This window comes from Thermobifida alba, from assembly GCF_023208015.1.
Classification (GTDB): Bacteria; Actinomycetota; Actinomycetes; order Streptosporangiales; family Streptosporangiaceae; genus Thermobifida; species Thermobifida alba.
In genome coordinates this window covers 2,793,770-2,909,112 of sequence record NZ_CP051627.1, presented here as the reverse complement: position 1 = coordinate 2,909,112, position 115,343 = coordinate 2,793,770, and the positions used below count along the sequence as shown (strand labels likewise).

Below are 115,343 nucleotides of genomic sequence, written 5' to 3'. Positions count from 1 at the left end.
CGTCCACGATGCGAACGCGGCTGCCCCCGCCCCGGGCGGGGAGGCCGCGTTCACGCGATGGCAGCGGACGGGCGCCGCGCTGCGTGCCGGATACCTGGTGACCCAGCGGCTGGCGCGCGCCCTCGTCACCGCCGTGCACTCGCGGTGGCGGCGCTCCCTGCAGCTGCGCGTGGTCACCACCACCCTTCTGGTCTCGGTACTGGTCACCGCGGTCCTGGGCTTCTTCATGGTGCAGCAGGTCCGTTCCGACCTGCTCAAGGCCAAGGAGCAGGCCGCGTTCGGCGACCACTACATCGGTCTGACCGCGGCCCTGGGCATCCTGCAGGACAGCGGCCAGCAGGACCCCGAGCGCCACCTCGACGAGATCGTCGAGGAGCTCAGCGCGCGCAGCGGCTCCACCGGACTGTACGACGTCGTGATCCTGCCGTCGGTGGGCGGGATGACCGGCCGCGCCAGCGGCGGTGTCGCCGAGGCGAGCGTGCCCGCGCAACTGCGCGAGGAGGTGCAGGGCAGCGAGGGCGACACCCAGCACGGCCGCTACACCGAGATCATCCGCGGTCCCGACCGCGAGCCCGGGCTGGCCGTGGGCGCCCAGCTGTCCAGCGCCTACGAGCTGTACTACCTGTTCCCCCTCGACCACGAACAGCAGATGCTCGACCTGGTGCAGCGCACCCTGGTCCTGGTCGCCTCGGTCATGGTCCTGCTGCTGGCCGCCATCGCCTACGTGGTCACCCGGCAGGTGGTCACCCCGGTGCGGCAGGCCGCCAGTTCGGCCGAGAAGCTGTCCTCCGGAGACCTGTCGGAGCGGATGCGGGTCCGCGGCGAGGACGACCTGGCCCGCCTGGCGGTGTCCTTCAACGACATGGCGGGCAGCCTCCAGGAGAAGATCCAGGAGCTGGAGGAGCTGTCCAAGGTCCAGCGCCAGTTCGTCTCCGACGTCTCCCACGAGCTGCGCACCCCGCTGACGACCATCCGCATGGCGGGGGACCTGCTGTTCGAGGAGCGGGACGGCTTCGACCCGACGGTGCGGCGCTCGGTGGAGCTGCTGCAGAGCCAGCTGGAGCGCTTCGAGGAGCTGCTCACCGACCTGCTGGAGATCAGCAGGCACGACGCCGGCGCCGCCACGCTGGCGGTGGAGCGCTCCGACATCCGCGACGCGGTCCTCAAGGCCGTCAGCGAGGCCGAGCAGATCGCAGAGAAGCGCGGGATCAAGGTGGTGCTGCGGCTGCCCGCGGAGCCGTGCACCGCCCAGTTCGACGCCCGCCGCATCAACCGCATCCTGCGCAACCTCATCGTCAACGCCATCGAGCACAGCGAGGGCAAGGACGTCGTCGTGACCGCGGCCGCGGACCGGGACGCGGTGGCGGTGGCGGTCCGCGACTACGGGGTCGGACTCAAGGAGGGCGAGGAGCACCTGTGCTTCGACCGCTTCTGGCGCGCCGACCCGGCCCGCGCCCGGACCACGGGCGGAACCGGGCTGGGGCTGGCCATCGCCAAGGAGGACGCGCAACTGCACGGAGGCTGGCTCCAGGCGTGGGGGAGACCGGGCAAGGGGTCGCAGTTCCGGCTGTCGCTGCCGAGGGTGTCCGGCACCGAGTTGCGCGGCTCCCCGCTGCCGCTGGTGCCGCCGGAGGTGGCGCTGGGGGGAGCACTGTCGGTGTTCAGCGGCCAGCAGGTGGATCTGGAGAGCGTGCGCGGCACGGGCGCGGGGGAGGAAGCGTGATCGGACGGCCGAGCCGGATCCTCGCCGCGGCCGGGACGGCCTGTCTCGCGGCGATGCTGTCGGGATGCGCCACCGTGCCCACCGGGGGCCCCACCTTCGAGGGCCGGGGCGGCGAGGTTCCGGGCCAGGTGGACACCTTCACCCGGCTGCTGCCCGCCGGACCGCAGCCGGGCTGGGGGGAGAACGCGCTGGTGCGCGGTTTCCTCAAGGACATGGGCAGTTTCGAGGAGAACCACGAGGCGGCCCGGCTGTACATGACCGAGGAGCGCAGCGAGGACTGGCGGCCCAGCGACCGGGTGCTCGTCTACGAGGAGATGGACGCCGTCCGCTTCGACGTGGAGACGGTCGAGGAGGAGCGGACCGCCCGGGTGCGGGTCCGCACCCGGCTGTACGCCACCATCCGCCCGGACGGCCAGTACGTGGCGGCCGACCAGGGCGAGACGATCGACGTGGTCTTCGACCTGGCCAAGGTCGAGGGCGAGTGGCGGATCGCGAACCTGCCGGACGACATCCTGCTGAGCCGCCAGGACGTCGACCGGGTGTACCGCCCGCTCAACCTGTACTACTTCAACCAGGACATGAGCAGGCTCGTGCCGGACCCGGTCTTCCTGCCGGTGCGCTCCGCGGTGGACATCACCGAACAGCTCGCCCGGCGCCTGGTCGCGATGCTGGTGGAGGGCCCCACCGACTGGCTGGCGCCCGCGGTGCGCACGTCCTTCCCCGAGGGGACCACCGCCACCGTGGACCACTCCTCGGGCAGCCTCGTCGTGGACCTGGACACCCCGGCCCCGGACGACGACCCCAGGTGGCGCTTCAAGATGGGCGCCCAGCTCGTGTGGACCCTCAAGCAGCTTCCCGAGATCCAGCAGTTCACCCTGCGCATCGGCGGCGAGGAGGTAGAGCTGCCCGGGGTCGAGGACGGCGTGCTCCAGGCCAGCAACCAGGAGTGGAACGCGGTCAACCCGGCCGGGATGCCCGGGTCGCCGCGCGCCTACTTCATGCGGGACGGCCAACTGTGGTCGCTCGACGTCGACCAGCAGGAGAAGCTGGTCCCGGGCGCACCGGGACAGGGGCACGTCCTGCTGGAGGAGCACGCGGTCTCCCTCGACGAGAAGCGGGTGGCGGGCATCGCGCCGGACGACGGCTCGGTCCGGGTGGCCCCCATCACCGAGGGGGGCGGCTACACCACCGTGCTCGACGGCGGCGACTACACCTCGCTGTCCTGGGACGGCTACGGCAACCTGTGGGTCCTGGAGGACCTGTCCGACGAGGTGGCCCGCGCCCAGCAGGAGGAGGACCTCGCCGACGACACCGAGCCCGGCGGCACCGCCTCGGAGGGCTCCGGGCGGTCCGACGCGGCCCCGGCCGGGGGGAGCCGGCTGACCCGGCTGTGGCTGCTGGCCGACGGCGCCGACCCGGTCGAGGTGCACGCGCCGGAGCTGGCCGGGACCCCGGTCGCCCAGCTGCGGGTCTCCCGGGACGGCACCCGGGTGGCGGTCCTGACCGGGACCGCCGAGGCCGGCCGGGTCCTGGTGGGCCGGGTGGTGTACGGCGAGTCGTCGGTGTCCCTGCAGGCCTTCCTTCCCCTGGCCGGGGACCTGACCACCGTCACCGCCCTGTCCTGGCGCGGCGCCGACCAGTTGGCGGTGCTGGGGCAGCGGGACCGCGGCGCGGTCCAGGCCTACCTGGTCTCGCTCAACGGCAGCGGGGAGTCCACCAGCGCGGGCGCGGTGACGGGCGCCGACATGAAGACCATCACCGCGGCCCCGGGCATGCCCCTGCTGGCGGGCACGGAGGAGGACACCATCTCCTCCTCCAGCGACCGCCTCATGTGGCAGCGTGCGGTCGACGGCACCAAGCCGGTCTACCCGGGGTGACCCCGGGCCGGCCCGGGGTTGTCCACAACCGGGGAATCCGGGGTGCGGCGCCCCGCTGCGCGGCCGCACCGTGGAGACATGACGATCCTCTCGGTCCTCACGGAATGGACGGCGGCACTGGGCGACCTGGTGCTGGAGCAGCGCTGCGCCGGATGCGGGAGCGCCGGCGGGCCGGTCTGCGCGGTGTGCGCGGACGTGATCGACCAGGGGCCGTGGCGCTGCCGCTCCCGGCGCGGCTGCCCGCCGGTCTGGGCCGCCGGCCCGTACGCCGGCCGCGGCCGCGCGGTCCTGCTGGCGTTCAAGAACGGCGGCCGCAGGGCGTTGGCGGGGCGGCTGGCCGACGGGTTGGCCGCCGCGGTGCGGGCGGCCGCGCCCACGGCGGAGCGGATCAGCCTCGTCCCCGTGCCGGGGCGGGGCGCGGCCACCCGGGAGCGCGGCTACGACCCGGTGCGGACGCTGGGCGCGGCCGCGGCGGCCCGGCTGCGCGCGCAGGGGGTGGCGGCCCGCATGGTGTGCCCGCTGCGCTACGCCCGCACCACCCGCGACCAGGTGGGCCTCGACGCGGCGGCGCGGTGGGCGAACCTGGCCGGGGCCATGCGGGTGCGGTCCCGCGGTGGGGTGCCTCCCGCGGGAGGCGCGACCGTCGTCGTCGACGACGTGCTCACCACCGGCGCCACGCTGGCGGAGGCGGTCCGGGCGCTGGGCGCGGCGGGGGTCCGGGTGGCCGGTGCGGCGGTGGTGGCGGAGCGCGGTCCGCGGGAGCGGGGTGAGGACGGCCACACCGGGCGGGAGGCGGCGCTCGGGTCCTTCCCACCGGGGCGCCGGAGCGGGGGAGTTCTCCGCGAACCTCCGGCAAGTCGTTGGAAGACAGTACCTGACAACTGGCCGATCTCGGGCTAGCGTTCCAGGTATGGCACCCGTCCGGGTCCGTGGTTGCGTCGAACGCGGCGTCCTCCTCACGAGGGCTCCGGGTCGGCAAGCCGATGCCAGCCGCAGGCGAAACGGCCCACGTAAGGCGACTTTTCGTCGACTGATCACGGTGCGGCTTAGAGGTAAGTCCTGCCTCTTGGGAGGGTCCGATGCCCTCCGGACAAGGGAGAAGGGCAGTAGTGGCGCACAAGCGCCGCGAGCCCCTCAGCAGGCGGATGTGGGGACGAAGACCAGGTCGGCCGGACGGGTGGCACTTTCTGTCCACACGGGGCGCGCCCTGCGGGGCGCCCCCCTTGTGGGCCTCGCGACCGCCGGAGCTGCCCCGCACGGCCGCTCCGGCGCACGCTCCGCCCTCCGCTCCCCGAACACGGTCCGCGTACCGCGCCGACCGGTCGCCCCACCTTTCCTCCTGTTGAACACGGGACCAACGGCCAGTGATGACCACGCGGTTCACGGGGTATACGCCCAACTGAGGAGACCCGTGGCCACTGTGGCCAGAGAGGAGGAAGAGACGGACAACCCGGCGCTTACAGCGAACGGGGCGCACACCACACAGCTGGCCGCCGCACACGGACGGCCAAGCGAGAAGGGGGTCTTGTGGACATCATCGTCAAGGGTCGACGCACCGGAGTCAGCGACAGGTTCCGGCGCCACGTCGAGCACAAGCTGGCCAAGCTCCACAAGTGGGACCACAAGGACATGATGAACGTCGATGTGGAGGTGTCCAAGGAGCGCAACCCGAAGCTCGCCGACCACCGCGAGCGAGTCGAGTTGACCATCCGCTCCGCCGGCCCGGTGATCCGGGGCGAGGCCGCTGCGGACGACCGCTACACCGCTCTGGACCTCGCCCTTGACCGACTTGAGGCCCGACTGCGCAAGGCCGCCGACCGCCGCAAGGTGCACAAGGGGAGCCGCGGGCTGGTCTCCGTCGCCGCTGCCACCGCGCAGCTGCCCACCGACAACTCCCCGCTCGGTTCCGTCGTCCAGCCGCAGACCGCCGAACAGCGCCGCCGGGAGTCGGCGGAGCCCGAGGAGGAGTTCGACGGCAGCGCCGTGGACAGCGAGTTCGCCGACGAGTTCGTCGAACTCGACACCAAGGGCGACGCCTCCCTGGTGGTCCGCGAGAAGTTCCACCACGCCGAGCCCATGACCATCGACCAGGCGCTGATGGAGATGGAGCTGGTGGGGCACGACTTCTACCTCTTCCGCGACAAGGAACAGGGGTCGCCCAGCGTGGTCTACCGGCGCAAGGGGTTCAACTATGGCGTGCTGCGCCTCATGGAATAAAGTTTCCTACATCTGAATAGCGTCCGGTGTGCCGCGTCCGGTTCCGCGGCCGGGCGCGGCGCACCGTGGGGTACGGCGCTCCGGCGGGATCCCGATGACCCCCGGGTCGCCGGGGCCGGGCACGGCCACGTCTTTCCGTGGGCGGACGGCACGGCGTTCGCCCACGGAGCGCCCGCACCCGTGTGACGCCGCCGCGCGGGAGGAAGGAACACAGGCAGTGAGCGGGAGTCCCCCCACCCGACTGGAATCCATCAAGGTGCTCGTCGTCGACGACCACGCGTTCTTCCGGAGAGGGCTGGTCTCCGTCCTGGCCGAGGAGCCCGACATCGACGTGGTGGGGGAGGCCGGGGACGGTGAGGAGGCGGTCGCCCGGGCCGCCGCGCTCCGCCCCGACGTCGTGCTCCTGGACGTGCGCATGCCCAAGGCGGGAGGCATCGACGCCTGCGCGGGGATCAGGAACGCCGTTCCCGAGGCCAAGATCGTGATGCTCACGATGAGTGACGAGGAGGAGGACCTCTTCGAGGCGCTCAAGGCCGGTGCGACCGGCTACCTGCTCAAGGAGATCTCGGTGGTCGAGCTCCCCGAGGCGGTGCGCGCGGTCTCCAACGGCCAGTCCTTCATCAACCCCTCCATGGCCACCAAGCTCATCGGCGAGTTCACGGCACTGGCCCGCAGGGAGGACGAGCGGGGGCGCACCCAGCCCACGGCGACACCCCGGCTGACCGGTCGGGAGACCGAGGTGCTGCGCCTGGTCGCACGGGGGTTGAACAACCGCGACATCGCGGACCGGCTCTACATCTCGGACAACACCGTCAAGAACCACGTCCGCAACATCCTGGAGAAACTCCAGTTGCACTCGCGGACCGAGGCCGCCGTCTACGCGATCCGGGAGAAGTTCCTGGACGCCGACGACACCGACACGGGAGGCGGCAGCTCCCGCGGCAGGTGACCACGCTCCGTAATACCCTCCTCGCGGTACGCAGATGTGCCTGGGGAGGGAATAGGCTCTCCTACGATGGAAGCTACGGGGAATGGATGCGTCCCGTCTCCGGATGCGGGCCACGATCGCGAGGAGCGCATTAGAAGTGCCAGGCATACTCGACAGGGTCCTGCGCGCAGGCGAGGGCAAAGTCCTGCGCAGGCTGAAGAAGCTCAAGGACCAGATCAACTCCATCGAGGATGATTTCGTCGATCTCAGCGACGCTGAACTGCGTGAGCTCACCGACGAGTACAAGCAGCGGCTCAAGGACGGTGAGGAGCTGGACGACCTGCTCCCCGAGGCCTTCGCCACCGTTCGCGAGGCGGCGAAGCGGACCCTGGGGCAGCGGCACTTCGATGTGCAGCTCATGGGCGGCGCCGCGCTGCATTTCGGCAACATCGCCGAAATGAAGACCGGTGAGGGAAAGACGCTCACGGCGACACTCCCCGTCTACCTCAACGCGCTCACCGGCAAGGGCGTCCACGTGGTCACCGTCAACGACTACCTGGCGCGTCGCGACGCCGAGACCATGGGCCGCATCTACCAGTTCCTCGGCCTGGAGGTCGGCGTCATCTCCCCGGAGATGTCCCAGGCCGACCGCCGCAAGGCCTACGAGGCCGACATCACCTACGGCACCAACAACGAGTTCGGCTTCGACTACCTGCGCGACAACATGGCGCGGTCGATCGACAACTGCGTGCAGCGGGGCCACCACTTCGCGATCGTCGACGAGGTCGACTCCATCCTGATCGACGAGGCGCGCACCCCGCTGATCATCAGCGGTCCCGCGGAGCAGAACTCCCGCTGGTACACCGAGTTCGCCAAGATCGCCCCGCGGCTGCGCCGGGACGTCGACTACGAAGTCGACGAGAAGAAGCGCACCGTGGGCATCACCGAGTCCGGTGTGGCCAAGGTCGAGGACTGGCTGGGCATCGAGAACCTCTACGAGGCCGTCAACACCCCGCTGATCAGCTTCCTCAACAACGCCATCAAGGCCAAGGAGCTCTACCGCCGGGACAAGGAGTACATCGTCAAGGACGGCGAGGTGCTCATCGTCGACGAGTTCACCGGCCGTGTCCTGCGGGGGCGCCGCTACAACGAGGGCATGCACCAGGCCATCGAGGCCAAGGAGAAGGTGAAGATCAAGGACGAGAACCAGACTCTCGCCAAGATCACCCTGCAGAACTACTTCCGCCTCTACGAGAAGCTGGCCGGCATGACCGGTACCGCGGCCACCGAGGCGGCGGAGTTCCACCAGACCTACAAGCTCGGTGTGGTGCCCATCCCCACCAACAAGCCGATGATCCGCGAGGACCTGCGCGACGTCGTCTACAAGACCGAAGAGGCCAAGTTCGAGGCGGTCGTCGAGGACATCGCCGAGTGCCACGAGAAGGGCCAGCCGGTACTGGTGGGCACCACCAGCGTGGAGAAGTCCGAGCTGCTGAGCAAGATGCTCAAGCGGCGCGGCATCCCGCACGAGGTCCTCAACGCCAAGAACCACGCGCGTGAGGCGGCCATCGTGGCCCGCGCCGGAAAACTCGGCGCCGTCACGGTGGCCACCAACATGGCCGGCCGCGGTACCGACATCATGCTCGGCGGCAACCCGGACTTCATCGCCGCCGAGGAGCTGAGCGAGCGCGGCCTGTCCCCGCTGGAGACCCCGGAGGAGTACGAGAAGGCCTGGCCGGAGGCGCTGGAGAAGGCCAAGAAGGAGGTCGAGGCCGAGCACGAGCAGGTCGTCGAGGCCGGCGGACTGTACGTGCTGGGCACCGAGCGCCACGAGTCCCGGCGGATCGACAACCAGCTGCGCGGCCGTTCCGGCCGTCAGGGCGACCCCGGCAAGTCCCGCTTCTACCTGTCGCTCCGCGACGACCTGATGCGGCTGTTCAACAGCGAGCGGGTCCAGATGATCATGGACCGCCTGAACCTGCCCGACGACCAGCCGATCGAGTCGGGCATGGTCACCAAGGCCATCCAGAGCGCGCAGAGCCAGGTCGAGCAGCAGAACTTCGAGATCCGCAAGAACGTCCTCAAGTACGACGAGGTCCTCAACCGGCAGCGCAAGGTGGTCTACGCCGAGCGCCGCAAGGTGCTGGAGGGCGCCGACCTGCGCGAGCAGGTCGAGGGCATGATCGACGACGTGCTCGACTCCTACGTCCGCTCCGCCACGGTGGAGGGCGACCCGGAGGACTGGGACCTCGACCGCCTGTGGACCGCCTTCAGCCAGGTCTTCCCGGTGAGCTTCACCGCCGACCAGCTGATCGAGGAGAACGGCGGCGACATCAGTGCGCTGACCCCGGACATCATCAGCCAGCGGGTCCGCGAGGACGCCCACGAGATCTACGAGCGCCGCGAGGCCGAGATCGGCGAGCAGACCATGCGCGAGGTGGAGCGCCAGGTCATCCTCCAGGTCATGGACCGCAAGTGGCGCGAGCACCTCTACGAGATGGACTACCTCCAGGAGGGCATCGGCCTGCGCGCCATGGCGCAGCGCAACCCGCTGATCGAGTACCAGCGGGAGGGCTACGACATGTTCCAGGAGATGCTTGAGGGCATCAAGGAGGAGTCGGTCCGCTTCCTGTTCAACGTCGAGGTCCGGGTGAACCAGCCGCAGGCGGGCGGGATCACCGCCGCGTCGGCGGCCGCCACCGCCTCCGCGATCCCCGTAGTCACCCCCGACTCCGAGAAGCCGGAGGAGGGCGCGGCCGAGGACTCCGCCGCCGAGGAGGCCCCGGCGGCCGGAGGGGCCCCCGGGGCCGAGCAGGAGAAGGCCGAGAAGGCCGAGGCCGACGGGGAGAAGAAGGAACCGGAGGTCGTGGTCCCCGGGCTGGGCGGGACGGAGAAGCCCGCGCGGCTGCAGTACACCGGTCCCAGTGAGGGCGGCGGTGTGGAGAAGCACACCGAGAACAGCGAGCCGGAGTACGCCGGCACGCCGCGCAACGCGCCCTGCCCGTGCGGTTCCGGCAAGAAGTACAAGAAGTGCCACGGCGCTCCCAAGACGCGCGTGTGACACCACCGGTGAACGGGCGGCGGCCCCGGGAGACCCCCGGGGCCGCCGCCCGTTCCGTGCGTTGTCCGCGACAGGGCGGACACGTGCGGTCCCGGGGACGGGGACAAGGGGACGGAATGTTTCTGTCACGGAGCGGCCACGCGTTTTTCCGCCGACCGTCTAGGTTTCCGCACCGCTCCGGCCTAAGCTCTGCTGTGACCCACGGCACCTCGCGAGTCCGGGTGGCTACCGCCGTCCGACAACGCCCTGGCCGGTGAAGGAGGTAGGAGCGTGCTTGCGGTACTCGCCCCCGTGACGGGGGTGGCTGTGGGGCTCGCCAGGGTCCCCGAACCGACGTTCGCGCAGGGGCTGGTCGGTCCGGGAACCGCCATCGACCCCCGGCGGGAGCTCCAGGAGGCGGTCGCCCCGATCACCGGTCGGATCGTCAGCTTCCACCCGCACGCCTTCGTCGTGCGCAGCGCCCACGGCAAGGGCGTCCTGGTCCATCTGGGGATCAACACGGTCCGGCTCCCGTTGATCCGGGGATTTGAACTTCTGGCCGCCCAGGGCCAGGATGTCACGGCCGGACAACCGTTGATCCGGTGGAACCCCGCCGAGGTCGTGGCGAGCGGAGTTTCCCCGATCGTGCCGATCGTGGCCCTGGACGCCGACGGCGACGTCATCTCGCGTCCGGTCAGCGGCGAAGTCAGACGAGGAGCACTGCTGTTTCGATGGGCGTGAGACAAGCCGGGACCGGGGGGACGCCGCGGGCGGCCCTGTTCGACCTCGACGGGACCCTGATCAACAGCGAGCCGCGCAGCGTCGCCGTGTGGGCCAAGGTGCTGCGGGCCCGCGGCGTCGACCCGGACGAGGCGCTGCTGCGCAGGTTCATGGGGCGGCGCGGCCGGGACGTGATCACCGAACTCTCCCACCTGTTCCCGGGGGAGTCCCTGGACGACATCTTCGCCGACCTGTGGCGGTACGGTCAGGACCCCGACCTGCCGCGGGTGGAGCAGCTGCCCCAGTCGGTCGCCTTCCTGCACCACCTGCACTCCCGGGGCGTGCCGTTCGCCCTGGTCACCTCCGCGGGACGGCACTGGGCCGAGAGCACCCTGGAATCGCTGGGCGTCCGCGCGATGTTCCGCGGCCTGGTCACCGCGGACGACGTCACCGTGGGCAAGCCGCACCCCGAGGGATACCTCAACGGGGCCCGCATCCTCGGCCACGACCCCGAGCACATCGTGGTCTTCGAGGACACCCCGGCGGGGATCGAGGCGGGCCGCAGCGCCGGCATGCGGGTCGTCGGCATCACCACCACCCACCCGCCGCAGGCCCTGACCCGGGCCGACCTGGTGGTGGACCACCTGACCCAGGTGGCCTGGCCGCAGCTGGTCCTGCGCGACCCGGACGCCCCCCGGTCCACGCTGGCCGGGCAGGCGTGAGCCGCGCCGAGCGCCGGGTCACGGTGGTCTCCCCGGTGGGGCTGCACGCCCGGCCCGCCGCCCGGTTCGTCACGGCGGCCTCCGCGTTCGACGGCCGGGTGCGCATCGCCCGCCCCGGCGGCGCGAGCGTGCCGGCCACGAGCATGCTGGCGGTGCTGACGCTGGGGGTGCGCAGCGGAGAGGAGATCGTCATTACCGTCGAGGGCGAGGGGGCCGAGGAGTTGCTGGACCGGCTCGCCGAGATCGCCGCCACCCCGTGACGGCCACCCGGTCCGGGAGGCCGGGAAATCCGGTGTACGGCCCCCGGAACCGGGGGCGTCGCCCTAGTCTGAGAGCGTGTCCGTGTTTCGACGTCTGCCTGTGCTGGCCGGTGCCACTGTCCTGCTCCTCACGACCGCCTGCGGCGGAGGAGACGAGCCCCGCCCCGGGGAGCGACCCGCGCAGCCCCCGGACTCCACCGACCCGGAGGCCGCGGCGGCGGAGCTGCTGGCGGAGATGAGCCTGGAGGAGAAGGTCGGCCAGCTGTTCGTGCCCGTCCTCGTCGGCACCACCGCCGAGGAGAACGCCGACGTGGTCGAGCGGTACCACCCGGGCGGGTTCATCTACTTCCCCGAGAACCTGGAGACCCCGGAGCAGGTCGCCGCCATGTCCAACGGCCTCCAGGAGCTCGCCGCCGACAGCGGCGCCGGGGTGCCGCTGTTCCTCGGCGTGGACGAGGAGCAGGGCCTGGTCTCCCGGCTGCCGTTCGGCGCGCGCTTCCCCGACGCGATGGCGCTCGGCGCCACCCGCGACCCCGGCATGGCCGCCGAGCTGGCGTCGGCCACCGCCGAACAGCTGGCGGCGGTCGGCATCAACCTCGACTACGCGCCGGTGGCCGATGTCAACGTCAACGCCGACAACCCGGTCATCGGCATCCGCTCCTTCGGTTCCGACCCGGAGCTGGTCGGCGAGATGGCGGCGGCCGAGGTGACGGCGTTCCAGGAGGGCGGGGTGGTGGCGGTCGCCAAGCACTTCCCCGGCCACGGCGACACCGACGTGGACAGCCACACCGGTCTGCCCGTCATCGACAAGAGCCGCGAGGACTGGGAACGGGTCGACCTGCCGCCGTTCCAGCGGCTGGTCGAGGCCGGGGTCGACATGATCATGACCGCGCACGTGCTCATGCCGCAGCTGGACGGCTCCCAGGAGCCCGCGACCCTCTCCCCCGACCTGATCACCGGGGTGCTGCGCGAGGAGCTCGGCTACGACGGCGTGGTCACCACCGACGCGCTCAACATGGAGGGGGTGCGCCAGACCCACGACGACGGCGAGGTCGCGGTGCGCGCGGTGCTGGCCGGGGCCGACCAGTTGCTGATGCCGCCCGACCTGGACCTCGCCCACTCCGCGGTGCTGGCAGCGGTGCGGGAGGGGCGGATCAGCGAGGCGCGGCTGGACGAGTCGGTGCTGCGCGTGCTGCGGCTGAAGCTGCGCCGCGGCCTGTTCGACGCCGCGCCCGCCGACGCGGACGCCGCGGCCGGGGTGGCCGGGAACGCCGCGCACCACGACGCCGCCCAGCGGGTCGCGGACGCGTCGGTGACCCTGCTGCGCAACGACGGCGGCCTGCTGCCGCTGGCGGAGGGCGCGTCGGTGCGGGTGCTGGGGGTCGGGGCCGAGGAGATCGGCGCGGCACTGGCGGACCTCGGGCTGGCCGTCACCGACTCCGCGGACGGCGCCGACGCGGTCGTGGTCGGCACCGACGGGGCACGCGGTGACGCCGAGCAGCGGGACCTGGTGGCGCGGGCGCGGGCCTCGGGCGCCCCGGTCGTCGTGGTGGCCCAGGGCACCCCCTACGACCTCGCCGCGCTGCCCGGCATCGACGCCTACCTGGCCGTCTACTCCTCGATGGAGGTGTCCCGCACTGCTGCGGCCCGGGTGATCGCCGGGGCGGTGTCCCCGTCGGGGCGGCTGCCGGTGGACCTTCCCGGCACCGACCTGGCCTTCGGCGGCGGTCTGGGCTACTGACCGTTCCGGCCGTCCGGGCGGGCCTCCGGAAGCGGCGGGGGCCCCGCGGACGGCCGCGGGGCCCCGGAGCGGGACGGGTCAGGAGTACCGCTTGATCTCGCGGCGGGCCAGCGAGCGCAGGTGCACCTCGTCGGGGCCGTCGAAGATCCGCATGGCACGCGCTCCGGCGTACATCTCCGCCAGCGGCACCACGTCGCTCACGCCGGCGCCGCCGTGGACCTGGATGGCCCGGTCGATGACGGCCACCGCGGCGCGGGGCGCGGCCACCTTGATCGCGGCGATCTCGTTGCGCGCGGCCTTGGCCCCGTACTTGTCGATCATCCAGGCGGTCTTGAGCACCAGCAGGCGGGCCTGTTCGATCTCCAGCCGCGACTCGGCGATCTGCTGCTGGACGACGCCCTGTTCGGACAGGGGCTTGCCGAAGGCGACCCGGCTGGTGGCGCGGCGCACCATCAGCTCCAGGGCGCGCTCGGCCTTGCCCAGGGCCCGCATGCAGTGGTGGACGCGGCCGGGGCCGAGGCGGGCCTGGGCGATCATGAAGCCGTCGCCCTCGCCCGCGATGAGGTTCTCCGCCGGCACCCGGACGTCGTGGAACTCGATCTCGCAGTGGCCCTCCTGGTCCTGGTAGCCGAAGACCGGCAGGGAGCGCAGCACCTTCACGCCGGGGGTGTCGCGCGGGACCAGGATCATGGACTGCTGGCGGTGGGGGGCGGCCTCTGGGTCGGTCTTGCCCATCACGATGAAGATCTCGCAGCGCGGGTCCGCCGCGCCGCTGATCCACCACTTGCGCCCGTTGATCACGTACTCGTCGCCGTCGCGGACGATCGAGGTGCAGATGTTGGTGGCGTCGGAGGAGGCGACGTCGGGTTCGGTCATCGCGAAGGCCGAGCGGATCCTGCCGTCCAGCAGCGGCTCCAGCCACCGCTTCCGCTGCTCGGGGGTGCCGAACATGTGCAGCACCTCCATGTTCCCGGTGTCCGGGGCGGAGCAGTTGAGCGCCTGCGGGGCGAGGCTGGAGCGGCCGGTGAGCTCGGCGAGCGGGGCGTAGTCGAGAACGCTGAGTCCGCCCACGTCCGGCAGGAACAGGTTCCACAGTCCGCGGCGGCGCGCCTCGGCCTTGAGGTCCTCCATCACCGGGGGGAGCTCGTGGTTGTCGGGGCCCGCCGCGCGGCGCCAGGCGTGGTAGACGGGCTCCGCCGGGTAGACGTGCTCGTCCATGAACTCTTGGAGGTTGGCCAGATAGTCCTTGGCCTTGGGGCTGAGTTCGAAGTCCATGACACGAGTATGGCACCTAACCGACCGGTCGGTACCTTGGGGTGCACGTCCCGTCGGGCCCGAGGATTCGGCGGAGCCGGGACGGGGAACTAACATCGCCCGGTAGTTCGGGAGGATGGAGGCGAAATGTCCCGAAGCCACAGGGGAATCATCACCGACTGGGGCGGGGTGCTGACCACACCGCTGCCCGAGACCATCTCCGCCTGGCTGGAGCAGGAACGCATCGACCGCGTCGCCTACCGCGACGTCATGCGCACCTGGGTCCACGCCGCCTACAACGGCGGAGCGCACAACCCGGTCCACGCACTGGAACGGGGCGAGGTGGAGACCTCCGAGTTCGAGCGGATGCTCGCCGACCGGCTGCGGCTCGTCGACGGCGGTCCGGTCCCCGCCGAAGGGCTCATCACGCGCATGTTCGCGGGCTTCGAACCGGTCGAGGAGATGTACGCGGCCCTGCGCGCCGCACGCGACCAGGGCGTGCGCACCTGCCTGCTCTCCAACTCCTGGGGCAACGTCTACCCGCGCGACCTGTTCGCCGAGACCTTCGACGGCGTGGTCATCTCGGGCGAGGTGGGCATGCGCAAACCCGAACCGGAGATCTTCCGGCACGCGCTGGAACTGGTGGGGCTGGAGCCGCAGGACTGCGTCTTCATCGACGACGTGGAGAGCAACGTCGCCGCCGCCGTCGACCTCGGCATGATCGGCATCGTGCACCGGGACCCCGCCGAGACGCGGATGAGACTGGAGGAGACCTGCGGGATCAGTCTCACCCCCCAGCTGTGAGCCGGATCATGGGCCGGATCGCGGGAGGCACGGGGCCCGGGCGGGGCGCAGACCCCCGCGGTTCTGGGGACAATGGCTCATGCGCATCTATCTGCCCGCCACGTTCACCGTCCTCGCCGCGGCCCTGGCCGACGGGGGGTTCCGCGACGCTCCGTACACCGCCTACGCCGTGACCCCCGAGCTGCGCGCCGCTCTCGGCACCGACGACGAGGAGGAGCTGGAGTACGCCGCGATGGGCGCGGCCGCGGAGGAGTCGGCGCGGCTGCTGGCCGCCTCCCCGGACACGCCCGCCCGCCGGGTGGTGGTCGCGGCCGAGGTGCCCGACCGGGTCGTCCGCCCCGCGGCCGCCCCCGATGCGCCCGCGCGGGTCCGGGTGGAGGCGGAGGTCCCGCTGAAACGGGTCGCCTCCGCCCACGTCGACGACGCGGCCGCGGCCCCCGACGTCGCCGCGGGGCGCACCGAGGACCACGAACTGCTCTGGTACGCCACCCAGGAGCTGCGCCACCTCCTGGAGTGAGCCGGGCCCCGCCCCCCGGGGCCCGGCCCTCACAGCCGAGCCAGCCGCTCCCGGACGGCGGCCAGGTCGCGCTCGGCGTCCTCGGCGGCCCGGGCCACCCGGTCGTGCAGGGAGCGCCACTCGCGCACCCCCGCCTTCACCCGGCGGTGCAGGGAGGCGAGGTCGGCGTCCACCGCGTTCCGCTGCTCGGCCTGTTCGGCCCGCACGTCCACGTACCTCCAGCCGCCGACGACGCCGGCGACCACGGCCACGGGCAGGAACAGCGGGAACCACCCGGTCACCAGGGCGAGCAGGACCGCTCCCGCGGCCACTCCCAGGGACCACCACACCACCGTCATCGGCGGGTCGCTCAGGAAGACCCGTTCGAGCCGCTGTTCCGCCGCGGTGAGGCTGTCCTGGTCCGCGCCCCGGGAGGTGAGGACGACCCGGGCACCGCGGTAGGAGACGGAGGTCTCGTCGACCAAGGGGCGTCGCGTCTTCCCGGCCAGGTCCTCGGCGGCCGCGAGCACCTGGGGAGCGCACACTCCCAGGGCGAACCGGCCCCGGGCGGGGGCCTCCTCGGCGACGACGTCCGCGGCGAGCAGTTCCCGCAGGTCGCCCACTGTCTCGTCCCACAGCGGCGGCTCGGTGTCCAGGGACTGCTCCCCGCTGCTCTCCACCACCCGGCGCAGCTGTTCGGCCCGGCGGACCAGGGGGGCCTCCTCGGCGCAGCCCTCCGCCACGAGCAGGTCCAGAGCCGCGGTGACGGAGGGGTCGACCTCGGGCGCGGCCTCCGCGCCGGGGGACCGCTCCAGGGCGGCGCGGAGCGCGGAGAGCCGGTGGGCCGCGTCCAGCCGGGAGGGGACCTCTCCGAGGTTCACCAGGTCCGACCGCGCCTGGTCGGGGGAGGGCGGGAGCAGCGACATGACCGGGGCGGACCGCTCCGCCTCGGGGTAGCGGTCCAGCGCGGCCGCCAGGTGGCGGCGGACCAGGTCGTGCGCCCTGGCCCCCAGCAGCCCTGCGGCGGCCGCCAGCCACAGGGCGCGTTCGTGCCGCCGGATCTCGGTGGAGGGAGCCTGCAGCAGGCCGGGCAGGAACCGTTCGGCGAAGGGGGCGGCCCGGTCGGGGGCGGGACGGTTCCCGGCGGTCGCCGTCGCCAGCACCGCGAACACGCCCGCGCGCACCGGGTCGAGGCGGGCCGCGATCCCGAAGTGGCGCAGCGCCGAGTCGACCGCGCCGTCGAGGGCGGCGGACAGGCCCCGGGCCGCCGGGGTCAGCCAGTAGTCGGCGGGCGCGTCGTCCAGGCGGGGACGGGCGGCGGCGCCGTCGGCCAGGAGACGGTGGACCTGGTGGCGCACCAGGGCGTAGGGGGCGAACGGAACCAGCAGCGTGCGCAGGTCGCTCAGTTCCACGAAGGCGTCGAAGCTCGCGGTGAGCCGGTCCAGCCGCTGCTCCAGGGTGCCCCTGACGTGGCGCAGTTCGGAGTGGAGCCGCCGGGTCCGGGTGTGCTGGGACCAGACGGCGAAGTCCAGGGAGTCTTCCAGAGCCCGGATTCTGTGGTTCTGGCGGACGTCCCAGAAGTCCTGGAACAGGTCGAGAAACCGGTCCGCGTCGCTCACCGTTTTGGCGCTCCCGTCGTTTCGTCGGGTGATTCCTCCGCTACTCCTGACCGCGCGTAGCGCCCGGAGGTTCCCGCGGCGACCGATCCGGTGGGAGTCGGACGGGTACGGCAGAATGGGACCGGTATGGAGCGTCAGTGCCGTTTCCCTGTGTGAAGGAGCCCCCCATCAGCCGCCTGGTGTTGTGGAACATCGACCTCACCCTCCTCGACGTCGCCCAGGTGACGCGCGCGGCCTACGCCGAGGCGTTCGAGAAGGTGACCGGAGCGCCGCTGGTGTACCTGGCGTCGGCGGCGGGACGGACCGACTCGGAGCTGTTCTTCGACTTCCTGGCCCGCAACGACGTCGACGACGCGGACGAGGCGCTGCTGCCGCGTTTCACCGAGGAGCTGGGCGCGGCCTTCGCGCGGCGCAGCGACGAGCTTTCCGTCAAGGGACGGGTGATGCCCGGGGCGCCCGAGGCGCTGGACGCACTCATGCGGCTGCCCGACACCGTGCAGACGGTCGTCACCGGCACGATCATGGCCAACGCCAAGACCAAGCTCGCCGCGTTCGGGCTGGACAGCCGGCTCGACCTGAGCATCGGCGGCTACGGCTCGGAGAACTACCCCAAGGCCAGCCTCATCCAGTTCACCCGGATGCGGGCGGAACAGGCCTACGGACGCGCCTTCCCCGAGTCCCGGACCGTCTACATCACCGAGTCCGCGCGCGACGTCGAGGCCGCCCGCATCGGCCGGGTCGAGCCGATCGCGGTGGTCAGCGGCTCCTCCACCGAGTCCCAGCTGCGTGCGGCCGGCGCCGAGCTCATCCTCGCCGACCTCACCGACCCGGCCGCGGTGGTGGCCGCGGTCCGGGCCGCCACGGGCGGGGAGTGAGCCGGTCGAGCCGGAGGCGGAAGGGCGCAACCCCGCCCCGCCGGAGCGGCCGCGGGGGTACTCTCGAAGAGCCGGGACACCCGCTCGCCGCCCGCGGGCGGGGTGGTGGGAGCGGGCTTCGTCCGGTGCAGTAGTGTCCGAGGACGAAACCCACTCTCAACAGGCGAAACGCAGTGATGGCCGAGCCGCTCGCGCTCGCTCTTCGGGACCCGAATAGCCTGTGACACGGCGTGGGCCGGACAACGGCGTCCTGTCCAAGCAGCGTCTCTGTCCATGTGCGCGGGTTTCCCCCGAACGGTCTCGGTCGGTGGGGCGGTTGTGACTTTTCTCCAGTCTCCGTCGCACGAATTCGCACGAGGGTACGCGGCACCGCGAGCACCGCGGCCCGTGACCCCTACGGCTCACGAAGGAGTTGAGATCGCAGATGTCAGGGCAACCCGACGTCGTCAAGGCCCAGCTGCTTGACGACGCCGTCCGCCAGTGGGCCCGGTCCGAACGGCTTCCGGTGGACGCCGACCGCTTCGGCCGGTTCCTGCAGCTGTACTACCGGCACGTCGACCCCGAGGAACTCAAGGAGCGGCTCCCCGAGCAGCTCGTACGCCACGCCCTCGCCCACTGGGAACTGGGTGAGCAGCGCATCCAGGGTCGGGCCAAGGTGCGGGTCCGCAGTCCCGAGGACCCCGGCGACACCGGCCACAGCATCGTGGAGATCGTCACCGACGACGCTCCGTTCCTGGTCAGCTCGGTGACCATGCGTCTGGCCGAACGCGGCATCAGCGTACGGCTGATCATCCACCCCCAGCTGCGGGTGGAGCGCGACACCCTGGGCAACCTCGTCGAGGTCGATCCTGACGGATACACCCTCCGTCCGCTCGACGAGTCCTGGATCCACCTGGAGATCGACCGCCAGGACAGCGAGGTCGCCCGCAAGGAGCTCACCGAGGACCTCAACAACGTCCTGGCCGACGTGCGCGTGGTCGACGAGGACCGCGCCCGGATGCGGCACACCGCGCTCCGCCTGGCCGACCAGGTGACCGAGTCCGCCGCCACCCTCGTCTCCGGGGGCGTCGCCGAGGCGGAGATCGCCGAGAGCGCGGAGTTCCTGCGCTGGCTGGCCGATCAGCACTTCATCTTCATGGGCTACCGGGAGTACCGGCTGGACACCGACGAGACCGGCGCCGAGGGCCTGCGCGCCGTCCTCGGCACCGGCCTGGGGCTGCTGCGGATGGACTCCGACTCCTCCCAGACGGTCCGCCCGCTGCCGCCCGAGGGGCGCAGCAGGGCCCGCGAACCGCACGTGCTGGTGCTCACCAAGGCCAACTCCCGGGCCACCGTCCACCAGCCCAAGCACCTGGACTACATCGGCGTCAAGAAGTTCGACGAGCACGGCCGGGTCGTCGGCGAGCACCGCTTCCTCGGCCTGTACACCCACGCGGCCGAGACCAGCGCCATCAGCCAGGTCCCGATCCTGGCCCGCAAACAGGACGAGGTCCTGCGCCGCTCCGGGTTCGCCCCCGACAGCTACGACGGCCGTGAGGCCGTCGAACTCCTCGCGGCCTTCCCCCGCGAGGAACTGCTGCAGATGTCGGTGGAGGAGATCCAGGAGGTCGTGCTGGGCGTCCTGCGGCTGCGGGAGCGCCGCGGCACCCGGCTCTTCTTGCGCCGCGACGCCTACGGCCGGTACGTGTCCTGCCTGGTCTACATGCCGCGCGACCGCTACACCACCAAGGTGCGCCTGGCCGTGCAGGAGGTGCTGGCCCGGGCGTTCCGGGGCGCCACCATGGACCACAGCGTCATGGTGGGCTCCTCCTCCCTGGCCCGCCTGCACATCGTGGTGCGCGCGGGCCGCGACGCCGAGCTCGCCGGAGTCGACCGGGCCGAACTCGAAGCCGAGGTCGCCCGGGTCACCCGTTCCTGGAACGACGACTTCGCGGCGGAGCTGACCGCGCGCTTCGGCGCCGACCGCGCCCGCGAACTGCTCGACGCCCACCTCGACACGATCAGCGAGAGCTACAAGGTCGACGTGCCCGCCGCGGCCGCGGTCGACGACATCGACCGCATCGACCGGCTCGGCCCCGACGACGTCATGGTCCGGCTCTACCGCCCCGAGGGGGTGCTGCCGGGAGAGTGGCGCTGCAAGGTGTACCGGACCGGCAGCCCCATCACGCTGTCCCAGGTGCTCCCGCTGCTGGAGGACATGGGCCTGGAGATCGTCGACGAGTGGCCCTACTCCTTCGAGCGGCCGGGCGGGGACGGCGAGCGGCGCGAGTGGGCGTGGGTCTACGACTTCGGCCTCGTCGACCCGCCGCTGGACGCCGAGGCCGTGAACCAGGTGAAGGACCTGTTCGAGGAGGCCTTCGTCGCGCTGTGGCAGGGGCGGGTCGAATCCGACCGCCTCAACGCCCTGGTGATGCACGGCGGACTCGACTGGCGCCAGATCACCGTGCTGCGCGCCTACGCCAAGTACCTGCGCCAGACCGCCAGCACCTTCACGCCCGCCTACATCGCCGACGTGCTGAACTCCCACACGAACCTGGCCCGGCTGCTGGTCCGGCTGTTCGAGGCGCGGTTCGACCCGCGGCTGGACGAGGCCCGCGCCGAGCGGTGCGAGAGGGCCACCGAGGAGATCCTCGGGGAACTCGACCGGGTCGACAACCTCGACGCCGACCGCATCCTGCGGTTCTTCCTCGCCGCGATCCAGGCCACCCTGCGCACCAACTACTTCCAGGACGGCGGCGCCAAGCCCTACCTGGTCTACAAGCTGGACCCGGGACGCATCCCCGACATGCCCCAGCCGCTGCCCAAGCTGGAGATGTTCGTCTACTCGCCGCGGGTGGAGGGCGTGCACCTGCGCTTCGGCACCGTGGCGCGCGGCGGCCTGCGCTGGTCGGACCGGCTGGAGGACTACCGCACCGAGATCCTGGGACTGGTCAAGGCGCAGACGGTCAAGAACTCCGTCATCGTGCCCAGCGGGGCCAAAGGCGGCTTCGTCTGCAAGCAGCTGCCCAAGGGCGACCGCGACACCGTCATGGCCGAGGTGGTGTCCTGCTACAAGCAGTTCATCGGCGGGCTGCTGGACGTCACCGACAACCTGGTCGACGGGCGTATCAGCCACCCCGAGGACGTGGTCCGCCACGACGGGGACGACTCCTACCTGGTGGTCGCGGCCGACAAGGGCACGGCGACCTTCTCCGACATCGCCAACTCCGTCGCCGCCGAGCGCGACTTCTGGCTCGGCGACGCCTTCGCCTCCGGCGGCTCGGTCGGCTACGACCACAAGGCCATGGGCATCACCGCCCGCGGCGCCTGGGAGTCGGTCAAGTACCACTTCCGCGAGATGGGCGTGGACGTCCAGAGCGAGGACTTCACCGCCGTGGGCATCGGCGACATGTCCGGGGACGTGTTCGGCAACGGCATGCTCCGCTCCGAGCACATCCGCCTGGTCGCCGCCTTCGACCACCGGCACATCTTCCTCGACCCCGACCCGGACCCGGCGGTGGGCTACGCCGAACGCCGCCGCCTGTTCGAACTGCCGCGCAGCTCCTGGGCGGACTACGACCCCTCGCTGATCTCCGAGGGCGGCGGGGTGTACTCGCGCACCGCCAAGTCCGTGCCGATCACCCCGCAGGTGCGCGAGGCCCTCGGGATCGCCGACGAGGTCACCTCGCTCACCCCGCACGAGCTGATCAAGTGCGTCCTGACCGCCCCGGTGGACCTGCTGTGGAACGGCGGCATCGGCACCTACGTCAAGGCCTCCACCGAGACGCACGCCTCGGTCGGGGACAAGGCCAACGACCCGGTGCGCGTCGACGCCGCCCAACTGCGCTGCAAGGTGGTCGGCGAGGGCGGCAACCTGGGGATGACCCAGCAGGCCCGCATCGAGTACGCGCTCGCGGGCGGCCGGGTCAACGCCGACTTCATCGACAACTCCGCCGGGGTGGACACCTCCGACCACGAGGTGAACATCAAGATCATGCTGGACCGCGAGGTGCGGGCCGGGCGGTTGGACAAGGCCGAGCGCGACGAGCTGTTCATCGGCATGACCGACGAGGTCGCCCGCCTGGTGCTGCGCACCAACTACCAGCAGAACACGGTGCTGGCCGCGGCCCGCAAGCAGAGCCCCGCCATGCTGCACGTCCACACCCGCTACATGCGCAAGCTGGAACGGGACGGACACCTCGAACGCAAGCTGGAGTTCCTGCCCGACGACAAGGCCGTCGCCGCGCGGCGCTCCGCGGGACGGGGCCTGACCGCTCCGGAGTTCGCCACCCTGATCTCCTACACCAAGATCGTGCTGGCCGAGCAGATCCTCGCCTCCGACCTGCCCGATGACCCCTACCTGCACTCCGTGCTCGTGGAGTACTTCCCCACGCCGCTGCGCGAGCGCTTCGGTGACGCCATCGCCCAGCACCCGCTGCGCCGGGAGATCGTCACCACCATGGTGGTCAACGACATGGTCAACCGGTGCGGATCGACCTTCGCCTTCCGGCTCAACGAGGAGACCGGGGCGGAGGCGCCCGCGATCGCCCGCGCCTACCTGCTGGCCACGGAGGTCTTCGGGCTCCGGGACTTCTGGGCGGAGGTGGAGGCCCTCGACTACCAGGTCGACGTCGACACCCAGCTGACGATGCTGCTGGAGGCCCGCAAGCTCGTTGAGCGCTCGGCCCGCTGGCTGATGCGCTACCCCTCCTTCGGCGCCGACCTCAACGCCGAGATCGCCCGGTTCCGGGAGGGGGTCCGGGAGATCGTCCCGCAACTGCCCGAGATGCTGCAAGGACGCGACCTGCAGTCCTTCAACGAGCGGCGGGACGCCCTCACCGACCGGGGAGTGCCCCGGAAGCTGGCCGAGAGGGTCGCGGACATGGTGCCCGCCTACTCGACCTTCGACCTGGTGCGGGTCTCGGAGGAGACGGGGCGGTCGCTGCGCGAGGTCGGCGAGGTCTACTTCGACCTCGCGGACCAGCTGCAGCTCAGCCGGCTGCGGGAGCGCGTCGTCGCGCTGCCGCGTGACGACCGCTGGAGCACGATGGCGCGCGGCGCCGTGCGCGACGACCTGTACGCCGCGCAGGCCGACCTGTGCGCGACCATCCTGCGGTCGGGGCACGCCGGGGAGCGGCCGGACGAGCTGCGCGCCCACTGGACCGAGCAGAACCGCGCCGCGGTCCGGCAGGCCACCGAACTGCTCTCCGAGATCTGGGAGACCGAGCGGTTCGACCTGCCCACCCTCTCGGTGGCGGTGCGCTCCATCCGGTCGCTGGTGACGTCCAGCGGCTGAGTGGGAACCGCTTCGGGGACCGTTTCGGGGACCGCGGCCGCCACGGCCGCGGTCCCTCCTCGTCGGGGCGCCCCGCGGCTCCGGGGAGTTGGCGTCGGCCGCGCGGAGTTGGTGTCATGGCGGTGTGGAAGCCAACGGGGAGCGCCCGAGCGTCGACGCACTGCTGGAGGCCGTCGACGCCGTCTGGGACGACGTCGACCGGCTGCGGGCGATCGTCCGCGCGGCACTGGACGCCGGGTTCGGCCCGGAGGTCCTTGCTGCGGCCGAGCGGGTGCGCGACCTCGACCCGGACCCCGACCGCGGCATCGTGCTGTACACGTCGGCCCTGCGCGCCTGCGGCCGGCACGACCGGGCCGAGCGGGAGCTCATCCGGCACATCGAGGCCCGCGGCGGGCACCCCGACACCTGGTTCGCACTCGTCGGGCTGGCCGAACGCCGGGGCAGCGCCGAGGACGTCGCCACCGCCCTGGACAACACGCTGCGCCTCGACCCCGACCACGCGGACGCGCTGGTGTGGGGGTGGCGCCGCCACGCGCGCGCCCAGGGGCCGCAGCGGGCCGACGCGTGGCTCGCGGAACGGGCCCCCGACAGCTGGCGCGCCACGGTGATGCTGGGCGAACGCGCCCTGCACCGGGGCGAGGTGGAGTCGGCCGTGGAACTGTTCGCCGCCGCCTGCCGGCGCGGCGGACGGCACGGCGAGCCGCTGCGCCGGGCCGCCCGGGCGCTGGCCGTCAAGGGCCGCGACGCGGAGTGCGCCGCACTGGTGGCGGCCCACTGGAGCGCGTCGCACGGCCCGCTTCCGCTCATGGAGGCCGTCGAGGCCCAGCTGCGCCTGGGCCGCGTCGCCGACGCGGCCCTCGCCGTGGCCCGGCTGCGCGGGCTGGGGGACGTCGAACGGGACCACCCCGAGGTGGCCGACCTGTACCGGCGGGTGGAGCGGGCCCGCGCCCGGCACGGGCTCTGAACCCGGTGCGCGGCCGCGTGGGCGAGGCGGCGGCCACGGCCGTCTAGACTGGGCAGCGTGGCAGAACTAGACCCCGCAGAGCAGATCAAGGAACTCGCGTCCACGCTGGAGAACATCGAGGCCGTGCTGGACCTCGACGCCAAGCGCACGGAAATCGAGCAGCTGCGGGAGCAGTCAGCCGATCCCGAGCTGTGGAACGACCAGGACAACGCGCAGAAGGTCACCCGTCGGCTGTCCTTCCTGGAGTCCGAGATCACCAAGGTCGAGAGCATCCACAGTCGGCTGGACGACATCGGTGTGCTCTTCGAACTCGCGGCGGCCGAGGACGACGCCGAGACCCTCGCCGAGGCGCGGGGCGAACTGGAGTCGCTCCGGTCCGACATCGGCGAACTGGAGGTACGCACCCTGCTGTCGGGCCCCTACGACGAGCGGGAGGCCCTGGTCACCATCAACGCCCAGGCGGGCGGGGTGGACGCGGCGGACTGGACGCAGATGCTGCAGCGCATGTACCTGCGCTGGGCCGAGCGGCGCGGCTACCCGACGGAGGTCTACGAGACCTCCTACGCGGAGGAGGCCGGCATCAAGTCCACGACCTTCGTGGTCAAGGCCCCCTACGCCTACGGCATGCTGCGCGGCGAGCACGGCACCCACCGGCTGGTGCGCATCTCCCCCTTCGACAACCAGAGCCGGCGCCAGACCTCCTTCGCCGGGGTCGACGTGGTCCCGGTCGTGGAGCAGAGCGACCACATCGACATCGACGAGAGCGACCTGCGCATCGACGTGTACCGCTCCTCGGGCCCGGGCGGCCAGGGCGTCAACACCACCGACTCGGCGGTGCGCATCACCCACCTGCCCACCGGCATCGTGGTCTCCTGCCAGAACGAGCGCTCCCAGCTGCAGAACCGCGCCACCGCGATGTCGGTCCTCCAGGCCAAGCTGCTGGAGCGCAAGCGCCAGGAGGAGGAGGCCGAGCTCGCCGCGCTGCGCGGCGAGTCCGCGGGGGCCTGGGGCACCCAGATGCGCAACTACGTCCTGCACCCGTACCAGAGCGTCAAGGACGTGCGCACCGGGGTGGAGACCGGGAACACCGGAGCGGTGCTCGACGGGGAGATCGACGAGTTCATCGACGCCGAGATCAGGTGGCTGCGCAGCCAGGAGAGGAACCAGCAGGCGGCGGGGTGACCGGTCGGCGGCGAAAGCGCACCGGGGCTCGCCCGAGAGGTCGTGTATATGTGAACGTTATCACCGCTTGACGATTCCTCTATGCTCTTGGTAGCTGACTAGTGTTGCCCCCGAGCCCCTGTGCGGGGCCGGGGACGGGAGACACCGTCGGAGTCGGGGAGCGAACGGCGGCGCCGCACGTTCCGTGGTTCGAAGTGGACCCGGACATTCCGGGTCGCTTTCCCCCTACACTGTCGATTGGCCCTGTGGCCGCGGTACTGATCCGAGCGGCCCCACCACTTGTGGGCCCCAACCTTCGAGACCCTTGTGATGCGCCCGTGATCCAGTTTGAAAACGTCACCAAGGTCTACCCGACCCAGAAGCGCCCCGCGTTGAACGGCGTTTCCATCGACGTCGACAAGGGGGAGTTCGTCTTCCTCGTCGGCCCCTCGGGATCGGGTAAGTCAACGTTCCTCCGTCTCATCCTCAAAGAGGAGAAGCCGACCAGGGGTCGAGTCCACGTCGCGGGCAAGGACCTCGCGCGACTGTCCAACTGGAAGGTGCCGCACCTGCGCCGCCGTATCGGCTGCGTGTTCCAGGACTTCCGGCTGCTGCCGAACAAGAACGTCTTCGAGAACGTGGCGTTCGCGCTGGAGGTCATCGGAAAGCCCCGCCGGTTCATCCGCAAGGTCGTCCCCGAGGTCGTCGAACTCGTTGGTCTCGAAGGCAAGGCCGACCGCATGCCCGACGAACTCTCCGGTGGCGAGCAGCAGCGCGTGGCGATCGCGCGGGCCTTCGTCAACCGACCGCAGATCCTCCTGGCCGACGAGCCCACGGGAAACATCGACCCCGCGACCTCGATCGGCATCATGAAGGTGCTCGACCGAATCAACCGGACCGGAACCACCGTCGTCATGGCGACCCACGACGCCGCCATCGTCGACTCGATGCGCAAGCGCGTGATCGAGCTCGAAGACGGCGAGGTCATCCGGGACCAGTCGCGTGGCGTCTACGGCCAGGCGTACTAGGTCCCGCTTTTCGTGAATCCCGGGCTCACGGAGCCTGTAGCGGAACACCGCCCAGCGGCTCTGTTCGTATTGCCCACCGAGCGGCACGGAGCCCCACAAGGATGGACCTTTGACACATCATGCGCGCACAGTTCGTACTCTCTGAGATCTGGATCGGCCTGCGGCGGAACCTGACGATGACCATCGCGGTCATCACCACGGTCGCCATCTCGCTGGCCCTGTTCGGTGCCGGCATGCTGATCAACCAGCAGGTCAGCGCGATGCGAGGGTACTGGGACGAGCGGATCTCGATCACGATCTACCTGTGCACCGAGAGCTCGCCCAGCACCCACTGCGTCGAGAACGGGCCCGCGACCGACGAGGACCGCAACTCGATCCAGGCGGACCTGGAAGCCATGCCCGAGGTTGCCAACGTCGAGTACGTCGACCAGGCCCAGGCGTGGCAGGACTTCCAGGGGCGCTTCGCCAACCAGCAGGCCCTCGTCGAGGCCACCAAGGAAGGCGACATCCCCGACAACTTCCGGGTCCAGCTGGTCGACCCCTCGCAGTACGAGAAGGTCCAGGAGAGTTTCCGGAACCGGGCCGGCGTCGACATGGTCTCCAACGACAAGGACGTGCTCGACCGGTTCTTCGAACTGTTCGACGTCCTCAAGTGGTCGGCACTGACCGTCGCCGTCGTCCAGTTGGCCGCCGCCGCGCTGCTGATCGGCAACACGATCCGGCTGTCGGCCTACAGCCGCCGCCGCGAGACCGGCATCATGCGGCTGGTGGGAGCCTCCAACTTCTACATCCAGCTGCCCTTCCTCCTCGAAGGCGCGATCTGCGGCCTCATCGGGGGTATCATCGCCTCGGGCTTCATCGTCGCGACCAGGTTCGTCCTGCTGGACAAGATCCAGGACTGGTTCTACTCCGGCGTCCAGCTCAGCACGGGGGCGCTGCTCTCCGTCATCGGAATGTCCATCATCCTGGGTGTGCTGCTCTGCGCGATCGCCTCCTTCCTGACGCTGCGGCGCTACCTGCGCGTCTGAGGCTCTGAGGCGACCGGCCTGACAAGGAGCTGGCACACATGGCACGCGAAAAAGGACAGAAGACCATCGCGCAGAACCGGCGCGCGCGGCACGACTACCACATCGAGGACACCTACGAGGCCGGTCTGGTACTCACCGGCACCGAGGTGAAGTCGCTGCGCGCCGGGCGCGCCTCACTGGTGGACGGCTTCGCCCAGATCAGGGACGGCGAGGCCTGGCTGCACAACGTCCACATCCCCGAGTACACCCTGGGGACCTGGACGAACCACGCCGCACGCCGTCCCCGTAAGCTGCTCCTGCACCGGGAGCAGATCATGAAGCTGGACGCCAAGACCCGCGAGGCGGGTCGCACGCTGGTCCCGTTGTCGCTCTACTTCCGGGACGGACGGGCCAAGGTCGAGATCGCCCTGGCCCGAGGCAAGCGTGAGTACGACAAACGCCACGACATCGCCGAACGCGAGGCCAAGCGCGACATCGAGAGAGCGCTGCGTCGGCGGCGTTGAAAGGACAGACAGGTTGCCCCCCCGAAACAGCCTCCGTCGATTCCTCGCCGCGACCACGGGGGTCCTCGTGGTCGCGGCCACCGCAGCCTGTGCGGCGGAACCGAGCCCCGAGGTCGCCGTCCGCAACTTCCTGCTGAACTGGCAGGAGGGCGACTACGAGGCCGCCGCCCGGCACACCGACGGTGACGGCGCCGCGGTCGCCGAGGCCCTCCGGCAGGCGCACGACCAGCTCGACCTGGCGGCCCTGCGGTTGAGCCTGCGCCCCATCGAGATGGCCGGCGACACGGCGACGGCCGAGTTCGGGGCCGAGGTCGACCTCGGTATCGGCGACCCGGTGTGGCGCTACACGGGCACGATCCCCCTGCACCGCACGTCCGGGGGGTGGGCCATCGCCTGGTCGCCCGCGGTCATCCACCCGGAGCTGGAGGAGGGGGAGCGGCTCGCCGTCACCTACGACGTGCCCGACCGCGGCCAGATCTACGACCGCAACGGCACGGCGCTGGTCGAGGAGACCGAGGTCACCGCCTTCGGGGTGCGCCCCGCCGAGATGGCGGACATGACCGAGGGGATCAACAGCCTCGCCGAACTGCTCGGCGAGGACCCCGAGCCGCTGCTCAACCGGGTCCGCTCGGCGCCGCCCGAGGAGTTCCAGCCGCTGGTCCTCAAACGCACCCAGGACGTCTCCGACGCGCTCCTGGGCGATGTGGCCCGGATTCCCGGGGTGGAGACCGAGGAGCGGAAGATGCCGCTCAACCCGGAACGGGCCGCGGGGGTCGTCGGCGAGGTCGCCGGAACCGCCGAACACAAGGTCTCCAACCGCGTCTCGGGCCCCTACCAGGCGGGGGACACGGTGGGGCTGAACGGCCTGCAGAGCAGTTTCCAGCAGCGCCTCGCGGGCACCGCCACCACCCGGATCGTCACGCTCGACGCCGCGGGCGAGGAGACCGGGGTCCTGGAGACCTGGACCGGGGTGGAGAGCGGCTCGCTGACCACCACCCTCGACAGCGCCGTGCAGGAGGCCGCCGAGGCGGCCCTGGCCACGATCGAGGGCACCGCCTACCTGGTGGCGGTGGACGCGGGCTCCGGGGAGATCCTCGCCGTGGCCGGGCAGCCCGCCGGGACCGCCAACGACGGCGCGTTCACCAAGCAGTACCGGCCCGGGGAGGCCTTCACGATCGTCTCCGCCGCGGCGATGCTGGGCGGGGGCGAGGTCACGACGGACACCACCGCGGTGTGCGAGCGGGAGACGAAGGTCGGTGACCGGACCTTCACCACGCCCAACGGCAGCGGCCTGCTGGGCACCCCGGACCTGCGGACGAACTTCGCCTACAGCTGTACCACGGCGTTCGCGGAGCTCGCGGAGTCGCTGGACGCCGCCGACCTGGCCGAGAGCGCGCAGCGGTTCGGCATCGGACAGCCCTGGCAGCTGCCGGTCCCGGCGTTCCCCGGCGAGTTCGCCGCCGAGGGGGGTGCGGGGGCCGTGGCCGCCGCGGCCGTGGGCGCCGACGGGGTCACGGTCAGCCCGCTGGGCATGGCCCTGGTGGCGGGAGCCGTCGCGGACGGCCACTGGCACGCGCCCCGGCTGGTCGACGGAACGGAGACGGAGGTCGACAGCATCGCGGTGGATCCCGAGGTGCTGGAGTCGCTGCGGGAGCTGATGCTCGCCTCGGTCCAGCAGGGCAGCGCCGCCACGCTCAACATCGACTACGTCAACCCGGTGCACGGCCAGACCGGTACGGTCCGCCAGGAGATCGACGGGGCGGAGCAGGCCGTCCAGTGGTTCGTCGGCTACCGGGGGCGGGTGGCCTTCGCGGTGGTCGTGGAGACCGAGCCCTCCTACACCTACCAGTTCGCGGTGAACTCGGCCCTGGCGTTCCTCCAGTCGCTGCCCGACGGCTACGTCTCCGCCGCCGGGGCGGAGACCGAGGAGGGGGACGCCTGAGCCCCGCCCGGATTTTTCCGGGAGGAAGCAACCCCCGGCCCCCGCCGAGGCGTCTTCGTAGGTGACTGGTCCGTGATGGGGGGTCGCGGATTGCAGTCCGGGACAGGACCTCGTCTCGGGGGAGGCCCTGTCGTTCGAGGCCGGCCCGACCCTGCCGGCCGCCCTCGCGGGCAGCGTTGATGGATCCCGTCCGCGCCCGCGAGGGTTTCTTCTCGCCCGGGACGGCCCGGGCGCCGGGAATCATGTTGGCTCCCGCTGTGTTGAACCAGTAACCTGGGACATGGCGGGAACAGTACGCTGGTCCCGGGTGCGGGCCTTCGGGCCCGTTGACAACTGCACAGGGGGTGATCGGTTTCGACTTCGGTGGTTGTTGTAGGGGAAGCGGGCCGAGGACGGCGGACGCAGCCTCGTAAAAAAGCGACCGCGAAACAACAAGTGCCAATTCCAAGCGCACTGAGTTCGCTCTCGCTGCCTAAGCGATAGCGACTCTGTCGGCCCGGGAGTGTCTCCGCCCCGGTGTCCGGCATCGTTGAGGAGACTCACCGGTCAGATCAGGCCACAGGGTCTGATCGGGACATTCATGTGGCTGGGCCTGTCGGCGACTCGTCTGCGTGAGCGCCGGGGCCGAGTAGAACGCTGAGCAGACTGCGCCCGGAGAAGCCCTGCTGCAGCACTGAAGGACGCGGGTTCGATTCCCGCCACCTCCACTCCAGAACGGCCCTGTCGCCGCGGATTCCGTCCGCGGCGACAGGGCCGTTTCCGTTGTCGCGCCCACACCCCCGACGGGCTCGCCTCCTGCACGGCGGAGCCGGACCCCGCGCCTTCGGGGCCCGCAGCGCGCCGCGGGCCCCGAAGGCGCGGGGCGAGACGCCGCGGTGACCTAGACTGGCGGAATGATTGTCGCGTTCTCTGTGACCCCGATGGGCGTCGGCGAGTCGGTGGCGCCCGCAGTGGCCCGTGCCGTCAGGGTGGTCCGGGACAGCGGACTGCCGTACCGCACCGACGCGATGTTCACCAGCGTCGAGGGCGAGTGGGACGAGGTGATGGATGTGGTCAGGCGTGCCGTCGAAGCCGCCGGAGAGGGCGCCCCCAGGGTCAGCCTGGTCCTCAAGGCCGACATCCGCGAAGGCGTCACCGATGGTCTGACCAGCAAGGTCGAAGCGGTCGAGGCCCTGTTGCGCGAGCAGTGACCCGGGGCGCTCAGGACAGCTCCACGCCGAGCAGGCGGGCGGTCCGCTCGACGCTCTGGTCGAGGTCGTCGCAGTCGCCCAGGTACATGCCGAACGACGTCACGAAGACGTAGCCGTGCTCACGCCGCTCACAGGTGATGTCCTCCACGGCGAACTCGGACTGGGGATTGCTCACCCGCAGGAACGGCAGGCCGTCGTCGATGACCCGCGCCCAGATCCCGTGCGGGGCGACCGCCTCGGCGAGGCGGGCGAGCCGCCGCCGCTGGAGCGACTGGGTGAGGATCGCCGCCGGAGTGACGGCGCGGGTGTGGTACGTGGGGTGGACCATGACGGTGTCCTCACAGGCCGGGGAAACTCCGATTGATCTCCACGTATTGTGAACGCCACGCCACCTTTGGTCACGTACCGTGATCGTGACACGCCGTGTGGACGGCGGCTCCGACCGTCCGGCGCGCCGGACGAGTCCGTTCCGGACCGGGGCTCAGCGCAGTCCGACGGCCCTGCGCACCGCGGCGCCCAGGTGGACCGGGGCCACCGTCAGCAGGACCTCCTTCCTGGTTCCCCGCACCTTGGCGTAGACCGGGCGGGCCCGCCGCCACCAGCGCCGCCCCGCCGCGGGCAGTGTTCCCTGCAGCGCCAGCAGGGGGGCCGCGGCGCCCTCGGCGTCCGGCCGGAGGGCCAGCGACCACGTGCCGAAGGGCAGGACCTCCTCGTCGCCCAGGCGCAGCGCGCAGGTGAACGAGCCGTCCTCGGCGGTCTCGACGGGAAGGTCCACGGTCCGGCCGTCCCCGTCGGTCGCCCGGAGCCGGAGCGGGCCGACGACGTCGACCGAACCGCTGAGCAGGAGCGTGGCCCTCTCCTGCGGCGCCCACCGCGCGGCGGTGACCTCGGCGGCGGGCGGCGGGTGCTTGACGCCGCCCACGTCGAGGGTGAGGTTGCCGTGCGGGTTGGTGTAGTAGGTGGTGACGAGGCCGTCGAGGGGGCGGACGACCCGGTGCTGCCGGCCCGCGGGGACCTCCGGGGAACGCTGCGATCCGATGCGGGCCTCCTTGGCCACGCCCCGCACCACCACGTTCAGGAAGACGTCCCACAGGCCCCGGGGAAGCGGTGCGCCGGCGGCGGCGCGGGCCGGGTCGACCACCGCCGTGAACCCCGCGGGGGCATCCTCCCCGCCGGTGCGCGGCGCGTCCGGCTCCGCCGCGGTCCGGGTGACCGGCAGGCGGTGCTCGGCTCCGCTCTCCCGTTCCCGCAGCACCAGTTCACTGCCGTCGTCCAGGCCGCCGAGCCGGTCGACGGCGGCGTGTCCGCGCAGCCGGAGCCGGGAACCGCTCCAGGAGACCTCGCTCAGGTGGTGGCGGACGGCCAGTTCGCCGGTGATGTCGAAGACCTCGTCGGGGGCGGACACGTCGGGGTCCCGGAAGTACGGGTAGGCGCCGTACACCCGTCCCTTCTCGACGACCGTCGGGGTCGCGCGGTCCTCCAGGGTGTGCCGCATGACCTCCAGGGTCTCGTCGAGGCGTCCGGAGCGGATGAGCCACAGCCGCAACCGGTCCGCGGCGGGCATGCCGCGCTGGACCTCCTCGGTGCACCAGGCGCGCACGAAGCCGCGGAACTCCTCGAACACCGCGGCCCGCTGCTCGGGGTCGGTCTCCGCGAGCAGGTGGGTGAGGAACTCGCGCTGGTCGCTCTGGAAGTGGCGGCGCAGCAGCCGGTCCCGCTTCGGTCCCGCCTCGACCTCTCGGGTGAGCAGGTCGAACACGGCCCGCAGGAAGGGGAGCCGCCGCAGCGCTCCGTCGGGGCGGGAGGTGTTGTTGCCGCCGTCGTCCCGCCGGACGGCGTAGTAGCAGTCGTAGTCGGCCACCACCGAGACCACCGAGGCGTTGAGGTAGGCGGTGGCGGTGAACGGCTGGTCCTGCCCCACGGTGAGGCGGGGGTCGAAACGGAGTCCGAGGTCTTCGAGGAGCGTCCGGCGGAAGAGTTTCGTCGGCCCCAGCGCCCAGTAGACGTTGGAGTCGAACACGGTGGTCCTCGGCTGGTTGCGGCGGAACATGGAGACGGGCACGGTCCGTCCGCCGACCCCGACCATCTTGCCGAGGACCACGTCGGAGCCGTTGGCGTCGGCCGTGGCGACCATGCGCTCCAGCGCCTCGGTGCCGAGCCAGTCGTCGGCGTCCAGGAAGAACACGTAGCGGCCGGTGGCCAGGTCCAGGCCGACGTTGCGCGGCTGGGCGGGGCCGCCCGAGTTCTCCTGGTGGATCACCCGCATGGTCGGGCACCGTGCGGCGAAGCGGTCGAGCTCCTCGCCGGTGCCGTCGGTGGACCCGTCGTCGACCGCGATGATCTCCAGCCGTTCGACGCCGATCGACTGCTCAAGGACGGACTCGACGCACTTGACCAGGTAGGGCATCGCGTTGTAGGCGGCGATGACGACACTGACGTCGGGTGGGGAGGTCACGTGGGCTCCGGTGGTTCGGTGGGGAAACGGATCGCCGTAATGACTGGGTAATCTACCGAAATTTACGGAAATCGCAGGGTCTCCTGCCGTCCCGGGGCGCGCCCCGGGACGGCAGGAGACACGGATCAGCGCAGGACGCGCCGCAGCGCGGACCGCAGCAGTGCCACCGGTCTGACCCGGACCGCGAGCCGGGCGCCGGCCCGGCCCGTGACGGGGCGGAACGTGAACGCCCGCAGCCCCCTGATCGTGCGGGAGTGCGGAATCTGCGGGTCGGGCCGCAGCGCGGTCCCGTACCGCGTGCCGTCGGCGTGGACGAGGACCAGGGAGAGGTCCCAGACCAGTTCGGCGGTTCGGGGACCGGGGACGCCGAGGGACAGTTCGGCGGTGATCCGGACGGTCCCGTCGGCCTCCTCGACGCGGGCGGGGGCCTCCAGCGGCGCCGCGCCCTCGGCGGTGGCACGCAGCACCGCGGCGCGGGGGAGGTCCTCGCCGACCGTCGGCACCGCCGTGATCCGCAGGGTGTCCCCCGTCCGCCACGCGGCCGACTCCACCCGCACCGCCGAGGCGGGAGCGTGCCGGACCGCGCCGACCTCCAGGCTCAGGTTGCCGTGCGGCCGGGTGAAGTAGGCGACCGCCAGCCGCCGCCCGGCGCCGTGGGGGACGAGCCGCAGCAGGGGGTCCGTGCGGACCGAGGGGGAGCGGTCGGCGCCGACGCGCACCCGGGTGTCGAGACCGGACGCCGTGAAGACCGCGAAGACGTCGAAGACGCCGTCACACGGCCCGGCGTCGGGGGCCGGACCGGACAGCGGGACCGCCGCGGTGAAGGAGGCGGCGTCGAGCGAGGACACCGGGAAGCGGAGCTCCCGCCCGCTCTCCCGCTCCACCAGCACCACCGCCATCCTCAGCCCCTCGGACAGCAGCGCCCCGTTCGGATGCTCCCCCGTGATCTGCAGCGAACCGTCGAGCAGGGCCACGTCCGTCAACCGCACCCTGCCGTGCGGGGAGCGCAGGAAGGCCCGCTGCTCCACCGGGCCGGTGCGCAGCACCAGCCCGAGGGAGCCCTTCCTGGTGCCGTGGACCGCGCGCAGTCGGACCAGGCCGGGGCGGGAGACGTCCTCCCGGGCCATCCGGGCGCGCAGCACCGTCTGCCCGTCCTCCTCGCCGAGCACCGCCGGCAGGAGGGACGTGTCGCCGTCCTGCCGGCGCGCCTCAAGGTGCAGCGGGACCTCGCCGGTGAGGGCCAGCGCCAGGGGGACGACGAGTTCCGCGTGGCCGGGGCGGTCGAGGATCCGGCAGTCCGCGGGGCGGCGGAGGGCCCGGTGCAGGAAGGACAGGCCGCCGTTGACCGACACGGTGAGGGCGCCGTCGGGGGACCAGAAGGCGTCGGCGAAGGTCGCGGCGGCGTAGCAGGCGGGGCGGCGCTGCTCCTCCGCCTCGGCGGTGTGCTCCCGGACGGCGGTTTCGGCCTCGACGCCGAAATAGCGCACCCGGACGACGACGTCCCACTGCCCTTTGGTGAGCCGGCCGCCGTCGGCGGCCGCCAGGTCCACCACGGCGGTCACCTCGAACCGGGGGGTGCCGCTGCCGCCGGTGCGGTCGGGTTCGCCGACCGTGCGCACCTCGGTGTGGAACGCCGCCCGGCGGTGGGGCCGCCGGCGGTTGCGCAGTTCCACCTCGATCCGGTTGTGCGGACGCAGCCAGCGCATGTCCGGTCCGGCCGGGGCGCCGTCGGGGCCCAGCCAGTGCCACGCCTCCCCTGCGCGTCCCAGGACGGGGGCGGCTCCCCCGGAGGCCAGGCCGACGCCGAGGCGCAGTCGCAGCCGCGACCCCTCCCAGGCGAAGGACTCCAGGCGGGCGGTGGCCTCCACCGGTCCCGCGGCCGCGGCGGCGCGGGCGTCGGTGCCCGTGTCGCGGACCTCGATCGTCAGGGCCTCCTCGGCGTCGAAGACCGGGCGGACGTGGACGTCGCCGTGGTCGGTGCCCTCGACCTCCACCGCGGGGTAGGAGACGGTCCGGTCGTGCCCCAGGACGCCGTCCAGGTGGCGGCCGATCCTGACGCCGGGGGAGTCCGCGTGGGGTACCAGTTCCAGGTCCCAGGTCTCCTCGGGAGCGCTCCGTTCGCCCAGCAGGAGGTCGGCCACCGGGATCGAGGCGGTGAACGCGCCGTCGGGGCCGACCGGGCACGGCAGGAGGCGCTCCGCCGGGGCCGGACCGCGCCGGACCAGGCGCAGCCGGGCGTCGGGCAGGCCGGAGTCGCCCAGGAGCGTGCCGGTGAGGGTGAGGGAGGAGCCGTCGCCTGCCACCGCCTCCACCTCGGCGTGCGGTTTTGCGCGGCGGACCACGACGCCGAGCCGGTTCGCGGGGTCGCGGGTGGGCACGGCCAGGGACAGGCGTTTCACGGAGGCCGGGTCCAGCGGGTAGGCGCGCAGGTCGATGAGGGAGGCGGGGACGGGGGAGACGGAGTCCCCGTCGACGCGGTGCACGCTCCAGGCTCCGGGGGACAGCCGCGGGTCCTCCGGGTCGACGGTGACGGTGCCGTCCTCCTCGACGGCCAGGGCCGTCTCGGCGGAGCCGGCGCGCAGCAGCACCCGGTGGGGCGGCCGGGCGAACCGCAGCGTGGTGGAGCCCGTGGCGGAGGCCGCGGCGGTGCACTCCACGACGGTTGCGGAGGCGGGGGGCGGCGGGGACGCGGGCGGCAGCGGTCGGCCGGCCAGTTCGTGGAAGAGCTCCTCGTGGCGGCGGGCGATCGTCTCGGGGTCGAACCGTGCGGAGCCGTGCAGCGCGTTGCGCGCCATCCTGGTCCGCGCGGCGTCGTCGCCCATCATCCGGTCGAGTCCCTCGGCCACCGCGGCGACGTCGCCGTTGGCGACCAGGAGTCCGTCCACCCCGTCCCGGATGATCTCCGGCGGGCCCAGGGGGCAGGCCGTGCTCAGCACCGGCAGTCCCGCGCGCATGGCTTCGACGATGGTCATGCCGAACGACTCCCTGGCGGAGGTGACGGCCGCGAAGGAGCCGAGCGCCCAGGCCTCCTCGATGCGGGGGTGGGGGCCCATGAGCAGGACGGCGTCGCCCAGTCCGAGGCGGGCGACCTGCCGCCGCAGGGCCGGGAGTTCGGCGCCGTCGCCGTAGATGCGCAGGGTCCAGTCGGGGTGTTGCGGGGCCACCCGGGCGAAGGCGTCGATGAGCAGGTCGAACCGTTTGATCGCCTCGATGCGTCCGGCGGCCACGACCGTTTTCGGGTCGGTCCCGGCAGCGCGGCGGATCGCCGGGGCGGGAACGCTGTTGGGAATGGCGAGGACGCGGACCCCGGGCAGGTCCATGCGTTCCCGGTACTGCCGCGCGTCGGCCTCCGTCACGGTCACGAGGGCGTCCAGTCCCCGGTAGACGTCGCTCATGACCGCCATGAGCCGCTCGGGGTGCATGTCGTGGGTCAGGTGCTCCTGTCCGACCTTGACGATGCGGTCGGGGGCCAGCCGCACCAGCGAGACGATCAGTCCGGGACGGGTGCCGACCACCACGTCGGCGTCGGTACCGGCCAGGTAGTCGCGCAGCCGGTCGTCGGTGAGCAGGCTGTACTGCCGCTGGCGGGTCTCCTCCCGGGGGAAGACCTCCGGGGGCAGTCCCGCGCGCTCCTCTCCTTCGTGCAGCCGCCGTCCCTGGACGCCCACTCCCTCGCCGGGAGGGAGTCGGGTGTCGACGAGGCTGGTCACCGTGACTCCCGGAGGAATGGGGAGGACCGGGTGGTCGCGGTGGCGGAACACCGACACGATCTCGACGTCGTGTCGGTGCCGCAGGGCCGACGCCTGGTTGATGACCGTTCGATTGGTCCCGCCGATTCCGTAGATGTTGTGGATCAGGTAGGCGATCTTCATCGTGCTCCCGGAGCAGAGGAAGGAGATCTCTTCGAGAACCGGGTCGCGGGCGCTGGCCGGGCGGGGTCTGCGGCCGGGCGGCGACACCGGTGTCACGCCACACGGTACGTGCGGTTTTTAGGAAATTCTGACAATTCTCATTTCTGGTGGTGAATATTGTCTTTTGGGGATGATTGGGATGAAAGGGGATTGTAGCAAGAAGAAGGTCTCGCGGCTTTTCGCGGTGTGCGGCGGATTGCGGCGGGACGAGGGTGTTCGGACGGGCGGAGAAATGGTGTGTCCGCTTCGGGGGTATTCGCGGACTTCCTGGCAGTCGGTCGTGGGGAGGGCCGGTGGACTCTGATTCGTTGCGCTGTGTCGGGAGGGTCTCGCGGTGGGTGACCAGGGGGTTCGGGGTTTGCCGGACCGTGGGGCGGGGTGTCGAAAATGAAATGTGGAGAAAGTGACGATTGTCCGATATGGGTGCTAGGGTGCGACGAGGGCGGTGAAGCTGAGGCAGGCCGGGGAGGACTGGATGCCCAGCTCAGCACGGTGAGGCGCGGCCTCCCGCTCCCCCGTTCCCTCGGTTGCCGGACGCCGCCCCGCTACCCCGCATCAACCCGGTCATTCGTCCCACAGGGGATTTCTTGATGAAAAGAATCCTGATCCGCTCGGGAAAGAGCCCGTTCGACGTCGTGTCCCCCGAGAAGGTGATCCAGCACAACATCATCGGGACCAACGCTGGAAACCTGATCTTCAGTGACGCGGTGCACAAGATGCTCTACACCGAGGGCGCGGAGATCACCTCCAACCGGTTCGTCGTGGACCCCTCCGCCGCCGACCGCATCAACGAGGAGTACGATGTCTTCGTGGTGCCGCTGGCGAACGCGTTCCGTCCCTCGTTCGAAAGGCACCTGCGCACCCTGACCGAGCTCATCGAACGGCTCACCATCCCGGTGGTCGTCTTCGGGGTCGGCGCGCAGAGCGGCCTCGACTACAACCCCGAGCGGCTCGCGCCACTGGAGCGGACCGTGAAGAGGTTCGCGGCCGCGGTCCTGGACCGCTCCCCCTCGATCGGGGTCCGCGGCGAGTTCACCGAGAGCTACCTCAACAGCCTCGGTTTCACCGACGTCGACGTCATCGGCTGCCCGTCGATGTTCCTCAACGGCACGGACCTGTGGGTCGAGAAGAAGGCCGAGCGGCTCGACCGGGACTCCAAGATCGCGATCAACGCCTCCCGCAGCGCCCTGGGAGCGGGCGACATCGGTGGAATCGTCCAGACCAACTGCGAGCGCTACCCCAACCTGCTCTACATCGCACAGGAACTGAAGGACCTGGAACTCCTCTACTGGGGTGACGCCTCGGAGTGGGACGGCCGGTACAGTCCCATGCCGGTGCACCGTACCCACCCCCTGTTCCAGCAGAACCGGGTCCGCCTCTACTACGACCCGGTGACCTGGATCAACACCCTGAGCGACTACGAATTCGCGTTCGGCACGCGCATCCACGGAAACATCGCGGCCCTGCTCGCGGGGACGCCGAGCGTCGTGCTGTGCCACGACTCGCGCACCCTCGAACTGTGCCGCTACTTCGACATCCCGCACCGGCGGATCAGCGAGCTGGACGCCGACGTGGACCCGGCCGACCTGTACGCGGAGGCCGACTACGACGCCCTGGTCAAGGGGCACCGGGAACGGTTCGACCGCATCGTCGCCTTCATGGACAAGCACGGGCTGGACCACGTCTTCCGGCCCGACCGGGACAACGGGGCCGCCTTCGAGGCCAGGATGCGCGAGATCGAGTTCCCGCCGGGCGTCCAGGCCTGGGGGGACGACGACAGCGAACTCGTGCAACGCCTGGGCAGGCTCCGGGAGGACACCAGGGAGCTCAGGAAGCAGCAGGCCGTGTCGGAGCGGCGCATCGCCGAACTGACCAAGCAGCTCCAGGCGCTGGAGAAGCGCGTGGACAAGGAGGTCAAGCGGCTGCGGACGCTGGAGCGGGACCTGCGCAACTCGCCGTACCGCCGGGTGCGGCGGGTGGTGGGGCGCTCCGTCCGCCGCATCGTCGGCAGCCGACGCTCGTAGGCGTGGGCGCGTGACGCAAAGGGGGCGGCGGTCCGGTTCCCGGACCGCCGCCCCCTCGTCGCCGAAGCCGGACGGGATCACATCGCCACGGAGGAGTCCGCACGCCGGGCCACGGCCGCGCGGGCCCGCTCGTAGAGGTCGTCGACCGCCCGCGCGAACCGGGTCTGGGAGTCCGGCTCGTCCGGGCCGAGCAGGTAGGTCTTCAACGTGCGCCGCTCCTCGGCGAAAGCGTCGGACAGGGGGGCCTCCATCGCCTCCAGGGCCTGCTCCAGACCGGTGCCGTCGGGACGCAGCAGGTAGGCCGCCCCGGCGGTGGGGTTTTCGATCCGGAACTGTTCATCGGGGATTCCCACGCAGTTGGTGATCGCGTAGGGCTTGCCGCTGAAGATGAAGTCGGCGACGACGCTGGAGATGTCGCTGATCAACAGGTCGCTCTGGTTGAAGCAGGAGTACAGGCTGGGGCGCGGCCCCTGGATGACCAGGTGCCGGGCCTCGCCCTGGTCGGCCCAGTAGATCTGGTGCCACTCCTCGGTGATCCGCCCGAGCTCCTCGATCAGGGCCGGGTCCAGGCGGCCGTTGTCCCGGGAGCGCTGGGCCTCGTCCACCCGCTCGTCGAAGGTCTCCACCTGGGCGAGCCGCTTCTCCAGTTGGGCGAGTCGGCGCCGGGCCTGTTCGGAACCGGAGCCGTGGCCCGCGCGCTGGTTGGCTTCGTTGATCAGGGCGGTGATGCGGTGGTGCGCGGTACGGGCCCGCGGGTCGCGGATGCCGGTGAAGGGGTGCGGCTTGTACAGCACCCTGATGCCCGGCACCTCCAGCAGTTTGGCGATCAGGGTGGGGCCGGCCGCCATCAGCGAGGTGTTGCCCGGGTCGTCGGTCCACCCCTCCCAGGTGGGCGCGTACAGCACGGTCCGGATCCGGTTGCCGGTGGGACCGGTGTGGATGGGCCCCAGTTGGGGGCGGCCCACCTCCACGATCTCGTCGTCGCGCACCCCGACCTGGGCGATGCGGTAGCGGTCGCGTCCGGCCTGCCCGGCGGTCCAGACCTCGTCGTAGACCTTGCTGTAGGGGTTGATGCTGGCCACCTTGTCGCTGTCGCCGTGTCCGATGAACACGTGCTTGAGCTTGGGGTTGCGCAGCATGTGGATGTTCTTGCCGGTGTTGGCCGGGTACAGGCAGACTCCGGCCGGCTCGAAGTCCAGCGCCATGAGGTCGTTGGCCTTGGGCACGCACAGCACCGGGATGGCGGTCACCCCCAGGTTCGCCGCCACGGCGCGTTCCCGCAGCACGATGAGGGAGCGGCGGGGGAGCTTGGCCACGGAGTCCAGCCACATGTTGATCTGGTAGGCCGAGTCGGCCGACCCCGAGAAGTACACGATCACCTCGGGCCGGTACTCGTTCAGCCACGCCTGCACGAACTTCAGCACCCTGGCCGGGCCGGGGATGCGGCGCGAGCTGAGCAGGAACGGCGCCAGCACGGCGGCCGAGACCAGCAGGGCCGCGGCCGACAGCAGCGCGCCGGCGGCGGCGTAGCCGGGGTGGTCGGTCACCGCGAAGCCGATGCCTCCGGCGACCAGGGGGGCGTCCAGCAGCAGGACCCGGTTCATCCCGTTGCGGGCCAGCCAGTTCGGCGGACCGTCGGGGATCCGCAGCGGCCCCAGGTCGATGTTGCGGGTGACCACGGGCAGCTGCCGGATGCGGCGCAGCTTGCGCAGCATCAGGTCGTAGCCGATCTGGAGGGTGAACAGCGCCGCGGCGCCGCCGACCATCCACCAGAAGCCCGTGGTGGAGGGAGAGGCCAGCAGGCCGATGAAGCCCACCACGAGCAGTTGCCGCAGCAGCGCCCGCGTCGTGCCGCCCAGCCGGAACTGGGTCAGGTACCGGCCGAGGTCGTGGCTGGTGGCCTGGACGAACGCGTCGGCGCCGTAGACGAGGACCGCGCCCAGGGCGAACAGCCACACCGACAGGGTGAAGGTCCCCGCGAACAGCGCGAGGTAGCCGACGCCCAGCAGGGCGAGCAGCACCAGGGTGCCCGTGCCCAGCCGTTGGATCAGTTGTGTCAGGTTCACTCGGCGCCCTTCCCGGTGAGTTCGGCCTCCGGGCGGGGGAACGCGACCGGGTCCTCGCGGCGGACGTCGATCACGTGACCGGTCAGGTCCGACAGCAGCACGTCGAGCGAGGTACGGGCCACCTTCTCGGCGCTGAGCAGGGTGTGCGCGGGCTCCTCCCCGAACGCCTTGGTCCGCATCGGGGTCTGGGTGCGCTCGGGGTTGATGCAGTTGATCCGGACCCCGTCGGCCGCCCACTCGTCGGCGAGCGCCTGGGTCAGGTTGACCGTCGCGGCCTTGGCCGAGGAGTAGAGGCTGTAGTCGGCCCGGCCCCGGGTGTAGGAGCTGGAGGTGTACAGCAGCAGCTGGCCGCGGGTGCGGGACAGGTAGGGGAAGGACGCCTTGGCGATGTGGACGGGCGCGAGGTAGTTCACCCGCAGCGCCTCCTCGATGGTCGCCTCGTCGGTCTGGTCGAGGCGGCCGATGCGCAGCACCCCGGCGGTGTTGACCACGTAGTCGATCCGTCCGGTGGCGGAGTGCGCCTGGGCCAGTGCGGCGGCCACGTCGGCGGGGTTCTCCACGTGCGTGCGGGTGGCGCTGCGGCTGTAGCGGAAGACGCGCGCGCCGTACTGCTCGGCCAGGTCGGCGACGCCCGCGCCGATGCCGTAGCTGCCGCCGAAGACGACCAGGGTGCTGCCCGCGAGCCGCTTGTGGTAGTCCTCCTCGGTGAACTCGGGCGTGGCGCTGGAGGCCAGCTGGAAGAGCTTGTCGGCGATGAAGATGTCGACGGGCTGGGTGACCTTCATGTTGTGCTCGTCGCCGGCGACCACGAAGATCGGGGTGCCGGGCAGGTAGCGCAGCACCACGGTGCAGTCGTCGGTGGCCTCGAACTCGGGGTCCTCCCAGGCCTTGGCGTAGGCCTCCCGGATGGTGCCGAGGCGGAAGCCCTGGGGGGTCTGGCCGCGCCGCAGCCGGGACCGGCGGGGGACCTCCGTGATGATGTCGTCGTCGACCTCGATGATGGTGTCCGAGGAGGGGATGGCGACGTCCACCGCCGCGTACTCGTCGAGGGCCGTGACGCAGTCGGCGATGATGCGCTGCGACAGCAGGGGGCGCACCGCGTCGTGGAAGAGCACCTTGGTGGCCGGGTCGTGGTCGGCCAGCACGTCGAGCGCGAGCTGGGTGGTGGCGTTGCGCGACGTGCCGCCGGGCAGGACGCGGGAGACTTTGGTGAATCCGGCCTTGCGGACGATCGCCTCGGCGTCCTTGACGAAGCCCGGATTCATCATGAGGACGATCTCGTCGACGTCGGGGGCCTCCTCGAAGATGGCGAGGGTGTGCTCCAGGATCGGCTTGCCGGCGATTTTGAGCAGCTGTTTGGGGGTGCTCAAACCGATGCGCTGGCCGCTGCCGCCTGCGAGGACCACGGCGACGGTCCGGGGATGGAAACCGGACTGAGCTTTCTTAGGCAAATCTCTCTCCCGATAGGTGAAGACACCGGATTCTCCCAGGAGTCATGGCTCGGTACCGGGCCGTGAAGGTCACAGGACCCGCGGTGGGACGCGGTGGCAGGACGGCCTCGGGACGCCGAGGCCGGGGGTGTGACTCGCACCGGGCTCCTGGAACGCTCCGGGACTCCGTAGTGGCTCGTGCACCCACACCGAGACGGTGTTGTCCAGAGCGCTTTCCGAGGTCGTATCCAACTTTAAGCTGACAGAGCGGGTCAGTCTGCCCGAAGGAACGAATCCGGCCCGGAAACAGTCCCGTCGACCGAGTTTCCCACGACCGGGCGCCCTCTGCGGTAGACGGATTCGACCTCCAGGTCCTCGTCGAAAACGACGAGGTCGGCGTAGCGGCCCGGAGTGAGGACGCCCACGTCGGCGAGGCGGAGTGCGGCGGCGGGCACCGCGCTGGCCGCGTGGAGCGCCTCGGGGACGGGGACCCCCAGATCGCGCACCGCCCGGCGGACCGCCTCGGGCAGGGTGACCGTGCTGCCCGCGATCGCCCCGGTGGACGCCAGGCGGGCGGTGCCGTCGGTGACCCGGACCCGCAGGCCCCCCAGGGTGTAGTCGCCGTCGCCGAGCCCGGCCGCCGCCATGGCGTCGGTCACCAGGGCCGTGCGGGAGGCCCCGGCGGCCCTCCAGGCCATGCGGGCGACCGCGGGGTGGACGTGCACGCCGTCGTTGACCAGTTCCACCGTCACCCGGTCGTCGTTGAGCGCCGCGACGACCGGTCCGGGGTCGCGGTGGTGGACCGGGCGCATCTGGTTGAACAGGTGGGTGGCCACGGTGGCCCCGGCGTCGAACGCGGCGCGGACCGTCTCGTGGTCGGCGTCGGTGTGCCCGACCGCCGCGACCACCCCCTCGGCCACGGCCGCGCGGACCAGGTCGAGGGCTCCGGGCAGTTCGGGGGCGAGCGTGATCATCCGGACGTGGCCCCGGCCGGCCGCGAGGAGGCGCCGGAACTCGACCGGGTCGGGGGGACGCAGCAGCGCCGGGTCGTGCGCCCCGCAGCGGCCGGGGGCCAGGTAGGGGCCCTCCAGGTGGATCCCGGCCAGTTCCCCCGCGTCGCACAGCTCGGCCAGGGCCGCCACCTGGCGCAGCATGGCCGCGGGGGAGGCGGTGACCAGTCCGCCCACCAGGGTCGTCACCCCGTGCCGGCGGTGGAAGGCGACGGCGGTCAGCGCCCGTTCGGGGGCGCCCTCGTCGAAGGAGGCGCCCGCGCCGCCGTGCACGTGGACGTCGACGCAGCCGGGCGCCAGCAGGCGGCCGCCCAGGTCGACGGAGTCCGCCGGGCGGTCCGGCGCGGCCCCCCGGCCGGTCGCGGCGATCCGCTCGCCCTCGATGCGCAGCCAGCCGTCGACGATTCCGTCCGCGGTGACCAGGCGCGCGTTGGCCAAGGTACTCATCGGAGCGGACCCCCTGTGTCCTTCCTCACTCGATAACCCTGACAAAACTGTCGATCACACATTGACGTTATCCTCGTCCCCGCCTCATCATGGTGTACATGTCTGCCGGTGAGCTGCTCGTCCAGCGTCTGCATGTCGATCTGCGGCAGCAGGCGAGCGCACTCTGTCGTAGTTAGCGCCTGTCGCGGGACCGCCGTCCCCGCTGTCGTCGCGGTTTCCCCGCACGAGTTCGAGCCCCCGGCCCACGTCGATCCCCGGTGATCGGGAACGTGCGCCTCCGCCGTGCCCGGGAAACCCTCCTGTCGTCCTTCCTGTCCGACGATTTCCCCGCGCTACGTCCCACGCGGCCGGTGGCCGCATTCACCTGGAGATCACCACCATGACTCGCTTCGCCGTGCTCGTCGCAGCCCCCCAGACCCGTTCCGCCCTCCGCGCCGCTGCCGTCCACACCGCCGACTCCATCGCCGCGCACGCCGGCGTCACCGCCCGTATCGACGTCGTCGACCTTGCCGGACTGGGGCCGGCGCTGCTCGCCGAGGAGGCCACGGAGGACGTGGCCGCCGCGCTCGCCGCGCTCGCCGACAGCGACGTGCTGGTCGTGGCCACCCCGCAGGTGCACGGCAGTTACAGCGGACTGCTCAAGGTCTTCCTGGACCGGCTGCCGGAACTGGGCCTCTCCCACGTCATCGCGCTGCCGCTGGCGGTCGTGGACGACCTGCGCAACGGCCGCAACATCGAGGGCGACCTGCGGGTGCTGCTGTCCGACCTGGGGGCGTGGGTGGCCGAGCCGGGGCTGGTGCTGGCCGCCGCGGAGCTCGCCGAGCCGCTGAGCGTCATCGACGCCTGGGCCGAGGTCGCCGCCCCCTCGCTGCGTCAGGCGCTCGCCGTGGCCGTCTGATCGGGATGCTGATCGGGGTCCGGTCGGCCGGGGCCGACGGCGCGCCGCCGACCGGTCTCCTCCTCCGCCTGCCCGGCGGCCCGGTGCACCAGCGCCACCACGGCCAGGGTCAGCGCGAAGCCGCCGGCGCGCAGCGCCAGCGGCAGCGGTTCGGCCGGCAGGGTCTCGGCGAAGACCGCGGTCCCGGCCGCCACCATGAAGACGTTGCCCACCACGTTCGCGGCCGGTGCGGTGACCGAGGCGCGTGAGCGCTGCATCGAGGTCTGGAAGAGCGCGATGCCCACCGCCCAGCCCAGCGCGTACAGGTAGGGGAACGGGGAGAGCAGGACCGGCACGACCGCGTCGAGGAGTCCGTGGTCGGCCAGCAGTCCGCCGACGCCCTTGCCCTGGAGGCCGGCGACCCCCTGTGCCAGGCCCGCGGCGCCGCCCATGACGGCCGCGGGCGCGTTGCCGCCGCCGGCCAGGGCCATGCCGCCCGCGCACACGGCGAGGGTGACGGCGCTGACCGTGAGCAGCAGCGGCAGGTTCGCGGTGGTGCCGGCCGCGGCGTCCTGCGGCCCCAGGGACAGGCCGAGCAGGAGCAGGGCCACCGGCATCACGCCGAGGGCCGCGAGCTCGCCCCGGCTGATCCGCTGGCGCTGCGCGAGGGCCAGGACCAGCAGGGTCAGGGAGATTCCGCCGGCGAAGGCCGGCTGCACCACGGAGACCGGTGCCAGTCCCAGCGAGACGATCAGCCCCACGCTGCCCAGGGCCGCCAGCGCGCACCCGCACAGCCAGCGGACGTTGCCGAACAGGACGCGCACCAGGTGCAGCGGGCGGCGGAGGCTGAGGGCCGCCGACCGGTGCAGCGCCCGCTGTTCCACGGTCAGCCCGATGCCGTAGACCACGGCGGAGGCCAGGGCGGCGAGCAGACCGGTCACGGGAGCGCCTTTCCGGAGGAGGACGGTACGCCCCAGTAGGTTACCCAAGGGTAACCTGCTGGGGCCAGACCCCGCAGGCCCCGGGCCGGGGCCTGCGGGCCCCTCCCCGGTGTCCCGGTACCGGGGGAGACGTCCCCGGACGGGGGCGTCCGCTCCGCTTGACCGCCGGTGAGCGGCAGGTCCTAGGCTGTCCGGTGTGGAGCAGAAAGGCACCCCGCCCGACCAGGAGGGGGACACCGGCGCCGCCGGAAAGCGGTGGCTCTGGGGACGTCCTCCCCTGTCCGGACTGCTCGCGATCGCGGTGGCGGCGATGGCTCTCACCACGCTGGTGCTCCAGGCCACCGTCGGAGGCTTCCGGGTGGACGGCCCCGCACCCCCCGAGCCCCCGCCGCCGACGGGCGGCTGGACCCCGCCCGAGGGCACGGTCCGGATCATGGCCTCCGGCGACTCCCGGGTCCAGGGCAGCACGGGGGACCACACCTGGCGCTACCGGCTGTGGGCCCACCTCACCGGCGACGGGGGAGCCGACGTGGACTTCGTGGGGCCGCGCGACGACCTGTTCGACCCCGTCGCCGACCGCTACGGCGACCACCGCTACGCCGTCGCCGACTTCGACACCGACCACGCCGGGGCCTGGGGGTCCACCGCCCGGGAGGTCGCCGAGCGGATCGGCCGGGAGGTCGTCGACGCCGACCCGCACTACCTGCTGCTGCTCGTCGGGGTCAACGACGTCGTGCGCGGCGCGGACAGCGCCGAGGTGCTGGAGCGGACCCGCGACATCGTGGCCGCCGCACGGCTGGCCAGGGGCGACATCCGGGTGGTGCTCGGGGAGATCCCCCCGGTGTGGGGCACCGAGGACGACCAGACGGTCAACGCCGCCATCGGCGAGTACAACGCCGCCCTGCCCGCCCTGGCGGACCAGCTCGCCCGAGCGGACTCCCCGGTGGTGGTGGCCCGCACGGCCGCCGACTACGCGCCCGCCGACGACAACTGGGACGAGGTCCACCCCAACGCGCGCGGCGAGGTCAAGATCGCCGCGGCGTTCGCCGACGCCCTCGCCGACCCGCTCGGCCTGGGCCGCCCCTACCCCCGTCCGCTGCCCGACGTCGAGGTCGGCCCCACCGCGGCCCCCGGCGGCCTGCGCGTCGAGCGGACCGCCGACGGGGCCCGGGTGAGCTGGGACGGGGTCCCCGGAGCCACCCGGTACGAGGTGTTCGGGCGTCGCGTGGACCCCGACCCCGAGGAGCGGGCCAGCCGCGGCGACGTCGCCGCGACGGCCGACGGGGGCACGGCCCACGAGGTGGCCGGCCTGTTCGCGGGCGCCGTCTACGAGTTCGAGGTCCGCGCGTTCAAGGGACAGGACCCGGGGCCGCTCTCCGCTCCGGTCCGGGTGGAGCTGGCCGACGACCCGCCGCCCGCCCCGGAGGCGGTCCGCGCCGGGGACGGGGCCCTGAGCTGGGAGGCCGCGCCCGGCGCCACCCACTACGCGGTGTGGCGCCGCCCCCTGGAGTGCCCCACCCTCGACCCCGGCGACTGCGCGCCCGCCGACGCCGGCCCGGTGGGCGCCGACACGGGGTGGCAGACCGTCGCCGTGGTGCGCGACGCCACCCGCCTGGAGATCGGACCGGAGCAGGCCAACCACGAGTTCGCGGTCCGTTCCCACCGCGACTACCTGGAGGGCGGCTTCTCGGAACGGGTCGTCTACCGTGCCGCGGACTGATTCCGCCCCGCCGTGCCCGGAGCGGGCAAGGCGGAGGCGCGGCCGCGACGTCCTGGACCGGCTGGTCCCGGCGGGGGTCGGCCTGGCAGCCGGACTGCTGGCGCTGGGCCCCGCCCTGGGGCCGGGCTACGTGCTCCGCTACGACATGGTGTTCGTGCCCGACGCCCCGCTGACGGACGCGGCCCTGGGCGGCGGGGAGGGGTTCCCACGGGCGGTGCCCAGCGACGCCGTGGTGGCGCTGCTGGGCATGGCGCTGCCCGGCGACCTGGTGCAGAAGCTGCTGCTGCTCACGGTGTTCACGCTCGGTGCGGCCGGGGCGGCGCGGCTGGTGCCGCGGGAGTGGCCGCTGCCCCGCGCCGCGGCGGCCCTCGGCTACGTGTGGAACCCGTTCCTCGCCGAGCGGCTGCTGCTGGGCCAGTGGGCGCTGCTGCTGGGCTATGCCGGGCTGCCGTGGGTGCTGGACGCGGCGGCGCGGTACCGCCGGACGCGTGACGTGCCCCGTCTGCTGGCGTCGCTGCTGCCCGCCGCGGTCGGCGGCTTCTCCTCGGCGGTGCTGTCGGGGCTGGTCGCCCTGCCCGCCGCGGTGGTGCGGCGGGGGCGCCGGGCGGCGGCCGCCGCCGCGGCGGCGGGCTGCCTGGCGGTGGCGGCGCTGCCGTGGCTGCTGCCCGCACTGGCCAGTGGGGCGACGACCGATCCCGCCGCGGTGGACCTGTTCGCGGCGCGCGCCGACACCCCGCTGGGGACCGTGGCCTCGCTGCTCAGCCTGGGCGGGATCTGGAACGCCCAGGCGGTGCCGCCCGGTTTCGCCGAGCCGGTGGGCGCGGCGGGGCGGCTGCTGCTGTCGCTGGCCGCGCTCGCCGGCTGGGGGTGGCTGCTGGCCCGCCGTCCGCGGCCGGCCCACGCGGCCGGGTTGACCGTGGCGGCGGCGCTGGGCCTCGCGGTGGCGCTGGCCGGGACGGTGGAGCCGGGGCGCGCGGTGCTGCGCGCGCTGATCGGCCTGTGGCCGGGGTTCGGTCCGCTGCGCGACGGCCACCTCTACCTGGCGCCGCTCGCGCTGCTCCAGGCCGTGGGGCTGGCGGGCGCCGTGCGGTGGCTGGGGCGGCCGGCGGCCCGGCGGGGCTCCGCCGCGCCCTCCCGGGCGGCGGGGGCGCTCAGCGGGGCGTGCGCGCTGCTGGCGCCGCTGGTGCTGCTGCCGGGACTGGCGTGGGGCGCGTGGGGGACGCTGCGGCCGGTCGAGTACCCGCGGGAGTGGACGCGGGTGCAGCAACTGGTCAACACCGACCCGGAGGAGGGGGCGCTGCTGTCGCTGCCGTGGAGCGCCTACCGGGGGTTTCCGCTGGGCGGCGGGGAGGTGACGGTGGTGCTGGACCCGGCGACCAAGATGTTCGACCGCCCGGTGGTGTGGAACGACGCGCTGCGGGTGCGCGACGGGGACCGGGTGCGCGTCGTCGCCGGGGAGGACCCGCTCGCCCGGCGCGTCGCCCCGCTGATGGGAGCGGACGCGATGCCGCACGGGACGGCGGACCTGGCGCAGCGGCTGGCGCAGGCAGGGGTGCGCTACGTGCTCGTCGACCGGGCCAACCTCCCCGAGGGGGTCGGGGCCGATCTCGCCGGCCCCGGTCTGGAGGCGGTCCACGACGGTCCGCTGCTTCTTCTCCTGAAAGTTACCGAAGAGTACGTAGCCGCAGCGTAACCGGGAATTCGAGCGTCCGAAACGGCCGGATCAGCGGCAACGGCGGGATTCTGGCTCTGGTCAAGCGCCGAATTGAATTCTACTCTGGCCCCATGCCCGCACGCCCCCAACGGCGTCAGGCGTCGAGGAAGGAGAAACCCCAGTGATCAGAATCCTGGTCGCGTGTGCCGTTGGCGCGGCCCTCGCAGTGGCCGCGACCTTCACGGTGACCACTGTCGCGGCAACCTCCGCCACCTCCGTCGAACCGGTCGAGGAAACGCTCTACAACTACGGCGACAGATAGGGCGTGCCCGGCGGACGCCCCCGAGAGCAGCCGGCCGGGACGGCGCACGCCGTCCCGGAGGCCGTGCCCGGAGCGGTCCGCCGACCACGTTGTGACCCCAGCCCTCCCGTCGTGGGGCGGTGGCCCCGCCTCAACCCCCCGGACCGTCGACCCGGTCAGCACGTCTCCTCGACGACCCCGAAGCCCGCCACCGTCCGCACCCGAGGCGGCGCTCTCCGTCGTCGGCCGTCCGGTCTCCCCTGACGAGCGCTCGCGGAAAGCAGAAGAACACGTGGTCTCCCAACGCACCCCCCTCACCGAACTCCACCCCGACCCCGCCCCGCGGTCCCCGCGCCCCGCCCCCGCGGCCGCGGAACCCGCCCCCCTCGCGTCCGACCCCGTCCGCTCCGAGGCCCCGGAGCCCGAACAGACATCCGCTGATCGGATGTCCACGGCGGCCCCGTCGCAGGCCGACGCCGACCCCCGCCTGGACGGAGTCCGCGTCGCCATGATCAACTGGCGCGACCCCTGGCAGAGCGTCGCTGGAGGCGCGGAGACCTACGCCTGGCAGATCAGCCGCCACCTGGTCGCCCGCGGCGCCGACGTGGTGTTCGTGACCAGCCGGGAACGCGGCCAGGCCCGCGCCGAGACCCGCGACGGCATCGCCGTCCGGCGCATGGGCGGTCCGTTCACCGTCTACCCTCTGGTCATGCTGTGGCTCCTGCTGCGGCGACGCCGCTTCCACGCCGCCTTCGACTGCATGAACGGCATCCCGTTCTTCTCCCGGCTCGTGCTGCCCCGCCGCACCCGCGTCATCAGCGTCGTGCACCACGTGCACGACCTGCAGTTCGACGCCTACTTCAGCCGCCCCCTGGCCTGGCTCGGCCGGTTCGTCGAGAGCCGGGTCGCCAGCCGCGTCTACGCCTCCTGCCCCACCGTGACCGTCTCGGAGTCCTCCCGCCGCGCCATGCGGGAGAAACTGCGCTGGCGCGCCCCCATCGCGATCGTGCACAACGGCGGCCCCGCGCAGCCGCCGCTGCCGCCCGCCCCGGCCGGCACCGGCCTGGGCTCGCCCGCGATCGTCTGCCTCGGCCGCCTCGTGGTGCAAAAACGCGTCACCCGCGTCGTGGACGCGGCGGCCGAACTGCGCGCCGAACGGCCGGACCTGCGCGTCCACATCGTCGGACGCGGCCCCGAGAGCGTCCCGCTGCGCGAGCGGATCGACCACCACGGCCTGCACGGCGCGGTCCACCTGCACGGCTTCCTGCCCGAGGAGGAGAAGAACGCGGTCCTGGCGGGCGCGACACTGCACGTCACCGCCTCGCAGTTCGAGGGCTGGGGACTCACCGTCATCGAGGCCGCCGCGCTCGGCGTGCCCACCGTCGCCTACGACGTGGACGGGCTGCGCGACTCGGTGCGCCACGGCGAGACCGGATGGCTGGTCCGCGACGGCGAGACCCTCACCGAGGTGATCGCGCGCGCCCTCGACGAACTCGACGACCCCGTGCGCGCCGCCGAGATCCGCCGCGCCTGCCGCGCGTGGGCCGCCACCTTCACCTGGGAGCGCAGCGGCCGGGACATGGCCCGACTGCTCGCCGACGAACTGGTCCGCGGCACCGAGAGGCGGGGAAGCCGCCGTTGACCCCGTCCGCCCCCGTCCGCGACGAGACGCTTGTCCGCAGGCTCACCCTCCTCGCGGTCTGCCTGCTGCTGAGCGCCCTCGCCTGCAGCCTCGACCCCACCCGGATCGTCGGCGACACCAAACTCGACCTCACCGTCAACCCGCTGGGCTTCCTGTACCGGGCGCTGTACCTGTGGGACCCGTCCTACTTCGGCCAGCTGCAGAACCAGGCGTACGGCTACCTGTTCCCCAACGGCCCCTTCCACGCCCTGCTGATCGGCGCGGGCATGCCCGAGTGGGTGGTGCAGCGGCTGTGGATGGCGGCGCTGCTGTGCGCGGCGTTCACCGGAACCGTCGCCGTGGCCCGCGCCCTGCGCGTCGGCTCGCTGCCCACCCAGGTCGTCGCGGGCGTCGCGTTCGCGCTGTCGCCGCGCGCCCTGACCCTGCTGTCGTACAACTCCGCCGAACTCCAGCCGACCATGCTGCTGCCCTGGGTGCTGCTGCCCCTGGTGCACGGCACCCGGCCCGGCGCCGACCCCCGGCGCGCGGCGCTGCTGTCGGCCGCGGCGTTCCTGCTGTGCGGCGGCACCAACGCCGCCTCCGAACTGGCGGTCCTGGTCGTCCCCCTGCTGTACCTGCTGACCCGCGCCTCCGGGCGCCGCAAGTGGACCCTGCTGGGCTGGTGGCTGGCCGCGATCGGGCTCGTCTCGTTCTGGTGGCTGGCCCCGCTGCTGCTCATGGGCCGCTACGTGTTCTCGTTCATGCCCTTCACCGAGGACGCGGCCACCACCACCAGCGTCACCTCCCTGCTCAACACGGTGCGCGGCGCCTCCAACTGGATGGGCTACGTCCCCGGCAGTTCGGCGCTGCCCGCCGGCAGCGAGGTGGCGACCACGCCCTGGCTGGTGCTGGCCACCGCCCTGGTCGCGGCCCTGGGCCTGGCGGGCGCGGTGCACCGGCGCAACCCCGAACGGCTGTTCCTCGGGGCCAGCGCCCTGGCCGGGACCGCGCTCGTGGCCGCCGGGTACACCGGGGCGCTCGGCGGCCTGCTCGGCCCGGCAGTGCAGGACCTGCTGGACGGCGCGCTCAGCCCGTTCCGCAACGTCCACAAGTTCGACGTGCTGGTCCGGCTGCCGGTCGCGGTCGGCCTGGCCCACCTGCCCGAGGCCGCCGCCCGCCTCCGGAGCATCCCCGGACGCGGACCGCTGCGCCGCCTGCCCGACCCCCGGAGCCTGACGGCCGCGGCGTGCGCGCTGACCGTCCTGTCCACCCTGACCCCGCTGGCCACCGTCGGCGGCGCCACCCGCGGCTCCTTCACCGAGATCCCCGACTACTGGTACGAGGCGACCGCGTGGCTGGACGCCCGCAGCGGCGGCCGCACCACGATGGCGGTCCCCGGCTCGGCGCGCGGCGAGTACCTGTGGGGCCGCCCCATGGACGAACCCATGCAGCCGCTGATGCGCACGCCGTGGACCAACCAGCAGATCATCCCGTGGGGCTCGGCGGGGGTGTCCCGCCTCACCCACGCCGTCGACCAGCGGCTCTCCTCCGGACTCGGCTCGGCGGGCCTGGCCGACGCCCTGGCCCGCATGGGCGTGCGCTACCTGCTGGTCCGCAACGACCTCCAGCGCGAGGGCAACAACGGCGGCTGGCCCGCCCGCGTCCACCAGGCGCTGGCCGACTCGCCGGGCATCGACCGCGTGCGCTCCTTCGGCCCCGTCATGGGCAGCCTGGACCCGCTGCCCGCCGCCCGCTGGTACGACCAGCCCTACCGGGCCCTGGACGTCTACGCGGTCACCGGCACCACGCCGCTGGCCGCCACCGTCCCCGCCGACGGCGCGCTGCGCGTGACCGGCGGCCCCGAGGCGCTGCTGGCCCTGGCCGAACAGGGCCTGCTCACCGACGACCGGCCGGTGATCATCGGCGACGACCCGGGAGCCGACGGGGTCGCCGCCGCCGACACCGTCGCCACCGACACCGTGCGCCGCGTCGAGGTCGTCTACCCCGACGTGCGGCGCAACACCTCGGCCACCCTCGGCGCCGCCGAGGAGTTCGACCGCGACGTGCCCGCCCCCGACGTCGTCGACCCCGCCTGGGAGCCCTACACCTCGGTCGCCCACTACGAGGGGATCGCCGCCGTCACCGCCTCCTCCGCCGAGTCCAGCGCGCTGGCCCTCCCCGCGCGGCGCGACCCCGGACGCACCCCGTACGCGGCACTGGACGGCTCCCCCGTGACCTCGTGGCGCTCCAGCAGCGCCGACGGCGCCGTCGGCGAGTGGCTGGAGGTGGCCTTCACCGAACCCCGCGACGTCACCGGGACCACCGTCACCTTCGAACGGCTGCCCGACACGCCGCCGCCCTCGAAGGTCACCGTCACCACCGACCACGGCAGCGTCCAGACCGAACTCGACGACTTCGGCAGCGCCCAGGAACTGGCCGTCCCCGAGGGGGAGACCAGCAGGCTGCGCGTCCGCGTCGACGAACTCGCCTGGGAGCCCGGACACCGCTTCGGCACCCGCGTCGGCATCGCCTCGCTCGACATCCCCGGCCTGCGGACCGGGCGCGCCCTCGTCGTGCCCGGCACCGCCGACGCCCGCACCCTGCTGTTCACCGGCTCGGCCGGGGCGGCCCCCGGCTGCATGCTGGGCTCGCGGGTGTGGACCTGCCACCCCGACCTCGCCGCGCAGGGCGAGGACGCCCACGGCCTCGACCGGATCGTCACGCTCCCCGCGGACGCCGCCGGCGAGTACGTCATCACCGGGCAGGTCACGGCCGCCGACCCCGAACGGGTGGAGCGGGCCGCCAACCGCGAGGGCGGCTACCCGAAGGTCACCTCCTCCTCGACCGCCGTCGACCACCCCGCGGCGATGGGCCGCGGCGCGTTCGACGGCGACGACTCCACCGTCTGGTACCCCGACCCCGCCCAGGACCGGCCGTCCCTCCAGGTCGACTTCGGCAAACGCGTCGAACTCGCCGAGATCGCGGTGGAGTTCCCGCGCGGCGACACCGTCACCCGGCCGATCCGGGTGGTGCTCGACACGGGCGAGACCGTCCGCGAGGGCCTGCTGGACGGCAACGGCCGGTTCGCCTTCGCCACGCTGCGCACCGAACAGCTGCGCATCGTCTTCGACCCGCCCCGGGACCAGCCGCTGGAGATCGCGGAGATCGTCCTGCCCGGCGTCGAACCGCTCGGCCCCGTCCCCGACACCGACGCCGCCACCGCCTGCGGCCAGGGGCCGAACCTGACCGTCAACGGCGTGCGGGTGGAGACCCGCATCAGCGGCGGCACCCTCCGCGACCAGGCGGAGGGACGGCCGCTGGAGTTCACCAGCTGCACCGGCGTGCCGCTGGTGGAGGGCACCAACCGGATCACGGTGCGGCAGACCGACCGGTACCGGCTGGGCGCGGTCGTCGTGCGCGACGCCGACTTGGCGGAGGAGGCGGCCGAACGCGAACCGGTGCGCGCCGAAGCCGTCGAGGTCCAGGGGTGGGGCCGCAGCGAACGCCGCGTCACCGTGGACACCGACGCCGCCTCCTACCTCGTCGTCACCGAGAACTTCAACGAGGGATGGACGGCGCGGCTCGCGGACTCCGACACCGAACTCGACCCGGTGCGGCTGGACGGCTGGAAGCAGGCGTGGCTGCTGCCCGCGGGCACGTCGGGCACCGTGGTCCTCTCCTACACGCCCGACACCGCCTACCACGCGGCGCTGCTGGTCGGCGCGGCCCTGGTGGCGGTGGTCCTCGTCCTGCTGGCGGTCCTGCCCCGCACCGCCTCGGCGGTGCGCGCCGCGGCCGCGGCCGCCGCCGGACCGGGACGCATCGCCCCGCTCGCGCTGGGCGCGGCCACCGTGCTCCTGGGCGTGTGGAGCGCCGGGTGGGTCGGCTGCGCGGCGGCCCTGGTCGGCCTGTTCACCGCCTCCGCGCTGGAGCGGCGCGGCCGGCGGGTGTCGCTGAGCCTGGTGGTCGCCGCCTCGCTGGCCGCCGCGGGCCTGTCCGCGGCCGTCGGCGGCGCGCTCGCCGCCCACCTGCCGTCCCACGGCGCCACCGCGCTGCTCGCGGAGCCGCTGCGCGGCTGGATCCCGCAACTGCTGTGCCTGCCCGCGCTGGTGGGCGCGGCGCTCGCCCTGGGCGACCCCTCACGCCGCCCCCGCCTCGACGGAACGGCGGCGACCGGGGATGATCGTCGGCGGGACGGCGCGGCCCGTCCGCGGGACGAGGCCGCGGAGGCGGCGCCGTGACCCTCGTGGACGACGGGGTGGAGACACGGATGACGCAGGAGCACACCGCGGCGGAGCGGCCCGGGCGCCGTCCCGCTCCGCCGCGTGGCGCGGGACTGCTGACGGCGGCGCTCGGCGCGTTCTGCGCCACGGTCGCCCTGCTGCTGCCGCTGGTCGCCGCCCCGCGGCTCGCTGTTCTGCCCGCCGAGCTGCGGCAGACGTGGACGCTCACCGACCCCGGGGGCACCTACCTGGACACCACGCACTGGCGGACCCGTGAGGACGTCGAGGTGGTGCGGAGCACCGACCTGGTGGGTGCCCCGGTGCCGGGCGAACCCGACCTGCTGGCGCTGGCCGTCACCACCGACACCGGCAGCCCGCTGGGGCCGATCGGCCACCTGGAGCACCGGATGGTGGTGGACCGCGCCACCGGGTGGACCGTCGACTGCTGCGGCGCCGACACGACGGGCCGCAGCGGACGGGTGGGCCTGTGGCCGCCGGGCGCGGAGGAGGCGGAGTTCCCCTTCCGCGACCCCGACACGGGGTCGGCGCCCCGGATGCGCCTGGACGGCGCCGACGAGGTCGGCGGACTCGCCGTGCACCGCTACACGCAGCAGGTCCCGCCCACCCGGGTGCCGGGCTCCGTACGCGACGTGCCCGCCTCCGTGCTGGACCTGGACGGCGGCGGCACGGTACGGGCCGAACGCTGGGTGGAGGTGACCCGCACCTACTGGGTGGAGCCGACCAGCGGCCAGGTCGTCGACCTCGCAGAGCAGCGGCGGGAGACCCTGCGCACCGTGGACGGCGACCACGAGCGGCTGCTGCTCGACGCCGACCTGGAACTGGAGCCCGGGCAGGCCGCCGGGGCCGTGCACCGCGCGGGCGAGCGCGCCCGCCTGCTGGCGGCGGTACGCGGCTGGCTGCCCCTGCTGCTGGGCGTACTCGGCGCGGCCCTGGTCGCGACCGGGACGGTGCTGGCGCGGCGGGCCGCCCGGACGGACTGACCCGCCCGCCCCCAGCGGCCGGGAACGTGCTCAGGAGCGGCGGCGCAGCACGATCAGCAGGTTCCAGGTGACGAACTCGCGCAGCAGCGGCACCCGCACCACGGGGTGCGCCCACCACGGCAGGTAGCGGGGCAGGACCGCCACCACCGAGGCGTCGGGGGTGCGCCGCGCCCAGCGGATCATCTCCGCTGCCGACACCGCGAACATGGTGGAGCCGAAGTCGTTCTTGGGGCGCCGCCCGTGCTTCCGGGTGAAGCGGCGGGCCGCGTAGCGTCCGCCGAGGTAGTGCCACGGCGACGTCTCGTGCCCGCCCCACGGCGACAGCCACAGCGTGTACGACAGGTAGACGACGCCTCCCGGCCGGGTCACCCGCACCATCTCGTCGGCCATCCGCACCGGGTCGGGCACGTGCTCCAGCACGTTGGAGGAGAAGCACACGTCCACCGAACCGGTGCGCAGCGGCAGGTCCAGGGCGCTGCCGAGGATCGCGTCGCCGGGCAGTCGGCCGCCGCGCAGCCGCATCTCGCCCGCGTCGGCGTCCACGCACAGGCAGCGCGCCCCCGCCTCGCGCAGCGCGTCGGCGAAGTAGCCGGGGCCGCCGCCCACGTCGGCGACGACCGCGCCGTCCAGCTCCGCGTACTGCCGCAGCTGCGCCACCGTGTCGCGGGCGAGCGTGCCGTAGAACAGGTCCGGGTCGGTCTGCTCCTTGCGGAACGCGGAGAACAGCCGTACCGAGCGGCCCAGGGTGGCGCGGAACGGGACGGCGCCGGCGGAGGCGGGACGGGTCACGCGGCGGCTCCCGAGGCGTCGCGGCGCACGTAGTAGCGCATGTGCACCCAGTGGGTGCCGTGGTCGTCGCCCCGGTACTCCTCGGCGGAGACCACGTGGGCGCCGTGCGCGGCGAGCAGTTCCCGCATCCGGTCGGGCGCCAGGGTGTGCATGCGCATGGGCGCGGGGTAGCCGAGCAGGAAACGCTGCACGAACCGGATCAGCCCGTGCGGCGCGTAGCGGAACACCAGCCCCTTGAGGGTGCGGCGCTCGGTGGCGGGCATGCCGATGACCATCGCCCCGCCGGGCCGCAGCACCCGCGCGAACTCGGCGAGGTAGCCGCGGGCCAGCGGCGGCGGCAGGTGCTGCAGCACCAGGTCGGTGTAGACCAGGTCGAAGGAGGCGTCGGGCAGCACCGCCAGGTCGGGCGCGTCGTTGAGGACGTACTCGATCCGTCCGCCGCTGCGGTCCAGGCGGCGCGCCTCCGCCAGCATGGGAGCGGAGATGTCCACCCCCGTCACCCGGTCGAAGTGGGCGGCCAGCGCGTTGGACAGCCGCCCCGCGCCGCAGCCGAAGTCCAGCGCCCGCTCCCGGCCGTGCGCCACCCCCAGTTCGGCGAGCCGCCCCAGCGCGGCGTCGATCTCGGCGCGGCCGGAGGCGAGGAACTCCTCGTCGTCCCAGCCGCCGTGGCGTTTGTCGGGGTCGACGCAGACCGCCCACAGGGGGGCGGCGGCGCCCAGGGTCGTCCAGTCCTTCCGGATCTCGTCGAGACTCACGGGCAGCTCCTGACAGCCACGGCGAAGCGGCGGGAGAGGGGGATTCGCCTTGTCCCGCGTTTCCGGGTGCGGCCGTGGACCCGCGGGTGTGAGCGAAGCAATATTGGACAACGTGTCTCATTCTGTCACTTCCGCCGCAGACGGCGTCAACCCCGACGACCGTCCCCCCGCACGCCCCGGGGCCGCACCCCCGGCCGCCGCGCCGCACCCGAGCCGCGACCCGATCGTGCTCGTCGGCGCCGCCCTGATCGCCGCGACCCTGGGCCTGCGCGCCTGGGTGCTGCGGCACGCCTACTTCGTCGAGGACGACTTCCTGTTCGTGGCCGACGCGGCCGCCTCCCCGCTGACCGTCGAGTACCTGACCGAACTGCACAAGGGCCACCTGATGCCCGGCGCGAAACTGCTGGTCTACGTGCTGACCGCGGTGTCGCCCTACAACTGGGCGCTGGCCTCGGGCACCATGCTGGCCCTCCAGGGCGCGGCGGCCGCGGCGACGTTCCGGCTGCTGTGGGAGGTGTTCGGACGGCGCTGGGCGATCCTGGCACCGCTGGCCGCGGCCGTCTGCGCGCCGCTGACGGTGCCGGTGCTGGCCTGGTGGTCGGCGGCGCTCAACGGGGTGCCGTTCCAGTTGGCGACGGCGCTGGCGCTGCTGTGGACCGTCCGCCACCTGCGGGGCGGGCGGGAACGGGACGCCTGGCTGGCCGCGGGCGCGGTCGCGGCGGGCATGGCGTTCTCCGTCAAGGCGATGCTGCTGCCGCTGCTGCTGTTCGCGGTGGCCGCCGCGTTCTGCACGCCCGGCCCGCTGGCGTGGGCGCCGTCCGCCGCGCTGCGCGCCCGGCCCCGCTTCTGGGCGAGCATGGGCGCGCTGCTCCTCGGCCACCTGGTGGTCTACCTGAGCCGTCCCGCCGACGCCGAGGGCGCGGGAGTGCCGGATGCGGGGGCGGCGCTGGGGCAGGCGCGGCGGCTGCTGGCCGAGACGTTCCCGGTGGGGGCGGTCGGCGGCCCGGTCCGCTGGGACCCGGTCACGCCCGCGGGCGGGCTGCTGGAACCGCATCCGGCGGCGCTGGTCGCGGCGTGGACGGTGCTGGGCGCGCTGGTCGCGGTGAGCCTGGCGTACCGGCCCCGGTGGGCGTGGCGCGCGTGGGCGCTGCTGGCCGGCTACCTGGTGTGCGTGGACGTCCTGCCCACGCTGGTGGCGCGCGGCCGCTACCAGGAGCTCGTCGGCCACGATCCCCGCTACGTCGCCGACGCGGCCCTGGTGTTCGCGCTCTGCCTGGCACTGGCGTTCCTGCCGACCCGCTGGGAGGCGGAGGGGGAACGCGGGCCCCGGTGGCTGCCGCGCCTGCCGCCGCGGGTGGTCCGGGGCGCGGCGGCAGGCGCCACGGCCCTGTTCGTGGCGGCGGCCTCCTACTCCACCCACACGTATGCCGGGACGCTGTCGGGTGACCGGGTCCGCTGGTATCTGGACACGGTGCGCACCTCCCTGGCGTCGATCCCCGACCGGGCGGGGGTCTTCGCGCGCCCGGTGCCCGAGGACGTCGTGCTGCCGTGGAACGGGGCGCGCCGGTACAGCTCGTACCTGCTCAGCCCGCTGGCGGGCGAGGACGCCGACCGGGTCGCCGACCCGCGGCCGGCGGCGGTGCCGATGGTGCTCAACGACGCCGGGTTCCTGGTGGTCGCCGAGCCCGCGCCGGACAGCGCCTTCTACGGGCCGCCGGAGGGGGAGGAGTGCGTGGAGACGCTCGGCGGCCAGGTGCTGTGGCCGGTCCACTCCCTCGGCGGTCCCGGCCTGGTCGCGGGCCTCGCCTACACCTCGGGCGGGGACGCACCGGTCACGCTGACCGTCGGCGACGACGAGCGGACCACCGAGCTGCCCGCCGCCCCCAACGGCGCGGCCTGGTACGTGCCGCTGGACGGCCGGGGCGAGCACCTGCTGGTGGAGGTGCCCGACGACGTCTGCCTGACCTGGGTGACCTTCGGTGAGCTGGTGCCCTCGGTGGAGGGCAACCCCTGGGAGCAGGAGGAGACGGAGCAGGAGTCCGGGTGAGCACCGGGCCCTGACCGGCGTCGACCATGTCCCCAGTGCCATGAACGCCGCTGACTTTGGCCCCAGCGCCACAATCGGCCGCGCCGATGGCCCTGGGGACATGGTCACTGGCGGCGGTGCGGCCTGTCGTCGGTCAGCGGGACAGGCGGCGCCACACCGGCCGGGGCAGCAGCCGCAGGGCCAGGGCCAGCGTGCCCAGGGGGCGGGGGACCCACACGGTGCGCGCGCCCCGGCGCAGGGCTGCGGCGACCGCGTCGGCCACCCGCCGCGGCGTGGTCGCCAGCGGGGCCTCGGCCACGTGCGCGGACATGCGGGTGCGCACGTACCCGGGGCGGACCACCAGCACCCGGGCGCCGCTGTCCGCCAGCGCGTCGTCCAGCGCCCGGGCGAAGCCGTCCAGCCCCGCCTTGGCCGCGCCGTAGACGAGGTTGGCCCGCCGCACCCGCACGCCCGCCACCGACGACAGCACCACCAGCGTGCCGCGGCCCTGCTCGCGCAGCCGGGCCGCGACCGCCAGGCCCGCCGACACGTGCCCGGTGAGGTTCACCGTCACGCTGTGGGCCGCCGCCACCGGGTCGGCGGCCAGCGCCGCCTGGTCGCCGAGCACCCCGAACGCGGCGACCACCACGTCCAGGTCGCCGACCAGGCGCACCGCCTCCGCCACCGTCGCGGCGTGCCCGGCTGGCTCGGCCGCGTCGAAGTCCACGAGGCGCACCTCCTCCGCGCCCCGCGCGTGCAGCCGTGCCGCGGCCTCCCGCAGCGCCTCCCGTCCGCCGGGGCGTGCCGCCAGCACCACGCGGCGGGCGCCGTCGCGGACCAGCCGCTCCACGATCGCCAGTCCGATCTCGCTGCGTCCGCCCAGCAGCAGCACCGAGTGCACCGTGCCGCGCATCCCGCTCCCCCTCCGCTTCCCGTTCACAGTCCCAGGCGGCGGGACAGGTCCGACACCAGCACCCGGTCCGGGTCCACCCGGTCCCGCACCCGCCGCCACCGGTCCAGGTCCGGGTACATGGCGTGCACCGCCGACGCCGCGGCCCGGCTGTCCTTGGCCAGGTAGACGCGGCCTCCGGCGGCCAGCACCAGTTCGTCGAAGCCGGTCAGCAGCCCGTCCAGCCCCGGCAGGTCGGCGGGCAGGTCCACGGCCAGCGTCCACCCGGGCCGGGGAAAGGACAGCGGCGCGGGCACGCCGGGGCCGAAGCGCTTCAGCACGGCGAGGAAGGACGGGGCGCCGCGCGCCGCGAGGCGCTCCGCGATCCGGCGCAGCGCGCCCTCCTCGCCGAACGGCACGGCGAACTGGTACTGCACCAGGCCGCGCGGCCCGTACAGCCGGTTCCAGTCGCGCAGCGCGTCCAGGGGATGGAAGAACGCCGCCGCCTCCCGGATCTCGCCGCGGCGGCGGCGCGGCGCCCGCGCGTGGTAGGCGGCGTTGAAGGCGCGCACGGTCGCCGTGTTCAGCAGGTGCGGCGGGACGCGGCGGGGGGCGCGCAGCGCCGGGCCCGGACGGTGGCGCAGCGGGTCGCGGCGGGCGGCGGGCGGCAGGTCGGCGACCGCGGCGTGGTGGGCGCGGGTGAGCACGCCGCGGCCCAGGCTGCGGCCGCGGGCCAGCAGGTCCACCCAGCACACCGAGTAGCGGTGGGTCCGGTCGCTCTCCGCCAGCAGCGCGAGGGCCGCGTCGAGGTCGGCGACGCGGTCGGTGTCGACCCGCATCCGCGAGGTCGCCACCGGCAGCACCGTGAACGTGGCCTCGGTGACGACTCCGGTCAGGCCCATACCGCCGACGGTCGCCCAGAACAGGTCCGCCTCGCGGTCCGGGCCGACGCGGCGCACCGCGCCGTCGGGGGTGACGAGGGTGAGGGAGCGCAGGTGCGCGCCGAACGAGGAGTCGGCGTGGTGGTTCTTGCCGTGCACGTCGGCGGCGACCGCCCCGCCGACGGTGACCTGCCGGGTGCCGGGCGTCACCGGAAGGAAGAAGCCGCGCGGCAGCAGGTGGCGCAGGAGCGCGTCCAGGCTGGTGCCCGCCGCCGCGGTGACGGTGCCCGCGTCGGCGTCCAGCCGGAAGCCGGGGTTGAGGTCGGCGCAGTCCACCACCAGGCCGCCCGCGTTCTGCGCGGCGTCGCCGTAGCAGCGGCCCAGGCCGCGGGCGACGGCGCCGCGCCCGTCGGCGGCGGAGCGCAGCACGGCGGCGAGTTCGGCCGTGGTGCGGGGGCGCACCACGGTGGCGGGGCTGGGGTTGGTCCGCCCCCAGCCGGTGAGCAGCGCGCGGCGCAGGCGCACCGTGTCCTCCCTGTCGTCGCGGTCAGTCGAGGTGAACGCCGAGCAGCACCAGCGCCAGCAGCGCGGCCAGGCACAGCTGCAGGGGGCGGTCGCGCAGCACCAGCTCCTCCGGCTCCTCGCCGATCCCGCGCTCCACCAGCAGGTGCAGCCGCAGCACCGCCGTGACCAGCGGCACGACGCTCGCGGCGGTCAGCGCCAGGGCGGGGCCGGTGCGGGTCTCCAGCGCCCACAGGCCGTAGGTGACGATCATCGCAGCCGCCGCCGTGGCGCGCACCCGGGCCAGAAAGCCGGTCGTGTAGTGCGCGAGGGTGACGCGTCCGCCGCCCGCGTCGGGGTTGCGCAGCTCCGCCTCCCGTTTGCCCGCCACGACCAGCAGCGCGCCCAGGCAGACCACGAGGAGGAACCAGCCGGTGATCGGCAGGCCGGTGGCCAGGCCCCCGGCCAGCGCGCGCAGCGCGTGGCAGCCCGCGACGGCGGCGATGTCGCAGCCGGGGACGTGTTTGAGCCGGTAGGTGTAGCCCAGGGACAGCACCAGGTAGCCGGCCAGGACGAGGGCGAGGCGCCACTGCCCCGCGGCCAGCGCGCCCAGCGGCGCGGCGGCGGCGAGCAGGGTCCCCAGGCCCGCGGCCAGCGGTGCGGGCACCAGGCCGGAGGCGACGGGGCGGTGCCGTTTGCGGGCGTGGGCGCGGTCGGCGGCGGCGTCGGCCACGTCGTTGAGCAGGTAGGTGCCGCTCGCCGCCACGCAGAACAGCGCGAACGTCAGCAGTGTGCCGACCGCGACCGGCGGGGAGGCCAGTTCGCCCGCCAGTGCGGGGGCGGCCACGACCAGCAGGTTCTTCGTCCACTGGCGGGGGCGGGCCGACAGCAGGACGCCCCGGGCCACCGGGAGCGGACCGGGGCGTCCTGCGGCGGGGGCTCCGCGTTCCGGGTGCGGTCGGCAGGCGGGACCGCTCATCGGGGGGACACGTCAGGTGCGGGCGTGTGCGGGGGACTTGGCACGGGCCACGTGGAGGACGAGGCCGAGGACGAGCAGGGCCGCGCCGGCCGAGAGCAGCACGATCGGCAGGGTGGTGCGGATCAGCACGAGCTTCTCGCCGTCCGCGGCGGCCTCGATGCGCTCCTCCACCGTCTCGTCGGTGAAGTCCATCGTGGCCTCGAACATGGTGAGCCGCTCCTCGCCGTCGACCACCGCCACCCGGCGCTGCTCCTCGCTCAGGTCGAGCGGGGAGCCGGTGACGGGGTCGATCCAGTAGGTGCGGGTGTTGGAGTAGACGACGTCGGCGGTGACGTCGCCCTCGCCTTCCAGGCCGAGCAGGCTGCGCGGGAACTCGCGGGTCTCGACCACGGTCGGTTCGACGACCTGGACGAACTTGTACGCCTCGACGCCGGGGTGGCCGTCGACCTCCTCGACGCCTTCGAAGGTGATCGGCAGGGTCTCCCGGACGGTGGAGTCGAAGAACTCGTAGTCGCGCTGTTCCACGAGGAACGGCCACTTGAACGCCTGGCCGCTCTGCGGGACGGACTCCTCGTTGACGGCGGAGCCGCAGCAGTCCACGGCTTCGCCGGTGACGCGGTCGTGCGCGGTGTGCCTGGTGGTGGAGAGGAAGGCGAAGTCCCGTTCGACGTCCTTGACCCACCGGAACTCGTCCCAGACGACGGTCTCGTCGTCGCTGGCCCGCACGTCCGCCTTCAGCGTGGTGTGGGCCTCGACGGTCGCCCCCTCGATCACCTCCATCTCCTCGATGTTGAAGTAGGTGGCGTCCTCGCTCCGGTTCACCGTCTGCGAGTAGTAGTCCAGGGGGGTCTTCATGAACACGCCGGCCACCCAGTAGCGGAGCAGTGGGGCCAGCACGAGGCAGAAGACCCCGAGGGCGACGCAAACGGCGGCCACGGTACGGCGCATGGCTCCTCCTGATCAGGGCCTTTTACGGGGGAGTAGGTTACGGGGCAGTAAGGTTACGCCTGAGTAGGGTTGTCGGTATCGTATTGATCCGGAGTGATCCGCGTCACCACTGCGTGACCGAATTTTTGTAATGCGATTCTGTTCCCGACCCGGGAGGGAGACATGGGACCGGGCCCCTCCCCCGCCGTCGCCGCCGGACTTCCCCAGGTCAGCGGCCATCAGCCGGCACTCGACGGGATGCGCGCGCTCGCGGCGCTGCTGGTGCTGGTGTTCCACGTCGCCGTGGAGACCGGGGACGCGCTCGCCCCGGGGGCGGGCGGCGCGCTCCTGGCCGGGGGCGACATGGCGGTTCCGCTGTTCTTCGCGCTGTCGGGACTGCTGCTGTACCGGCCCTGGGCGCACGCCGCGATCGACGGCGTCCCCGGCCCCTCGGTCCGCCGCTACCTGCGGCAGCGCGCGCTGCGCATCCTCCCCGCCTACTGGCTGGTCGCGGTGGCGGCCCTGCTGCTGTGGTCGCGCGAGCACCTCGGCTCGCCGCGCGCCTGGCTGGAGGTCCTCACGCTGACCTTCGTCTACGACCCCGACCCGTGGTGGACCGGAACCGGACCGCGCGGACTCGGCCAGATCTGGAGCCTGTGCGTCGAGGTCGCCTTCTACCTGCTGCTGCCGCTGCTCGCGGCGGTGCTGGCGGCGCCGGCCGCACGCGGCGGCGACCCGGAGGCGCGGGCCCGGCGGCTGCTGGCCGGGATCGCGGTCCTGCCCGTGCTGAGCCTGGCGGCCCTCGTCGTGCAGTTCCACCCCGAGCCGCGTACCTACATGCACGCCTGGCTGCCGCGCACCCTCGGACTGTTCGCCGTGGGCATGGCGCTGGCGGTGCTGGCCCGGTGGGCGTGGCGGGAGCGCGGCGCAAACGGCCCGGTGCGCCGGTTCTGCCGCACCCTCGCGGCCTCGCCCGGACTGTGCTGGAGCGTGGCCGCGTCCGCCTACCTGCTCGGGTCCACCCCGCTGACCGGCGACCGGTTCGTCGGGGTGGAGGACTTCTGGGCGGGGGCGGCCGAACTCCTGGTGTCGATGGTGTTCGCCTTCTTCCTGCTGGCCCCGCTCGCCCTGCTGCCCGAAACCCCCGCGGGGGAGCCCGCCTGGCTGCGCGCCTTCATGGGACACCGGGTCATGCGCTTGCTCGGCAGGATCTCCTACGGCGTCTTCCTGTGGCAGTTCGCCGTGCTCTACCTGTGGCGCGACTTCACCGGCCAGGAGGCGTTCACCGGCTCCCTCCTGCTGGACCTGGTCCCCGTCACCGCGGGCACCCTCCTGCTCGCCGCCGCCACCTACCGCTGGGTGGAGCGGCCGCTGATGCGCCGCTACGGCCGCCGCGCACCGGCGGCCGCCGGTGCGGCACCGCCCGGAGCGGACGGCGACGCCGTCGCCCCCGGACGGTAGGGTCGGCCCATGACAGACGGACAGACCCTGATCGTCGTGGGCGCCGCGATCATCCGCGACGGCGCGGTCCTCGCCGCGCAGCGCGCCGAACCCGCGAGCATGCGCGGAGGCTGGGAGTTCCCCGGAGGCAAGGTCGACCCCGGCGAGACCGAGGAGGCCGCGGTGGTCCGCGAGTGCCGGGAGGAGCTCGGCGTGGAGGTCCGGCCGCTGGCCCGGTTCGACCGCGAGGTCGACTTCCCGCAGCGCCCCGGGGCCCCGCCGGCCGTGCTGCGCCTGTGGACCGCCGAACTCCTCCGCGGCGAACCCCGCCTCCTGGAGCACCTGGCGCTGCGCTGGCTCACCCCCGCCACCCTGGGAGAGGTCGACTGGCTCCCCACCGACCTGCCCTTCGTCGAGGACGTCCGCGGGGCGCTGCTGCCGGACGGCGTGCCCGGGCAGCTCCTGGAGGGCTGAGCGGCCCCGGCGCGCGGGCTTCGGCCCCCCGGCGGAACGAGACCCGGCGCACACCGTGTGACCCGTGTGTTTCTGCGTGGAGGCGGGAGAGCCGCATAAAATGGCGGACGGCCGCGGAAGTCGCGGTGTTCCCCCGTTTTCCCGACAGAGAAGATCGAGACTTTCGCATGCCGACCGCCACCACCGCCGAAGGCACGGCCCTCCGCACCGACCTGCGCAACGTCGCCATCGTGGCGCACGTCGACCACGGCAAGACCACGCTCGTGGACGCCATGCTCCGCTACGCCGGGGCCTTCCGCGCCCACCAGGAGGTCGAGGACCGGGTCATGGACTCCGGCGACCTGGAACGCGAGAAGGGCATCACCATTCTCGCCAAGAACACCGCCGTCCACTACACCACCCCCGAGGGCGACGACGTCGTCATCAACATCGTCGACACCCCCGGCCACGCCGACTTCGGCGGCGAGGTCGAACGCGGACTGTCCATGGTGGACGGCGTGGTGCTCCTGGTCGACGCCAGCGAGGGGCCGCTGCCGCAGACCCGGTTCGTGCTGCGCAAGGCCCTGGCCGCCAAGCTCCCGGTGATCCTCGTCGTCAACAAGGTGGACCGCCCCGACAGCCGCATCGCCGAGGTCGTGGACGACACCTACGAACTGTTCATGGACCTCGACGCCACCGAGGAGCAGATCGACTTCCCCATCGTCTACGCCTGCGCCCGCGACGGCCGGGCCTCCCTGGAGCGCCCCGCCGACGGCGGCCTCCCCGACAACGACGACCTGGAGCCGCTGTTCCGCACCATCCTGGCGACGATCCCCCCGCCCGAGTACACCCCCGGCGCGCCCCTCCAGGCGCACGTCACCAACCTCGACGCCTCCCCGTTCCTGGGCCGCCTCGCGCTGTGCCGCGTCCACCAGGGCGAGATCCGCAAGGGCCAGCAGGCCGCGTGGATCCGCACCGACGGCAGCGTCCAGCAGGTCAGGGTCACCGAGCTGTTCATGACCGAGGCCCTGGACCGCAAGCCCGCCGAGCAGGCCGGCCCCGGCGACATCATCGCCATCGCGGGCATCCCCGACATCATGATCGGGGAGACCCTCGCCGACCCCGAGGACCCGCGCCCCCTGCCGCCGATCACCGTGGACGAGCCCGCGATCTCCATGACCATCGGCACCAACACCTCGCCGCTGGTCGGCCGGACCAAGGGGGCCAAGGTCACCGCCCGCCTGGTCAAGGACCGCCTCGACCGGGAGCTCGTCGGCAACGTGAGCCTGCGGGTGCTGCCCACCGACCGGCCCGACGCCTGGGAGGTCCAGGGGCGCGGCGAGCTGGCGCTGGCGATCCTGGTGGAGCAGATGCGCCGCGAGGGCTACGAGCTGACCGTCGGCAAGCCGCAGGTCGTCACCAGGGTCATCGACGGCCGGCTGCACGAGCCGGTGGAGCGCCTCACCGTGGACATCCCCGAGGAGCACCTGGGCGCCGTCACCCAGCTCCTCAACGTCCGCAGGGGACGCATGGAGAACATGACCAACCACGGCACCGGCTGGGTCCGCATGGACTGGACCGTGCCGTCGCGCGGCCTCATCGGCTTCCGCACCGAGTTCCTCACCGAGACGCGCGGCACCGGCATCGCCCACCACGTCTTCGAGGGCTACGCGCCGTGGTCCGGCGAGCTGCGCACCCGCCCCACCGGCTCGCTGGTCGCCGACCGCAGCGGGCAGGCCACCGCCTACGCCATGTTCAACCTCCAGGAGCGCGGCAGCCTGTTCGTGGAGCCGGGCACCGAGGTGTACGAAGGCATGGTCGTCGGCGAGAACTCGCGCGCCGACGACATGGACGTCAACATCACCAAGGAGCGCAAGCTCACCAACATGCGCTCCTCCACCGCCGAGGAACTGGAGCGGCTGGTGCCGCCGCGCCGGCTCTCCCTGGAGCAGGCGCTGGAGTTCTGCCGCGAGGACGAGTGCGTGGAGGTCACGGCCGACGCGGTGCGCATCCGCAAGGTCGTCCTCGACCAGAAGGAGCGCGCCCGCGCCCTGGCGCACCGCAAGCGCCAGTGATCCGGGGCCGCGCCCGGCCCGGCGCGCGGAACCGCCGGGGCGGACCCGGCGCACCGGGGGTTCCGGTCCCCCGCCGCCGGGCGTGCCCGGGCGTCGTCCGGCCCGCCCGGCGGCGGGGCGCCGCGCCGACCGGGGTTGGCGCGCCGCACGGCGGGGAGAAAGAGCAGAGACACCCGATTCCCCGTACCGTATGGTCTTTCCGCGGTCACGGCCGTAGCCTGTCGGGTCAGCGCGTCCCGAGGGCTGCGGTCGCGGGGCGGTGAACGGCGGCCGAGCATTAAGGACATCCCATGGGGCAGCCTCACGCGGTCATCATCGGCGGCGGCATCGGCGGGCTCACCACCGCCGCGGCCCTGTGCGACAGGGGCTGGACCGTGACCGTCTGCGAGCGGGAGCCGTCCCCCGGAGAGGCCGACGTCGGTCTGGGGCTGCTGCCCAACGGGCTGCGCGCCCTCGACGCCATCGGGTTGGGTGATGCGCTGCGCGCGGGCGCGACCCGGCCGGACGCGGCCGTGCTGCGCCGCGTCGACGGCCGTGTCCTGCTCCGCCTCGACCAGGAGCGGTTGAGCCGCAGGTACGGCGACGCGGTCGTCGTGGTGGCCCGCTCCGCCCTGCTCCGGCTGCTGCTCGGCCGACTGCCCGCCACCGCGGTGCACGCGGGCGTCGCGGTCACCGGGGTCGAGCCGGGCGACACCCACCAGCCGGCGCGGGTCCGCACCACCGCGGGCGACCTCTCCGCCGACCTCGTGGTCGCCGCCGACGGCGTGCGGTCCACGGTCCGCGGACTGCTCTTCCCCGACCATCCGGAACCGGCCTACGCGGGCTTCACCACCTGGCGGTTCGTCGCTCCCGGCCCCGGCGGGCCGGTGGCGGCCGGGGAGACGTGGGGGCGCGGCGCGGCCTTCGGCCTCCTGCCGCTGCCCGGCGGCCGGGTGTACGGCTACGCCACGGCCAACGCCCCCGCCCACCGGCGGGCCGCCGACGAGCGGGCCGAACTGCTGCGGCTGTTCGGCGACTGGCACGGCCCCGTCCCGGAGCTGCTGCGCGCGGTGCCGCCGCGGGCGGTGGTGCGCGCCGACGCCTGGGTCGCCGACGCGCCGCTGCCCGCCTACCACCGCGGGCGGGTCGCGCTGGTCGGCGACGCCGCGCACGCCATCCCGCCCAACCTGGACCAGGGGGCCTGCCTGGCGATGGAGGACGCCGTGGTGCTGGCGCACCGCGCCAGCAGCTCCGCCGCCTACCTGCCGAGCGCGCTGGCCTCCTACACCGACGACCGGCTGGGGCGGACCAGCTACGTGGTGCAGCGGATCGCGCAGTTCGCGGAGCTGGCGCGGGCGGCCTCGCCCGTGCTGGCCCGGGGCCGCGACGCCGGTGTGAGGCTCATGGGCGCCCTGGCGCCCCACCGGTCGGTGCAGCGCTACCTGGACTCCATCCTCCGGTGGCAGCCGCCCCGGCAGGGTGCGCTGCTGTGACGGCGGCGCTCACCTCGGCTCCAGTTCCTCGGGCGGGGCGATGACTTCCAGGTCCTCGCCGAGGTCGGCCCTGGTGAGGGTGCCGAGGTAGGACATCAGCACCCGCCGGAAGGCCCGGGCGGTGCGGGAGGGGGCGACGTCCTTGCGGTGCGCCAGCGCGATGGTGCGCAGCAGCCGCGGCTTGGCCAGCGGGGTGCCGCGCAGTCCGGGCCGGTTGCGCAGCACCATGCTGGGGACCACGGCCAGGCCCAGGCCCGCCTCGACGAACCGCAGGACCGCGTCCATCTCCCCGCCCTCCACCGTCAGGCGGGGTTCGAAGCCCGCGGCGCGGCAGGCGCTCAGCGTCGCCTCGCGCACGTCGTAGCCGCTCCGGAACATCACCAGCGGGTGGTCGCGCAGGTCGGTGATGCGCATGGAGGCGCGGGGGGCGGGGGAGGGGCGGGACCGCGGACTGGCCACGACCAGGCTCTCGCGCAGGATCGGCACGGTCACGAACTCGGGGTCGTTGCTGTGCAGGGGCAGGATGATCAGGGCCAGGTCCAGTTCCCCCCGGCCCAGGGCGCGGATGAGGTCGCGGGAGCCGCCCTCCTCCACGTGCAGTTCGATGCCGGGGTAGCGTTCGTGGAAGAGGGCCAGCGCGTCGGCGAGCAGTCCGGCGCACAGTGACGGCGTGGCGCCCAGGCGTACCCGGCCGCGGCGCATCCCGGTGACCTCCTGGACCTCGCGGCGGGCGGTCTCCAGGTCGGCGAGTATCCGCCGGGCGAGGGGTAGCAGGGCCTCACCGGCCGGGGTGAGTGTGATATTTCCCCGGGCTCGAATGAATAACGGTGCGCCGAGGTCCTCCTCCAGGGCGCGGATCTGCTTGCTCAGACTGGGCTGGGCGACGCGGGACAGCTCCGCTGCCCGGGTGAAATGTCGGGTTTCGGCGACCGCGACGAAGTAGGCGAGTTGGTGGAACTGCACGATCCATAGCCTAAAGCTATGGTCACAAGCATTCCCATGACTTAGACGAACCTGTTAAGGAAGATCTAAAGTTCACATTGTGGCGAACAGTACCCTGACGAAGCAGCGATCGACGGCATTCGGGTCGACGGTGGCGGCCAAGGCCGCGATGGCGGTCACCGGCGCGATCCTCGTGCTGTTCCTGATCGCGCACATGTACGGCAACCTCATGATCTTCGGAGGCCAGGAGGCCTTCGACGACTACTCGCACCACCTCCGGGTCCTCGGCGAGCCGATGCTCCCGACCAACGGCTTCCTGTGGATCATGCGCGTCGTCCTGCTGGCGAGCGTCCTCATCCACATGTACGCGGCCTTCACCCTGTGGAACCGGGCGCGGCGGGCGACCGGGGGCAAGGGATCGCGACGCTACCGCAGCGGCAAGAACCGCACCGGAGTGCAGCGCACCTACGCCTCCTTCACCCTGCGCTGGGGCGGCGTGGTCATCGCGCTCTTCGTGATCTACCACCTGCTGCACCTGACCACGAACACGATCGCGCCGGGCGGGGCCTCCGACAGCCCCTACGAGCGGGTCGTCAACGGTTTCCAGATCTGGTGGGTGGTGCTGATCTACCTGATCGCCATGCTGGCGGTCGGGTTCCACCTGCGGCACGGACTGTGGAGTGCGGTGCAGACCCTCGGCCGGAGCAAGGCGCGGCGGCAGCGCGCCATCAACGGCGTCGCGACGGCCATCGCCGTGGTCATCACGGCCGGCTTCCTCATTCCCCCGTTCTCCGTTCTCTTTGGGCTGGTGGGCTAGATGACCGAGCTTTACACCGAGGGCGCTCCGATCCGCGACGAGAAGGCCCCCGACGGGCCGATCGCGGAGCGCTGGGACAAGCGCCGCTTCTCCGCGCGCCTGGTCAACCCCGCGAACCGGCGCAAGCTCTCGATCATCATCGTGGGCACCGGCCTGGCCGGCGCCTCCGCGGCGGCCACGCTGGGCGAGGCCGGCTACAACGTCAAGTCGTTCTGCTACCAGGACAGCCCCCGGCGCGCGCACAGCATCGCCGCGCAGGGCGGTATCAACGCGGCGAAGAACTACCGCAACGACGGCGACAGCATCTACCGGCTGTTCTACGACACCGTCAAGGGCGGCGACTACCGCGCCCGCGAGTCCAACGTCTACCGGCTGGCGCAGGTCAGCGTCGAGATCATCGACCAGTGCGTCGCCCAGGGCGTGCCCTTCGCCCGCGAGTACGGCGGCCTGCTCGACAACCGCTCCTTCGGCGGTGTGCAGGTCTCCCGCACCTTCTACGCCCGCGGCCAGACGGGCCAGCAGCTCCTGATCGGCGCCTACCAGGCGCTGGAGCGGCAGGTCGCGGCGGGCACGGTGGAGATGTACACCCGCCACGAGATGCTGGAGCTCATCGTCGCCGACGGCCGGGCGCGCGGCATCATCGTGCGCGACATGGTCACCGGCGAGATCGAGACCCACTTCGCCGACGCGGTCGTGCTCGCCACCGGCGGCTACGGCAACGTGTTCTTCCTGTCCACCAACGCGATGGGCAGCAACGTCACGGCGATCTGGCGGGCCCACCGCAAGGGCGCGCTGTTCGCCAACCCCTGCTACACGCAGATCCACCCGACCTGCATCCCGGTCAGCGGCTCCTACCAGTCCAAGCTGACCCTGATGAGCGAGTCGCTGCGCAACGACGGCCGCATCTGGGTGCCCAAGAAGATGGGCGACGAGCGCGACCCGAGGGAGATCCCCGAGGAGGAGCGCGACTACTACCTGGAGCGCATGTACCCGTCCTTCGGCAACCTGGTGCCGCGCGACATCGCCTCGCGCGCCGCCAAGCGGGTCTGCGACGAGGGACGCGGTGTCGGTCCCGGCGGTCTGGGCGTCTACCTGGACTTCGCCGACGCGATCAAGCGGATGGGCCGCGCGGCCGTGGAGGCCAAGTACGGCAACCTGTTCGACATGTACCAGCGCATCACCGGGGAGAACCCCTACGAGGTCCCGATGCGCATCTACCCGGCGGTGCACTACACCATGGGCGGCCTGTGGGTCGACTACGACCTGCAGAGCACCATCCCGGGCCTGTTCGTGGCCGGGGAGGCCAACTTCTCCGACCACGGCGCCAACCGCCTGGGCGCCAGCGCGCTGATGCAGGGCCTGGCCGACGGCTACTTCGTGCTGCCCAACACCATCAACGACTACCTGGCCGACGGTCCCTTCGAGAAGATCGACGAGAGCCACCCGGAGGTCAAGGAGGCGGCCGAGGCGGTGCGCACCCGCCTCGACAAGCTGCTGTCCATCAACGGCAGCCGCACCGTGGACTCCTTCCACCGCGAGCTGGGCCAGATCATGTGGGACTACTGCGGCATGGAGCGCACCGAGGAGGGCCTCAACAAGGCCATCGCGCGCATCCGCGAGCTGCGGGCGGAGTTCTGGCGCGACGTCAAGGTCACCGGCGTCAACGAGGAGCTCAACCAGGCCCTGGAGCGGGCCCACCGGGTCGCCGACTTCTTCGAGCTGGCCGAGCTGATGTGCATCGACGCGCTGCACCGCCGCGAGTCCTGCGGCGGCCACTTCCGCGCCGAGAGCCAGACCGAGGACGGCGAGGCGCTGCGTCATGACGACGAGTTCGCCTATGTCGCGGCGTGGGAGTTCACCGGTGTGGGTGAGCCCCCCGTGCTGCACAAGGAAGCCCTGGAATACGAGTACGTCGAGATGAAGCAGCGGAGCTACAAGTGAACATCACCCTGCGCGTTTGGCGTCAGAAGAGCAGGGACGACGAGGGCCGGATGGTCACCTACCAGGTCGAGGACGTCAACGAGAACATGTCCTTCCTGGAGATGCTCGACGTCCTCAACGAGAAGCTCACGCTCCAGGGCGAGGAGCCGATCGCGTTCGACCACGACTGCCGCGAGGGCATCTGCGGCGCCTGCGGTGTGGTGATCAACGGCATCGCCCACGGCCCCGAGGTCACCACCACCTGCCAGCTGCACATGCGCAGCTTCTCCGACGGCGACGTCATCGACGTCGAACCGTGGCGGGCCAAGGCGTTCCCGGTCATCAAGGACCTGGTGGTCGACCGCAGCGCCTTCGACCGCATCATCCAGGCGGGCGGCTACATCAGCGCGCCCACGGGCACCGCCCCGGACGCGCACGCCACCCCCGTCCCCAAGGCCGACGCGGACCGCGCCTTCGACGCCGCGACCTGCATCGGCTGCGGCGCGTGCGTGGCGGCCTGCCCGAACGCCTCGGCGATGCTGTTCACCGCGGCCAAGGTCACCCACCTGGGCATGCTCCCGCAGGGGCAGCCCGAGCGGGCCTCCCGCGTGGTGAAGATGGTCAACCAGCACGACGAGGAGGACTTCGGCGGCTGCACCAACATCGGTGAGTGCGCCGCGGTCTGCCCCAAGGGCATCCCGCTGGACACCATCTCCCAGCTCAACGACGACCTGCTGGGCGCTCTGGCCTCCGGCAAGCTGTAGCCGGCCGGGAACCCCCCGGACCGTGCGGCCCGTCCCTCCCCGGGGAGGGACGGGCCTTCGTCGTGTCCGGGGCGTCGACCCGCTCCCCGGGGCCGCCGCTCCCGCCGGAGCGTCACAGCCAGGTCAGCCGGGACTCGGTCTCCGACGGGTAGGGGTCGGTGGCGTAGTGGGTGTACAGCAGGCGCGACCCCGCCGGGCTGGCGGTGTAGACCGGCTCCCCGGCGGAGATCCACCGGTTCCACGCCCGCGCGAACGCCTCCACGCCGCGGCGGTTGCGGCCCAGCAGGGCGGGCACGGCGTGGAAGACCGCGGAGTTCTCCGGGGCCCGGCCCAGCAGCCAGTCCGCCCCCAGCCGCCGGGCCTGGGCCGCGTCGGCGGGACGGTCCAGGCGGTAGCGGTTGATGATGTAGCGGGGGCTGCCCACCAGCGGGGAGATCACCTCGTCCAGGGCCATGCCGAACGCCTCGGCCTCGGCCGGACCCGCTCCGGCGAACGTGAGCCGGAAGGTGCCGTCGGTGTCGATGTCCAGCCGCAGCCCCTCCGCGCCCACCGGGAAGTGCCCGGCCTCGTACATCGCGTCGGCGACGGCGTAGCCGAACCGGAGGATGTCGGGCTCCCCCGCCGCGGCCTCCACCAGCTGGGCGGCGCGCTGCACCTGGGGGCCCCGGGAGAGCAGCCGGTAGGCGCAGACCGCACCGGAGACCCCCGCCGCCGTGGCCCCGCCGAGCAGCGGGGGCAGCCCGAACGCGGTGGCCACCAGTAGCACCGCCGCCGCGGTCAGCGGCACGGAGAACAGCGTCTTCCACAGCGGGGGCAGGTGCAGCCGCTCGGCGGTGTCCACCCCCACGCGGGCGGGGACCGCGGCCGGCGGTCGGGGACGCTGCCCGGCCTGGCGGGGGGCCAGCGCGGCCCGGTGCCGCTGCGGGCGGACCCGGACCGTGGCCAGGAGTTCGTCGGTGTAGGGGGAGCCGATCCGCCAGCGTTCGCGGGTGTCCTCGCGGTCCTCGGCACGCCGCAGCATCCGGGCGTTGATCGCGCCGAACTGCTCCACCGGCGGCGGCTCGTAGGGGGAGAGGGCCGGATCGACGTGCGCGACCCCGCTCATCACCTCGCCGTCGGCGGCCGCGCCCAGGTAGCCCTCGTGCTTGCGGACGAACCGCTCCCAGTCGGCGCTCCCCTTGGGGTGGGCGTCGCTGACGCAGACCACGGTCCAGGTGTGCGCGGTCTTGTCGGGCCAGGACGGGTCCAGCCGCAGCGCGCGGCCGCGCCCCTGCACCACGGCGGTGGGGGTGGTGGCGGTGGTCAGGTCCACGACGGTGTTGACCCGCGGGGCGTTCCACCCCTCGCCGAGCAGGGCGCGGGTGCCCACCAGGAGGCGGCAGCCGCCCGCCTCGAAGTACTCGGTGACCAGCCGGATCCAGGTGCGGGAGGTCCAGCGGCCCTCGACGCGCACCAGCGAGCCGCCGGAATCCACCTCCACCAGGGCCAGTTCCAGCGAGGGGCGGCGCTGCGCGGCGAAGGCGATGAACGCCTCGGCGGTCCGGGGGGCCGCCGCGACGGTGCGGCCGGTCACCAGCATCGGGCACAGGTCCCGGGTGCGTTCGTCGGCGACCAGCAGCTCCAGTTGCAGCCACGCCGACCCCGCCTGGCTGTCGAGGACCTCGCGCAGCCGCGCCGAGGGGCGCACGCTGGCCCGTTCGTGGTCGCACAGCACCAGCGCGCGCAGCCGCGGTCCCAGGAAGGCGGACTCGGCGGCGACGATCTCCACGGTGCTCTGCGACTTCGCGGCGCTGCGGGCCAGCACCCGGTCCACCGGGGAGCGGCCGCCGCGGATGCCGTAGCGGGTGAGCGTGTAGCCGATCGCGGGAAGCGCGGTGCGGATACGCTCCAACGCCTTGGCATCGGGGTCGTCGGCGATGCCGTTCGGGCCGGCCGGGACGCCCTCCCGTTTCCCGGGGGACAGGCAGTTGAACACGTAGTCGCCGAGCAGCGCCATCCAGTCGTCGGCGGTCGGGGCGCTGCGGTGCCGCTCCAGGACGCGCGCGTCCGACGGCAGCGCGAACAGCCCGGCGTGGTGCAGCCGCAGCGCCGCGTCGGTGAGTTCGGGCTCCTGAGCGGCCAGCTGCGCCCAGCCGAGTCGTTCCCCGCTGTCGGTGACGCGCTCGTCGAACCGGCGGCGCAGCCAGGTCAGGAAGTCGGTCCGGGCGAAGCCGGGGGTGAGCAGGTCGGTGCAGAGCTCGGTGAACCGCAGCCCCTGCTCGGCGATGTAGGCCTGTTCGTCGGGGGTGGGCTCGGTGATCCAGACGAGTTCTGCGAAGGGGGCCAGGTAGCCGTCGCGGACCAGGGCCGGGATGGACACGCCGCGCACCGGGACGCCGAACAGGGTGTCGACGAGCGCGGCCTCGCCGGCCGTCAGCGTCTCGGCCGGGGTGCCGGTCAACCCGAGGACGTGGGCGTCCGGCAGTTCCCGCAGCACCTCCGCGAGCAGCCGCCCCCACATCTGGAGCAGGTGGTGGCACTCGTCCAGGATGACGGTGATCGGGCCCGCCTCGCGCAGCGCCTCCACCAGGGCGCTGCCGTTGCCGTGCAGCCTGCCCAGCAGGGACAGCTCGTTGCCCTCCTCGTCGGTCTCCGCGTCCGGGTCGAACACCGCCAGCGACGGGTAGGTGAGGACGGTGACGTCGTGCTCCAGGGAGCGCTGGGTGCCCGCGGTGCAGCCCTCGGGGCGTTCGAACTCCCGCCACTGGGCGACCCACTGGTTCTGGATCGCGGTGTTGGGCACGAACACGACGGTACGGCGGCCGATTCGGCGCGCGGCTTCCAACCCGACCAGGGTCTTGCCCGCCCCGGGGGGAAGCACCACCCAGGCGCGCCGGTCCCCCGACGCCCAGCGGGCCTCCAGCGCCTCCAGCGCCTGACGCTGGTAGGACCGCAGTTCACCTGGCCAGCGGGCCGATTCGACTCTGTTCATCATGGTGTGCGCGGTACGGCGACCCAGGCCGTCAAGCCGGGGAGGAAACGCGGCCTCCTCTCCTCTGCCGGGAGGCGCGGTGGACGGCGGCGCGGGGCCGTCGTCCGCCACGCGGGGACAGGACGTCAAACGGACTGGTGGAACACATGGGCGCGGACCCAGGCGTGCATCGCCACCGCGGCGGCCGCGCCCGCGTTGATGGAGCGGGTGGAACCGAACTGGGCGATGGACAGCACCGAGACGCAGACCTTGCGGACCTCCTCGGACAGGCCGGGCCCCTCCTGGCCGAACACCAGGACGCAGGAGCGGGGCAGGGGATAGGTCTCCAGGGAGACCGCGCCGGGAAGGTTGTCGATCCCGATCAGGGGCAGGCCGCGGGCCTCGGCCCAGGCCACCAGGGCTGCGGCGTCGGGGTGGTGGTGGACGTGCTGGTAGCGGTCGGTCACCATCGCACCGCGCCGGTTCCAGCGGCGGCGTCCCACGATGTGCACGGCACGGGCGCCGAAGGCGTTGGCGGTGCGCACCACCGAGCCGATGTTGAAGTCGTGCTTCCAGTTCTCCACGGCCACGTGGAAGGGGTGGCGGTGGCGGTCCAGGTCGGCGACGATCGCCTCCCGCCGCCAGTAGCGGTAGCGGTCCACGACGTTGCGGCGGTCGCCGTTCGCGAGCAGTTCGGGATCGTAGTGGTCGCCTGCGGGCCAGGGCCCCTCCCAGGGGCCCACCCCCACCTCGGGGGGGTCGGGCTCGGCGGGGCCGGGAGAGTCAGGGGGAACGACCTGTTCACTCACGCGGTTCAGCTTAGGCGGCACAGGAGCGGTCACGCTATCAAGGGCGGGGTGGGCAACCGGACTCGGCGGGTGTGGCCGGTCCGCCGTCCGGTGCCCGGTCCCTGCGGACCGGGCACCGGACGGTTGTGGCGGAGGTGGTCACCATGCGTTTCTCTCCAGGCTTCGGACGCTTGGTCCAGAGTCGCACAGAACCACCGCCCGACTCCAGACCGGTTCCGGCCATCGCCGGTCAGGAACGGGCGGTCCGCTCCTGCGGCGCCAGTTCCTGACCCGGGGCGGGCAGGCGGGAGCCGGTCTCGGGGATCTCGACGGTCACCATGTCGTGCGGCACCGGGCAGCCCTTGGGGAAGGTGCCGATCCGCGCGGGGTCGTAGCCGTTGGGGTAGCTCTTGACCTTCGGGTTCTTCTCCGCGCGGTAGGGCTCCACCCGCGGCGGCATGAAGCGTACGATCCGGGCCCGCAGCCGCATCGCCAGGTGGGCCGCGGTCCGCCAGAACCGCGACGGCCGGTCGTAGCGGAACGCCGTGATCAGCCGGTCGTCCAGCAGGGCCATGGTGAACTTCCGGAAGACCGGCTGCTGCCACCGGGGGTTGTAGCCGACCATCAGGTCCAGGGTGGCGTCGGAGACGGCCCGGCCGCCCTCGCTGTAGCCGAAGTGCTCGATCTCGTAGGAGTCGAACAGTTCGTAGAACTCGGCGTAGGTCTCGGGGATCCCCTTGATCCCCATGTGCTTGCCGAGCATCCGGTAGTAGTTGGTGCTGGCGGTGATCTCGTGCTCGGTGAGCCTGCGCCAGCCGTAGCCCAGGTCGTTGATCCAGCGCACCGGCATGACGACGAAGGTGCTGAGCACGTAGAGGTAGTCGTCGTTGGAGATGTCGTAGGAGCGGTGCATCTGGTTCATCCGACGCAGCGCGTCCCGCCCGCGGCCCGGTTCGAAGCCGTGCCGCATGATCTCGGTGAGGATGATGACGGTGTCGTCGGAGCGGCGCTGCGTGCGCTCGGTGAACTCGCGGGTCTCGGCGAGCAGTCGCCCGATGCTCGGCACCGCGTAGGTGCGGTACAGGGCCAGGCTCAGCGCCTGCTCGATGTCCCAGGGGAACTCGTGCGTGGTGAGGATCTCCGTGATCCGGCGACAGTCGGCCTCAGCGTCGAGTCGATGGATCTCGTCGTACCAGTCGAAGCGTTTCACGGGGGATTTCTCCAGCCGGTTGCGTGCCGTGTCCGGCTCCGCCCGGGGTGTCCTGGGCGAAGCCGAATCCCATTCGTACCCTAGGAAGTTTTCGAGCTCGGGGGGAGGGGCGAAAAACCTTGCAAAGATGATCACGGTCGACGGTCGCTGCCCGGGCGGCCGCCGCGGCCCTCACACCCCGCTGGCGACCCTGCCCTGGATGTACTGGATCAACGCGACCAGCACCTCCTTGCACGACTCGCGGACCCGCGCGTCGCACAGCAGGACCGGGACGTCCCCGCCGAGGCCGAGGGCGTCGCGCACCTCCTCCGGCTGGTACACCGCGGCTCCGTCGAAGCAGTTCACCGCCACCACGAACGGGATGCCGCGCCGTTCGAAGAAGTCCACCGAGGGGAAGCAGGTCTCCAGCCGCCGGGTGTCGGCGATGACCACCGCGCCCAGCGCCCCCGCGGCCAGCTCGTTCCACATGAACCAGAACCGCTCCTGGCCCGGGGTGCCGAACAGGTACAGCACCAGCTCGGAGCTGATGGTGATCCGCCCGAAGTCCAGCGCGACCGTGGTCGTGGTCTTGTTCTCCACCCCGGACAGGTCGTCCACGCCCAGACTGGCCTCGGTCATCACCTCCTCGGTGCTGAGCGGGGTGATCTCGCTGACCGAGCCGACCATCGTGGTCTTGCCCGCGCCGAACCCACCCGCGACGAGGATCTTGAGCGCCGCCGGCAGCGGTGCCGGACCGCGGTCAGAGTCGTTGGATGCCATCGAGTACCGCCTGAAGGACGTCCCGGCCGACCACCGGGTGCTGGATCGTGTAAGGGGCGCGGGCGAGCATGTAGCCGCGCGTGATCAGGTCTCCCATCAGCACTTTGACCACGGCCACCGGGATGTCCAGGCGGGCCGACACCTCGGCCACCGACAGCGGACGGTGGCAGAGGTCGAGGATCGCGAGCTGCTCCGGTTCCAGGGACAGTTCGTCCACCTCGCCGCGGACCGCGATGACCACGCTGATCATGTCCAGTTGGACCGTGTTCGCCCCCTCGCGGCCCTCCGTCATCACGTAGGGCCTCACCGGGGAGCCGGGACCGTCGGAAGTCTCGTCCGGCGTGTGCCGATCGGACATGGCTGCTCTCCGCTATCGCGTCGGGATCGTGGAGGCCTGACCGCTGGCCGTCGACTGGTCGCTGTTGCGGGGGGAGGTCTCCAGGAACCGTCCCACCTGCTCCACCAGCACGTTCATCTCGTAGGCGATGAGCCCCACGTCGGACTCCTCACCGGCGAGGACCGCCAGGCAGGCGCCGCTGCCCGCACCGGTGACGAACAGGTAGGCGTGCTCCATCTCCACCACGGTCTGCAACACCCGGCCGCCTCTGAACTGGCGTCCGGTGCCCTGGGCGAGACTCTGGAAGGCCGAGGCGATCGCGGCCAGGTGTTCGGCGTCCTCGGTGCTCATCTCCCGGGACTTGCCGATGGGCAGTCCGTCGGAGGACAGCACGATCGCGTGCTGGGCGCCGACCGCACGTTCGACCAGTTCGTCGAGCAGCCAGTCCAGATCTCGGGGTGCGTTGTCGGTCACTGTGCATCCTTCGGGGTGTCGTTCAGCCGCTTCCTGCCGTCCTCGCGGCCCCTGCGGGTGCCCTGTTGGAACGCGGTCAGGGTCTCCCGGAGGCGCGATGGACGGTCCGGATCGTTGACGGACGGTCCCGTCTGCCGGGCGGAGTCCGTCTCCTGGATGGGGTCATCACACAACTGGGGGGCCAGGTTCGTCTGGGGGACCCGGCGGGGCAGCGGGGGACGGCCGTCCGTGGCGGCGGACTCGAAGCGCTGCCCGGCGGCGGATTCGCCGGAGGGGCGGGAGGAGCCGTTGGCCGTGCCGCCGTCGGAGAGTTGGGGGAACGTGCTCACCCCGGGGACCCGCCGCGGCAGCCCGGTCGTCGGCGGAGCGGGCGGTTCGGCGGAGGCGGGCGGCTCGATGAGCATGTCGCCGTTGGGGCGGGAGAGCACCGGCTGGGGGCCGCTGGGCGGCGAGGAGTCCTCGGACTCGGCGCTCTCGGCCGGGGCGTGCACGTCGCGCGGGGGAAGGGGGCGGTCCTCCGGCTCCTCGTCGCCGGAGTCGACCGTGCCGAGCGCGGCCGGGGTGGTCGGCGGATCGACGATCAGGGCCGGGGGCAGCAGCACGATGGCCAGCACGCCGCCGTAGGGCGAGGTGCGCAGCTGCACCTTGATGTTGTGGCGGCGCGCCAGGTGCGAGACCACGAACAGCCCCAGCCTCGTCTTCTCGTTCAACCGCATGACGTCGAACTCGGGCGGGTTGGCCAGCATCTCGTTGGCCGCGTCGAGCTCGTCCTCCTTCATGCCCAGGCCGCGGTCCTCGATCTCGATCGTCACCCCGTTGGGCACCCGGTCGCCGCGCAGGTGGACCCTGGTGTGCGGCGGGGAGAACGTGGTCGCGTTGTCGACCAGCTCGGCGATGAGGTGGATGACGTCGGCGACCGCGCCGCCCTGCACCGAGACGGGGGCGATCCGCTGCCGCTTGACCCGGGAGTAGTCACCGGACTCCGAGATGGCGCCGCGCAGCACGTCGATCAGCGGCAGCGGGTGGTGCCAGGTGCGGCCGGGGTTCTGGCCGCCCAGGATGAGCAGGTTCTCGGCGTTGCGGCGGGCGCGGGTGGCGAGGTGGTCCAGCTTGAACAGGTCGGTCAGCTGGTCGGGGTCCTCCTGCTCGCGCTCCAGTTTGTCCAGCAGCCGCAGCTGGCGGTGGACCAGGGTCTGGCTGCGGTGCGCGATGTTGAGGAACACCCGGTTGATGCCCTGGCGCAGCTGCGCCTGCTGCACCGCGGCCTCCACCGCGGTGCGCTGCGCGGCGTTGAAGGAGCGGCTCACCTGGCCGATCTCGTCGTCGGCGTCGCTCAGCGGCAGGACCTCGGCCGCGACGTCGACCGGTTCGTTGCTCTTCAGCCGCTCCACCAGGTCGGGCAGGCGCTTGTCGGCCAGTTCCTGGGTCTGGTCGCGCAGCCGCAGCAGCCGGTCGACCAGCTGCTGAGACGAGCGGGTCGAGAACAGCAGGACCAGCACGGTGACCCCGGCCACGCTGAGCGAGCCCAGGACCGCGGTCAGGATGGACCAGTTGGCGGCGTCCGCCTGCAGATCCGCGGCCAGGGTCGCCTGGCTGGCGCCGATCTCGGTGAGGGAGTCCTTGACCGGCAGGTACGCGGCCCGCCACTCCTCCTCGTCCACCGGCATGCTCAGGTCCTCCACCTCCTGGCCGGTGTAGGGGTCGAACGCGGTGTCGATCATCCGGTCGGCGATCTCGTGGATGAGCTCCTCCATCCGGAGGTACTCCTCGTTGCCCCGCAGCGAGTCCAGCATGTTCTTCTGCTCGGGGCCGAGGTAGTCGTCGACCGCGTCGAGCATGCCCCGGTAGGCGCCGATCCGGTCGACGAAGGCGTGCTGGTCGTCCATGGAGAACTCGTCGGTGGCGAAGCCGTGGGACAGTTTCGCGTCGGCCTGGGCGAGCAGGTCCACGACACGGAACATGTAGGTGGCGCTGATCGACGGGCCGACGAGGTCCGCGGCGGGAACGGTGCGGGACTGCTCGTCGAACAGGTCGGCCCCGGCCATGACCAGCCCGTTGTAGTACTCCTCGACCTCCTCGTGGTCCCACTGCCCGTTGTCCACCCGGGCGCGGGCGTCGGCGACCGTGGCGAACTGCTCGTCCAGGTGGGCGATGCGCTTCTGGACCCGCTCGGGGGCGAGCGGGGACAGTTCGCGGAAGTCGCCGAGGATGGCGCTCATGCGCTGGTCGACGTCGGCGCGGACGGCGGCGAGGGTCTCCCGGGTCTCCTGGGGGCGGTCCAGGTAGGCCGCGGTCGCCGAACGCTCGTCCATGACCGCGGTCAGCGCCAGGGCGGAGGGGAGCAACAGGCGCTCGGTGGAGTTGGCGTAGGAGTACCGGATGACCGCGTCGTAGGACAGGTAGACGGTGCCGATCAACCAGAGGACGATCAGCGCCGCCGTCGGGGCGAGGACGATTCTGCGGAGGCGGGTCCTGATCGACGGATTCCGCTTTTTCTTGGCTGCCTGCACTGCTCTCCTAGAGGACCGGGGGGTCGCCGAGCACACGCGGGGAGGGTCCGACGGACACTGTGACGACAATGACGGCCGGAGCCGGGTCTGCCCCCCGTGCGAGAATGGGGGCGACGGGGTGTGCTGAAGCACGTAAGCGGTCAAAGGGTAAGGAAACCAGCAAGGATCGTACCGTGTCCAACGCCACGCAGATCATTTCAGACCGATCTGAAGTGTGGCGTAAGCGGTAGAAGAGACAAATCCGTGGTCGCGGCGCTGGTCAGAGCGCATCTCCGGTCAGCTCCAGGCGAAGAACCCCAGCAGGCAGCCGATGAGGAGAATGCCCGACGCCAGCCCCAGGAAGAGCACGCGCGACCACAGGGTCAGCCACGGTGCGGCGACGATGCGGGCGCGCTGCGGTTCGTCCGGGTCGTAGCAGACGGTGACCGGGTCGCCGTACCGGGCGGCCGACCAGGAGGAGTTGTCGTGGAGGGCGAGCACCTCCTCGCCCTCCTCGGTGCGGAACCGCACGACCATCCTGGCGGTGCTGCTGGTCTCCGCGTAGCCGACGATCCTGCCCTCGGCCCGTTCGCCCCGGCGGCTCAGCAGCCACGCGGCGACGACGTCGCGCACCAGCCACGTCAGGGACAGCAGGCCGATCCCGATCGGGAGGAGGGGATAGTACAACTCCATGAGTCGTTCCGGAAGGGTCGGGGGCCGGTGGTTCGGGGTCCGTCAGCGCGGAGGGGCTCCCGGGGCAGGGGGAGGCTCCGGACCCAGGATCTCGTCGACGATGCCTTCGCCGATGTCCACGCCGTAGCCGATGTTCTCCAGGTCCGCGGCGAGTCGTTCCAGGGCCGCCGCGTCGGGTGCGGCGGGCGACGGCGCGGCCTGGAGGAGGCGCGGGACCGCGGCCTCCAGGTCGCCGGTCGCCGCGTGCATGCGGCGGCGGACCTCGGCGTGGCGGCCCTCGACGTACCGTGCGCGGTCCCGGGAGTACGGGTCGGGGGTCGGCGCGTGCGCCAGGGCGGCCAGTGCGTGCGCGCGGCGGGCGAGGTGGTCGATGGAGGCGGCGATCTCGGCGGTCCGCCAGACCATCTGGCGGACCCGTTCGCCCAGCGGGCCGTCCGCCAGCGGGGCGGCCAGTTCCGCGAAGGAGGCCGCGGCCGCGTGCGCGCGGCGGGCGCACTCGGCGTCGGGGTCCGCCGCCGCGGGGGAGGCGGGCGGTTCCGGTGCGGGGGCGGGGGAGGGGAACAGGAAGCCGAACACCAGGACCGCGGTCAGCCAGATGATCACGCCGATCACCGCCGCCGCCCAGACGGGCAGCGTCACCGCCCAGGCCAGTCCGCCCGCGACGGCGCCGCACAGCAGCCACCACGGGTTGGCGAACCTCCGCAGGTGCACCGCTTCCTCCCCTCCTCCGCTCCTCGGCCGTCAGAAGTTGGAGATGACGGCCTCGAACACCTCGCCGATGCTCTCCGGGTCGGAGGAGTCGTAGGCCGCCGCGTCGGTGGCCTCGGCGATCCGCGTCATCGTGTCGAGGTCGGCCTCCTCGCCGTAGCTGATGGTGAAGACCCGCACCCCCTGCTGTCCGGACTCCGGGGTGATCCGGTCGAGCAGTTCCTCCAGGCCGATGCCGTTGAGGTCCTCGTTCCTGCCGTCGGTGAGGAACACCACCGCGTTGATGGCGTCGGACCGGCTGTTCTCCGCGACCAGGGTGTGCGCGGCCAGCACGGTGTCGTGCAGTCCGGTCCCGCCGCCCGGCGGCAGGTTCGCGATGCGTTCGACGATCTGGTCCCGCCGGGAACCGCCGTCGGCGGGCTCGCCGAGCGGACCGAGGGGGACCAGCTCCCGCCAGTCCTGCCCGTTGGCCTCCAGGTCGGTGCTGAACATCCACAGGCCCACGTGGTCGCTGTCGGAGAACTCGTCGATCGAGGTGATGGCGGCGTCCTTGGCCAGTTCCAACCGGGTGGTCCCGGTGCCGGGGACGGCCTCCTGCATCGACCCGGAGGTGTCGATGACCAGCAGCACGTTGGCGGGTTTGCGCAGCTCCGCCCAGTTCTCCAGCATCGCGTCGAGCACGGTCGCCGACGGCAGCGGAAGCTCGGCGGGCTTCGCGGGGAGCACTCCGTTGTCCTCGCGCAGCAGCTCTCCCGTGGCCCCGTCGTGGCCGCGGAACGCGTTGTCCAGGAACAGCTGCTGGGCCTCGTCGCCGAGCAGGTACTCCAGGAAGTCCGCGGCGGCGGCGCGGCGGGGCTCGTCGGCCCAGTCCAGGACCACGTAGGGGTGGTCCGACATGAGGGTCCCCTCCTCGGGGTAGACCGCGACGAGCGGCACGTTCGGCAGTTCGGCCCCCTCCGCGCTCTCCGGGTCGCCGGTGGGGTTGCCCTGGTTGTAGTGCACCACCGACATCTCCTCCACCGCCACCGCGGAGACGTAGGTGAGCCCCTGCCCCTCGGCGTCGGCGCGCTGCAGGTTGGCCAGGAACGTCATGGTGATGTCGCCGTAGTGCACGATGGAGCGCTCCACGGCGCTGACGAAGGCGCGGGTCCGGCTGGAGTTGATGTCCTCGACGGTCAGGTCGGAGGCCAGCCCGGTGCCCGCGAAGTAGGTGCCGATGGTGGCGTTGAGCCCGGACGTGGAGTAGTTGGGGTTGGTCTTGCCCATGCGGAACTCGCCCCACTCGGGGTGGCCGACGGAGCCCCAGCCGTCCGCGCTGTCGGCGAGGTCGTGCAGGTCCGCCCAGCCCAGGTCCTCCTCGGGCCAGCCGAGGGCCTCGGCCATCGGCCGCGGCATGGCGATGACCAGGGGGGAGTTGGCGATGGAGGGGGTCTGGTCCGGGATCAGCGACGCGCGGTCCTGCTCGGCCGTGCGCTGCCGGGCGATCTGCACCCACCCGGAACTGGCCGGCGACCACACGTCGGGCCGCGGACCGTACCGCTGCTCGTCCCACTCGCCGGAGTCCAGCGCCTCCAGGGTCTCGCCGGAGGACTGCTCGACGACCGAGACCTCCACGCAGCCCTCGTCGATCCGGGTGCCGCTGTAGTCCTCGGCGAGCTGCCGCATCACCCCGGCCTTCTCGGGGGAGGCGGCCACCGTCAGGGTGACGGCGTCGTCGGAGCAGCCGAACAGGGCCAGCGAGGGCAGGTTCGCGCCGGTGGACACCCACCGGACCAGGGCGATGACGACGACCGCGACGACCGCGACGATGAGGAGGGGCAGAAGCCGACGCTGCCGCTTCGGAGGTGCCGGTGGTGCCTGGTAGACCAATGAGATCCCGTCCCTTGATACCGCTCTCGGTCCTGACTCCCTGATGCCTTAGAGGGAGGGTAGGCGGAACCGGTTGCACCTTGGGAAAAACGTAACGATTGTGATGAAAGTGCAGTTTGTCGGATTGTTGGTGGTGACGTGGCGCGCCCCCGAGGCGCCCCGGAAGGCGCGCCGCGTCACCGCCGGTCACCAGCCGCCCGGCACCGGCTTGCCCTCGTTGTACCCGGCGGCGCTCTGCACGCCGACCACCGCGCGCTCGTGGAACTCCTCCAGGGTCGCGGCGCCGGCGTAGGTCATGGCGCTGCGCACCCCCGCCACGATCATGTCGATCAGGTCCTCCACCCCGGGACGCTCCGGGTCCAGGTACATCCGGCCCGAGGAGATGCCCTCCTCGAACAGGGCCTTGCGCGCCCGTTCGAACGGCGAGTCGTCGGCGGTGCGCAACCGCACCGCCCGGGCCGAGGCCATGCCGAAACTCTCCTTGTAGAGCCGGCCCTCGGCATCCCGCAGCACGTCCCCCGGGGACTCGTAGGTCCCGGCGAACCAGGAGCCGATCATCACGTTGCTCGCCCCGGCCGCCAGCGCCAGCGCCACGTCGCGCGGGTGCCGGATCCCGCCGTCGGCCCAGACCGACCGGCCGAGTCCGCGCGCCGCGGCGGCGCACTCCAGCACGGCGGAGAACTGGGGGCGGCCCACCCCCGTCATCATGCGGGTGGTGCACATCGCCCCCGGGCCCACCCCCACCTTGACGATGTCGGCGCCCGCCGCGACGAGGTCGCGCACCCCTGCGGCGGTGACCACGTTGCCCGCCACGACCGGCACCCGCGGCCCCAGGGCGCGCACCCGGCGCAGCACGTCCAGCATCTTCTCCTGGTGGCCGTGCGCGGTGTCGACCACCAGGGTATCCACCCCCGCCTCCAGCAGCCGCTCCGCCCGGGCCGCGACGTCGCCGTTGATGCCGACGGCGGCGGCCACCCGCAGCCGTCCCGCGGCGTCCACCGCGGGCTGGTAGAGGGTGGCGCGCAGCGCGCCGGTGCGGGTCAGCACCCCCACCAGGGCTCCGGAGCCGTCCACCACGGGCGCCAGGCGGTGCCGGGAGTCGTGCAGGATGGCGAACGCCTCCCGGGGGTCGGTCCCCGCGGCGACGGTGAGCAGTTCGGTCGACATGACCTCGTGCAGCTGGGTGAAGCGGTCCACCCCGGCGCAGTCGGCCTCGGTGACCACGCCGAGGGGGCGGCGCCGGTCGTCGACCACGATGACGGCGTTGTGCGCCCGCTTGGGCAGCAGGTTCAGGGCGTGGCCGACGGTCTCGGCGGGGCCGAGGGTGATGGGCGTGTCGTGCACCAGGTCGCGGGTCTTCGTCCACCGGACCACGTCCGCCACCACGTCGGTGGGGATGTCCTGGGGGAGGACCACCAGGCCGCCGCGCCGCGCCACGGTCTCGGCCATCCGGCGGCCGGCGACCGCCGTCATGTTCGCCACTACGATGGGGATCGTGGTACCTGTACCATCATGCGATGCCAGGTCAACGTTCATCCGGGAACCAACAGATGAACGTTGGGGAACCATGAACACGTCGCCGTAGGTCAGGTCGTGGGTGGGCACCTGGTCGTTGAGAAAGCGCACGTCCACCTCGGTTTCGATGTAGGGCGGTCTCGGCGAAAGACGCGACCCGGTCCCCCACGCCACGCCTTTCTGCTCTGATTATGGTTCGCCAACCGCCGCCCCGGGCAGTGCGGTGACCGCCGGCTCTCCCGTTTCACCCTTCCTCTCGGGGAGGTTTGTGTCCCCGTGGCCGCCGCGGCGGAGGCGTTCCCCGCGGTGCAGAGGACCGACCCCGCACAGGAGCAGCACGAGACCATGACAGCCTTCACGCTCGCCGAAGTCCGGGAGCGCACCTACAAGAAGCGCGACGCCTGGTGGACGGTGTTCCTGGTGGACCCGCTCGCCGGACGGCTGGTCGTCTGGACCGCCAACCACACCTCGATCACCCCCAACCAGCTCACCCTCGGAGCGGGGGTGCTCGGCCTGGCCTCGGCGGCCTGCTTCACCCAGGGGAGCTGGCCGTGGCTGGTGGCCGGGGCACTGCTGTTCCACCTCAGCTTCGTGCTCGACTGCATGGACGGCAAGATCGCGCGGCTCAAGGGCACCGGCTCGGTGTTCGGGGCCTGGGTCGACTTCGTCTTCGACCGCATCCGCTTCTTCGCCTGCATGATGGCCCTGCTCCTGGGCCAGTGGGTGTACACCGGCGAGATCGGCTACCTGCTGCTGGCGCCGCTGCTCACCTTCTTCGACCTGCTGCGCTACCTCAACGGCCCGCAGATGGCCAAGACCCGGCGCAGCATGCGGCGGCAGCTGGGCGAGGCGCTGCTGGGGCGGCGGAGCGAACCGGTCGTGGAGGACCCGGAGAGCACCGAGACCGAGGAGGCGGTGCAGCCCGAACAGCGGGACAGCGGAGAGGTGGCTGCCGCGGTCTCCGTGGAGAGCGTGTTCACCAGGTTCCGCGGCTACCAGAGGGTGCGGGACGCGCTGCTGCGCCACCGGGTCCGCCCGCACCTGTTCAGCGGGATCGAGTTCGAGATGTTCGTCTGCGTGCTGGCGCCGCTCACCGCGGTCGTCTCGCTGTTCACCCCCTGGCCCAGCCTCATCGTCCCGGTCGCGGTCTTCGCCAGCGTCGCGCTGATGCTCTTCGAGACCGTCCTGGTGGTCAAGCTGTGGCTGGACACCCGGGCCTTCGAGGCGAGGATGCGGGAGCTGACCGCCGTCGACTGACCGCCGGAGCCCGCGGCCCGGGGAAGCCGACGACGGTCCCCCGGGGCTCAGGAGCCGGCGCGCTGTGCGCCGGAGCGCGCCTCCCCCGGCCGCGCGGACCGCAGCACCCAGGACGCGTCCGGTTCGACCAGCGGACGCAGCACCGCCCGGACCCACGGCAGGCACAGGAAGAAGACCAGGGCCAGCCCCAGGGCGGTGTTGACGGCCAGCCCGAGCACCCCGTCGGCCAGGTCGTACCAGCCGAGGTGCTCGGCGACGCGCAGCAGCAGCGAGTGCCCGAGGTAGACGTAGAGCGTGTAGGCGCCCAGCCGGGTGACGGCGCCGGAGCCCCGGGGCACCAGCGCGAGCAGGGCCGCGGTCAGCGACAGGGCCGCCAGCATGCACCCGAGCCGCAGCAGCAGACCCGCCCCGAGCGGGTCGATGTCGCGGTCGACCAGACTGGACCGCCAGAAGAACCACTCGAACTCCAGGTACCGCGCCGCGGGCACGGCGACGACCGCGGAGGCGGCGACGGTCAGCACGGCCAGGGCACGCACCCACCCGCGGCGCAGCACGTCGAGGTGCTCGGGCCGCAGCAGCAGGCCGAGCACGAAGAACGGCAGCAGGCTCAGCAGCCGTCCCAGGCCGAGGACGTTCTCCAGCTCCACGAAGGCGGTGGCCAGCGAGACGCCCACCGCCGTGGCCAGCGGCCAGCGCAGCCGCTGCCACACCGGGACGCTCAGCCGCCAGACGAACAGGGCCACCAGGAACCACAGGGTCCACGCCGGCTCCAGCGGACTGGCCGGAACGCCCCGGTCCAGCAGGACGGCCAGCAGCACGTGCAGCCCCCAGAAGATCAGGTAGGGGACGGCGACTCCGAGGACCAGCTTCTCCACGCGCCGCGGCGACGCGTCGAACGACTTGGACAGATAGCCGCTGATGAGGATGAAGGCCGGCATGTGGAACGAGTAGATCCACATGTAGACCGCGTCGACCACGGGGGTCCCCCGGATGGGTTCGATCGCGTGGCCGATCACCACCAGGGCGATGAGCAGGAACTTCGCATTGTCCAGACGGGAGTCGCGGTGCCGGGAGGCCGACGCGGACGCCGTGTCCCTCCGGCGGTTGGTCACAGAAGTCAAGAGGTCTCCGAAACACCGTGCGGGGTCGGGGTACCGGGCAGCCGGGCGGCGGACGACGAAGCGGCGCGCCGTCTCTCTAGCCGGTGACACCGGGAAACTTCTGACAGAAGCATAAGAGAATACTGGGAAAATCCACAGGAATACGTGTGAGTGGGACGGCACACCGCGCTTTCGCGGGCCGGACGGGCCCGGGTCCCGCCGGTCGGGCAGGGGAGCCGGAGCGTCCCCGGGCGGCACAGGACGTGTTGAGATTCCCGTCGCGGGTCGCGACAATCGTTGCGGGTCGCGTGGATTCCGGCGGGGCCCCAGCACGGTCCGTAACCATCGAACCGAAGTCACGAAGGCGGTGGCAGCAGTGCCGCAGGCGGTCGATCCACGACGTGTCGCAGAACACGGCAGCGAGGTCATGCGACTCGTCGACGAGATCTTCCCTCTCGTCGAGGGGTTCTACGTCGACCTGCACCGGAACCCGGAGTTGTCGCACCAGGAGCACCGCACCTCCCGGGCCGTGGCCGAATGGCTGTCCCGTGCGGGCTACGAGGTCGCCACGGGAGTGGGCGGCACCGGCGTCGTCGGTGTCCTCCGCAACGGGGAGGGACCCACCGTGCTGCTCCGCTGCGACATGGACGCCCTGCCCCTGGAGGAGCGGACCGGACTGCCCTACGCCAGCACGGCGCGCGGCACCCTGCCCGACGGCCAGGAGGTGCCGATCATGCACGCCTGCGGCCACGACGCGCACACCGCCTGCCTGGTCGGCGCGGCGGACCTGCTGGCCAGCTCCCGCGACCACTGGAGCGGCACCCTGATGGTCGTCGCCCAGCCCGGCCAGGAGACCCTCGACGGCGCCGAGTCCATGCTCGCCGACGGGCTCTACGAACGGTTCGGACGCCCCGACATCGCCCTCGCCCAGCGGGTCGGCCCGCAGCCCGCGGGCATGATCGCGCACCGTGCCGGAGTCCTCCTGGGCATGTCCAGCACCGTGCGGGTGCGTGTCTTCGGCAGCCCCGGCCACGGCGGGTTCCAGCCGCAGACCGGCGTCGACCCGGTGGTCATCGCGGCCTCCATCGTCACCCGCCTGCAGACCGTCGTCGCACGCGAGGTCAACCCCAGCGAGATGGCGGTGCTCACCGTGGGGGTGCTGCGCGCCGGAACCAAGTCGGACCTCGTGCCGGACGAGGCCTACCTGGAGATCAACACGCGCTGCCTCAACGAACGGGTGGCCGACCGGCTGCACGCCGCCATCGAGCGCGTGGTCAAAGCCGAGGCCGCGGCCTCGGCGGCGCCCCGCGAACCCGAGGTCACCGTGGTGCGGGGAGCCGGACTGACCCGCAACGACGCGCAGCAGACCCGTGCGCTGGCCGCCGCGCACCGCGCCTACTTCGGCGACCCCTACGTGATCGACCTGCCCGAGCCCTTCACCCTCGGGGAGGACTTCGGCTCCTTCGGACTGCCCGACACGGAGGAGCCGGTGCCGTACGTCATGTGGCTCCTCGGCTCCACCCCCCACGACGTGTGGGCCGCCGCTCCCGGTGCCACCCCCTTCGACAAGCTCGCCTCGGTGCCCGGCTCCCACTCCTCCCACTTCGCCCCCGACCGCGAGGCCACGCTGCGCGCCGGCCTCGCCGCGCTCACCATCGGCGCCCTGACCTACCTGGGACGCACCTCTGGACCGGGACGGGCGACGTCCGGCCTGGCGAGAAGCGGACGCCCCGGCAACCCCGACGACGCCGACTCGACGCAGAACGCGGACATGGCTGCGTTGCTGGCCGATGACGACGAGGGTGAGTCGACGCAGAACACGGATATGGCTGCGTTGCTGGCCGACGATGACGAGGGTGAGTCGACGCAGAACACGGATATGGCTGCGTTGCTGGCCGACGATGACGAGGGTGAGTCGACGCAGAACACGGATATGGCTGCGTTGCTGGCCGATGACGACGAGGGTGAGTCGACGCAGAACACGGACATGGCGGCGCTGCTCGCCGACGACGAGGACGAGTCCACCGTCCACGCCGACATGGCCGAACTGCTGAACGACCCCCCGCCGCCCCCGCGGGGCCCGACCCAGGGGACCCTGACCGGCCCCTCCCCCTCCTTCCGGCCGCCCTCCGGGCCCGCGTTCTCCGCACCTCCCCCCTCGGGGGCGCCGGTCGACGCCCCGCCGCCCCCGGACGCCCACCCCGACGAACCACCGCACCGCTACTGACCGGTGACGCCCGTCCGCCGACGCCGGCGGACGGGCCACCGGAGCACCGGCCGACCGCCGCGGGCCGCCCCGGAGAACGGACAGAATGGCCGCATGACACTCTGGGGCCGGGAGAACCGGCGGCGGAACCGGTCACTGCGCCATCCACAGGAGAACCGCCTGCTGTGGATCTGCGTGTCCGTCACCGGGCTCACCGTGGTCGGCACGCTCGACCGGGCGATCTCCGAGCACAGCACCCAACCGCTGCTGGTCCTTCTCGTCCCGGCACTGGTGTTCTTCGTCCGCGGCCAGCTGTACGCGCGCCAGCGGGTCAACGGCGTACGCATCACCGAACACCAGTTCCCCGAGGCGTACCGGATGGTGGTCGACGCCGCCCGCGCCTTCGGGATGCCGCGGCCTCCCGACGCCTACCTGGTCCCGGGCCACGGACAGGTCAACGCGTTTGCCTCCGGGCACGGCCTCCGCCGCTACGTCGCGATCACCAGCGACCTGTTCGAGATCGGCGTCCGCAACGGCGACCCCGACGCGCTCCGGTTCGTCATCGGACACGAGGTGGGCCACATCGCCGCCGGGCACGCCTCGTTCTGGCGGCAGTTCGGCGTCTCCATCGCCCATCTCATCCCCGGGCTCGGCAGCTCCCTCAGCCGGGCCCAGGAGTACACCGCGGACAACCACGCCTACCGCTTCTGCCCCGAGGGAGTCCACGGCCTGTGCGTCCTGGCCGCGGGCAAGTACCTGTACGACAAGGTGGACTTCACCGAGATCGCCGACCGGGCCCGCACCGACCAGGGCTTCTTCGTGATGCTGGTGAACGTGCTGTCCACCCACCCGGTCAACACCTGGCGGTTCGCCGCACTGCGGGACCGCGACCGGCCCGGCCGGGTCTTCTGAACGACGACCGCCGCCCCGGGCCGGGGCCGCCGCGAACGCGCCCCGGTCACGACGCGGCGTTCGCGTACTCCTTCGCCAGCTGCGGCGGCAGCGGCTCGTGCCGCAGGTACCTCCGGCTGAACGTGCCGGTCCCGTGCGACAGCGACCGCAGTTCCACGGCGTAACGGACGATCTCCAACTGCGGAACCTCCGCCTTGACCAGCACCCGTCCCCCCGGCGCCGGATCGCTGCCCACGACCCGGCCGCGGCGGGCCGACAGGTCGCTCATCACCGTGCCCAGGTACTCCTCGGGCACCAGCACCGCGACCAGGTCCACGGGCTCCAGCACCGCCAACCGGGCGTGCTCCGCCGCGTCCCGCAGCGCGAGCCTGCCCGCCTTCTGGAAGGCCATGTCGGAGGAGTCCACCGAGTGCGCCTTGCCGTCGTACAGCGTCACCCGCAGGTCCACCATCGGATACCCGGGGTGCACCCCCTGCTCCATCTGGGCGCGCACCCCCTTCTCGACCGAGGGGACGAACTGGCGCGGCACCACGCCGCCCACGGTCTCGTCCACGAACTCCAGCCCCGAACCGGACGGCAGCGGCTCCACCCTGATCCGGCAGATGCCGTACTCGCCGTGCCCGCCGCTCTGCTTGACGTTGCGGCCCAGGCCCTGGGCGGGAACGGCGAAGGTCTCCCGCAGCGGGACGACGACCTCCTCGGTGCGCACCGCCACCCCGTAGCGGTGGGCGAGCCGGTCCAGCACCAGCGCCAGGTGGGCCTCGCCCAGACACCACAGCACCATCTGGTGGGTCTCGGAGTTGACCTCGACGCGCAGCGCGGGGTCCTCCGCGGTCAGCCGGGACACCGCCTGGGAGAGCCGGTCCTCGTCGGCGGTGTGCTCGGCGCGCACCGCGGTGGGCAGCAGCGGCTCGGGGAAGGACCACGGCGGAACCCGCAGCGGCCGGTCCGGCCCGGAGAGGGTGTCGCCGGTCTCCGCCCCGGTCAGCTTCGCGATCGCGCAGAGGTCACCGGCGACGGCCCGCCCCACCGGCTGGGTCTGGCGGCCCAGCGGAACAGCCAGCGGACCGATCCGCTCGTCGCTCTCGTGGTCGGCGCGCCCGCGGTCGGCCAACCCCTTCCCGCACACGTGCACCGTCTGGTCGGGACGCAGCGTCCCGGAGAACACCCGCACCAGACTCACCCGGCCCACGTACGGGTCGCCGACCGTCTTGACCACCTGGGCCAGCAGCGGCCCGTCGGGATCGCAGGACAGGCCGTCGACCGGGACCCCGGACGGGGTGGTCACCGGCGGCAGCGGCCGCTCCACCGGACTCGGGCAGGCCAGCGGCAGCTCCCGCAGCAGTTCCGGGACGCCCACCCCGCTCAGCGCGGACACCGCCAGCACCGGGTGGAGGCCGCCGCGCGCCACGGCCGCCTCCAGGTCGGCGACGAGCATCGTGCGGTCCAGCGGCTCGCCGGCCATGTACCGGTCCATGAGCGTCTCGTCCTCGCTCTCCTGGATCACCCCCTCCAGCAGCGCGGTACGCATCGGTCCGGTCTCGGCGAGCAGTTCCGGCGTGGGCTCGGCCTCCATCGGGACGCCGCCGGAGTAGTCGTGGTAGCGCTGGGACAGCAGGCCGAGCAGGCCGTGGACCGTGCGCGACTCGTCTCCGCCCTGGAACACCGGGACGTAGGCGGGCAGGACCCCCTCGCCGAACTCCGCCTGGCACTGGGCGACCGCCTCGAAGAAGTCGGCGCGGTGGTGGTCGATCTTGGTGACGGCGACGGCCCGCGGCAGATCCAGCGCGGCGCACTCCTCCCACAGCATCCGCGTGGGCTCGTCGACCCCGTCGACGGCCGAGACCACGAACAGCACGGCGTCGGCGGCGCGCAGCCCCGCGCGCAGCTCCCCCACGAAGTCCACGTACCCCGGCGTGTCCACCAGGTTGACCTTGACGCCGTCCACCCACAGCGGTGCCACGGCGAGGTTCACCGAACGCTGCTGGCGGACCTCGGACTCGTCGTAGTCGCTGACGGTGGTGCCGTCCTCGACCCGCCCGGCCCGGTTGATTGTGCCGGAGGCGGCCAGCAGCGACTCGACCAGGGTCGTCTTCCCGGCTCCGGAATGGCCGACCAGGGCCACGTTGCGGATGTCGTGGGGCCGGTCGGCCGCGGGTGCCCTGCGGGCGGTCGCGGAACCCGACTTGTCCGCCATCATCACCACTCCCCCCGAGGTGACGTCGCCGCGCCCTCCCCCATGTGACGCGGGACACCTCTACCGTCACCCGTGTGGTCGGATATAACAAGACCGCTGTGCCGGGAAACGGGTGATCTTTGCTTTTTTCGTGGAGCGGGCGGCGCGGCACGCGGCGGAGCGCAGAAGTGGGGCTGCCCTCCCTCGTGCCGGGAACCCCGCTGCGGCACGATGGGAGGCATGCCCGACACTGTGCGCGACCGGGAGGCGGACCGCCCCCGCCGGACCCGGCGCTGGCTGGAGACCTCGGACGGAGTACGACTCGACTCGATGCTGCTGCGCGGGACCCGCCCCCGGGACGGCGCCGTGGTGCTGGCCAACGGCTTCACCGGGACCTGGCGCAGCCCGCACACCACGGCGATCGCCGAACACCTGCTGGCCGTGGGCGACGTGCTGACCTTCGACTTCCGCGGACACCACGCCTCCACGGGCGCCTCCACCGTCGGCGACCAGGAGGTCCTCGACCTGCGGGCGGCCGTGGAGCACCTCAGGCAGCAGGGGTACACCCGGATCGCGACCGTGGGATTCTCCATGGGAGCGGCCGTGGCCGTCCGCCACGCCGGCATGTTCGGCGGCGTCGACGCGGTGGTCTCGATCAGCGGACCCAGCCGCTGGTTCTACCGGGGCACCACCCGCATGCGGCTGCTCACCTTCGGGGTGGAGCGTCCCGCCGGGCGGCTCTTCCTGCGGCTGGCCCGCAACGTGCGGGTTCTCGACCGCCCCTGGGACCCGGTGCCGCTGGATCCCACCGAGCTGGCGGGATCCGTGGCGCCCGCCGGGCTGCTGGTGGTGCACGGCGACGCCGACTCCTACTTCCCCGTCGAGCACGCCCGGCGCATCCACGAGGCGGCCCGGGGAGTGAGGGAGCTGTGGATCGAACCGGGGATGGGCCACGCCGAACGGGCGGTGGCCGAGCAGCCCGGACTCGTCGACCGCCTCGCCGCCTGGCTCGCCCCCCACCTCGGCCCCCGGGAGTAGCGGGGCGGGCGGGTCCCGGAGAGCGCTGAGGCGTCCGGGACCCGCGCGGTCACCACGACGAGATGTGCACGTGGTCGTAGTGGTTCTGGGTGATGCTGCCGCGGTCCGACATCGGCTTCCACCCCGCGCCCGGGTTCCGGGAGTCCCAGATCTTCTGCTCCCAGATCACGTACATGACGCCGAGCCGGTCGGCGTTGGCCTTGGCGTACTCGGCGATCTGCCAGCCGAGGTCCCGGTTGGCGGCGGAGGGCATCGCACCGCCCGCGCTCATCATGAAGTCGCAGGCCCGCCCCGAACCGTGCTCTCCCGGATCGCCCGGACGCAGGCAGCCGACCGGGTAGGGGGCGCCGAAGGTGCTGATGATCTCGTCGCGGATGGCCGCCATGCGCGGGGTGGCGCCGTCGAAGCCCCAGCCGCGCGCGCTGTCGGGGACGCTGCCGGTGCCGGTGGTGGCGGGCACCTGCTCGGCCTCGTACTCCTCGATCTTGGCCAGCACCTCGTCGCGCTGCGCCTCCAGGTCCTCGACCAGTTCCTCGGCCTCGGCCAGCTTCGCGTCGGCCTCCTCCTTGGCCTGCTCCGCCTCCTCCTGCAGCTCCGTGAGGGCGGCCACCCGCTCGCCGCTGATGTGGGAGACCTGGCCGATCAGGGCCGCGTCGGAGAGCATCTGCTCGGGGGAGCTGCTCACCACGATCTCGATGACGGGGTCGAAGCCGCTGCTCTTGTACTGGCTGGCCGCGATCACCGCCACGTCCTCGCGTGCGGCCTCCAGCTTCTCCCGGATCTCGTCGAGCTCCTCGGCAGCCTGTTCGGCCTCCTCCTTGGCGCTGGTGTACTGGACGAGTTCGGCGTCGTACTCCTCTTCCAGGGCTTCGACGCGCTCGTTCAGCTCCTCCAGGGACGGCTCGTCGTCGGGGTCCGCGTAGGCGGAGGGGGAGAGGACGAGGAGAAGCGCCGTGGCGGCGGTGAGGACGACGGCGCCGCGGCGACGGGCCGAAGAGGAGGGGGAAACGACGGGTCTGCTCACTTGACTCGCTCCGTGGGAGGGACCTGTGGCCGTGGAGAAGCGGGGCGGGGGTTTCCCAGGGGCCACGTGATGCTGAGCAGACTTTATGAGATCTTCTCGTGATATGCCTAGTCGATTCCTGCTATTGACTGAAACAGGTCACAGACTAGGACTTTCCTCCGAAAGCCGACGGAAGGGGTGTGGCGGGGGCCGGAGCCTCCTGGGAACGCAGGAACCAGGGGGAGCGGCGGACCTCGCGCATGGCGGCGCGCCGGGTCTCCCGGTCCAGCCGGTCCAGGTACAGCACTCCGTCGAGGTGATCCGTCTCATGCTGGAGGCAGCGCGCCATCAGACCGGTCCCCTCCAGGGTGACCGGCTCGTTGCGCAGGTCGACCCCCTTGACCACGGCGCGCCGGGCACGCCTGGTCGGATACCACAGGCCGGGCACGGACAGGCAGCCCTCGTTGCCGTCGTCCTGGGTCTCCTCGGACAGCTCCACGATCTCGGGGTTGATGACGTAGCCGATCCTGCCCTCGACGTTGTAGCTGAACGCGCGCAGGCCCACCCCGATCTGGGTGGCGGCGACCCCGGCCCGGCCGGGGGCGTCCACGGTGTCCAGCAGATCGCGGACCAGGGCCTCGGTGTGCCGGTCGAAGGTGGTGATCGGTGTGGTCGGCGTGGTCAGTACCGGGTCGCCGAACAGGACGATGGCGCGCTTGGTCATGGATCAAAGACTAGAGCGTCGGCGGGGGAGGTCCCCCGGCTCCGGACGCCCGCGGCCCCGGCCCCGGGAGGCGGGATCCGTCCCGGGACCGCCTCCGCACCTCCTCAGGCCGGGCGGGGGGCCAGCGCGTCGTCCAGCACCATCTCGATGTAGTCCAGCGCCGCACGGCGCCGCTCCAGCGCGTTGCGGTACAGCGAGGGCAGCGCCGAGTCGCGGCGGATGCGCAGGCACTCGTTGACGATGCGCTCCCAGCGTTCGGGGAAGGCGTGCAGGGCGTAGAAGCCCGCCCCCGACTTGGAGGTGATCTCCCCGGTGCGCAGGGTGAAGTGGAGGCGGCTGACGCTGAGCACGCTCCAGGACGGAGCCAGGGAGCCCAGCACCGCCAGGCCGCGCGGGGTGACCAGGCGTCCCGCCTTGGCGCGCCACCGCCGCCAGTGCTCCTCCAGGTTGCCCAGCGACCACGCCCGCAGTGTGCCGGGCTCGTCCCAGATGTCCACCTCGACCGGCAGCGGACCGCGGATCGTCACCCCGCGCTCGGCCAGCACCCGCCAGGTGACGGGGTTGACGTCGGCGCTGGGCCTGCCCCGGAACCGGCCGCCGAGCACGGAGGCCACCGGACCGCAGTGCTGCGGATCGGTGGCGAGGTCGTCCCAGGTGACGTAGAGGCCGTTGAAGTGGGGACGGGGAAGGCGGCCGCGGATCCGGGAGTGCACCCGGCGGATCGCGGCCCGCTGGGCGTCGGTGAGCCGCTCGGTGGTGACCACCACGAAGTCGATGTCGCTGGTGTGGGGGCGGAAGTCGCCCAGGGCCACGGAGCCGGTGAGGTAGAGGCCCTCCACGAGACCGGGAAGCTCGTCGTCGACGGCCCGCAGGAAAGCCTCGGCCACGGTGCGCACCAGTGGGTGGACAGCCATCAGTCACTACTCCAGTCCAGTTGTTCCGGGACGGGTCGCGGCGTCGTGTCCGGCCGTCCGGGACGCAGACGGTCTTCGAAGGCCCGCATTTCCCAGTTTGGGGGCCGATATTCGTTTGGACAAGGCGGAGGCTCCGTTGCCCGCCGCGCCGTGTCGGCACGCCGGACGCCGCTTCCCGGGCGGTCGCCACCGGTCCGGCGGCGACGGGCCGTGGTCCACGGCACTTCCGCGCCGACCGGGTCCATGGTCGCACGCGCGGGGAGCGGACGGCGCTGCCAGACCCGCGAATCGGAGGGAGGCGGCGACCCGGAGTGCGCCGGGGGACACCGAAGCGCGGCGAAGCGCCCCGGACTCGGCCGTCCTCCTTCGGGTCACTGCTCCGCCAGCGCGGTCTCGGCGGCGGCGAGGAGCGCCGCGACCCCGGCGTCCCAGTCGTCCTCGCCGCGGCGGAAGGGGGCCGTCGCCCGGCACAGCAGCGCCGCGGCCGTGCACACGCCGAGGTCGCGGCGGACCCGCCGGGCGTCCGCGCTCGGGAGTGCCGCCAGGTAGCCGTCGAGCAGCGGACCGGGGACGGCGGCCGGAGCGCCGCCGACCGGCGGCCGCGGCCCGCTGCCGGCCGCGGCGTAGCCGGCCAGATCGGTCGCGGGGTGGGCGGTGTGCGCCTCCTCCAGGCCGACCAGGGCAGGCCCCCGCCCGCCCACCACCACCCGCCCGGGGCGCAGGGAGCCGTGGACCAGGGCCTGCGGGGCCTCCGCGGAGGCCAGCGCGTCCGCGCACGTCCGGGCCACCGCCGCGGCCCGGACGGCCAAGTCGGGCAGGAGGTCGGCCACCTCCTCGGCGGCGCGCCCCAGCGCCGCCGCCGGATCGCGGCGGGGGAGCTCCCGGGGCGGCGGCACCGAGTGCAGCCGGGCCAGCAGACGGCCCGTCTCCGCGAGCGCCGCCTCCCCGGCGGAGCGGTCGCGTCCGAGGAGCCGGTCGAGGGGCTCTCCGGGCAGCCACCGGGTCACCAGGAGTCCGTACCGGCTCACCTTGACCAGGTCGGGAACGGGCAGCCCGGCGACGGCGGGCGCCAGGTAGCAGGCCGCGTTCACCCCGCCGGAGCGGGCGTGGACCACCAGGCCGGACCCGTCCGCCGCGTCGTCGAACCGCCCGGTCCAGTGGTGCCCCGCCGAGTAGGAGAGGGTGTGCGCGCGGGAGGGGGAGGTCCCGGTGAACCGCTGCGGCTCCGCCGCGAGGCGCCGGGCGGCGGGCAGCGCGCGGTCGTCCACGGGCGGTCCCAGCAGCACGCCGAGGTCGGGGGCGTACAGCGGTCCGCGCAGCCTCGGCTCCGTCAGGGCGGCCAGGGCGGCGGACCCGTCCGACGGCGGCGGGGACCACCGCCGGGCGTGGTCGGCCGCGGCGTCGGGAGGCAGCGCCCTGGCGAAGGCGTGCCGCGGGCCGTCCGCGTAGTGCAGGGTCAGCGTCGCGGTCAGAGCGACGCCCCGGCGGTAGCGGCCGCGCGCCACCTCGACCCGGAGGGGCCGTTCGGTGTCGTCCGGCAGCAGGGAGTCGAGCAGCTCCAGGGCGGCGTCCCCGGACAGCAGCGCCTCCAGGCCCGGAAGCCGGGGATCCGCGCGAACCAGTTCCTCGTCGGCGCCGTGGTGCACCCGCCCCTCCTTCGCCCTCCGTCCCATTGTGGCCGACGGGGGCCGCGCGCGACAGGGGCGATCCGCCGGACGGGCCGCCCCGGGGAGCCGCCCGCCGGCAATTCACCCGTCCGGCCACCGGATCTTTTCAAATTCTCCCATTCTGTGCTGCGGTTTTGCGGGGACTGCGTGGGAAATTATGTTAAACCCTGTTCGAATCTGGGTATTTCCTGAACACCGCGCTACCGGAATGAGCCGGAAGCGCTCCGGTGGATCTCCTGGAAGGCTGACCTTTGACCGGCACCCGCCCTCCCCGACCCCCCGCAGGTCCGCACCGCCTGCGTTGTGCGGAACGACATCACGAGTGATGAGCGCAACATTGTTGCGGCATGGAGAAGGAAATTTCCTTCGATTATCCTCTTTGGCGGGTGGCTACCGGCGCTGGTCATCGCAGATGTGATCCTCCAGCGTGCTTCCCGGAGCCAACCAACCTGGTCTTTGTTCCGGCTTTGTGCGGGCGGGGCAGCGCCATTGGTCGCTGTTAGCTCACGTGTAACACGGCTTCATTCGTGTGAAACCCGTGCTCATTAGGCTTCCGGGATAACGGGCAGGGTTACCCCGGGTCTTTTTTGGAGGCAGTGGTGAAGGTCCCGACTATGGTTCTCGTGGCGGACGGAACACGCGACGCCCAGCGCAGAGAGGCCCTGCACGCCCTGGCCGAGACGGTGGCCGACCGCCGGGAGGCCCCGGTGTGTGCGGCCTTCGGAACGCGCGCGGAACTGCGGTCCGCGGTGGAGTCGACCACGGGACCGCTCGTGGTGGTCCCGGCCTTTCTCGCGGGCAGCGACGCGGCCAGCACCGAACTCCTGGCCAGCCTCGACCTCGGCGACCGGTTCGACGCCTGCGCCACCGCCCCGCTGGGAGCCGTGCCCTCGATCGTCGCCCAACTCGTCGCCCGGCTGCACGCCGCCGGCTGGCGCCCCGGCGACGGCGTCGTCCTCGCCGCGGACGGAGGGGTGGAGCTTCCCGGCAACGGCGAACGCCGACAGGTCATGGACGTGGCCCGCATGCTGAGCCGCCGCGTCCAGACCCCGGTGCAGGTCGGCTATCTGCACGCCTGGGCGCCCTCCGTCGCCGACGCCGTGGCCCGGCTGCGCCGCAACGGGCACAGCCGGGTGGCCGTGGCCACCTGGCAGCTCGTGGACGGCGCGGACCTCGACGGGCTCCGCGAGATCGGCGCCACCGCGGTCGCCGCCCCGCTCGGCCCTTCGCCCGTCGTCGTGGAGACCCTGCTGGCCCAGCACCGGGCCGCCACCGCCCGGCTCGCGGCGTGACCCGGGGCCCCGGCCGGCCGCAGGGCACCGGCCGGCGTCGGGGCCCGGGAATTCCGCCGTCCAGCACGGTGTCCGGGGGGCGGTCCCGGCCGGGACCGCCCCCCGGACCTTCTCTTCGAGTGTCGAGGACATTCGGCCCCCGCGCCCGGGAACGCCTTTTCTCCCCTTCCGCAGAGCCGGCCGGAAACCGCCGGAGCGCCGACTGTGAACGATGTGGACACAGAACACCACTGGGGAAAGAGGAGTGACGGGGGCGCAGAGGGGAAGCACGGATAGAGGAAACACGATCTCCCTAGGGTGGTTCCCATGAACGACGTCATAGCGAAACCAGTCGATGACAAACAGCGAGACCGTCTGGTCCGGCGTTTCGGCACCGGAGCACTTCACTGGCTGGACGGACTTCCCGGCCTCGTCTCAGAACTCACCGAGAAGTGGGGCTGCACCGTCGAGGGAATGGGGCCGCACGGCCAGACGTCGGTGGTCTTCCACTGCCGCCGCGCCGACGGCTCGGCGGCCGTGCTCAAGGCGAGCCCCGACCCCGCCCTCATCGACGCCGAGGGGCGGGTCCTGGCCTTCTGGGCGTCCACCACCCGGGTACCGGAGGTCTACGAGGTGGACGCGAAACGCGGCGGAATCCTGATGGAGGCCGTCGAACCGGGGTTCACCATCGCCGAGATCGGCACGGTCCCCCCGATGGAGCAGATCATCGCCCTCATCAACGACCTGCACTCGGTCGGGATCAGCGGTTCGGAGCGCTGGGAGCTGCACCCGCTCGTCAGCCGCGTCAACTTCCTGTTCGACCTGTGGGAACGCGCGCGGACCGAGGGGGTCGCCGCCGACCTCGTCCCGGCCCCGTTCATGCACCACGGCCACGCCTTGGCCCGCAGCCTCGCCTGGGAGGGGGACAACGCGGTTCCGCTCCACGGGGAGCTCCACCCGGGCAACATCCTCGACGGAGGGGTCAAACGGGGCCTGGTCGCCATCGACCCGCGCGGCTGCCTGGGCGACCCCGCCTACGACGCGATCGACTGGGCGGTGTGGAAGGCCGAGTCGCTCGACGAGATCAAGGAGCGCTGCGTGGTGCTGGCGGCCGGGATCGGCGTGCCCAGCCAGCGGCTGTTCCGGTGGTGCGTCGCCTTCGCCCCCGTCTTCGCCACCGCACTGGCCAACCGGGGGCGCGCGGACACCCAGGCGTTCCGGGTGGCGATGGAACTCGCCGCAGCCTGACCCCGGCCACGGGGACCACCTCTTGGAGCCACACCGCTCTTGACCGCCCGAACCCGGTCACCGGTCGGGACGAGGAGAGAAGAAGAGCGGGCCGTCGTGAGCGCCCCAGCGCGCAGCATCCCCCGACAGCGTGACCGCCGTCCGTGGCGGACACGACCAGCCACACCCCCGAGCCACTGGCCGGAGCCAGGCGACAACCGCACTCCCCGCATCCGTGACCGGCCCCGCAGGCAGCGGGGCCGGCGGATCCGGGAGGGCCGCCGGGGCCGGTCCGCACCACCGCGGACCGGCCCGGCTCTTCTCCGCGGGCGACGCCGCGGTCAGCGGACAGCCCTGACCAGGCTGCGGGTCTGGTCGGGGGCGAACACCGCGTGCAGCACGGTGGCGTCGTCGTGCAGTTTGCCCAACGCGACGCCGTGGCGCTCCTCCTCCGCGCGGACCCAGTCGACCAGCGAGTGCGGCCCGTGGGCGCGCAGGTGGTCCCAGACCTCCCGCCAGCTGTGCCCGTAGTAGTCCACCAGCCGGGAGCAGCCGTCCGACATCAACGCGAACTCGCTGGTCAGCACGGTCCCCGTGAGCGCCTCGTAGGCGGCCTCGGGAACCGTGCTGGCCACCCAGAACCCTCCGGGGGCGTTGCGTGACTCCCGTACCAGCTGCCTGCTGTAGGGGCGTCCGCCCGGCAGCCGGTCCACCCGGTCGTCGCTGACCGCCCGCACCGTCCCGTCCTCCTGGGCGAACACCACCGCCGTGTCGGCCAGGACCAGGTAGTCGAAGCCGTCCTCGCGGCGGCGGGCCAGGGCCACCGTCGCCGAGGGGCTGTCGGGGTTGTCCAGGTCGCAGGCGCCGCCGTGCGCGTAGCGGACCCGTTCGATGGCGACGGCGAGTGCGTCGGCCAGCGGCATGGGCGTGCTCAGCGTGGCACGCAGGGCTTCGGCCAGCCGGTCCACCAGCCAACTCACGTCGTGAATGCAGCCGCTGGCCACTCCGGCCGGGGCGGTGGCGCCGTCCAGGACGAACGCCCAGTCGGCTCCGGCGCCGAGCCGGTCCTCGTTGTTCGCTCCGACACCGCGGCGGCTGGCCTGCCTGATTCGCATGAGCCCCTCTTTTCACGTTCCGTGGCGGGGGCGCCGCGGGTCGGCGCCCACTTACGCCGGTCTGGGTTGGAATGAGCTTTCCGGGGGCCGAAGCCGGTGAGACGGGCGGCCCGCGGGGACGAAGAGCGTCGCGCGGCTGTCCGGAGTGCGGCGACGCGTCTGATGGACGGAGGCGAGGCGCGCGACGCTGTCGGCGCGCATGGACGGTGCGGTGCCCAACGGTCGATGCCGCGGCCAGTCGCGGCCGAACAGTGGTATTCGGCCAGGTGGCGGCGGTTTCTGGAGTGATGTGGGGATTTCGCCGACAGTAGCCTGTCACGCGGCCCGAAATCGGAGAACGGTCGCAAGAAGGCGGAATCTTCGCGCGCCCCCTTGACACCACACAACCCGCGTCACTAGGAAAAGACCGACTAGTCGGTAAAGAAAGGGGAAAATGCGTGGAGATCGTGATCAGAACGGAGTCGGGTGAGGTCAGAGGGCGCCAAGAGAACGAGATCGCGGTCTTCCGCGGAATCCCCTACGCCGCGCCCCCGGTGGGAGCGGACCGCTTCGCGGCGCCCCGCCCGCCCGAACCCTGGAGCGGAGTGCGCGACGCCGCCGAATTCGGCCCCACCGCGCCCCGCCCGCCCTATCCCGAGGCCATCGACCGCCTGCTCGTCGAACGGGACATCCCGGGGGAGGACTGCCTCACCCTCAACGTGTGGACCCCCGACCCCGGCGCGGCGGGCCTGCCGGTGATGGTGTGGATCCACGGCGGCGCGTTCACCAACGGCTCCGGCTCCGAACCCGTCTACGACGGCGCGGCCTTCGCCCGCGACGGCGTGGTCATGGTCAGCTTCAACTACCGGCTGGGCGTCATCGGCTTCGCGGACCTGCCCGACGCGCCCGCCAACCGGGGCCTGCTCGACCAGATCGCCGCACTGGAGTGGGTGCGCGACAACATCGCCCGCTTCGGCGGCGACCCCGCCAACGTCACCGTGTTCGGGGAGTCCGCGGGCGCCATGAGCGTGTGCACCCTGATGGCGACCCCCCGCGCCCGAGGCCTGTTCCGCCGGGCCGTCACCCAGTCGGGAGCGGGCAACATGGCGGTGGCCGCGGAGGACGCCGCCACCATCGCCCGGGTGGTCGCCGAACGGCTGGGCGTCGCCCCGACCGCGGCGGCGCTGGCCGAGGTGCCCACCCAGCGGCTGCTGGAGGTCCAGCAGCAGGTCACCCAGGAAGTCCAGGGCTCCCCCGACGCGGCGGTGTGGGGTGAGCGGATCGCGGGCGGCAGCGTGCTGCTGCCCTTCGCCCCCGTGGTCGACGGCCGCCTGCTGCCGCAGCGGCCCGCCGAGGCGATCGCCGCGGGGGCCGGAGGCGACGTCGACCTGCTGTTCGGCACCACCTCCGACGAATACCGGCTGTTCCTCGCCCCCACCGGGATCCTGCCGTTCATCACCGGCGACTACCTCACCGCGCACCTGGCCAAGTCGGGCCTGGACGCCGACGCCGCCAAGGTCTACACCGCCGAGGGACGCGGGGAGGAGCCCGGTGACATCCTCGCCGCGGTCATCACCGACCAGGTGTTCCGCATCCCCGCCCACCGCATCGCCGAGTCCCGCGCCGACGCGTCCGGCCGCACCTTCGGCTACGAGTTCGCCTGGCGCACGCCGCAGCTCGACGGGATCCTGGGCGCCTGCCACGCCGTGGAGATCCCCTTCGTCTTCCGCACCCTGGACCGCGCCGTTCCGCTGGTCGGCGAGGACCCGCCGGAGGAACTGGCCCGGACCGTGCACGCCGCCTGGGTGCGCTTCGCCGCCTCCGGCGACCCGGGCTGGGCCGAGTGGAACCCCCGGACCCGCCCGACCATGCGCTTCGACCACCCCGAGTCGGCAGTCGTGACCGATCCCCACCCCGCCACCCGCAGGCTCTGGGACGGCGTGCCGCTGTAGTCCCGCCGGACCCGGACGGCGGGGCGGGACCCACCCGCCCCGCCCAGAGCCCCGGCGCCCCGCGGGCGCGGGGCGCCGGGGCCGCAGGACCTTCCGGACGCGGGACAGGCTCCACAGCACCGGGCCGAGGACGGCGGGGGAGGCCGGTCCACGGCGATGCGACCGTTCCGGCGGGGGAGTCGGTGAAACGCGGGGCGACCCCGGCGGGCGGGGGTGTGGACCGCCGCCACGGAGCCGCCCGCCTCGCCGTGCCGGCTGCGCCCGGTGACGAGCAGGCTCCCCCCGTCCCCCACCCCACCCGGTGCGTGTCGCGGGTGACGGTGGTGTCCCCGGTCGCCGTCCGCATCGGTGGTGTGCCTCTTCTCCACCCGCACACCGATCCCGCGGATGACGCACGTGGCCGCCGTCCCGCGCTGCCGCAGCGCGTGCTCCTCCACCGCCCCCACCGGGACGAGGCCCCCGACCCCCAGGAGGATCCGGAGGGCGGAGCAGGCGGAGGAGACGACGCCCTTCTCCGCGGAGACGGACACGCGGCCCGGGAGGGAGTGCACCGCAGGAGCTTCCCGAGCGGAAGCAGCAACAGCAGCAGCCGCGTCCACCGGGAGCGGAACAGGTGGTCGGGGCCGAAGGCCCCCGGGGCCGAGGGGCCGGCGAGCTTCAGGAGGCCGACCGTGGGAAGGACTGCGAGGCACGGGGGCATCCCCCCGGGGACGGCGCCGGCCCATCGGCGCCCTCCGACGCGGCTGGCCGACGGCGGCGGGCGGTGCACAGCCCCTCCACCGCACCGGAGACCCCCTCCACGGGGCCGCCCGTCCGCGGCGGCCACCGGTCTGGCCGGAACCGGCCGCGGCGCCCGCGCGGGAAACGCCGGACGGGGTGGGCGCCCACGAAAAAACCCCGCTGACACGGGGTCAGTCGGGGTTGTCCGCTGCGTTCCAGGTGCCCCCTGCAGGATTCGAACCTGCGCACACGGCTCCGGAGGCCGTTGCTCTATCCCCTGAGCTAAGGGGGCGCTTTGCGGTCTCAACTCTAGCAGGGCCGCTGAGTGGGTTGCACGGTCTTGACCGCCGGCCGCACCGATCCCGCCGCGGGAGGCGGGCCGGGACGCTAGTGTCGCGCCCGTGAGACAAGAGACGGGACGCGTGCTGGTGGTCGACGACGACGAGGTGATCAGAGAGCTCATCGCTCTGAACCTGAGACTGGAGGGATTCGAGGTGCACACCGCCACCGACGGGCAGGACTGCCTGGACCGCGTGCGGCAGGTGGCGCCGGACGTGGTCACCCTGGACGTCATGATGCCCCGGCTGGACGGGTGGGCCACCGCCGAACGGCTCAAGGAGGACGCCGCTACACGGGGGACGAAAGTGGTACTCGTCACAGCGCGGGCCCAGGAGGAGGACCGGCGGCGGGGCCGCGGCATCGGCGTGGACGCGTTCGTCACCAAACCCTTCGACCCCGCGGAACTCATCGACGTCGTGCGCTCCCTGGCCTTCCCCGGTTCCGGCTGACCGTGTCCGCGCCGTCCTTCGCCGCCACCCCCCGGCAGCTCGACGCCCTGGTCCGCCACGCCTGCGCCGAGGCGACCGGCATCCCCGCCGGCGAGATGCCCGACACCCCGACCCGGCGCTCGGCCGCCGCACCGGGGGAGTACACCTCCGCCCTGCCGCCGCGACTGGCCGGACGGGCCGGGCGCGACGCCCGCGGCCTCGCCGCCGACGTCGCCGCGGTGCTGCGACGCCGGCCGCACCTCGCCGACGCCCGCGTCGACGGCCCCGGGTTCGTCGCCTTCACCCCCGTCCCGGCGGTGCGCACCGCGCTCGTCCAGGTCGCCGCCGACGCCCCCGCCCACCACCTGCTCGACCTGCCCCCGCGGCCCCGGCCGGCCCGGCGGCCCGCGCCGCTGCCCGGCTGGACGCTGTCGGACCTGGGCCGCGCCCGCGACGCGACCCGGCTCCGCGACCTGGCCCGCGCCGACGCGCGCCGCCGCATCGCGGCGGCCGTCGCCGCCGCCACGGCCGCCGACGTCGCGGACCTGCTCGCCGACCAGCCCGCGGCCGACTGGCGCGACGCGTCGGGGGACGGACGCGGGGACGAGGCCGCCCGACTGCTCGCCGTGACGGGGGAGGCCGCCGCCCGCGTCGCCGCCTGCCGCGGCGCCACGGAGACGCCGCGGCCCCACGAGACCACCGGACCGCGGCTGCCCGCCCGCCCCACCCCCGACCACCCGGGGGAGTGGGCGCGCGCCACCTTCGCCAACCCCGCCTTCGTCCTGCGCCACGCCCACGCCCACGCCCGCACCGCCCACGAACGCTGGGCGGCCGGCCTGGGCCTGCGGCGGCTGGGCGGGGGCCGCGCCCACACCGCCGCGGAGGTGGCGGCCCTCACCGAACCCGCGGCCGAGGCGGTGCTGGGGGCGCTGTTCGACGGGCCCGCCGCGCTGCGCGCCGCGGCCCGCCGTCACCAGCCCCATATCCTGGTGCGTTACCTGGAGGGTCTCGCCGCTGCCTACCATGATTGGTGGGAGTCCCACGACGTCCTCTCCGGACGCGCCGACGCGGCCGACGACCGCACCGGGACCGTGGCGGCCAGACTCGACGTCTGCGCCGCTGTCGCCGGTGTGCTGCACGCGGGACTCTCCCTCATCGGTGTGTCCGCGCCCACAAGGCTGTAGACGCCTCGACCGCGCCGTGTTCCGGCCCCCGGCCGACGCGTGCCGCACCACGCCCTGTCACCACCCGTTCCATTCCGAGAGTGCCCCGCCCATGAGCCGCTACGCCCACCCCGCCGGACCGCGCCACGCGGACGTGCTGCCCGAGGAACATCCGCCCCTCCCGCCGGCGGACCTGCTCGACCTCCACCCCCGTGTGTGGCCGAGTACCGCCGTGCGGGTCGACGGCGAGATCACCGTCGGCGGCGTCGGCGTCACCGAACTCGCCCGCGAGTACGGCACCCCCCTCTACGTCCTCGACGAGGCGGACTTCCGCGCCCGCGCCCGCGACTACCGGCTGGCCTTCCACGACGCCGACGTCTACTACGCGGGCAAGGCCCTGCTCACCAAGGCGGTGGCCCGCTGGGTGGCCGAGGAGGGGCTCAAGCTCGACGTGTGCAGCGGCGGCGAACTCGCCGTCGCCCTGGCCGCGGGCTTCCCGCCCGAGCGGATCGGCATGCACGGCAACAACAAGTCCGAGGCCGAGCTGGCCCGCGCCCTGGACGTGGGCGTGGGGCGGATCATCGTCGACTCCTTCGACGAGATCGACCGCCTGGAGCGGCTGGCCGCCGAGCGGGGCCGCGTCCCCGAGGTCCTGGTTCGGGTCACCACCGGGGTGGAGGCGCACACCCACGAGTTCGTCGCCACCGCGCACGACGACCAGAAGTTCGGGCTGTCCATGAGCAACGGGGCCGCCGCCGAGGCGGTGCGGCGCCTGCTCGCCTCCGAGCACGTCCGCCTGGTCGGCCTGCACTCCCACATCGGGTCGCAGATCTTCGACACCGCGGGCTTCGAGGTCGCCGCGCGGCGCCTCAGCACCTTCCTCACCCGGATCCACGCCGAGCACGGCGTCGTCCTGCCCGAACTGGACCTCGGCGGCGGACTGGGCATCGCCTACCTGCCCGACGACGACCCGCTGGATCCCAAGACCATCGCCGAGAGGCTGACGTCGATCGTCGCGCACGAGTGCGCCGCCCAGGAGCTGCCGGTGCCGCGCATCGCGGTGGAACCCGGCCGCGCCGTCGCCGGGCCGGCGGGCATCACGCTCTACGAGGTCGGCACCGTCAAGAACGTGGAGGGCATCCGCACCTACGTCAGCGTCGACGGCGGTATGAGCGACAACATCCGCACCGCCCTGTACGGTGCGGAGTACACCTGCGTGCTGGCCTCCCGGCACAGCGACGCCGAACCCATGCTGTCCCGGCTGGTCGGCAAGCACTGCGAGAGCGGCGACATCGTGGTGCGCGACCTCTACCTGCCCGCCGACGTGCGACCCGGCGACCTGGTGGCGGTCGCCGCGACCGGTGCCTACTGCCACTCCATGGCCAGCAACTACAACCACCTGCCCCGGCCCGCCGTGGTCGCGGTCCACGAGGGGAGGGCGCGCACGCTGGTGCGTCGGGAAACCGAGGAAGACCTGCTGCGGCTGGACGTAGGCTGAGCACTGGCCGACAACTCTCCGGTCACCACGACGAGGTTCCGGACACGGACAACGAACGACGAAACGGGAGTCACCCCCTCATGGCACTGAAGGTGGCGCTGCTGGGTTGCGGCGTTGTGGGTTCTCAGGTGGTCCGACTGCTCAACGAGCGGTCGCGCGAACTCGCGGACCGCATCGGGACGCCTCTGGAGATCGGAGGCATCGCGGTGCGCCGCCTGGACCGCGCGCGCGGTACGGGCGTGGCCCCCGAGCTGTTCACCACCGACGCCATGAGCCTGGTGACCAGGGACGACATCGATCTCGTGGTGGAGGTCATCGGCGGGATCGAACCCGCCCGGTCGCTCATCCTCGCCGCGATCAAGGCGGGCAAGTCCGTGGTGACCGCCAACAAGGCGCTGCTCGCCGAGGACGGCGCGACCGTCCACGCCGCCGCGCGCGAGGCCGGGGTCGACGTCTACTACGAGGCCAGCGTGGCCGGGGCGATCCCCCTGCTGCGGCCGCTGCGCGACTCGCTGGCCGGGGACCGCGTCAACCGGGTGCTGGGCATCGTCAACGGCACCACCAACTACATCCTGGACCGGATGGACACCCTGGACGCCGGTTTCACCGAGTCGCTGGAGGAGGCCCAGGCACTGGGATACGCCGAGGCCGACCCGACCGCCGACGTGGAGGGCTTCGACGCCGCAGCCAAGGCCGCGATCCTGGCCCGCCTCGCCTTCCACACCCCGGTGACCGCCGCCGACGTGCACCGCGAGGGCATCACCGAGGTCTCCGCCGCCGACATCGCCAGCGCCCGGGCGATGGGCTGCGTGGTCAAACTCCTGGCCATCTGCCAGCGCTCCGCCGACGGGTCCGGCATCGGCGTGCGGGTGCACCCGGTGATGCTGCCCCGCGAGCACCCGCTGGCCAGCGTCAAGGGCGCCTACAACGCGGTGTTCGTGGAGGCCGAGTCCGCCGGGCGGCTGATGTTCTACGGGGCGGGCGCCGGAGGCGTGCCCACCGCCAGCGCGGTCCTGGGCGACCTGGTCGCGGTGGCCCGCAACCGGCTGGCGCGCACCTTCGTGGCCGACGGCCAGGCCGACTCCGGACTGCCCGTCCACCCCATGGGCGAGACCGTCACCAGCTACCACGTCTCGTTGGACGTCGCCGACCGGCCCGGAGTGCTGGCCAAGGTCGCCGAGGTGTTCGCCGCCAACGGGGTGTCCATCCGCCACGTCCGCCAGGAGGGCCACGGCGACGACGCCCAGCTCGTCTTGGTCAGCCACGCCGCGCCCGACGCCGCGCTGGCCCGGACGGTGGCGCAGCTGCGCGGCCACGACGAGGTCCGCGCGGTCGCCAGCGTCATGCGGGTCGAGACCTTCAGCGACGAGCGATGAGCGGCGGACAGCGGCGCCCCCGGCCGGCGGAGGCCACCGGCGCGACCAGGCGGGACGGGCGGCTCCCGACGCGCGCCGCGGGCCGAGGGGCCCTAAAATCGGGGGCGGGCCGCGAGATCACACGCGGTCGCGCCACGGGCACCCACCCCATCCGGACGCATCGGCGGCGTCCGGTCGTCCACCCAGTCACACCACTCGAAAGGGCCCTGTCATGAGCATGGCACGGGCGTGGCGAGGAATCGTCGAGGAATATCGCGATCGCCTTCCCGTCACGGCGAACACCCCGGTCGTCACCCTGCTTGAGGGAGGCACGCCGCTGGTTCCCGCCACGCGGGTCTCGGAGCTGACCGGATGCGAGGTCTACCTCAAGGTCGAGGGCCTCAACCCCACGGGCTCCTTCAAGGACCGCGGGATGACCATGGCCATCTCCAAGGCGGCCGAGGACGGGGCCAAGGCGGTCATCTGCGCCTCGACCGGCAACACCAGCGCCAGCGCCGCCGCCTACGCGGTGCGCGCCGGCATGACCTGCGCGGTCCTGGTGCCCCAGGGCAAGATCGCCATGGGCAAACTGGCCCAGGCGCTCGTCCACGGCGCCCGCCTCCTCCAGGTCGACGGCAACTTCGACGACTGCCTGGAACTGGCCCGCAAACTCTCCATCGACTACCCGGTGGCGCTGGTCAACTCGGTCAACCCGTTCCGTCTCCAGGGACAGAAGACCGCGTCGTTCGAGATCGTGGACGCGCTGGGCGACGCTCCCGACGTGCACTGCCTGCCGGTGGGCAACGCGGGCAACATCACCGCCTACTGGATGGGCTACCAGGAGTACCACTCCGACGGCCGCGCCACCCGGCTGCCGCGCATGTTCGGCTTCCAGGCCAGCGGCGCGGCGCCGATCGTCAACGGCGCCCCGGTCACCCAGCCGCGCACCATCGCCACCGCCATCCGGATCGGCAACCCGGCCTCCTGGCAGCTGGCGGAGAAGGCCCGCGACGAGTCCGGGGGCAGCATCGACTCCGTCACCGACCGGCAGATCCTCGCCGCCTACCGGCTGCTCGCGGGCCAGGAGGGGGTCTTCGTGGAGCTGGCCTCCGCGGCCAGCGTGGCGGGCCTGCTCCAGGCGGTCGAGGCCGGTCGGATCGAGCGGGGCAGCCGCGTCGTCTGCACGGTCACCGGCAACGGGCTCAAGGACCCCGACTGGGCCCTGGCCGGAGCCTCCTCGGCCATCACGATCCCCGTCGACGCCCAGGCCGCCGCGGCCGCGCTCGGCCTGGCCTAGCCCCGCCCTTCCCCACCCGGAGCCACCGAATGCCTCAGCCGCAGCGCACCACGGTCACCGTGCGCACCCCAGCCACCAGTGCGAACCTCGGACCAGGGTTCGACTCCCTGGGCATCGCCCTGGACCTGTCCGACGAGATCGAGGTCCGGCTCCGCGACGACCGCGGCGTCACGGTGGCTGTCGAGGGGGAGGGCGCCGACGCCGTGCCCCTCGACGACTCGCATCTCGTGGTCCGCGCCATGCGCGCCGCGTTCGACGCCGTCGGCCAGACCATGCCCGGCGTCGACCTGCGCTGCCGCAACGCCATCCCGCACGGTCGCGGGCTGGGCTCCTCGGCGTCGGCGATCGTCGCGGGCGTGGCCGCCGCGGCGGCCCTGGCCGACGGCGGCGACCGCCTCGACCGGGACTGGGTCTTCCAGACCGCGGCCGACATCGAGGGGCACCCCGACAACGTGGCCCCGTGCGTCTACGGAGGGTTCACCGTCGCCTGGCGCGGCGCCAAGACCTGGCGCGCCTGGGCGGCGCACCCCGCCCCCGGTGTGCTGCCGATCGTGTGCGTGCCCCGCCAGAGCCTGTCCACCGAGCGGGCGCGGGGACTGCTTCCCGAGGCCGTGCCGCACGCCGACGCCGCCTTCTCCGCGGGGCGCGCCGCACTGCTGGTCGCAGCCGTCCGCGAGTGTCCCGAGCTGCTGTTCGAGGCGACCGAGGACCGGCTGCACCAGTCGTATCGGGCCGAGGCCATGCCCGGCAGCGCGGCGCTGGTGGAGTCCCTGCGCGGCGACGGCCTGGCCGCGGTGGTCTCCGGAGCCGGACCGACCGTCCTGGTGCTGTACCACGACGCCGCGGGCGACCCCCGCGGCGAATCTCTGCAAAACAACAGCGCCGTGGTTGATTCAATCCGGCGCCGAGCGGGTACTGAATGGCACATACGCCCCTTAGCAATCGATCTGGTAGGGGTACGTGTCACTTCTCCCCGTTCATAGACTTGTGTCGAGGAATAGCTGTGGGCTCCGGTGATGTTAGGCTAGGTGAAGCACCAGATGCCCCACCACGGGGCCTGTGCTCACCCGCCGCAGTGTTTTCCGCGTCAGCCGCGCGAGCGGTCTCTGCCCCGCAAGCGCTCCGCACGGTAGCCACTGTGTCGAATCCGCGGCGTGTCCGTGGCTCTGCCCAATCCACTGAAGTCCCGGTTTCCTGGCACAGGAACAAAAGGATGGCCCTAGGGCAGCCTCATCCAGCCCATCGTCCCAGTGTCTGGCTGTGTCCAGAGCCTGCCGCGATCGGGTAGAACTCGTTGTCCAGCAGCGGTTCCGGCATCCACACTGGGCACGCCTGACCCGGCCCCAGCCGGTTCGCACCACCGGGCTGGCCGATCAGTTCACCATGACGGCACCAGCCCGCTCCTTGGGAAGGACCCTTAGTGAGCGACACCACCGAACTCCACCAGGACGCGGCGGTCGGTACGCAGGACACGACCTCGTCCAAAGTGGACGTCGGCGACGCCGCGCCCCCCGCTGGCAAGAGCGCGTCAA

Annotated in this window: 85 protein-coding genes, 1 tRNA gene and 1 other RNA gene (2 of these 87 running past the window's edge); 52 read left to right on the top strand and 35 right to left on the bottom strand. The window is 72.6% G+C overall.

Annotated elements, in window-relative coordinates:
- From mtrB to FOF52_RS12780, 10 genes are all read left to right on the top strand, one after another.
- Positions 1 to 1,723 carry the 3' portion of an MtrAB system histidine kinase MtrB gene (mtrB, locus tag FOF52_RS12825; RefSeq protein ID WP_248590202.1) on the top strand. Its footprint begins 11 nt before the window's first position, so the window shows 1,723 of its 1,734 coding nt (coding positions 12-1,734); its start codon lies off the left edge, out of view; it ends in the stop codon at positions 1,721 to 1,723.
- Positions 1,720 to 3,600, top strand: a complete 1,881-nt coding sequence (locus FOF52_RS12820) for an LpqB family beta-propeller domain-containing protein (RefSeq protein WP_248590201.1) — start codon at positions 1,720 to 1,722, stop codon at positions 3,598 to 3,600. Before mtrB ends, FOF52_RS12820 begins: the two co-directional genes overlap by 4 nt.
- A 78-nt stretch (positions 3,601 to 3,678) precedes the next feature.
- Positions 3,679 to 4,500 carry a ComF family protein gene (locus FOF52_RS12815; RefSeq protein WP_248590200.1) on the top strand — a complete coding sequence of 274 codons (822 nt, stop codon included), beginning with the start codon at positions 3,679 to 3,681 and terminating at the stop codon, positions 4,498 to 4,500.
- A gap of 627 nt (positions 4,501 to 5,127) precedes the next feature.
- The gene (gene hpf / locus FOF52_RS12810) at positions 5,128 to 5,817 is read left to right on the top strand and encodes a ribosome hibernation-promoting factor, HPF/YfiA family (protein WP_248590199.1); all 690 of its coding nucleotides are present in this window, start codon (positions 5,128 to 5,130) and stop codon (positions 5,815 to 5,817) included.
- 217 nt (positions 5,818 to 6,034) lie between these two features.
- The gene (locus FOF52_RS12805; RefSeq protein WP_248590198.1) at positions 6,035 to 6,766 is read left to right on the top strand and encodes a response regulator; all 732 of its coding nucleotides are present in this window, start codon (positions 6,035 to 6,037) and stop codon (positions 6,764 to 6,766) included.
- Positions 6,767 to 6,902: 136 nt separating this feature from the next.
- Positions 6,903 to 9,806 (top strand): preprotein translocase subunit SecA, encoded by a 2,904-nt coding sequence (gene secA, locus FOF52_RS12800; protein WP_248590197.1) that lies wholly within the window; start codon positions 6,903 to 6,905, stop codon positions 9,804 to 9,806.
- 270 nt (positions 9,807 to 10,076) lie between these two features.
- A complete protein-coding gene (locus FOF52_RS12795; RefSeq protein ID WP_248590196.1) occupies positions 10,077 to 10,526 on the top strand; it encodes a PTS sugar transporter subunit IIA in 450 nt (149 codons plus the stop codon).
- Positions 10,517 to 11,227 (top strand): HAD family hydrolase, encoded by a 711-nt coding sequence (locus FOF52_RS12790; protein ID WP_248590195.1) that lies wholly within the window; start codon positions 10,517 to 10,519, stop codon positions 11,225 to 11,227. The genes FOF52_RS12795 and FOF52_RS12790 overlap by 10 nt, the downstream gene beginning before the upstream one ends.
- Complete coding sequence (locus FOF52_RS12785) at positions 11,224 to 11,487, top strand: HPr family phosphocarrier protein (protein ID WP_248590194.1); 264 nt, start codon at positions 11,224 to 11,226, stop codon at positions 11,485 to 11,487. The genes FOF52_RS12790 and FOF52_RS12785 overlap by 4 nt, the downstream gene beginning before the upstream one ends.
- A gap of 82 nt (positions 11,488 to 11,569) precedes the next feature.
- Positions 11,570 to 13,228: a glycoside hydrolase family 3 protein gene (locus FOF52_RS12780; RefSeq protein WP_248593853.1), complete on the top strand. Its 1,659-nt coding sequence runs from the start codon at positions 11,570 to 11,572 to the stop codon at positions 13,226 to 13,228.
- 78 nt (positions 13,229 to 13,306) lie between these two features.
- Here the strand turns inward: FOF52_RS12780 and FOF52_RS12775 are convergent, their stop codons facing one another.
- The gene (locus FOF52_RS12775; protein WP_248590193.1) at positions 13,307 to 14,503 is read right to left on the bottom strand and encodes an acyl-CoA dehydrogenase family protein; all 1,197 of its coding nucleotides are present in this window, start codon (positions 14,501 to 14,503) and stop codon (positions 13,307 to 13,309) included.
- Between the two features lie 126 nt (positions 14,504 to 14,629).
- Here FOF52_RS12775 and FOF52_RS12770 point away from each other — a divergent pair, with 126 nt between their 5' ends.
- Both FOF52_RS12770 and FOF52_RS12765 read left to right on the top strand, forming a co-directional pair.
- A complete protein-coding gene (locus FOF52_RS12770; RefSeq protein WP_248590192.1) occupies positions 14,630 to 15,286 on the top strand; it encodes an HAD family hydrolase in 657 nt (218 codons plus the stop codon).
- A gap of 79 nt (positions 15,287 to 15,365) precedes the next feature.
- The gene (locus tag FOF52_RS12765) at positions 15,366 to 15,803 is read left to right on the top strand and encodes a DUF6912 family protein (RefSeq protein WP_248590191.1); all 438 of its coding nucleotides are present in this window, start codon (positions 15,366 to 15,368) and stop codon (positions 15,801 to 15,803) included.
- Between the two features lie 29 nt (positions 15,804 to 15,832).
- On the opposite strand, the gene FOF52_RS12760 is transcribed toward FOF52_RS12765, so the two are convergent.
- Complete coding sequence (locus FOF52_RS12760) at positions 15,833 to 17,401, bottom strand: hypothetical protein (protein WP_248590190.1); 1,569 nt, start codon at positions 17,399 to 17,401, stop codon at positions 15,833 to 15,835.
- Positions 17,402 to 17,538: 137 nt separating this feature from the next.
- On the opposite strand from FOF52_RS12760, the gene FOF52_RS12755 reads away from it, so the two are divergent.
- The 10 genes from FOF52_RS12755 (at position 17,539) to FOF52_RS12710 (ending at position 31,367) form a co-directional block, all read left to right on the top strand.
- Entirely contained in the window at positions 17,539 to 18,276 is a 738-nt protein-coding gene (locus FOF52_RS12755) for an HAD family hydrolase (protein ID WP_248590189.1), read from the top strand.
- A gap of 424 nt (positions 18,277 to 18,700) precedes the next feature.
- Complete coding sequence (locus FOF52_RS12750) at positions 18,701 to 23,551, top strand: NAD-glutamate dehydrogenase (protein ID WP_248590188.1); 4,851 nt, start codon at positions 18,701 to 18,703, stop codon at positions 23,549 to 23,551.
- Between the two features lie 124 nt (positions 23,552 to 23,675).
- Positions 23,676 to 24,515, top strand: a complete 840-nt coding sequence (locus tag FOF52_RS12745) for a tetratricopeptide repeat protein (RefSeq protein ID WP_248590187.1) — start codon at positions 23,676 to 23,678, stop codon at positions 24,513 to 24,515.
- Between the two features lie 57 nt (positions 24,516 to 24,572).
- Complete coding sequence (gene prfB / locus FOF52_RS12740) at positions 24,573 to 25,697, top strand: peptide chain release factor 2 (RefSeq protein WP_248590186.1); 1,125 nt, start codon at positions 24,573 to 24,575, stop codon at positions 25,695 to 25,697.
- Between the two features lie 317 nt (positions 25,698 to 26,014).
- Entirely contained in the window at positions 26,015 to 26,704 is a 690-nt protein-coding gene (gene ftsE / locus FOF52_RS12735) for a cell division ATP-binding protein FtsE (RefSeq protein ID WP_248590185.1), read from the top strand.
- Positions 26,705 to 26,823: 119 nt separating this feature from the next.
- Positions 26,824 to 27,732, top strand: coding sequence for a permease-like cell division protein FtsX (gene ftsX / locus FOF52_RS12730; protein ID WP_248590184.1), 909 nt, complete (start codon positions 26,824 to 26,826; stop codon positions 27,730 to 27,732).
- A 38-nt stretch (positions 27,733 to 27,770) separates the two neighbouring features.
- Positions 27,771 to 28,235, top strand: a complete 465-nt coding sequence (smpB, locus tag FOF52_RS12725) for an SsrA-binding protein SmpB (protein WP_248590183.1) — start codon at positions 27,771 to 27,773, stop codon at positions 28,233 to 28,235.
- A gap of 13 nt (positions 28,236 to 28,248) precedes the next feature.
- Complete coding sequence (locus FOF52_RS12720; protein WP_248590182.1) at positions 28,249 to 30,177, top strand: penicillin-binding transpeptidase domain-containing protein; 1,929 nt, start codon at positions 28,249 to 28,251, stop codon at positions 30,175 to 30,177.
- A 340-nt stretch (positions 30,178 to 30,517) separates the two neighbouring features.
- Positions 30,518 to 30,887, top strand: a transfer-messenger RNA (tmRNA) gene (ssrA, locus tag FOF52_RS12715).
- A 183-nt stretch (positions 30,888 to 31,070) separates the two neighbouring features.
- Positions 31,071 to 31,367, top strand: a complete 297-nt coding sequence (locus tag FOF52_RS12710) for an MTH1187 family thiamine-binding protein (protein WP_248590181.1) — start codon at positions 31,071 to 31,073, stop codon at positions 31,365 to 31,367.
- Between the two features lie 10 nt (positions 31,368 to 31,377).
- Here FOF52_RS12710 and FOF52_RS12705 read toward each other — a convergent pair whose 3' ends face one another.
- The 3 genes from FOF52_RS12705 to FOF52_RS21925 form a co-directional block, all read right to left on the bottom strand.
- Complete coding sequence (locus FOF52_RS12705; protein WP_248590180.1) at positions 31,378 to 31,695, bottom strand: hypothetical protein; 318 nt, start codon at positions 31,693 to 31,695, stop codon at positions 31,378 to 31,380.
- A 153-nt stretch (positions 31,696 to 31,848) separates the two neighbouring features.
- Entirely contained in the window at positions 31,849 to 33,822 is a 1,974-nt protein-coding gene (locus tag FOF52_RS12700; protein ID WP_248590179.1) for a glycosyltransferase family 2 protein, read from the bottom strand.
- Positions 33,823 to 33,947: 125 nt separating this feature from the next.
- Positions 33,948 to 37,781 (bottom strand): glycosyltransferase family 4 protein, encoded by a 3,834-nt coding sequence (locus FOF52_RS21925; protein ID WP_282573449.1) that lies wholly within the window; start codon positions 37,779 to 37,781, stop codon positions 33,948 to 33,950.
- Positions 37,782 to 38,323: 542 nt separating this feature from the next.
- On the opposite strand from FOF52_RS21925, the gene FOF52_RS12685 reads away from it, so the two are divergent.
- Positions 38,324 to 39,757, top strand: coding sequence for a polysaccharide pyruvyl transferase family protein (locus FOF52_RS12685; RefSeq protein ID WP_248590178.1), 1,434 nt, complete (start codon positions 38,324 to 38,326; stop codon positions 39,755 to 39,757).
- 77 nt (positions 39,758 to 39,834) lie between these two features.
- On the opposite strand, the gene FOF52_RS12680 is transcribed toward FOF52_RS12685, so the two are convergent.
- The 3 genes from FOF52_RS12680 to nagA form a co-directional block, all read right to left on the bottom strand.
- Positions 39,835 to 41,823: a glycerophosphotransferase gene (locus FOF52_RS12680; protein WP_248590177.1), complete on the bottom strand. Its 1,989-nt coding sequence runs from the start codon at positions 41,821 to 41,823 to the stop codon at positions 39,835 to 39,837.
- Entirely contained in the window at positions 41,820 to 43,274 is a 1,455-nt protein-coding gene (locus tag FOF52_RS12675; protein ID WP_248590176.1) for a bifunctional cytidylyltransferase/SDR family oxidoreductase, read from the bottom strand. The genes FOF52_RS12680 and FOF52_RS12675 overlap by 4 nt, the downstream gene beginning before the upstream one ends.
- Positions 43,275 to 43,525: 251 nt before the next feature.
- The gene (nagA, locus tag FOF52_RS12670) at positions 43,526 to 44,710 is read right to left on the bottom strand and encodes an N-acetylglucosamine-6-phosphate deacetylase (RefSeq protein ID WP_248590175.1); all 1,185 of its coding nucleotides are present in this window, start codon (positions 44,708 to 44,710) and stop codon (positions 43,526 to 43,528) included.
- Between the two features lie 379 nt (positions 44,711 to 45,089).
- On the opposite strand from nagA, the gene FOF52_RS12665 reads away from it, so the two are divergent.
- Positions 45,090 to 45,608 (top strand): NADPH-dependent FMN reductase, encoded by a 519-nt coding sequence (locus FOF52_RS12665; protein ID WP_248590174.1) that lies wholly within the window; start codon positions 45,090 to 45,092, stop codon positions 45,606 to 45,608.
- On the opposite strand, the gene FOF52_RS12660 is transcribed toward FOF52_RS12665, so the two are convergent.
- The gene (locus FOF52_RS12660; RefSeq protein WP_248590173.1) at positions 45,584 to 46,528 is read right to left on the bottom strand and encodes a DMT family protein; all 945 of its coding nucleotides are present in this window, start codon (positions 46,526 to 46,528) and stop codon (positions 45,584 to 45,586) included. The two genes, FOF52_RS12665 and FOF52_RS12660, sit on opposite strands and share 25 nt — an antisense overlap.
- A 196-nt stretch (positions 46,529 to 46,724) precedes the next feature.
- On the opposite strand from FOF52_RS12660, the gene FOF52_RS12655 reads away from it, so the two are divergent.
- The 6 genes from FOF52_RS12655 (at position 46,725) to pgfA (FOF52_RS12630) (ending at position 57,048) form a co-directional block, all read left to right on the top strand.
- The gene (locus FOF52_RS12655; protein WP_248590172.1) at positions 46,725 to 48,248 is read left to right on the top strand and encodes a GDSL-type esterase/lipase family protein; all 1,524 of its coding nucleotides are present in this window, start codon (positions 46,725 to 46,727) and stop codon (positions 48,246 to 48,248) included.
- Positions 48,235 to 49,941, top strand: a complete 1,707-nt coding sequence (locus tag FOF52_RS12650) for an MmpA family trehalose lipid delivery protein (RefSeq protein WP_248590171.1) — start codon at positions 48,235 to 48,237, stop codon at positions 49,939 to 49,941. Before FOF52_RS12655 ends, FOF52_RS12650 begins: the two co-directional genes overlap by 14 nt.
- A gap of 142 nt (positions 49,942 to 50,083) precedes the next feature.
- Positions 50,084 to 50,224 carry a hypothetical protein gene (locus tag FOF52_RS12645; protein WP_248590170.1) on the top strand — a complete coding sequence of 47 codons (141 nt, stop codon included), beginning with the start codon at positions 50,084 to 50,086 and terminating at the stop codon, positions 50,222 to 50,224.
- A 271-nt stretch (positions 50,225 to 50,495) separates the two neighbouring features.
- Entirely contained in the window at positions 50,496 to 51,845 is a 1,350-nt protein-coding gene (locus FOF52_RS12640) for a glycosyltransferase family 4 protein (RefSeq protein WP_248590169.1), read from the top strand.
- Positions 51,842 to 56,065: an alpha-(1->3)-arabinofuranosyltransferase domain-containing protein gene (locus FOF52_RS12635; RefSeq protein WP_248590168.1), complete on the top strand. Its 4,224-nt coding sequence runs from the start codon at positions 51,842 to 51,844 to the stop codon at positions 56,063 to 56,065. The genes FOF52_RS12640 and FOF52_RS12635 overlap by 4 nt, the downstream gene beginning before the upstream one ends.
- Positions 56,062 to 57,048: a cell envelope lipid trafficking protein PgfA gene (gene pgfA, locus FOF52_RS12630; RefSeq protein WP_248590167.1), complete on the top strand. Its 987-nt coding sequence runs from the start codon at positions 56,062 to 56,064 to the stop codon at positions 57,046 to 57,048. Before FOF52_RS12635 ends, pgfA (FOF52_RS12630) begins: the two co-directional genes overlap by 4 nt.
- Before the next feature lie 30 nt (positions 57,049 to 57,078).
- Here pgfA (FOF52_RS12630) and FOF52_RS12625 read toward each other — a convergent pair whose 3' ends face one another.
- A complete protein-coding gene (locus tag FOF52_RS12625) occupies positions 57,079 to 57,837 on the bottom strand; it encodes a class I SAM-dependent methyltransferase (protein ID WP_248590166.1) in 759 nt (252 codons plus the stop codon).
- Positions 57,834 to 58,592, bottom strand: coding sequence for a class I SAM-dependent methyltransferase (locus tag FOF52_RS12620; protein ID WP_341849684.1), 759 nt, complete (start codon positions 58,590 to 58,592; stop codon positions 57,834 to 57,836). Before FOF52_RS12620 ends, FOF52_RS12625 begins: the two co-directional genes overlap by 4 nt.
- A gap of 112 nt (positions 58,593 to 58,704) precedes the next feature.
- Here FOF52_RS12620 and FOF52_RS12615 point away from each other — a divergent pair, with 112 nt between their 5' ends.
- The gene (locus FOF52_RS12615) at positions 58,705 to 60,639 is read left to right on the top strand and encodes a hypothetical protein (RefSeq protein WP_248590165.1); all 1,935 of its coding nucleotides are present in this window, start codon (positions 58,705 to 58,707) and stop codon (positions 60,637 to 60,639) included.
- 133 nt (positions 60,640 to 60,772) lie between these two features.
- Here FOF52_RS12615 and dprE2 read toward each other — a convergent pair whose 3' ends face one another.
- From dprE2 to pgfA (FOF52_RS12595), 4 genes are read right to left on the bottom strand one after another with little or no spacing between them, the layout of a single operon-like run.
- Positions 60,773 to 61,531, bottom strand: a complete 759-nt coding sequence (dprE2, locus tag FOF52_RS12610) for a decaprenylphospho-beta-D-erythro-pentofuranosid-2-ulose 2-reductase (RefSeq protein ID WP_248590164.1) — start codon at positions 61,529 to 61,531, stop codon at positions 60,773 to 60,775.
- Between the two features lie 23 nt (positions 61,532 to 61,554).
- On the bottom strand, positions 61,555 to 62,913 hold the full coding sequence (dprE1, locus tag FOF52_RS12605; protein WP_248590163.1) for an FAD-binding oxidoreductase: 1,359 nt from the start codon (positions 62,911 to 62,913) through the stop codon (positions 61,555 to 61,557).
- Between the two features lie 22 nt (positions 62,914 to 62,935).
- Positions 62,936 to 63,868: a decaprenyl-phosphate phosphoribosyltransferase gene (locus tag FOF52_RS12600; RefSeq protein WP_248590162.1), complete on the bottom strand. Its 933-nt coding sequence runs from the start codon at positions 63,866 to 63,868 to the stop codon at positions 62,936 to 62,938.
- 12 nt (positions 63,869 to 63,880) lie between these two features.
- A complete protein-coding gene (gene pgfA / locus FOF52_RS12595; RefSeq protein ID WP_248590161.1) occupies positions 63,881 to 64,816 on the bottom strand; it encodes a cell envelope lipid trafficking protein PgfA in 936 nt (311 codons plus the stop codon).
- Positions 64,817 to 64,978: 162 nt separating this feature from the next.
- Between pgfA (FOF52_RS12595) and FOF52_RS12590 the strand changes: the two genes are divergently transcribed.
- From FOF52_RS12590 to FOF52_RS12575, 4 genes are all read left to right on the top strand, one after another.
- Positions 64,979 to 66,256, top strand: coding sequence for an acyltransferase family protein (locus FOF52_RS12590; RefSeq protein WP_248590160.1), 1,278 nt, complete (start codon positions 64,979 to 64,981; stop codon positions 66,254 to 66,256).
- Between the two features lie 9 nt (positions 66,257 to 66,265).
- Positions 66,266 to 66,709 (top strand): (deoxy)nucleoside triphosphate pyrophosphohydrolase, encoded by a 444-nt coding sequence (locus tag FOF52_RS12585; RefSeq protein WP_248590159.1) that lies wholly within the window; start codon positions 66,266 to 66,268, stop codon positions 66,707 to 66,709.
- Positions 66,710 to 66,876: 167 nt separating this feature from the next.
- A complete protein-coding gene (gene typA / locus FOF52_RS12580; protein ID WP_248590158.1) occupies positions 66,877 to 68,763 on the top strand; it encodes a translational GTPase TypA in 1,887 nt (628 codons plus the stop codon).
- Positions 68,764 to 69,053: 290 nt separating this feature from the next.
- On the top strand, positions 69,054 to 70,235 hold the full coding sequence (locus FOF52_RS12575; protein WP_248590157.1) for an FAD-dependent oxidoreductase: 1,182 nt from the start codon (positions 69,054 to 69,056) through the stop codon (positions 70,233 to 70,235).
- A 9-nt stretch (positions 70,236 to 70,244) separates the two neighbouring features.
- On the opposite strand, the gene FOF52_RS12570 is transcribed toward FOF52_RS12575, so the two are convergent.
- Positions 70,245 to 71,198, bottom strand: coding sequence for a LysR family transcriptional regulator (locus FOF52_RS12570; protein WP_248590156.1), 954 nt, complete (start codon positions 71,196 to 71,198; stop codon positions 70,245 to 70,247).
- A gap of 79 nt (positions 71,199 to 71,277) precedes the next feature.
- Here FOF52_RS12570 and FOF52_RS12565 point away from each other — a divergent pair, with 79 nt between their 5' ends.
- From FOF52_RS12565 to FOF52_RS12555, 3 genes are read left to right on the top strand one after another with little or no spacing between them, the layout of a single operon-like run.
- Positions 71,278 to 71,994 carry a succinate dehydrogenase cytochrome b subunit gene (locus FOF52_RS12565; protein WP_248590155.1) on the top strand — a complete coding sequence of 239 codons (717 nt, stop codon included), beginning with the start codon at positions 71,278 to 71,280 and terminating at the stop codon, positions 71,992 to 71,994.
- Entirely contained in the window at positions 71,995 to 73,935 is a 1,941-nt protein-coding gene (locus FOF52_RS12560; RefSeq protein WP_248590154.1) for a fumarate reductase/succinate dehydrogenase flavoprotein subunit, read from the top strand.
- Entirely contained in the window at positions 73,932 to 74,678 is a 747-nt protein-coding gene (locus FOF52_RS12555) for a succinate dehydrogenase/fumarate reductase iron-sulfur subunit (RefSeq protein WP_248590153.1), read from the top strand. Before FOF52_RS12560 ends, FOF52_RS12555 begins: the two co-directional genes overlap by 4 nt.
- A gap of 112 nt (positions 74,679 to 74,790) precedes the next feature.
- On the opposite strand, the gene FOF52_RS12550 is transcribed toward FOF52_RS12555, so the two are convergent.
- The 11 genes from FOF52_RS12550 to FOF52_RS12500 all read right to left on the bottom strand — a co-directional run bounded on the left by FOF52_RS12550 (position 74,791) and on the right by FOF52_RS12500 (position 88,581).
- Positions 74,791 to 77,652: a DEAD/DEAH box helicase family protein gene (locus tag FOF52_RS12550; protein ID WP_248590152.1), complete on the bottom strand. Its 2,862-nt coding sequence runs from the start codon at positions 77,650 to 77,652 to the stop codon at positions 74,791 to 74,793.
- Between the two features lie 122 nt (positions 77,653 to 77,774).
- Positions 77,775 to 78,437, bottom strand: coding sequence for a TrmH family RNA methyltransferase (locus tag FOF52_RS12545; RefSeq protein ID WP_248590151.1), 663 nt, complete (start codon positions 78,435 to 78,437; stop codon positions 77,775 to 77,777).
- Between the two features lie 229 nt (positions 78,438 to 78,666).
- On the bottom strand, positions 78,667 to 79,626 hold the full coding sequence (locus FOF52_RS12540; protein WP_248590150.1) for an oxygenase MpaB family protein: 960 nt from the start codon (positions 79,624 to 79,626) through the stop codon (positions 78,667 to 78,669).
- Between the two features lie 171 nt (positions 79,627 to 79,797).
- On the bottom strand, positions 79,798 to 80,385 hold the full coding sequence (locus FOF52_RS12535) for a GTP-binding protein (RefSeq protein WP_248590149.1): 588 nt from the start codon (positions 80,383 to 80,385) through the stop codon (positions 79,798 to 79,800).
- Positions 80,366 to 80,743: a DUF742 domain-containing protein gene (locus FOF52_RS12530; protein WP_248590148.1), complete on the bottom strand. Its 378-nt coding sequence runs from the start codon at positions 80,741 to 80,743 to the stop codon at positions 80,366 to 80,368. Before FOF52_RS12530 ends, FOF52_RS12535 begins: the two co-directional genes overlap by 20 nt.
- 12 nt (positions 80,744 to 80,755) lie before the next feature.
- Positions 80,756 to 81,196 carry a roadblock/LC7 domain-containing protein gene (locus FOF52_RS12525; protein ID WP_248590147.1) on the bottom strand — a complete coding sequence of 147 codons (441 nt, stop codon included), beginning with the start codon at positions 81,194 to 81,196 and terminating at the stop codon, positions 80,756 to 80,758.
- A complete protein-coding gene (locus FOF52_RS12520) occupies positions 81,193 to 83,613 on the bottom strand; it encodes a nitrate- and nitrite sensing domain-containing protein (protein WP_341849683.1) in 2,421 nt (806 codons plus the stop codon). The genes FOF52_RS12525 and FOF52_RS12520 overlap by 4 nt, the downstream gene beginning before the upstream one ends.
- A 369-nt stretch (positions 83,614 to 83,982) precedes the next feature.
- Positions 83,983 to 84,378 (bottom strand): DUF3592 domain-containing protein, encoded by a 396-nt coding sequence (locus FOF52_RS12515; protein WP_248590145.1) that lies wholly within the window; start codon positions 84,376 to 84,378, stop codon positions 83,983 to 83,985.
- Between the two features lie 42 nt (positions 84,379 to 84,420).
- On the bottom strand, positions 84,421 to 85,089 hold the full coding sequence (locus FOF52_RS12510) for a hypothetical protein (RefSeq protein WP_248590144.1): 669 nt from the start codon (positions 85,087 to 85,089) through the stop codon (positions 84,421 to 84,423).
- Between the two features lie 30 nt (positions 85,090 to 85,119).
- Entirely contained in the window at positions 85,120 to 86,955 is a 1,836-nt protein-coding gene (locus FOF52_RS12505) for a substrate-binding and VWA domain-containing protein (protein ID WP_248590143.1), read from the bottom strand.
- A gap of 186 nt (positions 86,956 to 87,141) precedes the next feature.
- Positions 87,142 to 88,581 (bottom strand): GuaB1 family IMP dehydrogenase-related protein, encoded by a 1,440-nt coding sequence (locus tag FOF52_RS12500; RefSeq protein ID WP_248593851.1) that lies wholly within the window; start codon positions 88,579 to 88,581, stop codon positions 87,142 to 87,144.
- 234 nt (positions 88,582 to 88,815) lie between these two features.
- On the opposite strand from FOF52_RS12500, the gene FOF52_RS12495 reads away from it, so the two are divergent.
- On the top strand, positions 88,816 to 89,727 hold the full coding sequence (locus tag FOF52_RS12495; RefSeq protein ID WP_248593850.1) for a CDP-alcohol phosphatidyltransferase family protein: 912 nt from the start codon (positions 88,816 to 88,818) through the stop codon (positions 89,725 to 89,727).
- Between the two features lie 47 nt (positions 89,728 to 89,774).
- On the opposite strand, the gene FOF52_RS12490 is transcribed toward FOF52_RS12495, so the two are convergent.
- Positions 89,775 to 90,839 (bottom strand): acyltransferase family protein, encoded by a 1,065-nt coding sequence (locus FOF52_RS12490; RefSeq protein WP_341849831.1) that lies wholly within the window; start codon positions 90,837 to 90,839, stop codon positions 89,775 to 89,777.
- 364 nt (positions 90,840 to 91,203) lie between these two features.
- Here FOF52_RS12490 and FOF52_RS12485 point away from each other — a divergent pair, with 364 nt between their 5' ends.
- Both FOF52_RS12485 and FOF52_RS12480 read left to right on the top strand, forming a co-directional pair.
- Positions 91,204 to 93,054, top strand: coding sequence for an amidohydrolase (locus tag FOF52_RS12485; protein WP_248593849.1), 1,851 nt, complete (start codon positions 91,204 to 91,206; stop codon positions 93,052 to 93,054).
- Positions 93,055 to 93,147: 93 nt separating this feature from the next.
- On the top strand, positions 93,148 to 93,945 hold the full coding sequence (locus FOF52_RS12480) for a M48 family metallopeptidase (RefSeq protein WP_248590141.1): 798 nt from the start codon (positions 93,148 to 93,150) through the stop codon (positions 93,943 to 93,945).
- 46 nt (positions 93,946 to 93,991) lie between these two features.
- Here the strand turns inward: FOF52_RS12480 and FOF52_RS12475 are convergent, their stop codons facing one another.
- Positions 93,992 to 96,142: an elongation factor G-like protein EF-G2 gene (locus FOF52_RS12475; RefSeq protein WP_248593848.1), complete on the bottom strand. Its 2,151-nt coding sequence runs from the start codon at positions 96,140 to 96,142 to the stop codon at positions 93,992 to 93,994.
- A gap of 219 nt (positions 96,143 to 96,361) precedes the next feature.
- Here FOF52_RS12475 and FOF52_RS12470 point away from each other — a divergent pair, with 219 nt between their 5' ends.
- A complete protein-coding gene (locus FOF52_RS12470; RefSeq protein WP_248590140.1) occupies positions 96,362 to 97,159 on the top strand; it encodes an alpha/beta hydrolase in 798 nt (265 codons plus the stop codon).
- 49 nt (positions 97,160 to 97,208) lie between these two features.
- Here FOF52_RS12470 and FOF52_RS12465 read toward each other — a convergent pair whose 3' ends face one another.
- From FOF52_RS12465 to FOF52_RS12450, 4 genes are all read right to left on the bottom strand, one after another.
- Complete coding sequence (locus FOF52_RS12465) at positions 97,209 to 98,183, bottom strand: coiled-coil domain-containing protein (RefSeq protein ID WP_248590139.1); 975 nt, start codon at positions 98,181 to 98,183, stop codon at positions 97,209 to 97,211.
- Between the two features lie 145 nt (positions 98,184 to 98,328).
- On the bottom strand, positions 98,329 to 98,886 hold the full coding sequence (def, locus tag FOF52_RS12460; protein WP_248590138.1) for a peptide deformylase: 558 nt from the start codon (positions 98,884 to 98,886) through the stop codon (positions 98,329 to 98,331).
- Between the two features lie 104 nt (positions 98,887 to 98,990).
- Positions 98,991 to 99,800, bottom strand: a complete 810-nt coding sequence (locus FOF52_RS12455) for a nucleotidyltransferase domain-containing protein (protein ID WP_248590137.1) — start codon at positions 99,798 to 99,800, stop codon at positions 98,991 to 98,993.
- Positions 99,801 to 100,171: 371 nt separating this feature from the next.
- Complete coding sequence (locus tag FOF52_RS12450) at positions 100,172 to 101,446, bottom strand: phosphotransferase family protein (RefSeq protein WP_248590136.1); 1,275 nt, start codon at positions 101,444 to 101,446, stop codon at positions 100,172 to 100,174.
- Between the two features lie 635 nt (positions 101,447 to 102,081).
- Here FOF52_RS12450 and FOF52_RS12445 point away from each other — a divergent pair.
- Together FOF52_RS12445 and FOF52_RS12440 are read left to right on the top strand one after the other, a co-directional pair.
- Positions 102,082 to 102,759, top strand: coding sequence for a sirohydrochlorin chelatase (locus FOF52_RS12445; protein ID WP_248590135.1), 678 nt, complete (start codon positions 102,082 to 102,084; stop codon positions 102,757 to 102,759).
- 306 nt (positions 102,760 to 103,065) lie between these two features.
- The gene (locus tag FOF52_RS12440) at positions 103,066 to 103,986 is read left to right on the top strand and encodes an aminoglycoside phosphotransferase family protein (RefSeq protein ID WP_248590134.1); all 921 of its coding nucleotides are present in this window, start codon (positions 103,066 to 103,068) and stop codon (positions 103,984 to 103,986) included.
- A 320-nt stretch (positions 103,987 to 104,306) separates the two neighbouring features.
- Here FOF52_RS12440 and FOF52_RS12435 read toward each other — a convergent pair whose 3' ends face one another.
- On the bottom strand, positions 104,307 to 105,080 hold the full coding sequence (locus FOF52_RS12435; protein WP_248590133.1) for a protein phosphatase 2C domain-containing protein: 774 nt from the start codon (positions 105,078 to 105,080) through the stop codon (positions 104,307 to 104,309).
- 437 nt (positions 105,081 to 105,517) lie between these two features.
- Here FOF52_RS12435 and FOF52_RS12430 point away from each other — a divergent pair, with 437 nt between their 5' ends.
- Positions 105,518 to 107,011: a carboxylesterase/lipase family protein gene (locus tag FOF52_RS12430; RefSeq protein WP_248590132.1), complete on the top strand. Its 1,494-nt coding sequence runs from the start codon at positions 105,518 to 105,520 to the stop codon at positions 107,009 to 107,011.
- Between the two features lie 940 nt (positions 107,012 to 107,951).
- On the opposite strand, the gene FOF52_RS12425 is transcribed toward FOF52_RS12430, so the two are convergent.
- Positions 107,952 to 108,023: transfer RNA gene (locus FOF52_RS12425), tRNA-Arg, on the bottom strand.
- 109 nt (positions 108,024 to 108,132) lie between these two features.
- On the opposite strand from FOF52_RS12425, the gene FOF52_RS12420 reads away from it, so the two are divergent.
- The 7 genes from FOF52_RS12420 to rho all read left to right on the top strand — a co-directional run.
- Positions 108,133 to 108,519 (top strand): response regulator, encoded by a 387-nt coding sequence (locus tag FOF52_RS12420; protein WP_248590131.1) that lies wholly within the window; start codon positions 108,133 to 108,135, stop codon positions 108,517 to 108,519.
- A 2-nt stretch (positions 108,520 to 108,521) separates the two neighbouring features.
- Complete coding sequence (locus FOF52_RS12415; RefSeq protein ID WP_248590130.1) at positions 108,522 to 109,682, top strand: DALR anticodon-binding domain-containing protein; 1,161 nt, start codon at positions 108,522 to 108,524, stop codon at positions 109,680 to 109,682.
- A 91-nt stretch (positions 109,683 to 109,773) separates the two neighbouring features.
- Positions 109,774 to 111,159, top strand: coding sequence for a diaminopimelate decarboxylase (lysA, locus tag FOF52_RS12410; protein WP_248590129.1), 1,386 nt, complete (start codon positions 109,774 to 109,776; stop codon positions 111,157 to 111,159).
- An 80-nt stretch (positions 111,160 to 111,239) separates the two neighbouring features.
- Entirely contained in the window at positions 111,240 to 112,535 is a 1,296-nt protein-coding gene (locus FOF52_RS12405) for a homoserine dehydrogenase (RefSeq protein ID WP_248590128.1), read from the top strand.
- A 211-nt stretch (positions 112,536 to 112,746) separates the two neighbouring features.
- On the top strand, positions 112,747 to 113,811 hold the full coding sequence (thrC, locus tag FOF52_RS12400) for a threonine synthase (RefSeq protein ID WP_248590127.1): 1,065 nt from the start codon (positions 112,747 to 112,749) through the stop codon (positions 113,809 to 113,811).
- A 29-nt stretch (positions 113,812 to 113,840) separates the two neighbouring features.
- Positions 113,841 to 114,794: a homoserine kinase gene (gene thrB / locus FOF52_RS12395; RefSeq protein ID WP_248590126.1), complete on the top strand. Its 954-nt coding sequence runs from the start codon at positions 113,841 to 113,843 to the stop codon at positions 114,792 to 114,794.
- A 437-nt stretch (positions 114,795 to 115,231) separates the two neighbouring features.
- On the top strand, positions 115,232 to 115,343 hold the 5' portion of the coding sequence (gene rho, locus FOF52_RS12390; RefSeq protein ID WP_248590125.1) for a transcription termination factor Rho. 1,829 nt of this gene lie beyond the right edge of the window; the window shows 112 of its 1,941 coding nt (coding positions 1-112); it begins with the start codon at positions 115,232 to 115,234; its stop codon lies beyond the right edge, outside the window.

Excerpts from the sequence above, each read along its gene's own strand:
- FOF52_RS12815 (WP_248590200.1), top strand. The coding sequence starts at position 3,679 with ATGACGATCCTCTCGGTCCTCACGGAATGGACGGCGGCACTGGGCGAC.
- FOF52_RS12790 (WP_248590195.1), top strand. The coding sequence starts at position 10,517 with ATGGGCGTGAGACAAGCCGGGACCGGGGGGACGCCGCGGGCGGCCCTG.
- FOF52_RS12775 (WP_248590193.1), bottom strand. The coding sequence starts at position 14,503 with ATGGACTTCGAACTCAGCCCCAAGGCCAAGGACTATCTGGCCAACCTC.
- FOF52_RS12770 (WP_248590192.1), top strand. The coding sequence starts at position 14,630 with ATGTCCCGAAGCCACAGGGGAATCATCACCGACTGGGGCGGGGTGCTG.
- FOF52_RS12765 (WP_248590191.1), top strand. The coding sequence starts at position 15,366 with ATGCGCATCTATCTGCCCGCCACGTTCACCGTCCTCGCCGCGGCCCTG.
- FOF52_RS12750 (WP_248590188.1), top strand. The coding sequence starts at position 18,701 with ATGTCAGGGCAACCCGACGTCGTCAAGGCCCAGCTGCTTGACGACGCC.
- ftsX (WP_248590184.1), top strand. The coding sequence starts at position 26,824 with ATGCGCGCACAGTTCGTACTCTCTGAGATCTGGATCGGCCTGCGGCGG.
- smpB (WP_248590183.1), top strand. The coding sequence starts at position 27,771 with ATGGCACGCGAAAAAGGACAGAAGACCATCGCGCAGAACCGGCGCGCG.
- FOF52_RS12710 (WP_248590181.1), top strand. The coding sequence starts at position 31,071 with ATGATTGTCGCGTTCTCTGTGACCCCGATGGGCGTCGGCGAGTCGGTG.
- FOF52_RS12705 (WP_248590180.1), bottom strand. The coding sequence starts at position 31,695 with ATGGTCCACCCCACGTACCACACCCGCGCCGTCACTCCGGCGGCGATC.
- FOF52_RS12685 (WP_248590178.1), top strand. The coding sequence starts at position 38,324 with ATGAAAAGAATCCTGATCCGCTCGGGAAAGAGCCCGTTCGACGTCGTG.
- nagA (WP_248590175.1), bottom strand. The coding sequence starts at position 44,710 with ATGAGTACCTTGGCCAACGCGCGCCTGGTCACCGCGGACGGAATCGTC.
- FOF52_RS12665 (WP_248590174.1), top strand. The coding sequence starts at position 45,090 with ATGACTCGCTTCGCCGTGCTCGTCGCAGCCCCCCAGACCCGTTCCGCC.
- dprE2 (WP_248590164.1), bottom strand. The coding sequence starts at position 61,531 with ATGCGCGGCACGGTGCACTCGGTGCTGCTGCTGGGCGGACGCAGCGAG.
- FOF52_RS12600 (WP_248590162.1), bottom strand. The coding sequence starts at position 63,868 with ATGAGCGGTCCCGCCTGCCGACCGCACCCGGAACGCGGAGCCCCCGCC.
- pgfA (WP_248590161.1), bottom strand. The coding sequence starts at position 64,816 with ATGCGCCGTACCGTGGCCGCCGTTTGCGTCGCCCTCGGGGTCTTCTGC.
- FOF52_RS12590 (WP_248590160.1), top strand. The coding sequence starts at position 64,979 with ATGGGACCGGGCCCCTCCCCCGCCGTCGCCGCCGGACTTCCCCAGGTC.
- FOF52_RS12585 (WP_248590159.1), top strand. The coding sequence starts at position 66,266 with ATGACAGACGGACAGACCCTGATCGTCGTGGGCGCCGCGATCATCCGC.
- typA (WP_248590158.1), top strand. The coding sequence starts at position 66,877 with ATGCCGACCGCCACCACCGCCGAAGGCACGGCCCTCCGCACCGACCTG.
- FOF52_RS12575 (WP_248590157.1), top strand. The coding sequence starts at position 69,054 with ATGGGGCAGCCTCACGCGGTCATCATCGGCGGCGGCATCGGCGGGCTC.
- FOF52_RS12560 (WP_248590154.1), top strand. The coding sequence starts at position 71,995 with ATGACCGAGCTTTACACCGAGGGCGCTCCGATCCGCGACGAGAAGGCC.
- FOF52_RS12550 (WP_248590152.1), bottom strand. The coding sequence starts at position 77,652 with ATGATGAACAGAGTCGAATCGGCCCGCTGGCCAGGTGAACTGCGGTCC.
- FOF52_RS12535 (WP_248590149.1), bottom strand. The coding sequence starts at position 80,385 with ATGGCATCCAACGACTCTGACCGCGGTCCGGCACCGCTGCCGGCGGCG.
- FOF52_RS12530 (WP_248590148.1), bottom strand. The coding sequence starts at position 80,743 with ATGTCCGATCGGCACACGCCGGACGAGACTTCCGACGGTCCCGGCTCC.
- FOF52_RS12515 (WP_248590145.1), bottom strand. The coding sequence starts at position 84,378 with ATGGAGTTGTACTATCCCCTCCTCCCGATCGGGATCGGCCTGCTGTCC.
- FOF52_RS12495 (WP_248593850.1), top strand. The coding sequence starts at position 88,816 with ATGACAGCCTTCACGCTCGCCGAAGTCCGGGAGCGCACCTACAAGAAG.
- FOF52_RS12480 (WP_248590141.1), top strand. The coding sequence starts at position 93,148 with ATGACACTCTGGGGCCGGGAGAACCGGCGGCGGAACCGGTCACTGCGC.
- FOF52_RS12475 (WP_248593848.1), bottom strand. The coding sequence starts at position 96,142 with ATGGCGGACAAGTCGGGTTCCGCGACCGCCCGCAGGGCACCCGCGGCC.
- FOF52_RS12470 (WP_248590140.1), top strand. The coding sequence starts at position 96,362 with ATGCCCGACACTGTGCGCGACCGGGAGGCGGACCGCCCCCGCCGGACC.
- def (WP_248590138.1), bottom strand. The coding sequence starts at position 98,886 with ATGACCAAGCGCGCCATCGTCCTGTTCGGCGACCCGGTACTGACCACG.
- FOF52_RS12455 (WP_248590137.1), bottom strand. The coding sequence starts at position 99,800 with ATGGCTGTCCACCCACTGGTGCGCACCGTGGCCGAGGCTTTCCTGCGG.
- FOF52_RS12445 (WP_248590135.1), top strand. The coding sequence starts at position 102,082 with ATGGTTCTCGTGGCGGACGGAACACGCGACGCCCAGCGCAGAGAGGCC.
- FOF52_RS12440 (WP_248590134.1), top strand. The coding sequence starts at position 103,066 with ATGAACGACGTCATAGCGAAACCAGTCGATGACAAACAGCGAGACCGT.
- FOF52_RS12435 (WP_248590133.1), bottom strand. The coding sequence starts at position 105,080 with ATGCGAATCAGGCAGGCCAGCCGCCGCGGTGTCGGAGCGAACAACGAG.
- lysA (WP_248590129.1), top strand. The coding sequence starts at position 109,774 with ATGAGCCGCTACGCCCACCCCGCCGGACCGCGCCACGCGGACGTGCTG.
- FOF52_RS12405 (WP_248590128.1), top strand. The coding sequence starts at position 111,240 with ATGGCACTGAAGGTGGCGCTGCTGGGTTGCGGCGTTGTGGGTTCTCAG.
- thrC (WP_248590127.1), top strand. The coding sequence starts at position 112,747 with ATGAGCATGGCACGGGCGTGGCGAGGAATCGTCGAGGAATATCGCGAT.
- thrB (WP_248590126.1), top strand. The coding sequence starts at position 113,841 with ATGCCTCAGCCGCAGCGCACCACGGTCACCGTGCGCACCCCAGCCACC.